Source organism: Pseudochrobactrum sp. sp1633, assembly GCF_030376605.1.
In the GTDB taxonomy this organism is placed as follows: domain Bacteria; phylum Pseudomonadota; class Alphaproteobacteria; order Rhizobiales; family Rhizobiaceae; genus Pseudochrobactrum.
Genome location: NZ_JARRAE010000009.1, coordinates 1 through 115,343, shown reverse-complemented (window position 1 = coordinate 115,343; position 115,343 = coordinate 1). Strand labels below are relative to the sequence as shown.

100 protein-coding genes, 1 tRNA gene, 1 pseudogene and 1 riboswitch (1 of these 103 running past the window's edge) are annotated in these 115,343 nt (G+C 50.9%); of the genes and pseudogenes, 43 read left to right on the top strand and 59 right to left on the bottom strand.

What is annotated here, in order from left to right; genetic code table 11:
- On the top strand, positions 1-2,232 hold the 3' end of the coding sequence (locus P8H26_RS11835) for an alpha-2-macroglobulin family protein (protein ID WP_289633228.1). 3,267 nt of this gene lie to the left of the window's left edge; the window shows 2,232 of its 5,499 coding nt (coding positions 3,268-5,499); the start codon falls outside the window, past its left edge; it ends in the stop codon at positions 2,230-2,232.
- Between the two features lie 58 nt (positions 2,233-2,290).
- Here the strand turns inward: P8H26_RS11835 and P8H26_RS11830 are convergent, their stop codons facing one another.
- The 3 genes from P8H26_RS11830 to P8H26_RS11820 all read right to left on the bottom strand — a co-directional run bounded on the left by P8H26_RS11830 (position 2,291) and on the right by P8H26_RS11820 (position 5,208).
- Positions 2,291-3,694 (bottom strand): coniferyl aldehyde dehydrogenase, encoded by a 1,404-nt coding sequence (locus P8H26_RS11830; RefSeq protein ID WP_289633227.1) that lies wholly within the window; start codon positions 3,692-3,694, stop codon positions 2,291-2,293.
- Positions 3,687-4,403 carry a lysoplasmalogenase gene (locus P8H26_RS11825; RefSeq protein WP_289633226.1) on the bottom strand — a complete coding sequence of 239 codons (717 nt, stop codon included), beginning with the start codon at positions 4,401-4,403 and terminating at the stop codon, positions 3,687-3,689. Before P8H26_RS11825 ends, P8H26_RS11830 begins: the two co-directional genes overlap by 8 nt.
- 139 nt (positions 4,404-4,542) lie before the next feature.
- On the bottom strand, positions 4,543-5,208 hold the full coding sequence (locus tag P8H26_RS11820) for a TetR/AcrR family transcriptional regulator (protein ID WP_289633224.1): 666 nt from the start codon (positions 5,206-5,208) through the stop codon (positions 4,543-4,545).
- Positions 5,209-5,486: 278 nt separating this feature from the next.
- Between P8H26_RS11820 and P8H26_RS11815 the strand changes: the two genes are divergently transcribed.
- Both P8H26_RS11815 and P8H26_RS11810 read left to right on the top strand, forming a co-directional pair.
- Entirely contained in the window at positions 5,487-6,761 is a 1,275-nt protein-coding gene (locus P8H26_RS11815) for an HlyD family secretion protein (protein WP_289633223.1), read from the top strand.
- Positions 6,762-6,773: 12 nt separating this feature from the next.
- A complete protein-coding gene (locus P8H26_RS11810) occupies positions 6,774-8,351 on the top strand; it encodes a DHA2 family efflux MFS transporter permease subunit (protein ID WP_289633222.1) in 1,578 nt (525 codons plus the stop codon).
- Positions 8,352-8,404: 53 nt separating this feature from the next.
- On the opposite strand, the gene P8H26_RS11805 is transcribed toward P8H26_RS11810, so the two are convergent.
- A complete protein-coding gene (locus P8H26_RS11805) occupies positions 8,405-9,331 on the bottom strand; it encodes a DMT family transporter (RefSeq protein WP_289633220.1) in 927 nt (308 codons plus the stop codon).
- A 105-nt stretch (positions 9,332-9,436) separates the two neighbouring features.
- A riboswitch (FMN riboswitch) is annotated at positions 9,437-9,744 on the bottom strand.
- A gap of 390 nt (positions 9,745-10,134) precedes the next feature.
- On the opposite strand from P8H26_RS11805, the gene P8H26_RS11800 reads away from it, so the two are divergent.
- The 4 genes from P8H26_RS11800 (at position 10,135) to P8H26_RS11785 (ending at position 13,920) form a co-directional block, all read left to right on the top strand.
- Positions 10,135-11,100 carry an amino acid ABC transporter permease gene (locus P8H26_RS11800; RefSeq protein ID WP_289633219.1) on the top strand — a complete coding sequence of 322 codons (966 nt, stop codon included), beginning with the start codon at positions 10,135-10,137 and terminating at the stop codon, positions 11,098-11,100.
- Between the two features lie 87 nt (positions 11,101-11,187).
- Positions 11,188-12,015, top strand: coding sequence for a transporter substrate-binding domain-containing protein (locus P8H26_RS11795; RefSeq protein WP_289633218.1), 828 nt, complete (start codon positions 11,188-11,190; stop codon positions 12,013-12,015).
- 103 nt (positions 12,016-12,118) lie between these two features.
- Entirely contained in the window at positions 12,119-13,435 is a 1,317-nt protein-coding gene (locus P8H26_RS11790; RefSeq protein ID WP_289633217.1) for an FAD-binding oxidoreductase, read from the top strand.
- Between the two features lie 32 nt (positions 13,436-13,467).
- Entirely contained in the window at positions 13,468-13,920 is a 453-nt protein-coding gene (locus P8H26_RS11785; protein ID WP_289633215.1) for an Lrp/AsnC family transcriptional regulator, read from the top strand.
- Positions 13,921-13,972: 52 nt separating this feature from the next.
- Here P8H26_RS11785 and P8H26_RS11780 read toward each other — a convergent pair whose 3' ends face one another.
- From P8H26_RS11780 to P8H26_RS11755, 6 genes are all read right to left on the bottom strand, one after another.
- Positions 13,973-15,730 (bottom strand): M14 family metallopeptidase, encoded by a 1,758-nt coding sequence (locus P8H26_RS11780; RefSeq protein WP_289633213.1) that lies wholly within the window; start codon positions 15,728-15,730, stop codon positions 13,973-13,975.
- Entirely contained in the window at positions 15,727-16,584 is an 858-nt protein-coding gene (locus P8H26_RS11775) for an ABC transporter permease (protein ID WP_289633211.1), read from the bottom strand. Before P8H26_RS11775 ends, P8H26_RS11780 begins: the two co-directional genes overlap by 4 nt.
- A gap of 3 nt (positions 16,585-16,587) precedes the next feature.
- Complete coding sequence (locus P8H26_RS11770) at positions 16,588-17,511, bottom strand: ABC transporter permease (protein ID WP_075657004.1); 924 nt, start codon at positions 17,509-17,511, stop codon at positions 16,588-16,590.
- A 70-nt stretch (positions 17,512-17,581) separates the two neighbouring features.
- Positions 17,582-19,114: an ABC transporter substrate-binding protein gene (locus P8H26_RS11765; protein ID WP_289633210.1), complete on the bottom strand. Its 1,533-nt coding sequence runs from the start codon at positions 19,112-19,114 to the stop codon at positions 17,582-17,584.
- Between the two features lie 44 nt (positions 19,115-19,158).
- A complete protein-coding gene (locus tag P8H26_RS11760) occupies positions 19,159-21,009 on the bottom strand; it encodes an ABC transporter ATP-binding protein (RefSeq protein ID WP_374708290.1) in 1,851 nt (616 codons plus the stop codon).
- 11 nt (positions 21,010-21,020) lie between these two features.
- Entirely contained in the window at positions 21,021-21,629 is a 609-nt protein-coding gene (locus tag P8H26_RS11755; protein WP_289633208.1) for a winged helix DNA-binding protein, read from the bottom strand.
- Between the two features lie 110 nt (positions 21,630-21,739).
- On the opposite strand from P8H26_RS11755, the gene P8H26_RS11750 reads away from it, so the two are divergent.
- From P8H26_RS11750 to P8H26_RS11740, 3 genes are all read left to right on the top strand, one after another.
- Positions 21,740-25,384, top strand: coding sequence for a hydantoinase B/oxoprolinase family protein (locus P8H26_RS11750; protein WP_289633207.1), 3,645 nt, complete (start codon positions 21,740-21,742; stop codon positions 25,382-25,384).
- A 302-nt stretch (positions 25,385-25,686) separates the two neighbouring features.
- Positions 25,687-26,409, top strand: a complete 723-nt coding sequence (locus tag P8H26_RS11745) for a L,D-transpeptidase (protein ID WP_289633206.1) — start codon at positions 25,687-25,689, stop codon at positions 26,407-26,409.
- 266 nt (positions 26,410-26,675) lie between these two features.
- Complete coding sequence (locus P8H26_RS11740) at positions 26,676-27,197, top strand: DUF2249 domain-containing protein (protein WP_289633205.1); 522 nt, start codon at positions 26,676-26,678, stop codon at positions 27,195-27,197.
- A 22-nt stretch (positions 27,198-27,219) separates the two neighbouring features.
- Here P8H26_RS11740 and P8H26_RS11735 read toward each other — a convergent pair whose 3' ends face one another.
- The 11 genes from P8H26_RS11735 to P8H26_RS11685 form a co-directional block, all read right to left on the bottom strand.
- Entirely contained in the window at positions 27,220-28,461 is a 1,242-nt protein-coding gene (locus P8H26_RS11735) for an NnrS family protein (protein WP_289633204.1), read from the bottom strand.
- A gap of 35 nt (positions 28,462-28,496) precedes the next feature.
- Complete coding sequence (locus tag P8H26_RS11730) at positions 28,497-28,940, bottom strand: pseudoazurin (RefSeq protein WP_289633203.1); 444 nt, start codon at positions 28,938-28,940, stop codon at positions 28,497-28,499.
- 167 nt (positions 28,941-29,107) lie between these two features.
- A complete protein-coding gene (locus P8H26_RS11725; RefSeq protein WP_289633202.1) occupies positions 29,108-29,806 on the bottom strand; it encodes a Crp/Fnr family transcriptional regulator in 699 nt (232 codons plus the stop codon).
- Positions 29,807-29,929: 123 nt separating this feature from the next.
- Entirely contained in the window at positions 29,930-30,940 is a 1,011-nt protein-coding gene (locus P8H26_RS11720; RefSeq protein WP_289633201.1) for an FAD:protein FMN transferase, read from the bottom strand.
- Between the two features lie 28 nt (positions 30,941-30,968).
- The gene (locus P8H26_RS11715; RefSeq protein WP_289633200.1) at positions 30,969-31,511 is read right to left on the bottom strand and encodes a nitrous oxide reductase accessory protein NosL; all 543 of its coding nucleotides are present in this window, start codon (positions 31,509-31,511) and stop codon (positions 30,969-30,971) included.
- Positions 31,508-32,338: an ABC transporter permease subunit gene (locus P8H26_RS11710; RefSeq protein WP_289633199.1), complete on the bottom strand. Its 831-nt coding sequence runs from the start codon at positions 32,336-32,338 to the stop codon at positions 31,508-31,510. The genes P8H26_RS11715 and P8H26_RS11710 overlap by 4 nt, the downstream gene beginning before the upstream one ends.
- Positions 32,335-33,255, bottom strand: coding sequence for an ABC transporter ATP-binding protein (locus P8H26_RS11705; RefSeq protein WP_289633198.1), 921 nt, complete (start codon positions 33,253-33,255; stop codon positions 32,335-32,337). Before P8H26_RS11705 ends, P8H26_RS11710 begins: the two co-directional genes overlap by 4 nt.
- A complete protein-coding gene (locus P8H26_RS11700; protein WP_289633197.1) occupies positions 33,252-34,670 on the bottom strand; it encodes a nitrous oxide reductase family maturation protein NosD in 1,419 nt (472 codons plus the stop codon). Before P8H26_RS11700 ends, P8H26_RS11705 begins: the two co-directional genes overlap by 4 nt.
- Positions 34,671-34,676: 6 nt before the next feature.
- Complete coding sequence (nosZ, locus tag P8H26_RS11695; RefSeq protein WP_289633195.1) at positions 34,677-36,596, bottom strand: TAT-dependent nitrous-oxide reductase; 1,920 nt, start codon at positions 36,594-36,596, stop codon at positions 34,677-34,679.
- 23 nt (positions 36,597-36,619) lie between these two features.
- Entirely contained in the window at positions 36,620-38,908 is a 2,289-nt protein-coding gene (locus P8H26_RS11690; protein ID WP_289633265.1) for a regulatory protein NosR, read from the bottom strand.
- Between the two features lie 345 nt (positions 38,909-39,253).
- The gene (locus P8H26_RS11685; protein ID WP_289633194.1) at positions 39,254-39,571 is read right to left on the bottom strand and encodes a hypothetical protein; all 318 of its coding nucleotides are present in this window, start codon (positions 39,569-39,571) and stop codon (positions 39,254-39,256) included.
- 293 nt (positions 39,572-39,864) lie between these two features.
- Between P8H26_RS11685 and P8H26_RS11680 the strand changes: the two genes are divergently transcribed.
- Both P8H26_RS11680 and P8H26_RS11675 read left to right on the top strand, forming a co-directional pair.
- Positions 39,865-40,263, top strand: coding sequence for a DUF6683 family protein (locus P8H26_RS11680; RefSeq protein ID WP_289633193.1), 399 nt, complete (start codon positions 39,865-39,867; stop codon positions 40,261-40,263).
- Positions 40,264-40,773: 510 nt separating this feature from the next.
- Complete coding sequence (locus P8H26_RS11675; RefSeq protein WP_289633192.1) at positions 40,774-42,018, top strand: site-specific integrase; 1,245 nt, start codon at positions 40,774-40,776, stop codon at positions 42,016-42,018.
- 132 nt (positions 42,019-42,150) lie between these two features.
- Here P8H26_RS11675 and P8H26_RS11670 read toward each other — a convergent pair whose 3' ends face one another.
- The gene (locus P8H26_RS11670; protein ID WP_289633191.1) at positions 42,151-42,588 is read right to left on the bottom strand and encodes an Arc family DNA-binding protein; all 438 of its coding nucleotides are present in this window, start codon (positions 42,586-42,588) and stop codon (positions 42,151-42,153) included.
- 128 nt (positions 42,589-42,716) lie between these two features.
- Between P8H26_RS11670 and P8H26_RS11665 the strand changes: the two genes are divergently transcribed.
- The 5 genes from P8H26_RS11665 to P8H26_RS11645 all read left to right on the top strand — a co-directional run bounded on the left by P8H26_RS11665 (position 42,717) and on the right by P8H26_RS11645 (position 46,916).
- Complete coding sequence (locus tag P8H26_RS11665) at positions 42,717-42,947, top strand: hypothetical protein (protein ID WP_289633190.1); 231 nt, start codon at positions 42,717-42,719, stop codon at positions 42,945-42,947.
- The gene (locus tag P8H26_RS11660; RefSeq protein WP_289633189.1) at positions 42,944-43,330 is read left to right on the top strand and encodes a hypothetical protein; all 387 of its coding nucleotides are present in this window, start codon (positions 42,944-42,946) and stop codon (positions 43,328-43,330) included. The genes P8H26_RS11665 and P8H26_RS11660 overlap by 4 nt, the downstream gene beginning before the upstream one ends.
- 112 nt (positions 43,331-43,442) lie before the next feature.
- Positions 43,443-43,982, top strand: coding sequence for a hypothetical protein (locus P8H26_RS11655; RefSeq protein ID WP_289633188.1), 540 nt, complete (start codon positions 43,443-43,445; stop codon positions 43,980-43,982).
- Between the two features lie 80 nt (positions 43,983-44,062).
- On the top strand, positions 44,063-44,353 hold the full coding sequence (locus P8H26_RS11650) for a DUF6074 family protein (RefSeq protein WP_289633187.1): 291 nt from the start codon (positions 44,063-44,065) through the stop codon (positions 44,351-44,353).
- A gap of 619 nt (positions 44,354-44,972) precedes the next feature.
- Entirely contained in the window at positions 44,973-46,916 is a 1,944-nt protein-coding gene (locus tag P8H26_RS11645) for a cation-translocating P-type ATPase (RefSeq protein WP_289633186.1), read from the top strand.
- 91 nt (positions 46,917-47,007) lie between these two features.
- Here P8H26_RS11645 and P8H26_RS11640 read toward each other — a convergent pair whose 3' ends face one another.
- Genes P8H26_RS11640 through P8H26_RS11630 form a run of 3 tightly spaced genes read right to left on the bottom strand, consistent with a single transcriptional unit; the run spans position 47,008 to position 48,693 of the window.
- Positions 47,008-47,421: a DUF2177 family protein gene (locus P8H26_RS11640; protein ID WP_289633184.1), complete on the bottom strand. Its 414-nt coding sequence runs from the start codon at positions 47,419-47,421 to the stop codon at positions 47,008-47,010.
- Positions 47,422-47,461: 40 nt separating this feature from the next.
- Positions 47,462-48,118 carry a ChrR family anti-sigma-E factor gene (locus tag P8H26_RS11635; RefSeq protein WP_289633183.1) on the bottom strand — a complete coding sequence of 219 codons (657 nt, stop codon included), beginning with the start codon at positions 48,116-48,118 and terminating at the stop codon, positions 47,462-47,464.
- Positions 48,115-48,693 carry a sigma-70 family RNA polymerase sigma factor gene (locus P8H26_RS11630; protein ID WP_289633182.1) on the bottom strand — a complete coding sequence of 193 codons (579 nt, stop codon included), beginning with the start codon at positions 48,691-48,693 and terminating at the stop codon, positions 48,115-48,117. Before P8H26_RS11630 ends, P8H26_RS11635 begins: the two co-directional genes overlap by 4 nt.
- Positions 48,694-48,914: 221 nt before the next feature.
- Between P8H26_RS11630 and P8H26_RS11625 the strand changes: the two genes are divergently transcribed.
- From P8H26_RS11625 to P8H26_RS11615, 3 genes are read left to right on the top strand one after another with little or no spacing between them, the layout of a single operon-like run.
- Positions 48,915-50,264, top strand: coding sequence for an NAD(P)/FAD-dependent oxidoreductase (locus P8H26_RS11625; RefSeq protein WP_289633181.1), 1,350 nt, complete (start codon positions 48,915-48,917; stop codon positions 50,262-50,264).
- A 2-nt stretch (positions 50,265-50,266) separates the two neighbouring features.
- The gene (locus P8H26_RS11620) at positions 50,267-51,109 is read left to right on the top strand and encodes a DUF1365 domain-containing protein (RefSeq protein WP_289633180.1); all 843 of its coding nucleotides are present in this window, start codon (positions 50,267-50,269) and stop codon (positions 51,107-51,109) included.
- 7 nt (positions 51,110-51,116) lie between these two features.
- Positions 51,117-52,346 carry a cyclopropane-fatty-acyl-phospholipid synthase family protein gene (locus tag P8H26_RS11615; protein WP_289633179.1) on the top strand — a complete coding sequence of 410 codons (1,230 nt, stop codon included), beginning with the start codon at positions 51,117-51,119 and terminating at the stop codon, positions 52,344-52,346.
- Here P8H26_RS11615 and P8H26_RS11610 read toward each other — a convergent pair.
- The gene (locus P8H26_RS11610) at positions 52,343-53,101 is read right to left on the bottom strand and encodes an SDR family oxidoreductase (RefSeq protein ID WP_289633177.1); all 759 of its coding nucleotides are present in this window, start codon (positions 53,099-53,101) and stop codon (positions 52,343-52,345) included. The two genes, P8H26_RS11615 and P8H26_RS11610, sit on opposite strands and share 4 nt — an antisense overlap.
- A 101-nt stretch (positions 53,102-53,202) precedes the next feature.
- Between P8H26_RS11610 and P8H26_RS11605 the strand changes: the two genes are divergently transcribed.
- Together P8H26_RS11605 and hemH (P8H26_RS11600) are read left to right on the top strand one after the other, a co-directional pair.
- Positions 53,203-54,621, top strand: a complete 1,419-nt coding sequence (locus P8H26_RS11605; protein ID WP_289633176.1) for a deoxyribodipyrimidine photo-lyase — start codon at positions 53,203-53,205, stop codon at positions 54,619-54,621.
- Positions 54,622-54,799: 178 nt separating this feature from the next.
- On the top strand, positions 54,800-55,846 hold the full coding sequence (hemH, locus tag P8H26_RS11600; protein ID WP_289633175.1) for a ferrochelatase: 1,047 nt from the start codon (positions 54,800-54,802) through the stop codon (positions 55,844-55,846).
- Between the two features lie 1,000 nt (positions 55,847-56,846).
- Here hemH (P8H26_RS11600) and P8H26_RS11595 read toward each other — a convergent pair.
- The 4 genes and pseudogenes from P8H26_RS11595 to P8H26_RS18160 all read right to left on the bottom strand — a co-directional run.
- Positions 56,847-57,452, bottom strand: a complete 606-nt coding sequence (locus P8H26_RS11595) for an SH3 domain-containing protein (RefSeq protein ID WP_289633173.1) — start codon at positions 57,450-57,452, stop codon at positions 56,847-56,849.
- Positions 57,453-57,712: 260 nt separating this feature from the next.
- Entirely contained in the window at positions 57,713-58,492 is a 780-nt protein-coding gene (locus tag P8H26_RS11590) for an HIRAN domain-containing protein (RefSeq protein ID WP_289633172.1), read from the bottom strand.
- Between the two features lie 4 nt (positions 58,493-58,496).
- Entirely contained in the window at positions 58,497-59,399 is a 903-nt protein-coding gene (locus P8H26_RS11585; RefSeq protein ID WP_289633171.1) for a HipA domain-containing protein, read from the bottom strand.
- A gap of 87 nt (positions 59,400-59,486) precedes the next feature.
- Positions 59,487-59,597 (bottom strand): annotated as a pseudogene (locus P8H26_RS18160) (transcriptional regulator); the annotation flags it as partial.
- A gap of 168 nt (positions 59,598-59,765) precedes the next feature.
- Here P8H26_RS18160 and P8H26_RS11580 point away from each other — a divergent pair.
- Complete coding sequence (locus P8H26_RS11580; protein WP_289633170.1) at positions 59,766-60,176, top strand: hypothetical protein; 411 nt, start codon at positions 59,766-59,768, stop codon at positions 60,174-60,176.
- Between the two features lie 86 nt (positions 60,177-60,262).
- Here P8H26_RS11580 and P8H26_RS11575 read toward each other — a convergent pair whose 3' ends face one another.
- From P8H26_RS11575 to cpdR, 3 genes are all read right to left on the bottom strand, one after another.
- Positions 60,263-60,481, bottom strand: a complete 219-nt coding sequence (locus tag P8H26_RS11575) for a hypothetical protein (RefSeq protein WP_289633169.1) — start codon at positions 60,479-60,481, stop codon at positions 60,263-60,265.
- A gap of 313 nt (positions 60,482-60,794) precedes the next feature.
- A tRNA-Val gene (locus P8H26_RS11570) sits at positions 60,795-60,869 on the bottom strand.
- Between the two features lie 108 nt (positions 60,870-60,977).
- Entirely contained in the window at positions 60,978-61,340 is a 363-nt protein-coding gene (gene cpdR / locus P8H26_RS11565; RefSeq protein ID WP_113945070.1) for a cell cycle two-component system response regulator CpdR, read from the bottom strand.
- Between the two features lie 76 nt (positions 61,341-61,416).
- Here cpdR and P8H26_RS11560 point away from each other — a divergent pair, with 76 nt between their 5' ends.
- From P8H26_RS11560 to hisN, 3 genes are all read left to right on the top strand, one after another.
- Entirely contained in the window at positions 61,417-61,770 is a 354-nt protein-coding gene (locus P8H26_RS11560) for a hypothetical protein (RefSeq protein ID WP_289633168.1), read from the top strand.
- A 13-nt stretch (positions 61,771-61,783) separates the two neighbouring features.
- Positions 61,784-62,692, top strand: coding sequence for an N-formylglutamate amidohydrolase (locus tag P8H26_RS11555; RefSeq protein WP_289633167.1), 909 nt, complete (start codon positions 61,784-61,786; stop codon positions 62,690-62,692).
- Between the two features lie 306 nt (positions 62,693-62,998).
- Complete coding sequence (gene hisN, locus P8H26_RS11550) at positions 62,999-63,790, top strand: histidinol-phosphatase (RefSeq protein WP_374708294.1); 792 nt, start codon at positions 62,999-63,001, stop codon at positions 63,788-63,790.
- Between the two features lie 8 nt (positions 63,791-63,798).
- On the opposite strand, the gene P8H26_RS11545 is transcribed toward hisN, so the two are convergent.
- Positions 63,799-64,788, bottom strand: a complete 990-nt coding sequence (locus P8H26_RS11545; protein ID WP_289633164.1) for an alpha/beta fold hydrolase — start codon at positions 64,786-64,788, stop codon at positions 63,799-63,801.
- Positions 64,789-65,041: 253 nt separating this feature from the next.
- On the opposite strand from P8H26_RS11545, the gene P8H26_RS11540 reads away from it, so the two are divergent.
- The gene (locus P8H26_RS11540) at positions 65,042-65,533 is read left to right on the top strand and encodes an Hsp20 family protein (protein ID WP_289633163.1); all 492 of its coding nucleotides are present in this window, start codon (positions 65,042-65,044) and stop codon (positions 65,531-65,533) included.
- 51 nt (positions 65,534-65,584) lie between these two features.
- Here P8H26_RS11540 and P8H26_RS11535 read toward each other — a convergent pair whose 3' ends face one another.
- Positions 65,585-66,637, bottom strand: coding sequence for a low specificity L-threonine aldolase (locus P8H26_RS11535; protein WP_289633162.1), 1,053 nt, complete (start codon positions 66,635-66,637; stop codon positions 65,585-65,587).
- Between the two features lie 665 nt (positions 66,638-67,302).
- On the opposite strand from P8H26_RS11535, the gene gltB reads away from it, so the two are divergent.
- Together gltB and P8H26_RS11525 are read left to right on the top strand one after the other, a co-directional pair.
- On the top strand, positions 67,303-72,048 hold the full coding sequence (gltB, locus tag P8H26_RS11530; RefSeq protein ID WP_374708293.1) for a glutamate synthase large subunit: 4,746 nt from the start codon (positions 67,303-67,305) through the stop codon (positions 72,046-72,048).
- Positions 72,049-72,079: 31 nt separating this feature from the next.
- Positions 72,080-73,549, top strand: a complete 1,470-nt coding sequence (locus tag P8H26_RS11525; RefSeq protein WP_289633159.1) for a glutamate synthase subunit beta — start codon at positions 72,080-72,082, stop codon at positions 73,547-73,549.
- A 140-nt stretch (positions 73,550-73,689) separates the two neighbouring features.
- On the opposite strand, the gene P8H26_RS11520 is transcribed toward P8H26_RS11525, so the two are convergent.
- Together P8H26_RS11520 and P8H26_RS11515 are read right to left on the bottom strand one after the other, a co-directional pair.
- Complete coding sequence (locus tag P8H26_RS11520; RefSeq protein WP_289633158.1) at positions 73,690-74,829, bottom strand: DUF459 domain-containing protein; 1,140 nt, start codon at positions 74,827-74,829, stop codon at positions 73,690-73,692.
- A gap of 253 nt (positions 74,830-75,082) precedes the next feature.
- Positions 75,083-76,318, bottom strand: coding sequence for a lytic murein transglycosylase (locus P8H26_RS11515; protein ID WP_289633157.1), 1,236 nt, complete (start codon positions 76,316-76,318; stop codon positions 75,083-75,085).
- A 536-nt stretch (positions 76,319-76,854) separates the two neighbouring features.
- On the opposite strand from P8H26_RS11515, the gene galU reads away from it, so the two are divergent.
- Positions 76,855-77,748 carry a UTP--glucose-1-phosphate uridylyltransferase GalU gene (galU, locus tag P8H26_RS11510; protein ID WP_289633156.1) on the top strand — a complete coding sequence of 298 codons (894 nt, stop codon included), beginning with the start codon at positions 76,855-76,857 and terminating at the stop codon, positions 77,746-77,748.
- Between the two features lie 54 nt (positions 77,749-77,802).
- Here the strand turns inward: galU and P8H26_RS11505 are convergent, their stop codons facing one another.
- Positions 77,803-79,338: an outer membrane beta-barrel protein gene (locus P8H26_RS11505; RefSeq protein WP_289633155.1), complete on the bottom strand. Its 1,536-nt coding sequence runs from the start codon at positions 79,336-79,338 to the stop codon at positions 77,803-77,805.
- A gap of 384 nt (positions 79,339-79,722) precedes the next feature.
- Between P8H26_RS11505 and P8H26_RS11500 the strand changes: the two genes are divergently transcribed.
- Positions 79,723-80,697, top strand: a complete 975-nt coding sequence (locus P8H26_RS11500; protein ID WP_289633154.1) for an SIS domain-containing protein — start codon at positions 79,723-79,725, stop codon at positions 80,695-80,697.
- 48 nt (positions 80,698-80,745) lie between these two features.
- Here the strand turns inward: P8H26_RS11500 and P8H26_RS11495 are convergent, their stop codons facing one another.
- The 8 genes from P8H26_RS11495 to P8H26_RS11460 all read right to left on the bottom strand — a co-directional run bounded on the left by P8H26_RS11495 (position 80,746) and on the right by P8H26_RS11460 (position 89,765).
- The gene (locus tag P8H26_RS11495) at positions 80,746-81,204 is read right to left on the bottom strand and encodes an NfeD family protein (RefSeq protein ID WP_374708292.1); all 459 of its coding nucleotides are present in this window, start codon (positions 81,202-81,204) and stop codon (positions 80,746-80,748) included.
- Positions 81,201-82,289 (bottom strand): SPFH domain-containing protein, encoded by a 1,089-nt coding sequence (locus P8H26_RS11490; protein WP_289633152.1) that lies wholly within the window; start codon positions 82,287-82,289, stop codon positions 81,201-81,203. The genes P8H26_RS11495 and P8H26_RS11490 overlap by 4 nt, the downstream gene beginning before the upstream one ends.
- A 50-nt stretch (positions 82,290-82,339) precedes the next feature.
- On the bottom strand, positions 82,340-83,371 hold the full coding sequence (gene hemH / locus P8H26_RS11485) for a ferrochelatase (protein WP_374708291.1): 1,032 nt from the start codon (positions 83,369-83,371) through the stop codon (positions 82,340-82,342).
- 184 nt (positions 83,372-83,555) lie between these two features.
- Positions 83,556-85,328, bottom strand: a complete 1,773-nt coding sequence (locus P8H26_RS11480) for a 5'-nucleotidase C-terminal domain-containing protein (protein WP_289633150.1) — start codon at positions 85,326-85,328, stop codon at positions 83,556-83,558.
- Positions 85,329-85,472: 144 nt separating this feature from the next.
- Positions 85,473-85,853 carry an outer membrane lipoprotein Omp10 gene (gene omp10, locus P8H26_RS11475; RefSeq protein WP_289633148.1) on the bottom strand — a complete coding sequence of 127 codons (381 nt, stop codon included), beginning with the start codon at positions 85,851-85,853 and terminating at the stop codon, positions 85,473-85,475.
- Between the two features lie 212 nt (positions 85,854-86,065).
- Positions 86,066-86,707 carry an aminotransferase class IV family protein gene (locus P8H26_RS11470; protein ID WP_289633147.1) on the bottom strand — a complete coding sequence of 214 codons (642 nt, stop codon included), beginning with the start codon at positions 86,705-86,707 and terminating at the stop codon, positions 86,066-86,068.
- Between the two features lie 3 nt (positions 86,708-86,710).
- A complete protein-coding gene (locus P8H26_RS11465) occupies positions 86,711-87,901 on the bottom strand; it encodes an aminodeoxychorismate synthase component I (protein ID WP_289633146.1) in 1,191 nt (396 codons plus the stop codon).
- Between the two features lie 7 nt (positions 87,902-87,908).
- Positions 87,909-89,765 carry a M3 family oligoendopeptidase gene (locus P8H26_RS11460; RefSeq protein ID WP_374708289.1) on the bottom strand — a complete coding sequence of 619 codons (1,857 nt, stop codon included), beginning with the start codon at positions 89,763-89,765 and terminating at the stop codon, positions 87,909-87,911.
- A 669-nt stretch (positions 89,766-90,434) separates the two neighbouring features.
- On the opposite strand from P8H26_RS11460, the gene P8H26_RS11455 reads away from it, so the two are divergent.
- The gene (locus tag P8H26_RS11455) at positions 90,435-92,285 is read left to right on the top strand and encodes a DUF882 domain-containing protein (RefSeq protein WP_374708288.1); all 1,851 of its coding nucleotides are present in this window, start codon (positions 90,435-90,437) and stop codon (positions 92,283-92,285) included.
- Between the two features lie 66 nt (positions 92,286-92,351).
- Here the strand turns inward: P8H26_RS11455 and P8H26_RS11450 are convergent, their stop codons facing one another.
- Together P8H26_RS11450 and P8H26_RS11445 are read right to left on the bottom strand one after the other, a co-directional pair.
- The gene (locus P8H26_RS11450; RefSeq protein ID WP_289633145.1) at positions 92,352-92,990 is read right to left on the bottom strand and encodes a 2-dehydro-3-deoxy-phosphogluconate aldolase; all 639 of its coding nucleotides are present in this window, start codon (positions 92,988-92,990) and stop codon (positions 92,352-92,354) included.
- A gap of 64 nt (positions 92,991-93,054) precedes the next feature.
- Positions 93,055-93,678, bottom strand: a complete 624-nt coding sequence (locus tag P8H26_RS11445; RefSeq protein ID WP_289633144.1) for an N-acetylmuramidase family protein — start codon at positions 93,676-93,678, stop codon at positions 93,055-93,057.
- Positions 93,679-93,921: 243 nt separating this feature from the next.
- Between P8H26_RS11445 and P8H26_RS11440 the strand changes: the two genes are divergently transcribed.
- The 6 genes from P8H26_RS11440 (at position 93,922) to P8H26_RS11415 (ending at position 98,493) form a co-directional block, all read left to right on the top strand.
- Positions 93,922-94,845 (top strand): rhodanese-related sulfurtransferase, encoded by a 924-nt coding sequence (locus tag P8H26_RS11440; RefSeq protein WP_289633143.1) that lies wholly within the window; start codon positions 93,922-93,924, stop codon positions 94,843-94,845.
- Positions 94,846-94,970: 125 nt separating this feature from the next.
- Complete coding sequence (modA, locus tag P8H26_RS11435; protein WP_289633142.1) at positions 94,971-95,714, top strand: molybdate ABC transporter substrate-binding protein; 744 nt, start codon at positions 94,971-94,973, stop codon at positions 95,712-95,714.
- Positions 95,715-95,730: 16 nt separating this feature from the next.
- Positions 95,731-96,414 (top strand): molybdate ABC transporter permease subunit, encoded by a 684-nt coding sequence (gene modB / locus P8H26_RS11430; RefSeq protein WP_289633141.1) that lies wholly within the window; start codon positions 95,731-95,733, stop codon positions 96,412-96,414.
- Entirely contained in the window at positions 96,411-97,532 is a 1,122-nt protein-coding gene (modC, locus tag P8H26_RS11425; RefSeq protein WP_289633140.1) for a molybdenum ABC transporter ATP-binding protein, read from the top strand. The genes modB and modC overlap by 4 nt, the downstream gene beginning before the upstream one ends.
- A gap of 38 nt (positions 97,533-97,570) precedes the next feature.
- Positions 97,571-98,266, top strand: a complete 696-nt coding sequence (locus P8H26_RS11420; RefSeq protein WP_289633139.1) for a GNAT family N-acetyltransferase — start codon at positions 97,571-97,573, stop codon at positions 98,264-98,266.
- Positions 98,263-98,493 (top strand): hypothetical protein, encoded by a 231-nt coding sequence (locus P8H26_RS11415; RefSeq protein WP_289633138.1) that lies wholly within the window; start codon positions 98,263-98,265, stop codon positions 98,491-98,493. The genes P8H26_RS11420 and P8H26_RS11415 overlap by 4 nt, the downstream gene beginning before the upstream one ends.
- Here the strand turns inward: P8H26_RS11415 and P8H26_RS11410 are convergent.
- From P8H26_RS11410 to P8H26_RS11400, 3 genes are all read right to left on the bottom strand, one after another.
- Positions 98,490-99,614, bottom strand: a complete 1,125-nt coding sequence (locus P8H26_RS11410) for a nickel/cobalt transporter (RefSeq protein ID WP_374708287.1) — start codon at positions 99,612-99,614, stop codon at positions 98,490-98,492. The genes P8H26_RS11415 and P8H26_RS11410 overlap by 4 nt on opposite strands.
- Positions 99,615-99,688: 74 nt before the next feature.
- Complete coding sequence (locus P8H26_RS11405) at positions 99,689-100,366, bottom strand: DUF1007 family protein (RefSeq protein ID WP_374708286.1); 678 nt, start codon at positions 100,364-100,366, stop codon at positions 99,689-99,691.
- Positions 100,367-100,446: 80 nt separating this feature from the next.
- Complete coding sequence (locus tag P8H26_RS11400; RefSeq protein WP_289633137.1) at positions 100,447-101,376, bottom strand: LysR family transcriptional regulator; 930 nt, start codon at positions 101,374-101,376, stop codon at positions 100,447-100,449.
- 774 nt (positions 101,377-102,150) lie between these two features.
- On the opposite strand from P8H26_RS11400, the gene P8H26_RS11395 reads away from it, so the two are divergent.
- From P8H26_RS11395 to gndA, 3 genes are all read left to right on the top strand, one after another.
- Positions 102,151-103,281: a type III PLP-dependent enzyme gene (locus P8H26_RS11395; protein ID WP_289633136.1), complete on the top strand. Its 1,131-nt coding sequence runs from the start codon at positions 102,151-102,153 to the stop codon at positions 103,279-103,281.
- Between the two features lie 193 nt (positions 103,282-103,474).
- Positions 103,475-104,092, top strand: a complete 618-nt coding sequence (locus P8H26_RS11390; RefSeq protein WP_289633134.1) for a GNAT family N-acetyltransferase — start codon at positions 103,475-103,477, stop codon at positions 104,090-104,092.
- A gap of 144 nt (positions 104,093-104,236) precedes the next feature.
- Complete coding sequence (gndA, locus tag P8H26_RS11385; protein ID WP_289633133.1) at positions 104,237-105,655, top strand: NADP-dependent phosphogluconate dehydrogenase; 1,419 nt, start codon at positions 104,237-104,239, stop codon at positions 105,653-105,655.
- A 58-nt stretch (positions 105,656-105,713) separates the two neighbouring features.
- Here gndA and P8H26_RS11380 read toward each other — a convergent pair whose 3' ends face one another.
- The 4 genes from P8H26_RS11380 to P8H26_RS11365 all read right to left on the bottom strand — a co-directional run bounded on the left by P8H26_RS11380 (position 105,714) and on the right by P8H26_RS11365 (position 109,792).
- Positions 105,714-106,775, bottom strand: a complete 1,062-nt coding sequence (locus P8H26_RS11380) for an ABC transporter ATP-binding protein (protein ID WP_289633132.1) — start codon at positions 106,773-106,775, stop codon at positions 105,714-105,716.
- Between the two features lie 3 nt (positions 106,776-106,778).
- A complete protein-coding gene (locus P8H26_RS11375; protein ID WP_289633131.1) occupies positions 106,779-107,582 on the bottom strand; it encodes an iron ABC transporter permease in 804 nt (267 codons plus the stop codon).
- A complete protein-coding gene (locus tag P8H26_RS11370; RefSeq protein ID WP_289633261.1) occupies positions 107,579-108,448 on the bottom strand; it encodes an ABC transporter permease subunit in 870 nt (289 codons plus the stop codon). The genes P8H26_RS11375 and P8H26_RS11370 overlap by 4 nt, the downstream gene beginning before the upstream one ends.
- Positions 108,449-108,688: 240 nt before the next feature.
- The gene (locus P8H26_RS11365; protein ID WP_289633130.1) at positions 108,689-109,792 is read right to left on the bottom strand and encodes an ABC transporter substrate-binding protein; all 1,104 of its coding nucleotides are present in this window, start codon (positions 109,790-109,792) and stop codon (positions 108,689-108,691) included.
- A 701-nt stretch (positions 109,793-110,493) separates the two neighbouring features.
- Here P8H26_RS11365 and P8H26_RS11360 point away from each other — a divergent pair.
- Positions 110,494-111,315 carry a LuxR family transcriptional regulator gene (locus P8H26_RS11360; RefSeq protein WP_289633129.1) on the top strand — a complete coding sequence of 274 codons (822 nt, stop codon included), beginning with the start codon at positions 110,494-110,496 and terminating at the stop codon, positions 111,313-111,315.
- Positions 111,316-111,371: 56 nt separating this feature from the next.
- On the opposite strand, the gene P8H26_RS11355 is transcribed toward P8H26_RS11360, so the two are convergent.
- The 3 genes from P8H26_RS11355 to P8H26_RS11345 are packed head-to-tail and all read right to left on the bottom strand — an operon-like array spanning position 111,372 to position 113,545.
- On the bottom strand, positions 111,372-111,815 hold the full coding sequence (locus tag P8H26_RS11355; RefSeq protein ID WP_289633127.1) for a Fur family transcriptional regulator: 444 nt from the start codon (positions 111,813-111,815) through the stop codon (positions 111,372-111,374).
- Between the two features lies 1 nt (position 111,816).
- Complete coding sequence (locus tag P8H26_RS11350) at positions 111,817-112,641, bottom strand: metal ABC transporter permease (RefSeq protein ID WP_289633126.1); 825 nt, start codon at positions 112,639-112,641, stop codon at positions 111,817-111,819.
- Positions 112,634-113,545, bottom strand: a complete 912-nt coding sequence (locus P8H26_RS11345) for a metal ABC transporter ATP-binding protein (protein ID WP_289633125.1) — start codon at positions 113,543-113,545, stop codon at positions 112,634-112,636. The genes P8H26_RS11350 and P8H26_RS11345 overlap by 8 nt, the downstream gene beginning before the upstream one ends.
- 182 nt (positions 113,546-113,727) lie before the next feature.
- Here P8H26_RS11345 and znuA point away from each other — a divergent pair, with 182 nt between their 5' ends.
- A complete protein-coding gene (gene znuA / locus P8H26_RS11340) occupies positions 113,728-114,678 on the top strand; it encodes a zinc ABC transporter substrate-binding protein ZnuA (RefSeq protein ID WP_289633124.1) in 951 nt (316 codons plus the stop codon).
- Positions 114,679-114,684: 6 nt separating this feature from the next.
- Here the strand turns inward: znuA and P8H26_RS11335 are convergent, their stop codons facing one another.
- Complete coding sequence (locus tag P8H26_RS11335; protein WP_289633123.1) at positions 114,685-115,098, bottom strand: Rrf2 family transcriptional regulator; 414 nt, start codon at positions 115,096-115,098, stop codon at positions 114,685-114,687.
- Between the last annotated feature and the right edge of the window lie 245 nt (positions 115,099-115,343).

Genomic DNA, 115,343 nt, shown 5'->3' with positions numbered 1-115,343 from the left:
GATCAGGCTTTTGTCATGATCTCGGCTGTGGATGTCGGCATTCTCAATCTGACCAATCACAAACCGGCAGATCCTGCGGGCTGGTATTTCGGCCAGCGTCAGCTCGGTCTTGAAATCCGTGATCTTTACGGCCGTCTGATTGATGGTTCGCTTGGATCAATGGGACGTTTGCGCACTGGTGGTGACGGTGCACAGATGGCTGCTGAAGGTTCCCCTCCGACTGAAAAACTGGTCGCCTTCTTTGCTGGTCCTGTTGAGGTCGGTGCAGACGGCAAGGCCAATGTCAGCTTTGATATTCCGCAGTTCAACGGAACGGCGCGGATCAGCGCTGTGGCATGGACGAAAACCGCTGTCGGCAATGCGCAATCTGACGTGATTATCCGCGATCCGGTGGTGATTACCTCTGCTCTGCCAAAATTCATGGCACCGGAAGATCAGGCGCAGCTGCGTCTGGATATCGCCAACACAGACGGCCCTGCCGGAAATTACACTGTAAGCGTTGTCAGTACCGGTCTGGTTGCTGTTCCGCAGGAACAGGCACCTTCCGCGATTACGCTGGCACAGGGGCAGAAGACACATCTGACTTTGCCTTTGAAAGCTGAAAAAGCAGGTATTGCAGAACTGACAGTTCAGCTGACCCATGAAAGCGGATTGAGCATCTCGCAGGATCTGATCCTGCCGGTGCGGGCGTCTTCTCTGCCGGAAACCACACGTAAGGAAGTAACGCTTGCTGCCGTCAACGGTTCTCTCATCATCAACAAAGAGTTGTTGGCTGATCAGCGTATGGACGGTGCTTCGGTGAGCATTAATGTGTCCAATGCTTCAGGTTTTGATATTCCGGGCATGCTGACTGCGCTGGATCGTTACCCTTATGGCTGTACCGAACAGACAGCCAGCCGCGCTTTGCCGCTGCTCTATATGAGCGAACTGGCCAAGCAGGCCGGTATGCCGATGAAAGACACCGAGGAGGAACTGCGCGAGCGCATTCAGGAGTCAGTTTACAAGGTGCTGAATAATCAGTCGTCTTCAGGCAGCTTTGGTCTCTGGTCGCCGGATAGCGGTGACCTGTGGCTCGATGCCTATGTGACGGATTTCCTGACCCGTGCCCGTGAGCAGAATTATGCGGTTCCGCAGCAGGCTATGGTGCTGGCACTGGATAATCTGCAGAATGCTCTGGCCTATGATGTTTCAATCAAGGACAATGGCAATGCTATTGCCTATGCCTTCTATGTCCTGTCACGCAACCGCCGTGCTTCCATTGCGGATCTGCGTTATTACGTAGATACCCGACTTGAAGAATTCGCAACGCCGTTGTCCCGTGCCCAGCTCGGTGCAAGTCTTGCGCTTTACGGTGACGGTGCCCGTTCTGAACAGGCTTTTGCCTCGGCCTACCGCCTTGCAAATAAGGGCAATATCTCGTGGGCGCGGTCGGACTATGGTTCGAACCTGCGTGACGGAGCGGCTATTCTAGCACTGGCTGCGGAAAGCCGTCCGGTACCGTCAATCGTACCGGAGCTGACCAAGCTGGTGGGTGGCCTGAGCAACTCTACCCGCTATACCAGCACGCAGGAGCAGGCATGGCTGCTTCTGGCTGCCAAGGGGCTGAAAGACGAAGATGCCAATCTGACACTTTCGCTGAATGGTGAAGCGCGTCAGGGAGCAATGTCTGAGCGTCTGACAGGGGAAGAGCTTGAAGTATCTCCGGTCACTATTGGTAATACCGGTGATAAGCCGGTAACGGCAGTGATCACAACGATTGCCACGCCTGTGGAAGCGCCTCCTGCCGGTGGTGATGGCTTTACCATTGCACGCAGCTATTACACGCTGGATGGTGAAGAGATCAGTGTCTCCGCGGCTCAGCAGAATGAGCGTTATGTGGTTGTTCTGAAAGTGGCTGAAGCCAATAACTGGGCTTCACGCGTGCTGGTGACGGATTTGCTGCCTGCCGGATTTGAAATTGACAATCCGCGCGTTGTGAACAGTGCGGATTTGAGCAATTTCGGCTGGCTGGGAGCGACTTCGGTTGCCCATAGCGAGTTCCGCAGTGATCGTTTTGTGGCTGCCTTTGACAGCAGTGGCGGCAATGCCCGTGAATATACTGTTGCTTATATCGTGCGGGCAGTTACGCCCGGAACCTATGCACATCCGGCACCCTATGTGGAAGATATGTATCGTCCGCAATATTTTGCCCGCGGCGCAAAGGGCATGATGGAAGTGCAGCCAGCCCAATAAGCCGGTTAAAATATAAAAGCCCCGCCGGAGCATTTCAGGCGGGGCTTTTTTGTGCGGATTATCTGGTTAGCAGACGGATGATAAAATTGGCAAATCTGCCATAGGGCGGGTGCAGATAATCGGTCGCTGCCGGATTGTATTTGTGCAGAACAGGCATGGCTTTTGAAAAGGTTTTGAACCCTTCCTCACCGTGATAATGCCCCATGCCGCTCATGCCCACGCCGCCGAATGGCAAATCGGCGCAAGCAAACTGGTAAAGCGTATCATTGATGCAGACACTGCCGGCAACGATATGTGAAAGCGCACGCTCGATGTTCTCATGGTTTTTGCTGAAGCAATACAGCGCCAGCGGACGGTCACGTGTGGTGATGAAGCGGATCGCCCCATCATAAGATGGATAGGTTTTTACCGGTAGCAGGGGGCCGAAAATCTCTTCCTGCATGACGGCGCTGTCATCGGATGGCTCAATCACCAGCATGGGCGGCAGAATGTGATATTCTTTTGCCTTCTGCTCATCATCCAGTGACAAGAGCGGGATAATTTTATGGCCGCGTATACTCGCGTCATCAATCAGGCCTGTGAGGCGTTTATATTGGGTTTCGTTGATGATGGCAGTGTAGTCCGGTTGACTGTCGAGGCGGGAATAGCGCTGTTTGGTTTGTTGCTTTACCTCTGCAATAAAATCCTCAAGTAGAGCCTCCGGCAGCAGCACATAATCTGGCGCAATACAGGTTTGTCCGGCATTGAAGAACTTGCCTGTGAGAATACGGGCAACGGTTTTGGGAAGATCGGCATCGGGCGCAATCAGCGCGGGTGATTTTCCGCCAAGCTCCAATGTGACGGGTGTCAGATTTCGGGCTGCTGCGGCCATAACCTTTTTACCCACAGCACCGGAGCCGGTGAAAAACAAATGATCAAAAGGCAGGGCAGAAAAAGCTGCGGCAATGTCTGCACCACCTTGGGCAATGTTCACACGGTTTTCAGGAAAAATCTCGCGCAACAGGTGACAGAGATAAGCATTGGTATGCGGCGTATGCTCGGATGGTTTGATGTAAACATGATTGCCCGCAGCCAGTGCGGAAACCAGTGGTGTGAGCGACAGGTTTACCGGATAATTCCACGGTGACATGATGCCTACAACGCCCAGCGGTACATGGCGGACTTCTGCTTTTGCAGGCCAGAACTGCCATCCGGCTTTACGTCTTTGTGGTTTCATCCATTTTTTGAGATGACGCAGAGAAGTGTCAATTTCTTTCAGCACAATCACGGCTTCAGCCATCATGCTCTCATGGGTGGAACGGTGGCCGAAATCGCGTGAAATCGCTTCTGTCATCTGCGGCAGACTGGCTTTGAAGGCTGTGCGCAACCGCAACAAATCCTCGCGGCGTTGCCGCTCATCAGGGCGGTTTTGCAGCCATGCATCACGCAAAATCGCAAAATTTGTGCTCAGTTGCTCAGTCATTTGTAACCCTTAAAACAGAACGGGCAAAACACCATTGCGCTGTATAATAGGTGCCGAGCACCCAGAGCGGGTTCAGCGGTATATCAAAACGAAAACGCCCGTAAGCCAGAATACTATCACTGATAACAAAGAAGATACCGCCAAAAGCCGCAATTTTGGCCGCCTGTTTTGTATTTCGGTCAGCGATTGTCATGTTGATAGCGCGGTTGAGTGCCAGTGCGGCCATCAGCGCCAATGCAATAGCATAAATGGCGACCGGAATATGCATACCATCTGGCAGGCTGTTCCACAGTCCGGAAATAATCAGCAGCGCAATGGCAGCAAAACCGATAAAGACAGCGGGCTTGAACGCAGCATGATCGGACAGCAGTGCATAAATATAAGCACAATGGGTGAGCAGAAAGCAGATGAGGCCTGCCAGAAAATAATCCCCCGGTAACATCAGAAAGAAGTCGCCGCCGATAGCAAAGGCCAGCCCGAGCGCAATTGCATTGCGATAATGGCGGGATGCAGGGTGCTTAATCTGCAAAGTCAGAAACAGCAGGAAAGCCGTAGCCGTCGGCTTGGTGAGATAATGCAGCCAACGCCATTCAGGACTGAGTGAAGCGCCAAGCAATGCACCCGTAATGGCTGCCGCAGCAAGTAGCATATAGACCAGCATTGCGGCAGAGTGATTATTGGTTGTTTGTGATGTGTTCCCGACGGCCATGCATTTTCTCCCCCTTTACACAGCCTGTTCAATTGACCTGAACGTAAACTGTTGTTTGAGGCAGAGTAGCGCAAATCTGTATTGCTGCAATCACAATTGCAGTCGCCGCATAGTGATGTTGAGGGAAGCGGGAGCGGAGTTATCCGGCTTCAGGAGCATCCGGTTGCGTACCATAGGCCGCGAAGAACATATTCACTGCGGATTCAACATTATAGCGGATTTGCTCTGCTGTCGGAGCTTCTTCCATATAAGCGAACAGTCGTTGGCGATAGATGCCAGCAAGGAACAGTTCTGCCAGTTGATAGGCTGCATGCTGCACATCCGGTACGCGGATGATCCCTTGCTCGGCAAGCTTTTCAATATAGGCTTTGAGTACCATCAGCCCGCGCCGTGGTCCGCGTTCATAAAAACGCACACCCATTTCCGGTTTCCGTTCTGTGACACCGAGAATAGTGCGCTGGGCGCTGATAACCATATCTGATGTGACAAGCGTAACGAGCGCCACGCCATAGGCAATCAGGCTCTCTTTACTGGACAGGGCGTCGCCGTTAATTGCCTCGATCTGCGAAAATAAAACGCTGCGATGTTGCTCGCAGAGCGTTTCAAACAATTCGTCCTTGCTCTCGAAATAAACATAGATCGTGCTTTTGGACACACCGGCTTCACGGGTGATGTCATTCATACTCGCAGCATCAAACCCCATGCGCAGAAATACATTTTGCGCACCGTCCAGAATTTTCTGACGCTTTGCCGGATCCTGTCCGGCGCCGTGGCGACCATTCTGTGACTCTTTGTTGCCTGTCATGCCTGTATGTTTCCGATATATGGATGAGCAAAAAAATCAGTATTTCGAACTGATCAGTGCGATTTCAATTGATATGACGTCTGGCTTGCTTTATGTCAACATCGAACCGATCGGTTTGAAGTGTGACAAATGTGGTTTCCGGATGCAAGCCGTCCGCTAATTTAGATGTCACACGAATAATCTGCTGCGGTTTTATTGTGACTGTCATTGCCTGTTTTTGATATTGATTTGTTCCTCCCTCTTGGCAATGCGGCCTGTTCTTTAAGAAAGTCGCCCCCATGTCCGCATTTAAATCTGTAGCTAAATTAAATCCGACTGAACCGTTTGCGGCGGATGCCGGTCGTCCTGAACATCTCGAAGCGGAGCATGTTGTTGCACCGGCAGAGTTTAAGCGGGTACCGCAGAATGATGACGGCGCAAATACCGAGCCGCCGCGCGATGAGCAGGCACAGTCTGTGAATGAGCAGGTATCACCGGCAAATGATCAGCCAGTGAAGCCTTCGCGTAAACGTAAAATTCTGACCGGTGTGCTGATTGCAGCATTGGCTGGCGGCACATGGTATGGCTATGACTGGTGGACAACAGGGCGCTTTATGGTTTCCACCGATGATGCCTATATTCACGGGGACATCATGGCGATGTCACCGAAGGTTACCGGTTATATTGATGATGTGCTGGTGAGTGCCAACAGTCATGTCAAAGCCGGTGATGCCATTTTCCAGCTTGATCAGGGCGATTATCAGATTGCGCTCGATGAAAAGAACGCAGCGCTTGCCACCCAGCAGCAAACACTGGCGCGAATTGATGCGCAGGCTGTGGCCGCAGAGGCCGCGTTAACGCAGGCGCGCGCGTCTCAGCAGTCTTCTGCTGCCGGACTGACTAATGCTCAGTCAACAATGGAGCGGGTTACCAAGCTGCATGATACGCGTTTCGTTTCCCAGTCTGACCTCGACCGTGCAACAACTGCACTGGCGCAGGCACAGGCGGCGGATGCGAATGCTCAGGCGCAGATTGCGGCGGCTCAGGCCAATATCGGCGTTTTGAAAGCGCAATATAACGAGGCATCAAGTCAGGTTCGCAGTCTGGAGCTGGCGCGGGATAAAGCGCAACGCGATTTGTCCTTCACAACATTGCGCGCACCATTTGACGGTGTTGTCGGCAATCTGACCGGTAAAAAGGGTGATCTGGTCAGTGCAGGGCAGCGCATAGCAGCACTGGTGCCAGTGAATGCGCTGTATATTGATGCCAATTTTAAAGAAACACAGCTGAAGAATTTGCAGGGTGGCGAGACCGTGCATTTCACGGTGGATGCGCTGGGTGGTGAAACGTTTGAAGGCAAGCTGGCATCCTTGTCGCCTGCTTCTGGCTCTGTCTTCTCCCTGCTGCCACCGGAAAATGCCACAGGCAATTTCACCAAGGTTGTTCAGCGCGTGCCGGTACGTATTGTTATTCCGGCAGAGGCACTGGCAACCGGTAAATTGCGTGCAGGTCTGAGTGTTGTTGTGGATGTGGACACACGTACTGCACCGCAAAAGACTGCAACCGCAGAGTAGGCCTGTTCAGCTATGGCCGTTTCAACCACTATGCAGGCAGTGCCTGCCGCCGAAGAAAAGATTGATCCGAGAAAAGCCTTTGCGTTTCTGGCAATGGTCTTCGGCATGTTTATGGCCATTCTGGATATCCAGATTGTGTCTGCGTCTCTGGCTGAAATTCAGGCAGGCTTAGGGGCAAGTTCCGATGAAATTTCGTGGGTGCAAACCTCCTATCTGATCGCGGAAGTGATTATGATACCGCTGTCTGGTTTTCTCGGGCGGCTGGTATCCACGCGTGTTCTGTTCACGGTTTCGGCGGCGGGCTTTACTGCGGCCAGTGTGCTCTGTGCAACCGCGACGAATATCGAGCAGATGATCGTCTATCGTGCGATTCAGGGCTTCATCGGCGGTGGTATGATCCCGAGTGTGTTTGCTGCGGCTTTTACAATTTTCCCACCGTCCAAACGCTCCATCGTTTCCCCGATTGTCGGGCTGGTGGCAACTTTGGCGCCGACCGTGGGACCGACAATCGGTGGTTATCTTTCCCATGCATTTTCATGGCACTGGCTGTTTCTGGTCAATGTGGGACCCGGTATTATTGTGGCGATTGCCGCATGGAATCTGATCGATTTCGATAAGGGTGATAAATCCCTGCTGGCTAAATTCGACTGGTGGGGACTGGCCGGTATGGCGGCGTTTCTTGGCTCTCTGGAATATGTGCTGGAAGAGGGGCCGCGCAATGACTGGTTTCAGGACAGCCATATTGTGATCATGACATTTGTGCTGGTTGCCGGTGCGGTTACATTTTTCTACAGGGCGTTTACAGCCGAAGAGCCGATTGTTGATCTCTCGGCCTTCAGGAATATGAATTTTGCGCTTGGTTCCAGTTTCTCGTTCATCATGGGGGTGGGGCTTTACGGGCTGACCTATCTCTATCCGCTCTATCTCGGCAGTATTCGCGGCTATGATGCGCTGATGATCGGTGAGGCTTTGTTTGTCAGTGGTCTGGCGATGTTTATGACAGCGCCGCTGGCAGGGTTTCTCTCAACGCGGATGGATCCGCGTCTGATGATGATGATCGGTTTTATCGGCTTTGCCGCCGGTACCTATCTGATGACGGGATTGACGGCGGACTGGGATTTCTACGAGCTGTTGTTGCCGCAAATTCTGCGTGGCTGTTCAATGATGCTCTGTATGGTGCCGATCAACAATCTGGCGCTTGGCACATTGCCGCCATCCCATATTAAAAATGCATCGGGGCTGTTTAATCTGATGCGTAATCTTGGCGGTGCGATTGGTCTGGCAATGATCAATACAATGCTGATGCGTCGTGGTGATTTGCATTATGCGCAATTGTCGGAGCATCTGAACTGGGGCAACCACGAAGCTCAGGAAATGCTGGCCAATCTGACCGCTAAATTTAATGCGGCCGGTATGGACGGTGCCAATATTGCGCTGGTTAAACTCTCCGGCATGGTGCGCCAGCAGGCAACGCTGATGTCGTTCATTGATGTGTTTATGATTTTGACCGTGTTGTTTGTCTCGCTGGCCTTTTTTGCGACCATGATGAAAAAGCCCGGTGATGTGCCGAAAGAAGCGGCAGGACATTAAGGGCGTGTCAGTTCAAATAAAAACGGCGGGTAGAAACCCGCCGTTTTGCTATCTCATTGTGCTGCTTGTATTTGTGGTGAGGAGCGCCCGCTGTCCTGACGCATCAGATAGAGCGATGCGCCGACAATCAGCAGAGCACCCGGCCAGAAATTAATGCTTGGCGCAGCGGCAAAAACGATCCAGCCGAGAATGACATTCAGCGGCAGTTTCAGATCATCAAAAGGCTGCAAATAAACAGCATCCGCAGCTGAGTAGGCTGCGATCTGGAAATACTGTGCCATTGCAGTGAGAATGCCGATGGTCAGCAGAATTGACCAGATTTCCATAGACGGCGCTGCAATCTCCGGAAATCCGACACCTGATGCAACCCAGAGTGCGCCGTTAATCGGTGTTAGCAGGATCAGCATATAAACGGAAATGCTGGCCGTTGTTTCAAAACGGGTCAGATATTTGGTCATCACCGAATAGCCTGCCCAGAGCGCTGCGGCCAGAATTGGCAGCAGAGAATAGACAGTATAGGTATCTGACCACGGGGCGATGATAATCAACGCGCCGACAAAGCCTGCCAAAGTGGTGAGCAGGCGTGTTTGTGTTACCTCTTCACGCAGGAATAATCGTGCGCAGAGAATAACAAAAAACGGCGAGGTCATGGATAGCGCAATCACCTGCCAGATTGGCACATGGGTGAGGGCAAAAATCCAGACCTGCACACCGGCGGCAGCCAGAGCTACGCGAATAACATGCAACCCGAGATGATTGGTGCGCAGTGCTTTTGTGCCTTCGCGGATCAGCAGCGGCAATGTGAGCACAAGGGCAACCACATATTGCCAAAAAGCAATGATGACTGAAGGAATGCCGGTGCGTGTGCCTGCCCATTGGGTGGCAACATTGACGCCTGCATAGGCGGCCGCAGCAGCCAGCATGAGAGCGGCACCGCGGACGGTTGGTTTTAAAGTCTGAACAGAGGCAATTGGGCTCAACGTTTTCTTCCTGTCTCGTAAGCCTGTTACCTCAGGGGAATAGTACGGGAAGAAAAACGCATAATACGGACGGCAGGTAGCCGTCACACAACAATGCCATTTCAGCCCCGTTCTCTTGCATCCGGACTATGACCGTCGGCTTCGGAATCACACCGAATCTGCTGACCCTAACTGGAGTATTCAGGCTCTAGCGGCTTGCAAATGTCGTTTTTCTACACTTCCGGTGCTCATGTACTAAAAGTACACTCCGCTCCGGTTCTCGGAAAACACCATTTTCAGCACGCTATAACCAGAATACGGGCAGGCGCACTCTATGTTTGGTGCCTGCTTTGCATTCCAATTAAGCGCTCGCGGGCTTCAGACTTACGCCTGTTACCGCCGGTGGGGAATTACACCCCGCCCTGAGAACTGGATTAAAATTACTATGCAGACAAACTGAGGAGCGAGCCGCAGCTTGTCTGCATGAGGTGAATTTATGTCGCGGCTTCACATAAATCAAGTCGCATAACCGGCAACGCTGTGTCCTGAAAACGCACAAAATGATTGCTGAATGCACGACATTAAACAGGGAATTAAATAATGTGAAATCGACTGCTCTGAAGGTGTGTTTAAGCCTGTTATAACCTGCGAAATAACTTTTTCAGAAGTCAATGATGCGCTTATGCAGTTAAATCAGCAGCTTTGAATCGCATAGTGATATCTATTTCAGTGAAATTGCCTGCTTTTTGTGTCATTTCCGGCAAATGTTCGGGTGGAAGCCTGCGCTTTTTTGACGGAGACATAGGGGCAGGGAGCAGAGCAGTATGTATTACGATAAAGTTCAGAAAAATAAAATCACGCAGCAGCCGTGGTTTTTAGGGGCATTCGCCCTCATTACCTTCATTTTCATGATCTGGAATAACTGGAATCAATCAGGTGCCGGTGATGCGGCCGCCACAGGGTTGGCCGGATTATTACAGTCGACCGGCGGTATTATCGCGGTCTCGGCCGTCACTTCGCTGGTACTGACACTGATCATCAATGTTGTCGGCAAATTGCCGATGCAGACACAAACCGTTGTTGTCTGGCTGGCGCTTTTGTCTGCTGCATTGTATTTTTTCTACAGCTTTGATCTCTCCTATAGCTTCATCCTGTCGAAACTGCCGTTTTTGATCACACAGGGTGTTTTCACAACTGTTTATATTTCGGCGATCTCCATTGCGATTGCCTTTGTGCTGGCGATTATCGGTGCCATTGCCAAACTCTCCCAGAACGGTTTTGCGGTCGCAATCGCCTCGTTTTATACCTCTTTCTTTCGTGGTGTACCGCTGCTGATCCAGATTTATCTGATTTATCTGGGTATTCCGCAGCTTGGTTATGTGATTGATGCTGTGCCGGCTGGTGTGCTTGCTCTGTCGCTCTGCTATGGCGCTTATATGACTGAGATTTTCCGTGGCGGCATCATGTCTATTCCGCGCGGCCAATGGGAAGCTGCCCGTGCGCTTGGCCTGCGCCCGTTCACCACAATGCGCAAAGTTATCATGCCGCAGGCGATGAAGCTGATTATTCCGCCGACAGGAAACCAGTTTATCGCCATGCTGAAAGATTCATCGCTCGTATCGGTTATTGGCGTGTGGGAACTGATGTTTTTGGCGCGTACTCAGGGGCGTGAGGAGTTTCGCCATCTGGAAATGCTGATTACGGCTGCGATGTTATACTGGATTTTGTCGATCATTCTTGAGCGCTGCCAGGCTGTGTTGGAAAAACGCATGAAGCGTCAGGAACGCTAAGAAATATCAAGCCTATGTAATACGGGAGGTCAGCCGTTCTGACCAAACTGTCGCATTATTTTAAGCATGCTCAGGGGAGGAACCCACATGAAAAATACAATTTTATCCGCTGCAGTTGCCGCATTGGCGCTGAGTGTTAGCCTGCCTGCTTTTGCAGGTGAAACGCTCGACCGTGTTACAGAAAAGAAAGAGCTGGTTGTTGCAACCGCTGCAAACTGGCCGCCGCAGTCTTTCATGAAAGACGACAAGCTTGTTGGCTTTGATATTGACGTTGCGACTGAAGTTGCCAAACGTCTCGGCGCAACGGCTCGTTTTGTAACGCCTGAATGGGGTATCATCACTGCCGGTAACTGGAATGGCCGCTGGGATATTTCTGTCGGCTCCATGACCCCGACAACAGGTCGCGCCCGCATTCTCGATTTCCCGACCGTTTATTACTACACACCTTATGTTTTCACTGTGCATAAAGATTCAAAGGCTCAAAACCGCGCCGATCTGAACGGTAAGACCATTGGTGTTGAAGGTGGTACGACCACGGAAGATTACATCAACGGCAATCTGAAGATTGATGCCGTGGGTGTGCCTGAGTTTAAATATGATGTGAAGCCTGGCGACATTAAAACCTATGGCGACAGCGTTGGCCCGCTTGACGATCTGCGTCTTGGTGACGGTACACGTCTTGATGCCACTGTTTCCGCCATGCCGACGGTAGAAAATGCGGTGAAGCGTGGTTATCCGATCCGCGCTCTTGCCGGTGAACCTGCCTTCTACGAGCCACTGGCGGTTGCAGTTGATAAAGGCGATCCGGAATTTACAGCTAAGGTTAAAGACATTTTCGAACAGTTGAAAACTGACGGCACAATGTCTGAACTGTCTGTGAAATGGTATGGTGTGGATTATACCAAATTGAAATAATCAGTCTGTTACTGCATGCCGGTTTCTGACCTTCCCCCGTAGTCAGAAACCGGTACTGTCTTTTGCAAACTGAAACACATTTTCTGTAAGAAGCAGTATAATTATGAGTTCATATCCGGCTACCTATTACAGCGCCACACGCGTTGCTTCATCTTCTGCTTATGAAAGCTTGCAGCAAAATCTGCAGGCCGATGTCTGTATTGTCGGCGGCGGGCTTGCCGGTCTGACAACTGCATGGGAATTGCTGAAGCGCAATAAATCCGTGATTGTGATTGAAGAAAACAAGGTGAGCTGGGGTGCGTCGGGGCGCAATGGCGGTTTCTGCCTGAATGGCTGGGCAGAAGGCTTAGGCGCGATTGAAAAGCGCAGCGGTTTTGAAGACGCTAAAAAGCTTTTTGCCATGTCGGTTGAAGGCGTGGAAATTGTCCGCGAAAATATTGAGCAAAACAATCTCCCGGATTGTCATATTGTCAAAGGCAAGCTGAGTGTAGTGCGTTATGAGGCTGCGGAGCAAATGCAACGCTACCGCGATCGCATGGCACAGCATTTCAATTATGAATATGAATATCTGGACACCGCTGCCGTCCGCCAGAAACTGAATACACCGATCTATAAACAGGCTCTGCGTGATAGCACAGGCTTTCATTTTCATCCGCTTAATTATGCATTGGGGCTGGCTGATCTGATCCGCGCCAAAGGCGGAAAGATTTTCGAAAACAGCGCGATGCAGTTCTACAACCGTAATACACAGGCAGGAGTAACCGGTCGTTATACGGTCAAAACGGCTCAAGGCTCTGTGCAATGTGATGATGTGGTGTTCTGTTGCGGTGGCTATGGCGGTGCTGAATTCGGAAAGCTCCGTAGCTCATTCCTGCCGATTGCCACTTATGTTGTACTGACCGAGAAATTGGGCAGCCGTTTGCAGGATTTCATCCGCACTACGGATGCCGTTGGCGATGACCGTCGTTCATCGGATTACTACCGTGTGGTTGAGGGTGACCGCATTCTCTGGGGCGGACGTATCACCACCAAGAATGAACAGGATGAGACACGTCTCGCGGCAATTCTGCGCAAAGATATGTGCGATGTTTTCGCCGGTCTGCAGGATGTGAAAATCGAGAAGGCCTGGTCGGGATTGATGGGTTATTCCCGCCATAAAATGCCGCATGTTGCCAAAATTGAAGACGGCTTGTGGGCTTGCAGCTCCTTTGGCGGGCATGGCATGAACACAACTGCGATTGGCGGCCGTGTGGTGGCAGAAGCGGTGAGTGGCGAGAGCGACCGTATCCGTCTGTTTGAGCCTTACGGCCTGACATGGAACGGTGGCGTATTGGGCCCGATAGCTGCTGAAACGGTCTACTCCTATCTGCGCCTGATGGATTACTTTCAGGAAGGGCGGTATAAGGGCGCTCATCGCTGAAATGCGGACTAAAATACGGGTTGAGATTTGGAATGACGCTCATGCAAATGACCGATAAGGATAAGCAGTTACTGGCATTAATGCAGAAGAATGCCCGTGAATCTGTGGCGTCTCTAGCGCGTCAGCTCGGCGTTTCCAGAACTGCCTTGCAGGAGCGCATTCAGCGGCTTGAAACCAACGGGATTATTGATGGTTACTCGGTGCGCCTTGGTGCCAATGTGAACCGTTCGCCGATCCAGTGCTTTACCTTCGCGGCACTGAACAACAAGAACTTTCCGGATGTTATCAAACAGCTGAAAACCCTGACAGCTGTGCAGGCGGTCCATTCGATTTCCGGTGATTGGGATCTGATCATTCATATCTGCACGGACACGCTGGAAAAGCTCAATGCCGAGATCAATAAGATCAATGAAATGATGGGTATTGTCCGCACGACCTCGAATATTGTGATGGAAACAAAATTCAATCGCGGTACGAATTTATAAATTCAGCTTGTTATAGGTATTAAAAAAGGCGGGGAGACCCGCCTTTTCTGTTTTATACTGTGAGCCATTTGGCTGATAGTTTTTGCAGTGCTTCGTAAGCCGAGAGCACTGTCTCCATCTGCGCCGTATGGCCGCGAATGAAATCTTCACCGTAAATGGTTTCGTCCGGATATTCGGTGATCAGCGTCAGCGGTACCGTATGACGGTCATCAATACCGATCAGACAAGGGAAACCGTTGATGATGCGGAAGCCGGTTTCGCCTGCGTGTTTTTCAAACAAGGCGATCTGCGCATTGTTGTAATCCACCAGACCATCAATGGCCGAGAGATGGCGGGTAACGTGGTCAACCAGCTCTTCTGATTGCTGCGCCCATTCGGAGTGATGACGGACGATGAGGAAGAAGCCTTTCGGCAATGTCCACATGCCAAAGCCGCGCGGAATATAGCCGGAGAGCGGGCGCGTCCATTCATGGGACGGATAGCCGTGCAGATTCACGTGAAGCTTGGCGCCGGTCAGCGCTTCAGCCTGTGTGCGGATGGCTTTTTCGCCAAGTCCCCCCTTGGGCTTCTCGCCACACCGATATTCCAGATCATCGCCCATAGCGGTGTAACGCGCCGCATGGTGCATATGCTTCGGATTATCAGCACAGAGGCGGCGATGCAGCTCATAGCCGTCAGGATTTTCCTGCGGGGAAATGGTGAAATGCGCACCCTTACGGGATTTCAGCTCATGCGCTGCACGCAATGCACCAACCACGCCGGTGGTTTCATTGGCATGCTGACCGCCGCTGATAATCATCGGCTCATCTGTGCCTTTGATATAGCGGCCAAGAACGCTGCGACCGGAGCGGGATTGGGCGCTGAATGCCTCGCCACCGATGTGCTCCAGTTCCTGTGCGATCTGTGCTGCAAACAGTGGAGCCTGTGCGGTGGCAAGTGTCTGGCTTTCGCCGGTACTGTCTTGTGTAGATAGAGCGCGGGCAGAGATGCGGATCGACGGTGCAGCATCTGCGTAAGTGATTTCCGGCACAATCTGCCCCGGCTGCAAACCGCGGTCACCGAGAGGGCGGCCGGATTTCTTTTGAAACACTTCCAGCAGTGCAAAGTAGAAATCTTCGTGCAGGGCTTCGGTCAGGCTGATGGATTCTTCCGCATAGGCTAGCTTCTGATCTTTGATTGGTAGCGAGACAGCAATATTCAGCTCTTCAAAATATGGCTCTGTATCGCCCCATGCGTGATTGGCTATAGCTGCGATGCCCGCATGAAACAGCTGTTCAAGATCGGTCTCAAAGTGCTCGGATGTGGTTTCACCCTGATGTGTGACTTTCAACCAACCGGTAGGCGACAACAGTGTTTCACCAATGGCATCCTGATGGGTGCGGTTGGGCGCGAAAACCTCGTGCTGCGTGACGGTGCCGTTGTTGTCTGTCAGCGTTACCTGATAGGTGAAATCCTGTTTGCCGGATGGCTTGAACTCGATTTCCGCATCACCGGTCAATTTGGTCAGCGGATAGGTTTCCAGCAGAAAACGGTTAGCTGCGCAGGCCTCATGGGCAGGATAGGCGATGCTGATCTGTTTGAGAGTGTTGCAATCAACATCTTCAAGAAAGAACTGCACCAGTGGCTTATAGGCACTATGCAGTTTGGCTTTAACGCCAAGTGCCTGCAATTTTGCTTCCGCTGCCTTGCGGTTTGGCTGATCATCGAACAGCCAAGCTTCTACCGTTGCGTCTTTCATCGATGGATCGGAAAAACGGGCAACCAGCTTGTCGATGCTGCGCTCAAAGCTTTTTTCAAAGATCATGCTCATCGGGAGGTTCTCCCAGTCGGATCAAGGCTGTCACGCAGCCAGTCACCCAGAAGATTGAGACCAAGCACTGTCAGCAAGATTGCCAGACCCGGGAAGACGCTGACCCACCATGCGGTTTGCAGGTAAGTACGGCCATCGGCCAGCATCCCGCCCCAGCTTGGAATGGTCGGATCAACACCAAGCCCCAAGAACGTCAGGCTGGATTCCAGCAAAATATTATTGGCAACATTCAGTGTCATCAGCACGATTACCGGTCCAAGCAGGTTCGGCAGCAGATGCTGGAAAATAATGCGCCAGTCTTTGACACCGATGGCACGGGCGGAGAGGATGAATTCACGCTCACGCAGCGCCAGTACCGAACCGCGTACCAGACGGGCATATTGTACCCATTGAGAAACGATCAGCAGGATGATGGTATTCATCAGGCCGCCGCCGACAATGGCGATAAAGGTAATGGCCAGCAGAATGAAAGGCAGCGCCAGCTGCACATCGGCAAAGCGCATCACCACCATGTCCCAGAAGCCGCGATAGTAACCGGCAACCAGTCCCATAATGACACCGATAACCACGGCACCGGCAACGGAAACAAAGCCGACCAGCAGCGAGATTTTACCGCCGGTGATAACGCGTGCCAGCACATCACGACCGAGCGGATCGGTGCCGAAAATATGGGACATATTGGTGAATGGTGGCGTGAGACGCGCCATCAGATCAATCTTTTCCCCGCCATCAGGAAACAGCAGGCCGGAGAACAGGACAGCCAAACAGATAATGGCTGTCAGGCCAACACCGAGAATGAATTCAAGGCTGAACAGGCGGGAGAACAGCAGGGAAGAGGATGTTTTCGCGGCCATTTTCTACTCCGTCCGGATGCGTGGATCGACAAGGCCATAGGCAATATCGACCAGAAGATTGACACCGATAATCATAAGCGACAGCACGGTGATACTTGCCTGCAGAACCGGATAATCACGACCGGAAACCGCATCGAAAGCCAGTGTGCCCATGCCTGGCCAGTTGAACACGCGTTCAACAACCACGATGCCGCCGAGCAAGCCGCCGAATTGCAGGCCGAAATAGGTAATCAGCGGAATGGCGCAATTGCGCAGTGCATGTTTGTACAGCACTTTGTTTTCGCTTAAGCCTTTGGCCCGTGCCACCATAATATATTGGGACTGCAGGGTCTCTAGCATCGAAGTGCGCACCAGACGCACATTGGTGGCCGTGAGGATAATCCCCATTGTCACAGCAGGCATGATGAAACTTGCAAAGCCATCCATACCGCTTGGCGGTAGCCATTGCAGGCCGACAGCAAACAGCAATACCAGCATGGTTGCGAGCCAGAAGTTCGGGAAGGACAGACCGACAAGCGACAGGATGCGGATCAGCTGATCTGCCCATTTGCCGCGCGATACCGCAGCTTTAATGCCGAGCGGGATCGAAATAATGATCGATACGGCCATGGATGCAAAAGCCAGCAGTAAGGTTGCAGGCAGAGCATCTTTAATCAGCAGGGAGACCGGAGTGCCGCCAAGAAAGCTGCGTCCGAAATCCAGCGTGAACAGGCCTTTGATGAAATTCATATATTGCACGATGAAAGGCTGGTTTAAGCCCAAACCTTCGCGGATGCGCTCCAGATCGGCCTCGGTCACGCTGCCCGCACCTTGAGTGAGCATCAGCGCCGGATCACCGGTCATACGGATTGCGAAAGCGACGGTCAAAGTCACGACAATGACGACAAAGATCGCCTGTAAAATTCGTTTGATCAGAAACCCGGCCAAAATTCTTATCCTTTATAAGATCAAGGAAATCCCGCGCCGGTGAAAGAACCAGCGCGGTTTAGTCTGTTCATTAGTCAACGCTGACTTCGGTGAGGCGCAGACGGCTGTCTGGAGCCGGTACGAAATCTTTCACGCGCTTGTTGATGCCGTAGATCGCTTTGAGATTGTAAAGCGGCATTTCCAATGCGCGGTCGGCTGCGTATTTCGCAATTTTCTTGAGGATTTCTTCACGCTTGGCACGATCGGTAATGGCGCGCTGGGATTCCAGCAGCTCATTCATTTTCGCATCATTGTCATACGGGTTCCACTTTTCACCGGCGTGATACATGGAATAAGCGGTGTTATCGTAATCGAATGTCCAGCCGCCCCATGATTGCTGGAACATCGCGCCGGTTTTGCCCTGTGGAATGATGTCATTCAGCAATACGTTGGTTTCATATGGCTTGATCGTTGCATTGATACCGATGATCTGCAGATAGCTGGAAACCGCCTGCACAACTTCGTTGAAAGTTGCGTCATTACCGCGAATGTCGATCTGTACGGCTGCACCCGGTTTAACACCGGCTTCTGCCAGAAGCTTCTTCGCGCCTTCCGGGTCGTATGGCAGCGGCTTCATATCCGCGTCATAACCGAAAGACAGAGCACCCTGAAGGCTGGCAATTGGCTCAGCCTGACCACCGAGAATGGATTTGATGATGGTATCGCGGTCAACGCCAAGGATCAGCGCCTTACGCACGCGTTCATCAGCAGTGATGCCGGTACGGGTATTATAGCGCAGCGAATAAACAGTCGGACCGGCAGTGGTAACAATCGCCAGCTTAGGATCAGCTTCAATGGTCGAGATCATGCCGATCGGAATTGTCGGCGGGATTACCAGATCAACGCGGCCTGCCTGCAATTCTGCAACGGCGGTCGATGGTTCGGTGATGAAGCGGTATTCAAGTTCAGACAGCTTTGGTGCGCCGCCCCAATGGTCAGCAAAAGCTTCCATCTGAATGCCGACTTTTGGCTTGTAGCTGATGACTTTGAAAGGGCCGGTGCCAACAGGATTGGCGTTGAAGAAATCATCGCCTTTTTCCTGAATATATTTTGGCGGCACGATCATCGCGCCGTAACCGGCGAGCTTGGTCATGAGAACCGGATCGGTCGCTTTCAGGTGGAAATCGACAGTTTTGTCGTCGATGACTTCGATTTTTTCAATCGCAATATAGTTGGAGCGCTGCGGGCCTTTGGCACCTTCATCACCGAGCAGACGCTCAAAGGTGAATTTGACGGCTTCAGCATTGAAAGGCTCGCCATTGTGGAATTTTACATTCTCACGCAGGTTGAAGCGGATGCGCTTGCCTTCGTCCAGCTCTTCCCATGAGGTGGCGAGTGCCGGTACGATTTTCAGGTCAGGGCCGCGATAGACCAGACCGTCATAAATATTGGTGGCAACGGATGCCCAGTTGACCAGAAATGTGTCAATCGGATCCCAGCTGCCCGGATCCTGCGGCGAGGATACGGTCATTTTACCGGCAGCGAATGCCGGTGCTGATGACAGTGCAACAGCAGACAATGCTGTGCCAACAGTCAGCGCTGTGAATAATGCTTTAAGTTTCATAATCTCGACTCCCCTTTTGTAAACAATGAAACAGATGTTAGATCTTATGCGCTGCGGGCTATGAAATGCCCTTTGGCGATTTCTTCATGCTGCCAGATCTGCGGCTTGTCCTCGATCCGGCGTGTGGTGCTAGGAATTTCGCCTTCCAGCATTGCGCGGTTGGTACGCGCCAGCGGATCGGCGACAGGAACAGCAGAGAGCAGGCGGCGTGTATAATCATGGGACGGTGTTTCAAACACCTGACGGCGCGAGCCGAGTTCCATGATCTGGCCGAGATAAAGCACAGCCACGCGGTGGCTCATCTTTTCAACCACAGCCATGTCGTGGCTGATGAAGAGATAAGCGAGGCCGTGTTCTTTCTGCAAATCCATAAACAGATTGATGATCTGCGCCTGAATGGACACATCAAGTGCGGACAATGCCTCATCGGCGATAATCAGCTTCGGATTGGAAGCAAGGGCACGGGCAATACACACACGCTGACGCTGACCGCCGGAAAACTCATGCGGATAACGACCGGCAACGGCGGAACTCAAGCCCACGCGTTCCAGCAATTCATCAACACGCTTGGTAATTGCGGCTTCGTCAAGAATAAGACCGTGGGTGCGGATAGGTTCGGCAATCGAGAAGCGAACCGTTTTACGCGGATCGAGCGAGGCAAACGGGTCCTGAAAAATATACTGCACTTCCTGACGCATACGGAAGCGCTCTGCTGCACTCATTTCCGAGAAGGCTTTGCCGTTAAAGCGCATATCGCCGGAGAGCGGGTTCTGCAATTGCTGAATTGTGCGGCCGATGGTGGATTTTCCTGAGCCGGATTCACCAACCAGTGCCAGAGTTTCGCCCGGATGAATATCGAAGCTGACCTGCGATACCGCATTGCACACATGGGTCGTGCGGCCGAACAGGTTCTTCTTGATATTAAAACGCACAGAAAGATCGCGCACCGACAACAGCGGTGGCTGATCCAGACGGGCAGTGTCCTGAATGCGGGTTTCACCGACCAGAACCGGTTTGTTATCTTCCAGAATTGTGACCGGCATGCGCTTCGGGAAATCTTCACCAGCCATGCTGCCGAGTTTCGGCACGGCTGACAAAAGGGTCTGTGTATAAGGATGCTGCGGATTGGCGAAAATATCGCTGACCGCGCCTTCTTCTACCTTTTTACCCTTCCACATGACCACTACATCATCGGCCATTTCCGCGACAACGCCCATATCATGGGTGATGAAGATCACGGCCATTTCCAGTTCTTTCTGGAGATCGCGGATAATATGCAGAATCTGCGCCTGAATAGTCACATCGAGGGCTGTGGTCGGCTCATCGGCAATCAGCAGTTTCGGACGACAGGCCAGTGCCATTGCAATCATCACACGCTGGCGCATGCCGCCGGAAAGCTGATGCGGGAAACGGCTGAGCATGCCCTGTGCATCCGGCAGACGCACCATTTCAAGCAGGCGCTGGCCTTCTTTCAATGCTGCCTTTTTGCCTAGTTTTTCATGCAGCATCAGCACTTCGGCAATCTGGTCGCCAATGGTGAAAACCGGATTGAGCGAGGTCATCGGCTCCTGAAAGATCATGGCAATTTCTTTGCCGCGAATGCTGCGCATAGTCTTCTGTTCAGCTTCGAGCAGGTTCATTTTGCCCTGCGAGCCGGTGAACAGGATTTTGCCTTCAGGGAATTTCGCACCCAGCATATCTGCCAGACGCATCACCGACAGAGAGGTGATGGATTTACCGGAGCCGGACTCGCCGACAATCGCCGTTGTGCGGCCGGAACGAACGGAAAAGCTCAGTCCGTCCACCACGCGGGCGGTGCCGAACTCTACCGAGAGATCTGTGACTTCCAGAAGTGGCTGGGTTTCAGCTGATTGGTGAAGCTGCGCGTCGTTCACTCCGGTCATCCTTATAGTGTAATGGCAGAACGGGCTGCCTGATTAAATGCACCCGACATAAAGCGCAGCAGAGCTGCAACTTCCGACAGGGTTTCTTCCGAGGGGCGGGCATTGGCCGTGGAATCCACGAGCAGACGCTCGCGGATTTGCGCATAGCGCGCACAGGCCTCAGCGCCTTTATCGGTAATGCGGACTGTTTTTTCTTTTGCGGCTTTACCAGTTGTCAGAAGACCGGCATTTTCCAGCTTGCGCAGAGCGTAAGTCGCAATATGCGTGTCTTCAATATCCAGTACCAGACAAATATCAGCCAGCTTCTTCTCGCGGCCGCGATGGCGGATGGAATGCAGGATCAGAATTTCAATCGGGGAGAGACCCGGCAGCCCTGCGGCTGCCATGCAGCGTACCATCCAGCGGGAGAATGCATGGGACGCAAGAATCAAACCATATTCCACCTCTGACAGAGCGGTAGAACCGCCTTCGGCCAGATGGGCGGAAGAGACAATAGGGCCGATGGAAGGGACAGGGCGCAAATGCTTGGGCAGGCTGACTTCAGCCAGTACGGTTTCATCCGCGCTGTCTGTTACGTCACCTGTTGAAGGCGGCGATTTTTTCCTGCTCATATTGCCAGTCTCCCAATCCTGTGTATTTTATGTCACCATCTTATCGACATTTTGTCAATAAAATGAAACTATGTTTTCCAATAAACATTCAGCGTAACGGCATAAATTTTATGAGGGAGCCGATAATGAGCGCAGCGGCACAAGAGATTTCAGGGGCTTGGGACTTCTGGATTGATCGCGGTGGCACATTCACAGATGTTATCGGCCGTGACAGCCAAGGCAATCTTCATGCCCGCAAAGTGCTGTCAGAGAATCCTTCTGCCTATAAAGATGCTGCCGTTCAGGGTATCCGTCTGCATCTGGGGTTGAAAGCCGGTGAGCCGGTGCCAACCGGTGCAATCGGTGAAGTGCGCATGGGCACAACCGTTGCCACCAATGCGCTGCTTGAGCGCAAGGGCGAAAAGCTGGCGCTGGTCACCACCAAAGGTTTCCGCGATGCACTGCGTATCGGCTATCAGGAACGCAAGAATATTTTCGCAACTGAAATCATCAAGCCGGAAGCGCTTTATGACCGCGTTGTTGAGATTGATGAGCGCGTTTTGGCCGATGGCAGCACTGAATTGCCGCTTGATCTGGCTCAGGCAGAAGCCGCGCTGCGTGCCCTGAAAGCTGAGGGCTATAATGCCGTCGCTATCGTGTTTATGCATGCTTATAAATTCCCAGCACATGAAGCCGCCGTTGCCAAAATTGCCCGTGAGATTGGCATTGAGCAGGTCTCCGTCAGCCATGAAGTGTCGCCGCTGATTAAGCTGGTTGGCCGAGGTGATACGACGGTTGTTGATGCTTATTTGTCGCCGGTTTTGCGCCGTTATGTGGCGCAGGTTTCCCGCGAGCTGGACGTAGAGCGCACCGGTGCCCGCGTGATGTTCATGATGTCCTCCGGCGGCCTGACTGCTGCGGATATGTTTCAGGGGAAAGACGCGATTCTCTCCGGCCCTGCCGGTGGTGTGGTCGGACTTGCCCGTACCGGTGAAACAGCTGGTTTTGGTCAGGTTATCGGTTTTGACATGGGCGGCACATCGACAGATGTGGCGCATTTCGACGGCGAATATGAACGCGCTTTTGAAACTGAAGTGGCCGGTGTGCGTGTGCGTGCACCGATGATGCTGATTCATACGGTTGCTGCTGGCGGTGGTTCCATTCTGCATTTTGATGCCGGTCGTTTCCGCGTCGGCCCAGATTCTGCCGGTGCCAATCCGGGGCCTGCCTGCTACCGCAATGGTGGTCCGCTGGCCGTGACCGATGCCAATGTGATGCTCGGTAAATTGATTCCGGACTATTTCCCGTCGATTTTTGGTCCTGATCAGGACAAGCCGCTGGATGTTGAGCGTGTTCGCGCACTATTCACGCAGATGGCTGAAGAAATCGGCGATGACCGCACACCGGAAAGCGTGGCAGACGGGTTTATCCGTATTGCTGTTGCCAATATGGTGGAAGCGATCAAGAAAATTTCTGTCCAGCGTGGCTATGATGTGACCCGTTATGCACTGAGCTGCTTTGGTGGTGCTGGTGGTCAGCATGCTTGTCTGGTTGCCGATGCTCTGGGTATGAAGAACATTCTGTTGCACCCGATGTCCGGTCTGTTGTCTGCCTATGGTATGGGGCTGGCGGATATCCGTGCCACCCGCCAGAAGGCATTGGGCGTTAATCTGGATGCAGATGCGCCTGCAGAATTGCAGCGCCTTGGTGCGGAGCTGGCAACTGAGTGTGTAGCGGAACTGATCGCACAGGGCGTGGACGAGAAAGTCATCACTAAACATTTGCGCGCGCATATTCGCTATGCAGGCACCGATACTGTGCTCTCCATTGAGGCGACTTATCCGGCGGTTGATGCAGCTGCGCGTCTGCGTGAAGAGTTTGAAGCTGCCCATAAGCGCCGTTTCGGTTTCATCGCCGAGAATAAAGCACTGGTGATTGATGCCGTTGAGCTGGAAACTGTCGGCGGTGGTGCCGGTGAGGGCGAAGTGGCAGGCAGCATCGGTGAAGCATCCGAAGCGCAGGCTGATCGACAGGCACGTTTCTACTCACAAGGAGCATTCCATGATGCATCCGTTGTGGTGCGTGAGGTTATGCAGCGTGGCCAGACTGTTACCGGCCCTGCGATTATTATTGAGAAAAACCAGACCATTATTATTGAAGATGGCTGGCAGGCACGCCTCACCGAGCATGATCATGTCGTGCTGACCCGCATCAAAGCGCTGCCGAAACGCGTTGCAATCGGCACAGAAGCTGATCCGGTTATGCTGGAGATTTTCAACAATCTGTTCATGTCGATTGCGGAACAGATGGGCGTGACCCTGCAGAACACTGCCTATTCGGTGAATATTAAAGAACGCCTTGATTTCTCTTGCGCGGTCTTTGATGCTGCGGGCAATCTGGTTGCCAATGCACCGCATATGCCGGTGCATTTGGGGTCAATGGATGCGTCTGTTGCCACCGCAATCCGTGAAAATCCGGTGATTAAACCGGGTGACGTGTTCCTGATCAATGCGCCTTATAATGGCGGTACGCATCTGCCGGATCTGACCGTGTGTACGCCGGTCTTTGATGATACGCAGACCGAGATTCGTTTCTGGGTTGCCAGCCGTGGTCACCATGCCGACATCGGCGGTATTGCACCGGGTTCGATGTCACCTCTGGCGGTCAATATTGAGCAGGAAGGCGTCTATATCGACAATTTCAAGCTGGTCGATCAGGGGCAGTTCCGTGAAGAAGCGCTGGCTGATTTGCTCAATGGTGCCAAATATCCGGTGCGCAATCTCACCCAGAACGTTAATGATCTGAAAGCACAGATTGCCGCTAATGAAAAAGGCGTGGCTGAATTGCGCAAGATGATTGTGCATTTCGGTGAGGATGTTGTGAAAGCCTATATGGGGCATGTGCAGGATAATGCTGCCGAAAGCGTGCGCCGTGTGCTGGATCAATTGCCGGATGGTCAGTTCACTTATGAACTGGATCAGGGCAGCAAGATTGAAGTCAAAGTAACGATTGACCGCGTAAAGCGTGAAGCCACGGTTGATTTCACCGGCACCTCAGAACAGCGTCCTGATAATTTTAATGCTCCGCAGCCGGTAACCCGTGCCGCAGTGCTTTATGTCTTCCGCGTGCTGGTGGACGGCGATATTCCGATGAATGCGGGCTGTCTGCGTCCGATTAAAATCGTTGTGCCGGAAGGTTCGATGCTGTCCCCGCATTATCCTGCTGCTGTTGTGGCGGGCAATGTGGAAGTCAGTCAGGCTGTGACCAACTGCTTGTTTGGTGCAACCAAGGCTATGGCTGCGGCACAGGGCACGATGAACAATCTGACATTCGGCAATAATGAATATCAGTATTACGAAACCATTTGTTCCGGTGCACCGGCAGGGCCTGGTTTCAACGGTGCGGATGCGGTTCATACCCATATGACCAATTCACGCCTTACAGATCCGGAAATTCTGGAAACCCGTTTCCCTGTGATGCTGGAAGATTTCCATATTCGTGCAAATTCCGGTGGTCGCGGTAAGTGGACTGCGGGCAATGGTACACATCGTACCATCCGTGCTCTGGAAGAACTGGAATTTGCGATTCTCTCCGGTCATCGCCGCGTGCAGCCATTCGGCCTTGAAGGCGGTGAAGATGGTCAGCTGGGGCGCAATGAAGTACGTCGTCAGGATGGTTCTGTGGAAGTGCTGAAAGGCTGCGATCAGGTTGTGCTGAAAGCCGGTGAGGCTTTCACCATTATCACACCGACCGGTGGTGGTTACGGTAAGAACTGATCTTTGACATAAGTGTGAAATGAACAAAGCCCTTTGCCTGAAACGCAAAGGGCTTTGTTATAAATGCCACAGGTCAGTCAGAAAACTTATTATTTCACACGTTAATTCTGTTTTTACCATGTTGTTGTCATAGATGTGGGTTCTCAGGTTCCAGACTTGCTGAATGAAAAACGCAACCTCCCGCGTTCAGTAAATCAGAGAAGATAAATGAATGAAGTGATAGATCCCGTGACTGCTCTTAAGCCTGACTTAAGGACAGACATGATAGTTCGGGGTCAATTCCAATGAAGATTGAGCTATAAATGTCTGATTTTGCATTCTCCCGTCGTCATTTCTTGCTTGGAGCCAGCGCTCTAGCTTTGACGGGCTGTGTTTCCACCGGCGAAACCAAACGACCTTCGGCTGATCTTGCAGCCAATAAAATAAAGCCTGTGACTCCGCCGATGTATTATGCGGTGTGGGATGAGGGATATCAGATCCCTGAAGTTGATGTGTCGAAAATTCCTGAAAAATTCTGGCGTGCAGAAGTTGATTACATGACCGACGAGAAGCCGGGCACTGTTATCGTCGATACACCGAATAAATACCTCTACCATATCAAGCCTGGTGGTCGTGCGACCCGTTATGGCATCGGCGTCGGCAAAGATGGTTATGCCTGGTCCGGCCGCGCAAAAATTGCCTATAAGCGTAAATGGCCACGCTGGACACCGCCGGATGAAATGGTGGCGCGTAACCCTGCGCTCCAGCCTTACAGCATTGCCAATGGCGGCATGGGGCCTGGATTGCAAAATCCACTCGGTGCACGCGCGCATTACATTCATAAAGACGGCAGAGACACCATTTATCGCATTCACGGCTCGCCGGAATATTGGACAATCGGTAAATCCGTTTCCTCCGGTTGTATCCGCATGGTCAATCAGGATGTGATGCATCTTTACGATAACGTGCGTGACGGCAGTGATATTGTGGTTATTCCGGACTTGAACAAAACCGGACAGGCGCATTCGGTTATGGCCGGCGCATAAAATTCAGGAGTGGTTGATGCTCAGTCTGTGCATCAACCACTTCATCTCTCATGTTTCTGCTTATATTTTTATAAAGATATTTCTTATTTATCAGAGCGTACCGCTCTTTAACTTACCTATCTTGCCCATTAAGCGCGGTCATTTAACTGCGATATGAGACAGCAGTTTGCGACAGAACAAAATATCAACCTGAAATCATGATTATAATTCAGTATCAGCAGAATTTTTGTCATGCTAACTGAGGTTTTTAATCGTGGGGATAATCCATGCAACCGTTTGAGCTGGACGTGCGTCCGATATTGCGCGAAGGCGGTGAACCGTTTCCGCAGATTATGCAGGCCGTTGCCGGATTGCAGACAGGGCAGGCGCTGAAACTTCTGGCGACATTCCGGCCGGTACCGTTGTTTCAGGCCATGCAGAAAAAGGGCTTCTCCTATGAGGCCCGCGAGATCGGTGGCGGTGACTGGGAGGTCATTTTCTCTCCTGTCATCCCTGAGGAGGCAGCACAAAAGATACAGTCTGTCAGCCTGTCCGCTGAGACTGTTGCGCCGGAAATCTGGCCGGACCCGATGCATTATCTGGATTATTCTTTGCCCGATCAGTCGATCATGACGGAAGAAATCCTGCACTTGCTGGATAGGGTTGAGGAAGGCGCCGTGATTTTTGCGTTGTTTTCCGCCGAGCCACGTTTTCTGCTGCCGGAACTCGAAAAAGGTGGGCATCAATGGGTCGGAAATTTTGATGCGACCGGTGAGACATACCGCATGATGATCCGTTCAGGTGCCTGACAGCACCTGAACAGCACCGGTTTTATTCCCCTGATCTTAACCGGCGATCCTGCACCAGCATCGGGGCATATTCGATGACAAACAGTGCAAAAGCCGCGATCCATAACAGCGCCGATACGGCCAGAATTGTATGGAAGTAATTCAGAATAATTTCCGCAAATGGCCTGATGAGCGCTGAAGCAACCAGACAAATATAAGACAGGCTGGTTGTCAGGGATGCGTTGAGCGCATTGCCTGTATGGCCGCGTGTGGCGCGTCCCATCACGGCAAGCATCATTCCGCCGATGGCACCGACAGTGATAATATGCAGGGTGGAATAGGTGTTGAGAAGACCGGCGGCAGACAAAGCAATAGCGATAAATCCGGCCGGTATGAATGCATAGGCAATATGCAGGATGAGCAGCAGTTTCTCAGAATATGTTTGCCAACCGCGCCAGCGTATCAGTCGCGCACTATGCATAACGGCTGCAAGACAGGCGAGAAGCAGCGTGGCTACTGTATCCGGTGCGATAATCCAGCTTAAAAGCGTGACGGCACCTGCGATAAGGCAGGCTATACCATAACGGTTAAACGGCACTGGAAAACGGGGATTATTGTTGCGGTTGAGCCAGTTGCGGGTGAAACTCGGTACAATGCGGCCGCCGATAATCATGATCAGCATCATATAAGCGCTGACAGCGATGCGGCTGGCAAGTGCAATATCCCCGCCGGTAATAACCGTATAATGGAAGGTCAGATTGGCGATTGTGAGTGCGCCAAGTCCGATCAGAACTTTAAGGTCTTTCCACTTGTGACCGGCAATGATTTCACGGGCACAGATTGCCAGCAACAGAGGAAGAAACAGGCTTTCCAGAGCAATGGCCGCATAGAAATTGATCAGATCCGGATAGAGGAAGGCTAAGCGCCCTGCGAGCCAGACACCGGAAAGCACGATCAGCGGTGTTCCCGAAACCGGCAGGCTGCCGGTCCAGTTCGGTACCGCCGTTAACAAAAAACCGGCCAATACGGCAGAGCCGAAACCGAACAGCATTTCATGGGCATGCCAGTTGAGCGCATCATAAGAGCCGCCGAGAGGCATGCCGAGCGTCAGTGACAAAATCCATAACAACATGGCAAAAACTGCCCATATGCCCGCACCCAGAAAGAATGGTCTGAAACCATAACTGAAAATCACGGGGCCTGTCATTTTCAGACCACGGGGTACGGGCTTCCTTGTTTTGGCAGTTGTGCCTTTCAGGCTATGTGCATTATCAGGGACGCTCATTGATGCCTCCTTATTCCGCTACAGGAAGGCGGTTATTACTGCGCGCCAGCAAGTGCTTTTTCGATACGCGCCTGCACGGGTTTAGGTTTTTTTGCCGCAAGAATAGCGTCGAGATTAGCAGGATTGTCGCCCACAACGATAAGGGCTGCCATGCCCATCGAGTAATGCGGGGTGCATTTGACCAGATAGGCACCATTCTGCTGAACGGTCAGCGTGTAATTTTCATTGATTTTGCTTTTGAACTTCTCAACGCCCTCAGGGATCATATCCTTGACGGACTCGACATTGTGGCCTTTGTCGGTAGGGATGAAGATGATGTTGTCGCCGGGATTGGCCTTGATATAGGCCGGTTCAAAAACCATCGCACCTTCTGCGCCTTTATTGAGCATATGCACTTCAATATCGGCGGCGAATACGGGCAGGGTGAAGAGGGCGAAAGCGCCTGCTGTCAGAGCCAGTTTTGTTGCGGTAAGTTTCATGTCAGTCTCCGAAAAAAGGTAACCGCTGCTGCGGCTGACGGATACTTAAGACAGATAGAAGTATGGCTCTTTGTCGGGGCGCAAATACGCGGATAAACGCTGGTTCAGAATAAAAATATTATGCTGTTTTGAGTGCGCGCTATGATCCGGTCTGAACGGTAACCGCTTTAGTCATCTTCATGTTCAGCCAGTCGGGTGAGGCCGGACAAATTGCAGACCAGAAGCAATTGTCGTCCGCCTTTGACCAGACCTTTGGTTTCCCAGTTGCTGAGCGTTCGGGAAACCGTGTGCAACGTGGTTCCGGTCATTTCGGCAATGTCTTGGCGCGAAATCGGAAAATCAATGCGGATATTATCACCGTCAGGGACGCCGGCTTCCTGCGCCAGCCGGATAACCGTATGGGCGATGCGGCGCTCTACTTCCTGCGTGGACATTTCACGGATACGGATATGTGCCTGATCCAGCCTCTGGCCGATCATCTGCATAGCATTGATTGCCAGTGTAGGATTGCGCTCCAGAAAGCTGTTCATCATGTTCATCGGCCATGCGAGCACAATACTGTCGGCGACCGCAACCGGTGTGCCCGGATATTCTGTGCGCCCGATCGCCAAGGCAAAGCCGAACAGATCGCCGGGGTGCACAACGCGGACAATTAGCTGCTGACCACCGGCGGTCACCTGCATGACTTTCAGCCTGCCTTGCAACAGCAGGTAGAATAATGTTGCTTTTTGACCTTGTTCGAAGACTTTTGCGCCTTTGGACACAGGGCGCTGAACCGCATTGGCGAGCAGCTTGTCTAATGCGGTATCCTCCATTCCTGCAAAGATTGGCAATGCGCCGACAAGAGTGCGGTCAATCATAGTCATCCCTTTGCAGTCATGATACGCGGCTAAAACCGCCGCAGGGATCGACCCTGCGTGTTCATCAATGTGGGGATGAGTAGTAAAGCTTTGTGAAGCGTGGCGCAATTCAATATATTGCTATCATTTTCAGAGTTTTAGCATGTGAAAGCCTTCATTTTCAGTTTTTACATAGACAGAAGTTGCGGGCATATTTTGCAAAATTGCGCGGATTTCTGTTGGTTCCATCAGACTGAAAGCTGTTGCCCATGCATCGGCAGACGTTGCATCAGGGGCGACAACTGTCAGGCGCTGATATAGGTTGGAAGACAGATCACCGTCTGGTTTCGCCTTCGGATTGAGCAGATGGTTGAAGTGCCCCGCCGGATCAAACCTGAAACCGGCACCGCCTGAGGTGGCCAGCGCATTACCGGAGAGTTCCAGTGTCTGATCCGGTTGCTGGTCTGTTTCAAGATCAGCAATACCGATCTGCCAGAGCGTGCCATCGGGCTGATTATCCAAGGTGCGATATTCACCCAGATTGATCAGTGTATTGGTTACGCCGTGCTCAGAGAGCAGTTGTGTGATCCGGTCAGTGATATAGCCTTGCGCCACGCCGTTGAGCGTTATTGCCATTTCAGGACGTGTAAAGACAATCCGGTCTTTGTTAAAGCGAACCGCATCAAAGCCGGTTAAGGCCAGTGCTTTTTGCAGCTCTTGTTCTGACGGGCCAGCAGGTGAGGGATGATCGGACGAGAAGTGTCGGGCAAGACAAGTCCAGAGCGGTTGGATGGTCGGATCAAACACGCCACCGCTTTGCTGCCAGAAGCCGTGGCATCTCTCCAGAAGGTCAACCATTTCCGGCGAAGGCGAAACCAACGCGCCGGAACGGTTGAGCACGGCAAGCTCGGAGTCCGGCCGGTACAGGCTGAAGATATCTTCCAGACGGGCAATCTCTCCCTGAACCTGACGCAGCAGTGCTTGTGCGGCCTTTTTGTCGGAATGGTGCAATATGATTTTTGCAGGTGCACCCAGCGCATAGCCCTGCCAGATCAGAGCATCCGTTTGTGATGCAGCTGAGGCATGAAACGGTAGCAGGCTTAAACCGGCGGCAGCACAGCTGATGCCGATAAAGCGTCTGCGATTGAGATGGTTTGCCATAGCAGCCTCCCTGCGGGTTCTGTAAGGATTAATGATGGGGGCTCATCGCCGGTTCAGCTTCAGCGGGGGTGTCGGACGTACCAAGCACATAATCCTGCGGAATCTCGGCAAAGGTCACGATGGTGCCGCCTTTGTCTTTGCTGAAGTTTTCTGCCGCTTCACGCGTTGAGAACGGCACTGTTTCCTTGGCGCCCATGCCACCGGTGGCATTGCTGTTGATCACGTAAAAGGCCTGTTTGGCATCAACCCAGTTTTGCGCACCCGGTTGTTCCCAGTTGGGGGCTTTTGCCATGTCGGACACATATATTGCCGCTATGTTTTTCGGCTCTTCCGGCAGCATGGTGAAGGCCAGCGTGTCACGCGCGGAGGAGAACCAGATTGCTTCGCTTGCAGGATGAAGAATGACCTGTCCCTTAGGGCCTGCATGTTCCAGCACATTCATGCCGCAATAGCGCCCCATCGCGGCTTCTGTCAGAGCAAACGGAGCAGGTGCCTCAGCCTGTTTTTCAGGCGAGCAGGCGCTTACGGCGAGAGACATGGCCAGAGGGATAAAAAGGGAGATTAATCTCATAGTTCTTTCCTCGAAAAGACCAGCATCGACAGGCCGAGCGGGATAATAGCCCATAGCCCCAATGCCAGTGTGAGAATGCCGGTGCCAAGTGTTGCATTACCTGCAAGACCGCCCATGCCGGTGAGGGCACCGGCACCGCCGCTGCCGAAATTGAGCAGGCGATAGGCATCAGTCGGGTTGATCAACAGCAGAATATTGAGCAGGGCAGCGCCGATTACCTGTCCCTGATCGAGCACCAGCAGCCCCAGCAGAGCCATGTCGTAGATCAGTACGAAGAGCAGCCAGATGCCGATGGCAATGCCCGCAGCGGTGCTACGCTCACGCACGATAGTGCTGGCGAAAAAGCCGATGGCGATGAATACCGCACCAAGCAAGACAGATGAGCCGATTAGTGACAGCAGCGCCAGCCAGCTTGCAGCATCGATGCCGCCGCCGGTCAGAGCCAGCAATACAGCGGTGCTGCCATAGCCAAACAGGGTGGCGAAAGCGAGAATGGTCAGTTGCCCCAAGAACTTGCCAAGAATGACTTGCCGGCGGCCGATGGGGTAACTCAGCAGCAACAGCATGGTGCCGCGCTCCATTTCCCCGACAATGGCATCATGAGAGATCAGTAGGGCAATCAGCGGTATCAGAAAGATAGTGAGGCTGGAGAGGCTGACAATCACCACATCCAGCCGGTTGGAGCCGATGGTGCTGCCGGTTGGTGCATTACCGAGAAAGCTCATACTCAGCGCCAGTGCCGCGAGCAGCAATGTGGTTGCCAGCACCCAGCGGTTGCGCAAGCCTTCCTGAATTTCCTTAAAGGCTATAATGGTTAGATTTTTCATTCTGCCGCCTCCCTGTCCGTCAGGAAATGGGCGTAAAGCTCATCCAGTGTCGGAGCGATAACATCAATGTCAGCAATGTTGTGATTTTGCGCGATGACTGACTGTAAAAAGCCAATCTTCTCTTCCGTCGGCACATCTGTTTCAAAGGTTGCAAAGCCTGTTTTTTGCCATGCTATCCGTAAGTTTTGCTGAGGGCAGAGCGGTGCTTTGTCCCCTTGGGTCAGGCTGACACGCATGCGCACAGGCAAGCGAGCAATATGGCGCAGATCGTCCAGTGAACCGTCTGCGATGACCTTGCCGCGATTGGCAATGATGACCCGTCCGACACGGTTTTCCAGTTCGGTGAGCGCATGGGAGGACATGAGAATTGTGGTGCCTTCCGCGCGCATAACCTCCAGAAGATCGTAGAAATTCTTGCGCAATGCGGGATCGAGGCCGGTCGTCGGCTCATCAAGCAGGAGAACCGCTGGTTTGCCGAGCAAGGCCTGTGCCAGACCGAGCCTTTGACGCATGCCTTTGGAATAGGTGCTGATCCGCCGGTCTGCGGCATGGGAAAGGCCGACATGATCGAGCAGTGCAGCAGTTTCTTTCAAAGGAACCGATTTGAGCCTTGCATAAAAGGCTAAGGTCTCACGGCCGGTCAGCGCCATGTTGAAGGAGACATGCTCCGGCAGATAGCCAAGTTTGCGCCGTGCCGCGAATTGTCCGGCTGCAGGGTCTTCACCAAGTACCAGCACTTTTCCATGTGTCGGGCGGATCAGCCCCAGCATCAGCTTAATCATTGTGGTTTTGCCTGCACCATTATGGCCGACAAGCGCGATATTTTCACCGGCATTCAACACATAAGAGGCATCGCTGATCGCATTGAATTTGCCATAGGCTTTGGTGACACCGGCAAGCTTTACTGTTTCAGTCATTTGTTCTTTTCGCCTCCGGATTTCAGCTGCACTAAGGGTGGTTTCATCAGCGGAAAGCTGTCGATGACACCGCCCGGCATCAATGCGGGAAACTGGGTTTGTGCCCAGCGGATCGTCTGGATCGCCGGACTGTTAATGAGGATTTTGGCCTGCGGCGCTGTCCATAAAACTTTGTCGATCAGGTCATTCGGCCGGTAGGGACTGTCGGCAATGCCGTCGCCATTGAGGTCAAAGGCGGGATTGTCACTCCAGTAATTGCCGCGGCCTTTGGCAGACCAGTCGAGATTGCGGGTACCGACATATTTGACCTGATTGCGATTGTTGATGAAGGCATTGCCGCTCATCACATTGCCTTCTGAACCGGCGGTGAAATGAATGCCGATGCTGCAATTTTCAAAACTGTTGCCGGTGAATTTATTCTTATTGGCATTGTAGATGAAAACGCATTTCTCAGGCCCCAGCCGCATACTGCCCGTATCTGCGGGAGCGGCAGCATCGGGTGCGGGCAGGCCGTGTTCGGCGGTTTGAATGCCTGCATCCAGCCAGCGGTCGGCCGGTTGCATTCTGCCGATAACCTGATTGCCGGTAACAACGGAGCTGTTCGCGTAGTTCAGCAGTAGGCCGTGGTCGCGGTCGCCATCGGAAAGATTGCCGGTGATTTTAAGCCGGCTGGTATACATAATGGCAAAGCCGACAGAATTATTGCGCGAGATATTATCGCTGACTTCACTGTCGTTGGTGTACATATAATGGACAGCAAAACGCACATTTTCCATGAGATTGCCGCGGAAAATATTCTTACGGCTGGCATTGGTGTAGATGCCGTCGCGTCCAAAACGAATGGTGTTATTGAGAACTTTTGCACCCGGAGCATTCCAGATAGAAATGCCGCTGCCGGTCTGCGACATGCGCACGCCGCGCTTGCCGATGATCTCATTGCCTTCTGCCACGGATTCTTTGGCGCCGTGCAGATAGATGCCATAGAGATTATCAACCAGTCGGTTATTCTCCGCCCGTGCGCCGGTGGCCGTTTTGGCAATGAAAATACCGGCATTCAGGTCAAACAGATTGTCGCCTGAACCGGTAACTTCCAGCCCACGGATAACGGCCTCGGGCGCATTGACGGTAATTGTGTTACCTTTACCCATTCCGTCAATGATCGCTCCCGCTTCACCTTCAAGCAGGATTTTATTGTCAAGAATGATCGCTCCGGCATGTTTTCCTTTGAGCAGACGGATGGTGTCGCCGGACGCGGCCTGATCAATGACGGCTTGCAGGTTCTGCCCTGCAGGCACGGTTATTTCTCCGGCCTGAGCCGGAGAAATAATGCTGACAGAAAGCAAACTGCAGATGCACAAAGCCGTGGCGGATAATAGCACAGGCCTGTGTTTGTCTGTCTGATGCCGGTGTTTCATGACCACTTACGCGCCTTTCGGCTCGACAAGCATACGGCCTTTCATTTCCATATGCATGGCATGGCAGAACCATGAGCAATAATACCACCATACGCCCGGCTTGTTGGCGATGAAGGTGACCGAGGCGGTAGCCTGCGGTGCCACTTCCATGTTGATGCCGTAATTGATGATCGAGAAACCGTGCGTCAGGTCTTCGATTTCATCAATATTGGTGACGTAGACAGTGACTTCATCACCCTGTTTGACGGTGAATTCCTCAAGGCTGAAAGCAGGGGCAGCCGAAGTCATATAGACGCGCACTTTATTGCCGTCGCGAATGACTTCTGAGGCTTCCATCAGATCGACACCATCGGCCTTTGCCTGAGCAACAGCATCGGCAAAGAACGGATCCTCACGGCTCCAGAAATTGACCGGATTGATCTTGGAGCGATGCACGATTGTTGCGTCATGGGGTTCGGCAAAACTCGGTCCGTCATGAACAACCACCATTTTATCTCCGGAAATATCAATAAGCTGATCATTTTCCGGCTTAAGAGGGCCCACATTGAGATAGCGGTCTTTGGAGAATTTATTGAGGGATATCAGCCATTTGCCATCAGCCTCTTTGGTTTGCCCCATCGATGTGTGGTTGTGGCCCGGCTGATACTGCACATCCAGTTTCTGGCGGATCGGATCCACTTTTTCGCCTTTATAGGCGCGTTTGGCGTCTTCGATGTTCCACTTGCAGACCTGACTGTCGATGAACAATGTTGTATAGGCGTTGCCTTTGCCGTCATAGGCGGTGTGCAAAGGTCCGAGACCGAGTTCCGGTTCAGCCACAACAGCATCACGCGGATTGATCTTGTCATCAAACAGATCATCAAATTTGCGCACGTCGAAGACGGTGACAGTCGGCGACAATTTACCATTGGCAACAATGTGAATGCCGTCCGGCGCAGTATTCATACCATGCGGGCTGTTTGGTACCGGAATGTAGCGGGTGAATTTGGAGCCTTTGCGACCGTCAATCACCGGAACGCCGCCCATTTCTTTAAATTCACCTTTGGCAACAGCTTCTTCAATCCGCTTAAGGTTGAAGATAACAATCCAGTCCTGCTCGCTTTCCATCATTTCGGCAAGCGTTGTGCCTTCTTCCGAATTATAGCAGGTCGCGAAAGCATATTTGCCCTGATAGTCGCAGTCGACATTGTCCAGATTGCCGTCAATCATCACCTGCCATGCGACTTTCATGCTCTCACCGTCAACAGCGGTAAAAATCGCATGATAGTTTTTGGTGTCGGTCAGGTTGGTGCCGTCATTCGGGATCGGCACACGGTCTTCACCGTTACAGAACACATAGCCGGTTTTCGGATATTTCTGCACGCGCAGGCCGTGAACCGTGTGCTGGTTCGGCAGCTGAATGATCTTGTCGCATTTCATCACATCAAGGCGGATACGGCAGACGCGGGTATTGGCCTTGTCATTGGCATAGAGATAGCGGCCGTCATAAGTACCGTCAGTAAAGGAAAGATGCGGGTGGTGAAGGTCACCATTGTCGAAAACGCCGCCGCGGTCTTTCATGAATTCGCGATCTTCAGGCAGCATGCCGTCACGGAGAATTTTCAGACTTTCATTGGTCTGTCCCCAGCCTGTGGCACTGTCGCGGTTGAACACCGGAATACGCATCAGCTCACGCATGGATGGCAGGCCGACAATGCGCACTTCACCGCTCTGACCGCTGGAAAAGAATGTGTAATATTCATCCAGTTCGCCCGGTTTAACTTCGGCGCTTGAACCGGATGCAGCAGATGCTGCCATTGCCTGTTTTGGCGCTCCGGCCATAACGAGCGCGCCGCCCATGCCGCTGGCACCGGCAGCCGCCACAAAAGCGGAGGTGCCGAGTAATTGCCGTCTGCTCATGCGGGTTTTATTTTCTTGCTCAGACATTGCTTTGTCTCCAGTTGAAAGTTTCAGGATGCCGCATCCGGTGCAGGCGCACCGGTGACAGGCTTTCCGTTATGGGTGATGACGGTTTTTGACTGGCTGCTGCCACGCTCTGCCGGTGGTGTGTAAGGCGCGTTGCGGGCGGCGAATTTCTCACGTTTGACGCGCACCTGAATCATATGCGGGCAGCGCTGGTCGTCGTGGTAAAGCTCCTGACAATGCATGCAGTAGATGCATTCATTGACATTGATCTGGCCTTCCGGATGGATGGATTGCACCGGACATTCGACTGCACAACGCTGACATGGCGAGCCGCAATCCGGCCAGCGTTTCAGCCATTCGAACATGCGGATGCGGCCAGGGATCGCAAGCGCTGCGCCAAGCGGGCACAGATACCGGCAGTAGAAACGCTCGATGAATAATCCGGCAGTCAGAAGAGTCAGCGCATAGATGACGAATGGCCATTCCCGTGCAAATTTCAGAATGATCGCGGTTTTGAACGGCTCAACCTCGGCAAAGATTTCAGCCAGAGCGACAGAATAAAGGGACAGACCGAACAAGCCGAGGAAGATGATGTATTTGATCGGCCACAGGCGTTCATGCAGACCCCACGGCAGTGTGATTTGCGGAACCTTGAACCATCTTGCGATTGTATTGGTCAGTTCCTGCAAGGCACCGAAAGGGCAGAGCCAGCCGCAGAACGGGCCGCGACCCCAGAATAACAGGCCGGCGGCAACGGAACCCCACAACAGGAATGTGAGCGGGGAAGTGAGGAAAAACTCCCAGTTAAAGCCGGTAATAAGCGAGTTGGTGAAGGTCAGAACATTGACGACCGACAATTGCGTATTGGTATAGAAACCCAGCCATACGAGGATGAACAGCAGGTAGCCACGTCTGACCCATGCGAAAAAGCGCGGGCGTTTGACGAGGTGGTTCTGGAAGAAGAAGATTGTAACCAGCACGAGAATAGCGAGAGCAGTGATCACAATATTGATCGTGTTCATCTGCCACATTTTAATCCAGAGCGGATTGTCCTCGCCGAAAAAGTCCGGAATTGTACCTTCTCCGACCGGAGTGCTTTTGTGTGGTCCGTCATTGCCGGCGGCAGCTTCTTTTGCAGGCTGCGCTTTGGTTGCAGCTTCAGGAGCGGCAGAGGGTTTGCTGACCGTCACATATTGATCGGGAAGGTTGTAACCTATTTCATAGAAGATGCTGGCCTTGTCACGGGCACCAAAACCACGCTGAACCAGCAATTGCAGATCCCACGGCTTTGTGACGTCAAATGTGAAGCCATCCGGCACTGTGAACAGCGCGATTTCCCGCAGCTTCGGCGCACCATCCGCAGCGATCTCACCGATGCGTGTATGATTTTTGTCGCGAAAGCGGATGCCCTGACCGTCCTGCAACAGTTCGATACGGTCAAAAATCCCGCCGCGCACATAGCCCGATCCTTTGAAGGAATAGGCACCGTCACCGGCAACCAGCACGGCCTGCTGTCCGGGTTTCAGGTGTTTCTGCATCTGCTCGTAACCGGCCTGACCCAGCAGGCTGAGGCCGATAGACGGCACGGAAACCGGCGCGACATAGAGCTCGATAAACTGATCATTCGGGTCAGATGTTTCAGGTTTGTTTGCAGCTTCCTGATGCTTTGCATCTGCGAAGGCTTGCGTTACCTCACCAACGCTGAGTTTCAGACTGCGCACAGAGCCGTCACCGGTCAGTTCCTGCCAGTCGCGGATTTCTTTTTTGGACAGATCAACACTACGTATTTCCTGCGGCACGATAGCTTGCGCAGAAGAAGGCTGGTTGCCGATACGGCCGCTACGGATCAGCCCGACAGCAGAGCGCACCACGCTGTCACCCATCACCAAAACTGTAACGGTTGCACCGCTGACAATCTCCACCTGTGGCGGCTTGACAGTTCCTGCGGCAACATCGCTGAAATTACTATTGATGAGCGAGTTGAGCGCAGCGACGACTTTAGCTTCGGGGATACCGATCAGAACAATCGGCTCCTTGTGATCCACCAGCTTAATGCCACGGATAATGCCGTTAACATCAATACCGACGATGATATGGATAGGTTTACCGGAATAACCGACCGAACTGGTGAAGTCCGAGTTCAGATAAACATAGCCCAGCAGATCCTGATCTTTAAAAACCGGCGCAATCGGCGGCTCACCTTGCGGGGTGCCGATGCGGGTCGCCTCCTGAAAGACGTCCTGCACTTTTAGCGCAGGCAGATATTTATCCAGTTGTGCTGCATGGGCAGGTGCATGGATGATGAACAAACCACAGATCAAAATACAGAGCATCCGGATCAGCCTGCTGAACGGGTGTGCCTGACGGTTATGAATGCGGTTCATGTTAAATATCCACTGCAAGCCTGCTTCCGCAACAGAAGTACTGTTGGCGGTTCATGACTGTGGACTTTAACGAAGTGGCCGGACGCGTCTTTGCGTCAGAACAAACTGATTATGAATTGATATTATATATGTTTTTGCTGATGCAAATATTGAAGCACTTGATGCTAACGAGTGTGCAGACGGCTCTCGCGTACAGATAAAATTATTTAACGAACAGAACCGGCGCACAAAGCCGGATCAAAAGCGGAGCGAGTTGGTTTTGATACGGGAGGAAGCGCCTACGCAAACCAGTCCTCAATGCCTTGACCGGATGCAGGTGGTGTTCAACCCGCTCATGAACTGAAGGTCAGAATAGTTTGCGGGGAGTGGCTGAGGGCTGCCTATTGCCGCCTGCGAAAAAACCGGCATGATTGCATGAGGATACCAAACACTGCCATCTTTATTTTCTGCCTTGCCCAATCTGTCAGTGTCCGCGATGAGCGCTGCCCATTGTCGTACCAAGCGCTCTGCCTGACCATATGTCAGCATGGCTAATGTATAGCGCTGTAATGCTTTGCGGCCTCCAAGACTGGTTTGTAAATGATTGGCAGTATCCGGCAGATCAGTCTCCACCGATAGTGCCAGCGCATCGAGTTTTGCTGCATTAATTTCAGCTGTAGCGTCGATGAAAGTATCCAGCCCTTTATTTGCTGCAAAGTCGTGGTGCCTTGCAATAATGCAACTGCAAGAGTGATCTTAATTACCAGTGCTTTGCGTAGGGTCATGATAGTGGTTCAACTCACAGGATAAGTGAGACTGCCTTATTGAATATGACGTTAAACATCAGCGTATTTGGACGGGAAAATTACACTCATTAATTTAAATACACTCATTAATTTAAATACAGTCAATAATAGATGCTGCATATGTTTAATGCAGTTGAAGGCTCATTCTTGGCACATCATAGCTTACGTAGCACAAACGTCGGGAAGCAAGCCTCGCAGCAAGTGCACGAGTTGTTACAGCGTAAGGATCCTGCCGCCAATTGGGCTGATATTGTAAAGGCCGGCGGGCTGCGTTCCGGTGATGTGGCTGATGCTTTGGCGGCCTATTGGACTCTGAACTGGATGAAGGCCAATGGCCGTGAGAACAGCCGTGCAGAAGTTCTGGTCATTTGGAAGCAAGTGCAGCAGGCTCTGGGGAGTGATGTCAGGTTTGTACGTCTCAGCAATAGCGAGCGGCAGCAACCTGCGGAAAATTCATGTTGCATTTCTTGCTTCAGCAAGCGGCTTATGTTGATGTCATTAAACGCGGAGATAAGATGATTATCCGCCGTTTGAGTGATGCTGCGGTCACACGGTTTCAAAATGAAATGAGCCTTAATCTCCGTCAAATTAGAGTAACAAAAGCGGGATTTCATTAAGCGCTATCATTTTGAATGATATGCAAATCAGAGATCAGTGTGGGCATTATTGGGAGAAGAGGTGTTTTGTGAAGTGGCTTGACGGGCGCTTTCGCACTAAAGTCAGAATTTATAAAAAATTATAATCCACCGAACAACATTATTCGTTGATGTTTTCAGTTGCTTATTCTTCAGATAAGAGAGGGGATTCGGATGGTGGGCGTAACAGGGATTGAACCTGTGACCCCTACAATGTCAATGTACCTGCTTATGACTTTCTAAAGTTTCCATATATTTATTTCAGTTTTCTTTTTTATTCAAAAACAATGACTTAATGTGGTGCTGCGTTGTTTTTCATTTTCGCAAGGCTTCCAATGTATTCCAGTTTGTGGTGAGCATTTGGTGAGTAATCCATGAGTGTTGGGGTCGTGCTATGCCTAAGCTTACAAAAACAGCTGTCGATAAATCTGAACCAAAAGAAAAGCAATATACTGTCTGGTGTTCTGATCTCAAAGGCTTTGGTGTAGCGATTAATCCGGCAGGCTCTAAGTCTTATATCGTTGATTACAGAACTGCTGATGGTGCGCGGCGCAGAATGACAATCGGTCGTCACGGCGCCATTACAGCAGATGAAGCTCGCAAGATTGCTATCACAACGCTGGGCGATACGATCCGAGGTGATGATCCTATTCTTGAGCGTAAAACCCGCAGAAAATCCCTGGCCGTTGCAGAGCTATGTAATGATTATATCACTGCGGCCAGCAAAGGGTTGATTATCGGTCGCGGTGGTCGGCCAAAGAAGCTGAGCACAGTCGCTACAGATAAAAGTGCGGTTGATGCGCATATCATTCCATTACTTGGCAAGAAACTTGTTATCGACCTGACCCGTGCAGATATCGTAAAATTCATTCGTGATGTAACGGCAGGCAAGACGGCGAAGGACATCGCGCCATCGGGTAAATTAAGAGGCCGTATTCGCATTTCTGGCGGTGCTGGTATTGCTACACGTACAGCGGCCACTCTGGGAGCAATTCTCTCCTACGCGGTGTCTGAGGGCGCTATAGAGAGCAATCCGACCTATGGCGTAAAGAAGCCCGTTATCGGTAGGAGAGAGCGGCGCTTGCGACCAGAAGAATATGCAGCATTCGGACGGGCATTGCGTGATGCTGAGGCTAAGGCGTGGCAAGGTGCGGCTGCATTGCGGCTGGCTGCATTAACCGGCTGCCGGATCGGTGAAATAGAAAACCTGAAATGGTCAGAGGTTGATCTGACAAATAGTCTCCTGACGCTCGAAGATAGCAAGACCGGTAAATCTGTTCGCCCACTCGGTGTACCCGCTGCGAAGCTTCTTAAAAGCCTGTCTAGGACTTCCAACTATAAGTTTGTCTTTCCATCAGATCGGCTCGAAGATCGCGCCTATGCTGGTATTAAACGCTATTACCGCGGTATCTTTAAATCTGCTGGTTTCTATGATGTAACCCCACATGTGCTTCGCCACTCGTTTGCCAGTGTCGGAGCTGATTTGGGCTTCTCAGATAGCACCATTGGGGCAATGCTTGGTCACTCTGGCAGTGGCATCACAAGCCGATATACTCACCGGCTGGATAGTGTGCTTATTGCGGCAGCGGATAAAATTGCTGAGGAAATTGAACGACAAATGGGTACGCCCACAAATTGAGGACGTGTAAACTGGACAAATTTGTATGGTTTGCATCATCGTCCGGAATTCGTAAGTTGATCTGCGCGGGTGTAATACCCTTGAAGGTGCCAACCTTGGGGCGGCCCCCCGACCGGCTTAAATCAGAGCCGGTTATTTTTTGTCCAGATCAAACGGGTCATCATCCGGATAAAGGCTATCGTCAAATGGGTTTTGATGTTCTGAGCTCCAATTCTCAGCTTCCCATTCCTTCCATTGCATGAAGCGCTCATTTACCGCTTTTTTAAAGTCTACAGGTGCCGTCACGCCTTTGCCACCAAGATCATTTAGTGTGTTATGTATTTCCGCTGTTAGATCGCCTACGGCCTTATTGGTATCATCCCCTTTCAGGAGGGCGACCATTTCAACTAGCTCGTTAATTTTAGCTTCAAGGGATTTAGGTTCTGGGAAATACTGATCAAGGCACCATACGATTGCCTCATTCATGGACATGCCAGCGCGATCAGCTTTGACCTTTATTCGATCTCTCATGCCTTCTGGGAGGCGAACAACAAATTTCTCCTGATCTTTAGCGGCTTGTTTTTTAATCATAAACTGTTTTGCTCCACATTACGGATGGCATCAATGCCACTATGTGCTTGACTAAAGCATTCTATTGCTGGATATTCCAGTGATGGCATTTGTGCCATCATGCTTACCTCAATAGGATTTAATAAATTATGAATGATCGTCCACGCCTTCGCCGCAAAGAAGTTCCTGCATACTTGATGAGCAAATTCGGCATCCCTATTGCGTTTAAAACGCTCAACAAGATGGCCACCGTCGGTGGAGGTCCCGCCATGCAATATTCCGGCCGGACACCTTTGTATCATGTCGATGATTTAGACGTGTGGGCAGAGGCTCGGCTGTCAAAGCCTGTCAGTTCGACAGCGGAACGAAGCTTGGCATGAGCCGAAAAACAAAAGGCTCGGCAGAGGCGGCAACCTCAAAACCGAGCCAGAGTTCAAACCAAACCGTAGCAGGAATGAAGAACATGGGAACTAATAACACCAATACCGGCCAGTCTGCAACAGGCGGCCGGCAATCGCAAACAGCGCTATTTGATCTCGAGGAGCCGATCAACGATTCAAAGAATATGGCTTCAATCCTCGGCAGGTTGCTCCATGATATTTTTGACAAAGATCACTCGGCCGTCACTGGTCACCGTGAATATTATTTCATCAGCGAAAGCGATGTATCGAACATGATCTTCGCCGCATCACACTTGCAGCGATTTATCGGATCCACGCTTGATACATGGAGCCTTGCTCTCGATCAGAACAGGGGGAATTGAGCATGCGTTTGGTTCTAATCCTGATGGGACGCGTTCACCTGATTATGGCTACTTGGCACGAAAAGCAGGCCGACAAGTGCCTTGCGGCAGCGCAGGCCAGAAAGAAGGCGGTATGACCAGAAAGCATAACAACAAAGGCCGCAGCACATCTGAGGGGCGTTATTTCCAAATGTATGAGTGGTTCATGAAGTCAGCCGCATGGCAGTATGCGACAGTCTATGAAAAGGCCCTCTATATTGAGATTAAGCGACGATATAACGGCAAGAATAATGGTGATATTTCAATGTCGCATCGAGAGGCGCAGGAATTATTACAATGCAGCAATCGCCCGATCAGCACAGCTTTTACTGGACTTCAAGAAAAAGGGTTAATCAAAGCTACTGTTAAAGGAGCGTTTGATTGGAAAGTTTCTCGTACTGGTAGTGGCAATGGAAGGGCAACGCGATGGGAGCTGACTGAATTGCCTCGTGATGTGCCGGTGAAAGTTTTGTCCGGAGGCTCCAAGGAATTTATGTCTTGGCAGCCGCCGACAGAAAAAACAGCGGTACGCTTAGAGCATACCAATGGTACGCCCACAGCACACCATTTCGAAAACAAGGTACGCTTAGAGCGTACCATTAACGCCGGAGCGTATGCTTATGGCACACCATAATGCTGAATTTCATGCTCTCATCGTATGCTTGGAGCGTACAGTATTAGTTACCATGTATGGTGGTCTTGGGAGGCTTCTGCATGTCTCGCTCTAAACTTCCTCTTTTGGACTGGCAGCCAGAGCCCAAGGTATTAGTATTTCCCCTCGATGCCAGAATTGGCAAGGTCCGGCGTACTGCCTATCTGCTTTTCAAAAAACAAGGTGAGGATGCAGATTTGTACTGGAAGCAAGTCATCGCCGCTAACCGCAAACACCTCATCCGAATTGGTCTGACGGCCGAGCAGCAGCATGAACAGCTTTCAGGCTTTTCGCGTGCTGTCCAGCAAGAGTTGAATAGCATTGCAGCATTATGTGGTGGAGGGGTGGCATAATATTTATCAGTTTCATTGCCTTAGAAATGACAGCTTAGATTAATTAGAGTAAAACTCACCAATCCTTATAAAATTTGTAATTACAGTATTTAGGATGAGAGTTTTCCGCGGTTTAATCAACGTTGAAACTTCACCACAGATTGATCACAATCTACGCCGTAATATCCGCCCGTTATCATGGCGCAGGCAGGAATTAATGACTGCCCCGAATGATAAAAAACATTACGCACATTCTGAAATAACTATTAAATTTGAAGTCTCTTGCCAGGCATAGAGAGGTTTTGACCTGAAAAGGTCCTATCGGCATTTTTTCCAGTAACCGGTTTCGTTTTTATTATACTTGCAATCAATGCAATAAAAAATATTCTGCATAATAAGTCCCGTTCACGGACGATGGCTGTGTTTCATACGACTTTATGGCAAACAACTAACCTTGTTGAATTTTTTACTATGCTCAGTGACGCCGCGATTGCACTGTATGGTGTGATCATAGTCGCAGCCGGGATAACTTCTATGGAGTTGGCTCCAAAACGCCTTGCGGCGACTTTAGTTATGATAGGAATATTGGCACAGCTGTTTGAACATCCTTAGTTAATTAGCGAACTGGAGCAATGTATTAATGTGTCGATTTTTAAGTAATCCATCAGTTGCTCTTTCTTCTGCAACTGTGTTGGGGCTTTCGTTGGCTTTGCTTGGGACATGGCTATTCAGTGGTGCATTGGCTTTCGCATTAACTAGTTTCGGTGTGGTACTGGTATATCTTGCTGGCGGTGTTCCCGCCGGATGGCGGGCGTTGAGTGAGTTGGTGCATGAGCGCGTACTCGACATCGATTTGTTAATGATAGTTGCAGCTATTGCTGCGGCGATTGTTGGTGCGTTTGTCGAAGGTGCTATTTTGTTGACGCTGTTTAGTTTGTCCACGACCTTGGAAGAGCGTGCAATGGGGCGAGCGCGCCGCTCCATTGAAGCATTGATGGCGTTACGGCCTGAAATCGCTTTACTTAAACTAGCAGATAGTTCGATCAAAGAAGTGCAGGCAGCAACTCTTCGTGTTGGAGATATTGTTATCGTTCGGCCTGGCGCACGAATACCCTCTGACGGAACAATTGCAAGCGGAAGTGGAGCGCTGGACGAGTCTACGATTACGGGTGAATCTATGCCTGTGCGCAAAGAAACTGGTGCTAAAGTTTTTGAGGCAACGGTCAATCTTGATGGCGTACTTGAGATTAGGATTACTAAAACTGTTGAACAAAGTACTGTGGCACGCATGATTGAGCTAGTCACACAAGCTCAGGCAGCGAAAGCTCCTTCAGAACGGTTCAGTGTTTGGTTTGGGCAACGTTATACAGTTGCCGTTCTAATGGTCTCGCTGATTGCTCTTGGCATTTTCTATTGGTTTGGGCATGACTGGGAAGCTGCATTATACTTTGCAGCAACTTTGCTTGTAGCCGCGAGCCCGTGTGCGATAGTCATTTCTGTGCCAGCAGCAATTTTGTCCGCTCTATCATCAGCTGCACGGGGAGGCGTATTGTTTAAAGGTGGGGCAGCGCTTGAGACACTTGCAGCAGTTAATATTTTTGCTTTCGACAAGACTGGAACGTTGACAACCGGGCGTGCAGAAGTAACTGGAGTTGTTCCTCTAGCTGATGATGAGATGAGTTTTTTATCCGCGCTAGCTAGTATTGAAGCCAATTCCGAGCATCATATTGCCGACGCCCTTAGGCGCGAAGTGCTCCGTCGAGAGGTAAAACTACACGATGTTTATGATGTGAAAACAATTCCAAGTGCTGGCATTGTTGGACGTGATATGGACGGCCCCATTTGGGCAGGTAATCGTCGAATGGCCCATAATATGGGTGCTCTTCTGGATGATGAGCGTTTTAAAAACTTACAGGACGGAGCAGAGACAGTTGTTTATCTTGGGCGTGGGGCGCTCATTTTAGGTGCGATCAGCATCGCCGACAAAGTACGTGAAACTTCAGCTGGAGCACTTGTCGCTTTGCGAGATAACGGGGTTAAGACCATCGCAATGATGACAGGCGATAGACCGGCAGTCGCGCTGCGTATTGGCAAGCTGCTTGGATTCAAACCGGATGAGATTCATGCCGAGATGTTGCCAGAGGATAAGGTGAGGCTGGTTGCAGAAATGGCTAATGGTGGGAAAGTTGCATTTGTTGGTGATGGTGTGAATGATGCAGCGGCACTAGCGCGCGCCGATGTCGGCATTGCCATGGGGGCGGTAGGATCTGAAGTTGCTTTACAGGCTGCTGATGTCGCTCTGCTTTCAGAGAATATGGAAAGATTAGCGGCAGCCCATCGTCTTGCCAGACGAACCGTATCAATAATTCGTCAAAATCTTATTTTTGCGATTTGTATGATGTGTGTTTTGGTTGTGGGCGCAGCTTTTTTTGAATTACCTTTGCCTTTGGCGGTACTTGGCCACGAGGGGGGCACGGTTCTTGTGGTTCTCAACGGGTTGAGACTCTTAAGCGACCCAATTAGAAGTACGTCAAGCGTCTTTGCCGATCAAAATCTTCTGAAAGATAATACTCGTACTAAATAGCTGCGTAGATTGTTTAGGACAGTGCCGGTTCACTCCACTAATTTTTTTGAAATAGATAGTAATTTTGCAGCTAAAAAACACATCTAATTTGTTATATTTTGGGGAGAATAAACGATGTGGCAAAGTATCCTGCCGAACTAGCCACAGCAGTGAGAAGCAGACCCCACGCCATATCAACTATACTTATTGATAGGGACCAATTTTTTAACGTAGCGAGATTTGTCATATCATAGGTGCCATAAGCAATAAGACCAAGAATGGCGCCATTAATAACAGCATTAAGCCAGCTGTTTGAGTTGAGAGCAGGTATTACCGCAAAATAAATAATACCGCCTACATAAACGAGATAGAAAAGACCCGCGACAGTGAAATTTGGCTGATCCATAAGGATGTTGGCCATTCGTGGGCGGTAAAACAAACTTGTCATTTTTGACAGCCAGATAAAGTCAACAACAAAGAACACTATGGCAGTCGTAGTATATGCAATTATGGCCTGTTTTAACATTGCAGATCTCATCTTTGTTATATTCAGAATTCGTTAGCCGCTAAATTCCAAGCACAGGTTGCACTAAACGAACAATCCATGAGCGGAAACGTAACGGGGCATCTGTAACCGCCAGACAAATGCAATCAGCGTCCGATGTAGCTATAGGCTGATGAATAATATCGGAATTTGCCTCTTCGATATCGCCGCGAGTAAAACTCTCGTCGCCATCGATAAAACTTCCGCTAAGAACAAGTGTCAACTCCCGTCCGCCATGACCGTGCTCAGGAACCGGCTTGCCGGCAGGTATCTTGAGCAGGCGTACGGTTGATGAATTGTCGCTGGTCGGAATGACAATATGACTGGCTCCGCGACCAAGAGCGCGCCATTTCAGCTTATCGACATCTCCTCCGAGATAAGAGCGTAATGGCTGAGGTAAAACAGGTGCCTGAGGTTGTGGTTCCGGCCGTTCTTGCTTGGTCTTTAGTGATGTCTTTGCCAATCTCGACCGAACAGTCTCCCATGCTTTATCCGCAGACGTATCAGCAGGTAGTTCCTCAAGCAATTTTCCGCCCAGACATTCATAGTTTTTAAGACGAAAACGGCATGAAGGGCACAATGATAAATGTGTGGCTACGGCAATGCTCCAGCCCTCGCTTAAGGTGCCGGCAGCATAGCTTTCAAGCAACGCATCGCTTAAATGATGATGTATATTCATGACGCTCTCCCTAAGTGTTTGAGGGAAAGACGCAATTTTTCAAATGCCAGTCGCATTCGTGATTTAACTGTACCAAGCGGAATATTCATTTTCTCGGCAATAGCACTTTGAGAGTGATTATCATAAAAAGACATTTTTATAAGCTCGAACTGTTCCTTCGGTAATTTTTCCATTGCTTGCTGTAATTCATTACTTGATTGCTGCATTATGATTAGAGCATCAGCGGGTATTGTTTCATCAGGAACAAAAGCCGGATCATCCGGGTCAAATTCGGGTCTTTTCTCTCGTCTTACAGCATCAATGCGCAAATTTCGTGCAATCGTAAAAATCCATGTTGAAAGCGCTCCTTTGAGCGGATCAAAACGGTCCGCTTTGTGCCATACAGTGATCATTGTTTCCTGCATCAGCTCTTCTGCCAGCTGTTCATCAGTCGTAAGCCGCAACATGTAAGATTTAACACGCGGCGCAAAGTATTTAAAAATCACCTCATAGGCATCAATATCGCGATCCAATGTGACAGCTCGCATTAATACTTCGAGATTCCCAATGTCCGCATTGGGGGTGTTTTTTTTCATTTTTAAACATTCCCGCCTGAATCGGAGCAGCATAGATCTGCGCTCTGCAATTCCTTTGTATTTGTTGTGCCACGATTGCGGCTGGATGGAAATGTTTGTTTTCATGCCATCTTTACGGAGAAAATCAGCAAACGGATCACGACATCAAAATAATTTAAAAAAAGAGATCCGAAACGTCGTACGGCGCGTATTGGAATATATAAAAAACAAAAGGAATAGCCGTGAGTAGTTCTCACTCATTCTCTGAAAATAAAAAACACATTGCTGTCATCGGATCAGGTATTTCCGGATTGTCTGCAGCATGGCTGTTGAGCAAAACTGCGCGGGTCACCATTTATGAAGAGAATAACCGCTTAGGCGGGCATTCCAATACGATTATGGTTCCGTGCGGACAAAACGAGATTGCCGTTGATACGGGCTTTATTGTTTATAATGAGCGGAATTATCCCAATCTTGTCGCATTATTTGAAACATGCGGGGTTGAGACACAAAAATCCAATATGTCATTTGCCGTATCACTTAATGAGGGCGGGCTGGAATACTCCGGTTCTGGCATCAACGGGTTGCTTGGTCAGCGGCGTAATATCATTCGTCCCCGTTTCTGGTTTATGGTCAGGGATGTGTTGAGGTTTTACCGCGAGGCGCCTTCTGTTCTGGATAGTGAACATTACGCGCAGACTAGCCTTGGCGAATATCTGAGATTTTATAATTACAGCGATGATTTTGTTGAAAATCATCTTCTGCCGATGGGGGCTGCAATTTGGTCTGCGAGCGCAGATGAAATGCGGGCTTATCCTGTTCAGGCATTTGTACGCTTTTTCGTCAGTCACGGATTACTCAGTCTTAAAGACCGGCCGCAATGGCGAACTGTTACGGGCGGTAGTCGCCGCTATGTTGAGCGGTTGGCGCAGGCAATATCCGGTGACATCAGGCTGAATACCAGGGTTGAGAGCATAAAGCGCATAACTGACGGTGTCATGGTGACTGACTGTAAAGGTCATACAGAGCGTTTTACTGATGTTGTTATTGCTGCACATGCGGATCAGGCGCTTGCAATGTTGGATGATCCCAGCTTTGAGGAGCAGAAACTGCTTGGTGCTTTTCGTTACACAGCCAATAGCGCCGTTTTGCACTCCGATACGTCACTTATGCCAAGGCGCAGGCGGATCTGGTCGAGCTGGAATTATACCGGCGATCACAATAGCGCAGAAAAGCAGCCTTTATGTGTGACATATTGGATGAATAAGCTTCAATCTATTGATGAGAAATATCCACTTTTTGTTACGCTTAATCCGACTAAGCCGATCGCCGATGAAAAAATTATCAAGGTGATTGATTATGAGCACCCGCTTTTTGACCTTCGGGCATTGGAAGCGCAGCGTGCGCTGCATGTCCTGCAAGGCAAGCGTAATACATGGTTCTGTGGTGCGTACTTTGGCTATGGTTTTCATGAGGATGGTTTGCAGGCAGGGCTTGCAGTGGCCGAAGGGCTGGCAGGTTTGAAACGACCTTGGAATGTACCAAACGCATCCTCCAGAATTTCACAGCCGTCTGAGAGTGAGGCATCATAATAATGCGCTCTAGTGAGAAGATACAGTCAGGTCTTTATATAGGCAAAGTGATGCATATGCGGTTGCGTCCTCAACGGCATCGCTTCACTTATCGTGTATTTTCATTGCTGCTGAATATTGATGAGCTTCCGTCATTAGACAAGGCAAAGCGTCTTTTTGGTTATAATCGCCGCGCAATTGTGAGCTTTCACGATAAAGATCACGGAGATGGCACAAAGGGCGGATTGCGCCATTGGGTTGAGGAGCAGCTAGCCCGTGCTGGTCTTCAGGGGGCAGGGATGAGTATTTATATTCTCTGTTATCCGCGCATTTATGGCTATGTCTTCAATCCGCTGACACTCTATTTTTGTTATGACGCGCAAGGAGGGCTGCGCGCTGTTCTTTATGAGGTCAGCAATACATTCGCAGAACGTCATACCTATATTATGCGTGTTCTTGAGGGGGAGCTGACCGGACAGGGCTTTCACCAGCAATGTAAGAAGGATTTTTATGTATCTCCTTTTTTGCCGATGGACTGTTTCTATAATTTTTACATTGAGCCTCCCGATGAAAAGCTGCTGGTTCGTATTCATGAAGAAGATGCTGATGGCATGGTGCTTGTTGCAAATTTTGCAGCAACACGAAGCCCCATAAATGACCGCACGCTTGGTTTGGCATTGTTGCGTCACCCGTTTATGACGCTGAAAGTCAGCGCGAGCATTTATTGGGAGGCACTGCGCCTTTGGAGAAAAGGCCTTACCATTTATCGCCATAAGGCGGCGGCCAGCAAGGTCGACAGTACTGTTGTTTCAAACCCCACTCCGATCAATCAGCCCCGTGAGTTAAATCCTGATGAGCACCACTGAAGAGACAATGAACATCAAGAGGGAAGTCAAAGCAGGGTTCAATAAACGTCCGCCGCTATGGATGCGCATTGTGCAAAAATGGGCTGGCCGGATTGCTTTCGGCACACTGACTGTTGAGTTTCCTGACGGGCACAGTTTTTATGTCAAAGGCTCAAGACCGGGCCCTGATGCAACAATGATCATTCGCTCGCCTAAATTTGTGTGGCAAGTCCTCTCCGGAGGAAAACTCGGGCTGGCGCGCGCATTTATTGATAATAACTGGGATAGCCCAGATATTGGTGCTGTTTTGGATCTGGGAATTTTCAATGAGGATTATTTAAATTCGGTTCTCGCATTGCCGGCACTTGCAAGATTGATGGCCAATTTGCGCCATCGTCTCCGTGCCAATACGCCTAAAGGCAGCAAGCGCAATATTGCTTTCCATTATGATCTGGGCAACCAGTTCTATGCTCAGTGGCTGGATGAGACCATGACATATTCTTCCGGCTTGTTCCAAACGGCCGGACAGTCCTTATCTGATGCGCAAAATGCCAAATATGACCGCATTGTCAGGCAATTGAATATTCAGAAAAATGACCGTGTTCTTGAGATCGGCTGCGGATGGGGCGGATTTGCGGAATATGCTGCGCGTAAAACCGGTTGCAGCATTGTAGGCCTGACACTTTCTCAGGAGCAGGCACATTTTGCGCAAGAGCGCATGATGAAAGCGGGCCTATCTGATCGTGTTGAAATTCGTATTGAAGATTACAGAAATTGTGAGGGGCGTTTCAACAAAATCGTATCTGTCGAGATGTTTGAAGCTGTCGGCGAGGAGAACTGGCCTGTATATTTTGCAAGACTGCAAGCCTTGTTAGAGAGTGACGGCGAGGCTTTGCTACAGGTTATTACCATCGATGATAACCGCCTTGATGAATACCGGCGCAATGCTGATTTCATTCAGACCTATATTTTCCCGGGCGGTATGCTGCCTTCATGCAACGCACTTATTGATGTCGCACGAAGACATAATTTAAAGCTGACTGACCAGCTGATGTTTGGACGTGATTATGAGAAAACGCTGCTTCAATGGGACGATCAATTCATAAAACAATGGAGCAATATTGAGCCACTTGGGTTTGATGCGCGCTTCAAGCGGATGTGGCGATATTATTTCCACTATTGCGCTGCCGGTTTCAGAGCGCAGCGCATTGATGTCGGGCAGTTTCATTTCCGTCAGCTCTGCCTCAATCAGGATTAACGTAACAATTTGCGCGTAATTGCAAATCGCAACCCTGCAGGCAGACGCGCCAGACATTTGGTAAGCCAAACCATCTTCCACGGAAATGCAATTTCAAAACGATGTGAATTCAGGCCGCGAATGATGTGATCAGCGGCCTCATTCTCTGAAATTATAAAAGGCATAGGAAAGTCATTTTTTTGTGTGAGCGGCGTATCTACAAAACCGGGATTAACAACGCTGAGAAGCACATTCTTACGTCGCAGCTCAGGATAAAGGGCCTCACACATATTAATGAGGCCGGCTTTGGTCGCGCCATATGCTGCTGCACCCGGCAGGCCGGTATATCCTGCAACGGAGGAGACGACCAATATGCGTCCCGATTGCCGCTTGAGCATGGGCTCCATAACGACGCCCATACAATAGGCAGTTCCTATCAGATTGACATTGACCGTTTCCTCAAAAAGCGCAGCATCAAAATTAATCGCATTGTCCCGCTTATATATGCCCGCATTGAGGATTGCGACACTGACGGGGCCAAGCTGTGCTTCAATCGCGGCATATACAGCCGGTATCGCAGCGTGATCCGTCACATCCATTGGAAAAGCAAAAATCTTGTCCGGTGCTTGTGCGGCGACCTCTTCAAGATGTGTTCTCGTGCGGGCGCTGATTGCTACTGTCCAGCCTTGGCTGGCAAGTCTTATTGCCAAAGCGCGCCCCATTCCGGTGCCGGCACCCGTTATCCATACAAGCTTATTAGGTATATGAGCGTCCATTACGTTCACCTTATTAGACAAACTTTATATTATGTATACGCAACAGGGATGGCAGCGGTTCATCTGTCATCTGCTCTTTCTCTCAGCTTTCAGGATTCTCTATGAAAAATCATAGTCTTATATGGTTGCGCAATGATCTTAGAATACAAGATAATCCGGCGCTTGATGCGGCATTGTTAACGGGCGGCTCTGTTACAGCACTTTATATTTATGAAGAAACGGCAACTTCACGCCGCCCTGGCGGCGCTGCAAGATGGTGGCTTGAGAGCAGCCTTGAAAAATTTGCTGCGCAGTTGGCAGAAAAAAATATAGAACTAATAATTGAAACAGGTGATCCGGCAATCATCATAGAAAATATCGTAACGACTGAGCATGTTAAAGCTGTTTTCTGGAACAGGCGATATGCGCAAGCCGAGCGTGAATGTGACGCAGATATTAAATATAATCTCAAAGGCAAAGGTATCAATGTTACCTCATTCAGGGGTAATTTGCTGATTGAACCTTGGGAAGTTATGACCGGTAACGGCGAGCCGTATCAAGTTTATACACCATTTGCCAAAGCGTTGCGTCGGCAAGGCGTTACTCAGCCACGCGCTATATCAACACAAGTGGCAACCTCCCGATATTGTGAGCAGCATCAGCCAGTTAAGACTTATAAACAACCGCACTGGGCACACACAATTGCCCGGCATTGGCAAACCGGCGAGGAGGCCGGTTACGATCGTCTGGCCGTATTTTTGCAAGATCTGATCCGGTCTTATACGGATGATCGCGATTGGCCCTCTTTGGACGCGACTTCAAAACTGTCACCTTATTTGCGCTTCGGGCAGATGAGTGTGCGTCAGATATGGCACGAAGTTCTTCAGTTCACGCAGCAGCATCCGCATATAGCAAAAGGTGCCGATAAGTTTTTGTCCGAGTTGATCTGGCGTGATTTCCAGTATCATCAACTTTATCACAGAGCAGATATTACCGCGCATGATATGCGCCCGACACTTGAACCGATCGAGTGGCGCAATGACCACGCATCGTTCACCGCATGGACAAAAGGGCAGACCGGTATACCGATTATTGATGCCGGTATGCGTCAATTGTGGGTAACGGGATGGATGCATAATCGTGTCAGAATGCTTGTGGCGTCATTTCTGACAAAAAACCTTATAATCGACTGGCGTCTTGGTGAAGAGTGGTTTTGGGATACGCTGGTTGACGCCGATGTGGCCAGCAATCCGGCCAGTTGGCAATGGGTTGCGGGGTGCGGGATGGATGCCGCTCCGTATTTTCGGGTATTTAACCCTGTCGTGCAAGGAAAGCGCTTTGATCCAGAAGGTGCTTATGTGCGGCAATGGGTGCCAGAACTGCATTTATTGCCCTCAAAATGGATACATTGTCCCGAGCAAGCGCCTGCGGATGTCTTGCGCGGAGCAAAAGTAAAGTTAGGTACGGATTATCCGTTGCCGATTGCGGATATTGCGGAAAGCCAGCGGCTCTTCAAGATGATGATGAAAAATGAGATTTAGAGCATAATGCCTTGTTCTGGTTCAGCAGAAGGTGAGGTTTTACGTAAATTTTAGTCTGTCCAATCGGGTGCGCGGCGTTCTGATTAAAATTATGCGTATTTTCCGGTGATCCGATTTGATCCGGCAAACGTAAAGGATGATTAGATAGTCACTTAACAAAAAACCGGATGGATTTTCAGTGAAACATAGTCTTGTTTATAATGGCAATCCCGTTCAACACCCTGATGTCAAACACGGGAAAACCGGGGTTTTGCTTATCAATCTCGGGACACCTGAGGGCACAGACTACAAGTCACTTCGTGTTTATCTCAAAGAGTTTCTGATGGATAAGCGGGTGATCGAATGGTCACCGTGGAAATGGTATCCAATTTTATTTGGCATTGTGCTCAATACGCGGCCGCAGAAGGTTGGCAAAGCTTATCAGTCTATCTGGAATAATGAGCTGAATGAAAGTTATCTTCGTACTTACACCAGAAATCAGGCAAGTCTGATTGCTGAAAAATTCAAAGATAATGATAATATTATCATCGATTGGGCTATGCGCTACGGCAACCCTTCCATTGCAGATCGCATAGATGCACTGCAACGTTCCGGTTGTGAGCGTATTATTATTTTCCCTCTTTATCCTCAATATGCGGCGGCTACAACAGCATCGGTTAATGATGCGGTGTATCGCAAATTATTAAATATGCGCTGGCAACCCGCCATAAGAACAGTGCCGCCTTATTATGATGATCCTGTTTATATTGACGCCTTGTATAATTCTGTAACTCAACACCTGAACAATATTACTTGGACGCCTGAGGTTATTGTAGCCTCTTTTCACGGCATTCCGCAGAACTACTTTGATAAGGGTGACCCTTATTATTGTCACTGTATGAAGACAGCTCGCTTGCTGCGTGAAAGATTGGGCATGTCGAAAGAGCAGTTGATTGTTACTTTTCAGTCGCGCTTTGGGCCAGAGGAGTGGATTAAGCCCTATACAGATAAAACAATTCAGTCGCTAGCTGAAAGTGGCGTTAAAAAAATCGCGGTCATTACGCCGGGCTTTGTTTCCGATTGCCTGGAAACACTGGAAGAAATTGCGGTGGAAAATCGTGATTATTTTATGGAGCACGGCGGTGAAGAATTCACTTTTATACCATGTCTGAATGATAGTGAGCCGGGTATGAAAGTATTAGAATCTGTTTTATTAAAAGAAATGTGTGGCCTTGATCGGTTGTAGATTTGAAACTCATTTAGATTCCTATCTGGCAAGGTATCGTCATTTTTAGCGGCTTGCTCCGATAAAACGCAGGCATTTGTAAGGGAACTATCAAACGGAATTCGGACAAAATGCTGCGCACTCACAAAAGGCCATACGTACCATATGGACAGCCAATAGTTGTGGCTTTCTTTTGCTGTGGGAGTAATCGTTTACCCGGCATTTGAGTATAGTTTTCCTTCGAAATTCTCCAGTGTAAGGAACTACGCTCTAGGCGTTATCATTGTTGAGAGCGCTGTTTATTTGTCTGATGATAGTTCTACGGCCATGATCATCGGCTACGGCTGCGATTGTTTCTGGTGCACCCAAAAGAAATTTTGTTAGGTGATTTTGTCAGTCGCTCTTTCGTCAATATGAGTTTAGTGACCAATACGCGCGCGAGGCATAGAACATGTTAAGATTTCACAAAAGGCCAAGGTTACGTCAAGGGTGCTCAAGACGGTCCTGCTCATTGAAGCGTGCAAAATAAGTTTTGTCACTCCATAAAACAGCAAGGTTATAGCAAGGGCTAGCTGGGGCGTAACCGGTTAAACCCATATCACTACGCGGGCACTCACCGATTAATCTGGCATCACTACGCGAGAGACAGTCTGAATTGCGGTGCTATTAAAAAGTGCTGGACGGCAAGGTTACGGCTAGGGTCACGAGCAAAGGCCAGAAGAAGGGGCATAGTTACACGGGGAGGTTACGGGTACGTTCCGTTCTTCAACTGCTTCAGAAAACTTCAGTATCATGAAATACGCAGTGCTCGGCCGTGTGTGTCCTGTGAGTTAAAGTATGAAGGTGGATATGACGACAAATGACGACATCCTGATGCTGTCATATGTAGACATTGTGGCTGCGTTTACCTGTTATGATTTGTTAAGGTTGCGAAGCATGGGTAAGTCTAAAGTTGGCGAGAATAGATTAAATTGAGCGCCGACATCGCAGTAAAATAGTGTGTGATAGTGAGAAATAGCGCTTAAAAATAACACTGCGGATTTCTTCCTCCGGGCTTGCTATACGCACTATTCCCCCCGCAGCGCCTACCATTGCGCATTAGATCATAGGGACAGTCACATTTTCCAACATATGGCCGACGAGTTGGCTGACCTGCACGGCTCTGTCTGACTGGTGCGGCTGCTTGAGCAGGCAGAGTTCTTGTTGTGGTTGGCACCGGTCTAATAACGGGTTTTTCGCTTGTAAGAAGGCTGCTGCTTATCCAGCCTGTACGGTTGCGATATTCAATGCTGTACCAATCACCGCGGACATTGAGAACCTTCACTAGTTGCCCTTTATCAATCACCGTGACGATATGGGATTTAGTTGAGGCTTCCGCCCTCATATTGGCACGCTGTGCCGTGTATAGACTGGCACCAATGAACGGCGATGGTTTTGCGACTGGTGGCGGGGTGTTTTTTGACCGTTGCGTTTGCTGCGGATGTATAAGACCAAAAGCCTGCTGTGTGTTTTCAGAAACGGTGTTTTGAGGTGCTGATGTAGACGGGGCGGATTTATCATCCTTGCCACCAACAAGGTAGCCAATACCGATAAAAGCAATAACCAGCCAAAGACTTGGTTTTTTCATGAGCTTCCCCCATTCGCTCAAACCAAAGTCTTATTGTTCAGAGTCGTTTAATAAAAGCTCTAGTTATAAAGTCTAATATGTTTTTCTTTTTTAGGGGGGGAAGCATTGCTGCCACTCCAACCAGCGCTCCACTGAAAACAGTGACGTATCAGTGGGAGCGCTAGACTGAAATCCTCACTATTAAGAGTGATGATTTCAGAGGTTTATAGGAATTGATTATTGCAGATAAGACTTGGTAGCTATAACTGTTAGAACGGCTATTAATATGAATTATTTTTCCCCATCTTCTCAACTAGTTGTTTGAGATTAAGGTCTACGATAGTCTTATGGTCTGGGCTTGAGCAAGGTTCAAAATTTAAAGGCCAATGCCCGACAGCTTCGCAAAGAAGCATAAACTGGGGTGGCGCGTCTTCGTTTACTTTTTTAATAGTAATCACAAGATTGTTTCTACGACCCTTTACGAGTTTATTAATGTCTCTGGCAAGATATCGAGGACAATAGCCAATTAATGAAGATGGATCTTGGCTGCGTATTGCTACGGCAGACCGGTCATATGGGTTTTGAATATCCAGCAAAGGATAAACTTGCTGACCTTCAATCAGGCTTTGTGCGCGGCACTGAGATTCAGAAGGCAGATGGCTTAATCCATGTGCAAAAAAAACAGTTCTATATCTGTCTTCGCAATCGCGTTCTGGAACTTGATAGACTTGTAAATTGTCCGTGGCTTTCCCGCCGCCCATACGCGCCATCAACTTTAATGAATCCGATTGTTCCTGAGAATCTAATCCTGCCCAAGATGCATATCGTTGATAATCTGGACGCTTAGAGTTCATGACTCTATTTGCAAAAATTGGAAAAAGTTCATTTGAAACATAAACGGCATTTTTGTCGTTAAGATTTCCAAATGTTACAAAATTAGAAGAACGTAACGAGCCTTTTGTGTATGCAAAAATATATAAATCCTGTGTGTGGAAGAGTTTCCCCACAGGATACCAAGCTCTATTTTCGGGATCTTGCCAGTTTAAAAAATAAGTACTCATTTTCTCATTTCTGCAGATTCAAAAGTTTTAATTGGTTATAATTTAATAATCTTCCAGCGAAATCGCGGGACGGTTTCGTTATAAAATCAGGAGGTACTAGCTCGAGTATTTGTAAAATTGCTTCTGATGAAATGGTTTGAAGTTTGTTAAGCCAAATAACAGCGCTACCTTTTTGCACTTGGGCAGCTCTAATAAATGCATCAAATGGAGATAAGGCGCGTTTGTCCGAAGGCTCAGCATATAGTGCGGAGCGTGCTTTTTCAGCGTAAGCTGCCACGGAAAAGCGATTATCTTTCGTCATTAGCCGTTCACTCCTAACTGCGTCCGTTAATTCGCGCCCTAAGCTCGAAGCGTGATCAAAGGTTGGGGCTAGCTGAACAGTCCTATCTTTCTTAATAATGACGCCCCAATTTTCGTTATGTCGGTCACAATTCCCTATCCATGCGTCTAGCATAAGATATCCAATGAAATTATACCAATTAGGTGAGTATTGAGGTATTGTGAATTTTTTTGTGCTTGGTTCCGTGGATAGCAAGATTGCAGCTAGGGCTCGAGTTACAGTGTGTTCTTTCTGCTGGTATTTCCTCGCTCCATCAGCCTCTTTTCTTGATGCGTTAATTAATTCATTGCCAAGAATTAGTCGCTCGTCTTTTTCAATGAATGAAGCAGATAGAGTGCAATTACGACCATTATGTTGTGCGAGTTCATAATGAGCGTGAGGCAGCTTGAGCAATCGACATAATTCACAAGCCACCTTCTCGGCCCAATCTTCACCCGTTCCATCTCGTCCAAACTTTAACAAGTGGCTATTGCCGTTGTAATGTATCCAAGATTTTTCTTTGGTGCCGAGCGCTTCAGGAATTTCATGCTTTGTTTCAACGCTAAGGATTGGGAAATAATCAGGCATTAGATTACTCAAATTAAGGTTCGACGACCTTACATATCCCACGCATGGGTTGAGTATTACTTAATAGCCCTTACTCCAGCAATAGACTTACATTGATTTCAACGCCACGCCAGCGCCGGCAGCGACTTCCCCGTGCTTGAGGAGCTGGACGCCTGCAGCCTCTAACGCTCGTTTAATGGCGGTAAGATTGTTATGCAGGTATATTTGTCAAACAGCTACTGGTAGCATTCAAATAAGCGATAGTCTTTGCTGAAAACAGCATGGTAACAGCGTATATTTATGCTCGGCCGGATGAATGCGGTGTGCCCAAATGTCTTATAAAATGATAGTGTTATTCTTATCTGGTTTGAGGTTAAGAGGTGCTTTGTGGTTAAGGGTCGTCTTGATAGTTTAATGGATCAATTGGGCGTTAAGCTGGTGCCAACACACCGGCGTAGAGCGCGCGGGCAGAGCCATGCACGGGGCACAATGAAAGCCATACGGGATGCACACGGCGAGGGGCATCTGATTTTCGTGGTGCGTACCATCAAACAAAGCGCCGGCAATATTGATGAGCTCTGGTCTGAAACCATTGGGGCCGTCTCAGATATCGTTATTCAGCGGCCAGACTTTGCAGAGCAGCGCGCTGGTGATTTTATGGCTGCATTTGACCAGATAGAGCTTGCCGCGCTCCGTGGTCGCGCCTTGGCGCTCAGGCCGTGGCCGGTACGCGGGACATTGCGCACATTGATACTTTCGGAGCTTGAAGGATTGCTTGTGCCAGCATGTGCGGCATAGCTACTCCTTAAATCGATCGGATAAATCGCCAACTAACAGCGCGCTGCTAATAAACTCGCCGTTTCAAAGGATTGAGGGGGGGCGGCTTATTCGCTCTTTTGCAGTGATGCGAGTTCTTCATGCCTTTGATCCAGCATGTGTTGATCTCGATCGCGGCGGCGTTCATATTCGCTGATTTCTTGCTTCTGCGTCGTTGAATCAGTATTTGGAAGTAGCTTAATGAGTTCCAGGTGCTTCTTGTGGCGCTCAATATCTAATTTAAGAGCTTCAACGCGGCTCTCAAGATACTCTCGACTGTGTGACATGAAACTATCCCCCCTGTTTCCCGTAAGCTGGCAGAGGTGCGGCAGGTGGTCAAGGGGTATGTCCAGATTTGGGCTGCTCTGGTTTCCGGCAATAGAGGTTATCGGAAGTCAGGAATGGCGAATTGGCCATTGAGCGGAGCGGATTTAACCCCAAATTTGGGGTCAGCGTTTCAATGATTCTTGTGAGTGATTACTCACATGATGCGGTGAGTAGCCATATTGATTTGTGAGTATTTGGTGAGTAGCCAATTTCGGCAGGTGAACGCAGGCTGCTTATTCTTATTGTAACCTGTTGATTTTTCTGGGATCCGGATGGTGGGCGTAACAGGGATTGAACCTGTGACCCCTACAATGTCAATGTAGTGCTCTCCCGCTGAGCTATACGCCCATCCGATGACGCGCATACACCATATTGGTTCGCGCGCGTCAATGCTCTTTTGATAAATAAAGAAAAATTCTTTGTTTTGCCTGTTGTTTTTCAACAGGATGGTCCGGATCAGGCAGCCAGCAGCATCTTCTCAATCTCATTCACGAGATCGCGCAGATGAAACGGCTTGGAGAGTACCTTGGCTTCACGCGGTGCATGTGAATCAGGATTGAGAGCTACGGCAGCAAAACCGGTGATGAACATAACTTTCAGATCCGGGTCGATCTCGGTCGCGCGGCGTGCGAGTTCAATTCCGTCCATCTCCGGCATAACGATATCTGTCAGCAACAGAGAGAACGGCTCTTCACGCAGGCGTTCATAGGCGCTGGCTCCATTGTCAAAATGGGTGACATGATAACCGGCTTTTTCCAGTGCTTTCACCAGAAAACGGCGCATATCATTATCATCTTCAGCAAGCAGGATTCTTTTCATTGGTCCGTCCGAATATCTGTACGCTCTTATATGCAATTAATTTTTACTGTCCGCAGCATTATATTGCGGTGACAAAATGGCAATAACAGCGATTCAATCTGATCCTATAAGACGCTGCTTTGGTAAACATCGGATGAATCATTCATATTTATCTGTCCTGTCATATCGTCTGACAGGGTGTTATAATAACGCAGCAAAAGCTACAGAGTTTCATGAGCAGGAAAACTCTTTGTGGCTCTGTGCAGAGCCGTTCAAAAAAATGTCATGTGACGTGGCATTCAATTGTCCCTTAAATGAGGGCAGGCACGTCAGTTTTCAGTGTTTTCTGGAAGAATATGACAATTCCGGCTTTGCTTTTCCTGATTATCAGCTAGGCTTGGCAATAACCGGCGGGGTGCCTTTTAAATGGCTGAACCTGCCAATGCAGTAAGTGAAAGCGGATAATGAGCCTGCAACGGGATTTTCAAAGCGTCACTCCCTTTGAAGTTTGTGCTCCGGCGCAACAGCGCATACCTTTTGTTTTTAATTCTCCTCATAGCGGCAGTTATTATCCGCCCGCCTTTTTGCTGCAATCGCGCCTCAGCCCGCATGATATCCGTCAGTCTGAAGATTGCTATGTCGATGAATTATTCGCGCTGGCTGTACCATTGGGCGCGCCTTTACTGCGGGCGCATTTCCCGCGAGCCTATCTTGATGTGAACCGCGAGCCATATGAGCTCGACCCGAAAATGTTTACAGAGCCGGTGCCGTCTCATGCCAATATCCGCTCAACGCGGGTTGCAGGCGGACTTGGCACCGTGGCGAAAATCGTTGGTGAAGGGCAGGATATTTATAAGTCCAGACTGCCGCTCAGCGAGGCGCTTGACCGCATCGAAACAATATATAAACCCTATCATGATCAGCTCGGGCAATTGCTGAGTGATACAAGGGCGCAATTTGGCTATGCGGTACTGATTGATTGTCACTCCATGCCGAGCGGGCTGGATGTGCTTGATTGTACAGGGCAAAACGGCAATTCAGCACGACCGGACTTTATCATCGGTGATCGCTTTGGTCGTTCCTGTTCAGATGCATTGTCCTGGGCTGCAATCGAGTTGCTGCAAAATATGGGATATAATGTTGCGCATAATAAGCCCTATGCCGGTGGCTATATTACCGAGCATTACGGGCGGCCGCATCGCGATTTCCATGCTTTGCAGATTGAGGTGAACCGTGCGCTGTATGTTGATGAGACCAATCTGCAGCGTTTGCCGTCGTTTGCCGGACTGTGCCGCGATCTGGCGCAGTTTATGGCTGATTTGACGGCGCTGCCGGATTATGTGTTTCTGCGGAACCAGCAGGCGGCTGAATGAAATCAGCATAAAAAAAGACCGCACAAAGAGTGCGGTCCAAAATCTAGGGAGGAAACGCCCTTGCGGGCGCAAACAGACATATTGTCCGTTAACTATTTTATTTCGCAGAGAAGAAACGGTCAATTCAGAATCCGCTAAAATCAAACTTTTTATGAAAATTCTGAATTTTCTGAACGTACATACAATTTAACTATTTGATATTTATAATCAAAATGCTTCTTTGTCAGGATGAGAAGTAAGTATTTTGATCAGAAATACCGTTGATTTTTCGTCGAAATGTCTAAAAAGCACTGTGAAATGGAGTGAATTTTTGTGGTGAATTCGTCGTTTTTAAAAGAGATCGCGCAGGCCGCATCCGAACAAACACTGCCGCGATTCCGGCAGAAAATTGCGATTGATAACAAGTATACGGTCGGTTTTGATCCGGTAACGGAAGCTGATCGTGAGGCGGAGAAAGCAATCCGCAAAGTTATCAATCAGCATTTTCCGGAACATGGTATTCTGGGTGAAGAATTTGGCGGCGAAAAACTCGACAGCAGCCATATCTGGGTGATTGATCCGATCGACGGCACCCGTGCTTTTATTTCCGGTCTGCCGGTCTGGGGTACGCTGGTCGGGCTGATGGTCGACGGCGATGCCCGTATTGGCATGATGTCTCAGCCGTTTACCAATGAGTTGTTCTACACGCTGGGCGATGGTGCATTCTGGAGCGGACCTGAATATGCAGGCAATGGCGGGCAGGTCCAGCTGAAAACGCGTCAGACCACTGATTTGTCGGAAGCGACTGTTTTCACCACATCGCCTTCATTGTTTAAAGACGCGCAGCGGGAGGGTTTCGACCGGCTGGAAGCACAGGTGCGTTTGTCCCGCTATGGTGTGGATTGCTATGCCTATGCCATGCTGGCTTCGGGCTTTGCCGATCTGGTCATTGAAAGCGGATTGCAACCCTATGACGTGATGGGGCTTATTCCGGTAATTGAGCAGGCTGGCGGTGTGATTACGCAAATTGACGGCGGTCCCGCAGAGAAGGGCGGATATATCGTTGCTGCATCATCAGCAGCGCTGCATGAGCAGGCTTTGAAAATCCTCAACGCCTGATCGCTAATTTACACTTCTGTCAGCGCCGGTTCAGTGATTTGTTCCGGCGCTGTTGAGCCCGGTATGAATGCGTCAAATGCCGCCCAGACCTGCTCGCGGTAAAAATCACTTTCCTGAAGCAGTTCATGGTAGGCGCCATCAATTGTGATTAGCGATGCACTGCGCAATTTACCTGCAAAGCGCGCGGCGGCTCTTCCATCGACCACCCGATCTGCTCCGGGAACAAGAAACAGGGTCGGGATTGAAAAACGCTCATAAAATTGCGGATTGTTAATGCTGTGAATGGCTTTCAAGGTTTGTGCCAGCCATTGAATTGTCGGGCCGGCAATACCGAGTTGCGGCTGATCGCGGGTGATTGCGGCATTGCGCAAATAACGTGCCTGGTCATGCGTGAGCGGATTGCGGGCAAAACTTTCCGGTGAAAGCTGCAGGGGAACCTTACCCGCATAGCGGCTGCCGAAGCCGGTGCATGCCAGAACTGTGGCCAGCGGGCGCAATTGCCTGTCTGAAAAAATGCTGCGTGCAAGTCCTAAAAACGGTGAAACCAGCACCATCCGGCGGATGCGTGACTGCAGCATCTCGTGGGATTGCAGAGCGATAAGCGCGCCGGTGGAATGGGCGAGAATGTAAAAAGGCGGCGGGCAATCCGGCATGACAATGGTTTTGAGGAAAATCTCAAAATCGCTGCGGTAATCAGCAAAATTGCGAACATAACCGCGCTCCGCATCTTTGAGCATACGGAAAGAGCCGCCCTGACCGCGCCAGTCCATTGTCGCAACACAAAAGCCGCGCTTATTCAGATCAGAGATTGTTTCATAATATTTTTCAAAGGCTTCATTGCGGCCATGCAGCAGAATGATCGTGCCTTGGCGTGGAGTGTCTTTTGGGCTTGCACATAAGGCATAGCGCAGTTGAAACCCATCGGCGGACTGAAAAAAGCCTGCCTGCAAATCTGCCGGAGCGGGATTATTCTCGGTCTCAAAAAACGGTTTTGTCATAGTGCCTGCTGCTCATGCGGTTGTGGCCAAAAGCTGTATCGCTTCAGAAACTAAACTCAATAGGCGATAATCATGGCGGGCAGAAGACAAATTGTAAATGCTGATATTGCCCCCTTGAATTATGTTTTTCGCAATACCAGATCATTGGTGTAGCCGCCTGATACAGGGGCTGCACAACGAAGAAAGGCTCGCCGATAGCGGGAGTTTTTCTGTCAGTCTTTTAACGCAACGTCGCTCTGAAGGAGGGCATTTTATGCGTCATTTTGATTTTTCTCCGCTTTACCGTTCAACCGTTGGTTTCGACCGTCTGTTCACGATGCTGGACAGCCTTGGTCAGCCGGAAAGTGCGCAGGCCTATCCGCCTTATAATATCGAGCGCACCGGTGAAAGCTCCTACCGTATTACGATGGCTGTGGCCGGTTTTGATCAGAACGAGATTGAAATTGAAGCTCACCGCAATCAGCTGACCATCAAAGGTACCAAGATTGCCGATGAAACGGATGCTGAAAAAGAATTCCTCTATCGCGGGATTGCATCGCGTGCTTTTGAGCGTCGCTTCCATCTGGCCGACCATGTTGAGGTCGCCGGTGCGAGCCTGAAAAATGGTTTGCTGCATATTGATCTCAAGCGCGAGATTCCGGAAGAACTGAAACCGCGTAAGATTAATGTTACTGCGGTTGCCAGTAATGTGGCGCAAAGCATTGATGCCAAAACTGTTGATACGAAAGCGATCGACAGCAAATAAGCTTTGTAAGTGAGTCATGAAAAAGGGCAGGAAATTTCCTGCCCTTTTTTGTTATAATGCTTTGATCAATCCGACGAATTTATCGATCTCAGCCTCGGTTGTGGCGAAGCTGGTGACGAGACGGACAAAGGTTTCATCCTCGGCAATATGGTCGGCACTATGCGGCTGGTTCCAGTCATAGAACACGGCACCCTGTGCCTGCAGTTTTTCACTGTCGGACTTTTTCAAAATAGCGAAAAGCTCGTTGGCCTGCGGCTGCCATGCCAGTTTCACTTTGTCTGAACCATTGACTGCCTGTGCCAGCCGGGCGGTCATAGCATTGGCATGACGGGCAAGTTTCAGCCAAAGATCATCTTTGAGATAAGCATCAAACTGCGCGGCAATGAAACGGGTTTTGGAGAAGAGCTGCGCTGCACGTTTGCGGATGAAAGGCAGATCTTTTGCCTGCTGAGGGTTCATGAAAACGAGAGCTTCCGCACACCAGCAACCATTTTTTGTGCCACCGAAAGAGACGATATCAACGCCCTGTTTCCATGTCATTTCCGCAGGTGTCACGCCAAGCGTTACCAATGCATTGGCAAAGCGGGCACCATCGAGATGCAGTGGCAGATCATGCTCGCGGCAGATAGCCGAAATAGTAGCGATTTCATCCAGCGAATAAAGCGTGCCGATTTCGGTGGCCTGCGTAATGGTAACGGCCATTGGCTGACCGGCATGGATGAAAGCCGGATTGAAGCGTTTCAGCTCCTTGCGTAGGTTCGCCGGATCCATTTTGCCTAAGGCACCATCAACCGGATGCAGACGTGCGCCACCGGTGAAATATTCCGGTGCGCCGCATTCATCTTCGATCACATGGGCTTCACGATGGCAGAGCGATACACCGCCCGGACGGTTGACGCTGGCCAGCGCCAGAGAATTGGCTGCGGTGCCTGTGCCAACAAAATAAACCGCAACTTCACGCTCGAATAATTCGTTGAAGTGCTGCTCGACTTTTTTGTCGATATCACTGGCACCATAGGAAGCAGCAAAGCCGCCTGCATGGGCGGTAATATTGGCATTAATATCGGGATGGGCGCCCGCCCAGTTATCGGAAGCGAAGAACATCAATGGCTCCGTATGCGTCAAAACAAAGAACTCAATTGCATCATGCGGGTACAGGATGCAGTGAATGTGATGCGTGTTTATAGCTGGTTTTTTCTGCCACACGAATGAAACCTGACATCAAGATAGCGTGTGGTCACATTGACGCAGTTTTTGGATTGCCCGCCTAGGAGAGGCAGCTAAATCCTTGTTTTTTCATGAGGCGAAATTCATCGCGCAATAAAATTACAAAAAATCGATTTAAAATTGAATATTTCGTGCTTGTAGGGCGGAAAATATTCTGCAATAAAATGATAGGGCAGCAATGCTGTCCTATTGAAGAGGTTCTGCCATACAACATATCCGGCGCGTTTTTCTTCAATTCATGCTATGTTTTTATCTGTTTTACGCAATGGCTCATCAATCTGCCGTTGCGATCACCGGTGAGAGCATTCCGTTCATCCGCACGCGTATGTGCTTAATTAACAGGGGAGGCCGATCAATGATTAATCTGATGTATTATGCTGTCTGCTTTCTCTGGCGTGCTGCACGGACAGGCATTTTCACAAATCCAATTCACAATTCTGCTGTCTCAGCGTTCGCATATATCCCGTCCGGAGGACGGGTTGGTGCCGCACGCCTGATCCGGCAAATGGCCCTGTACCGGGTCTAAGGAGGTTTCGATGTTGATCAAGTCGCATTCTGTTGGGGCATTTCAGGCTCATACGCATACAGAAAAAGGCGGCAAAACCACAACATCGACTAAAACCGCCAAAACACCCCGAACTATGCCCGAGAAACAAGGGCTCTATGATCCGCGTCGTGAGCATGATGCCTGCGGTGTCGGCTTTATCGCGCAGATGAAAAATGTGCCGTCGCACCAGATCGTGCTGGACGGCTTACAGATGCTTGAAAACCTGACGCATCGCGGTGCCGTCGGTGCCGATCCGCTGATGGGTGATGGTGCCGGTATTCTGGTGCAGATTCCCGATCGCTTCTTCCGTGAGGAGATGGCAAAGAGCGGTATACATCTGCCTGATGCCGGACATTACGCTGTCGGCCAGATTTTCATGCCGCAGGATGTGAAATTGCGTGCGCATCTGGAGCGGGTGATTACGGAAGTGATCGCGGCTGAAGGCCAGAACCTGATCGGTTTCCGTACAGTGCCGGTTGATAATAGCTCGCTGTCCAAAGCAGAAGACATTGCCGCAACCGAGCCGGTGCATCGTCAGGTCTTTATCGGTCGAAATCCAAATATTGCCAGCGATGACGATTTCGAGCGTCGTTTATTTGTGTTGCGCAAGGTGATCTCCAACCGGATTTTCCACGAGACTGAGGGACGGGACAACGGTTTCTATATTGTTTCCATGTCTGCGCGCACCGTTGTTTATAAGGGCATGTTCCTGAGTTATCAGGTTGGCGCTTATTATCAGGACTTGACTGACCCGCGTTTTGAGAGCGCCATTGCGCTGGTGCATCAGCGCTTTTCAACCAATACTTTTCCTTCGTGGAAACTCGCTCACCCTTATCGCATGGTTGCCCATAATGGCGAGATCAACACGCTGCGCGGCAATGTGAACTGGATGGCTGCGCGTCAGGCCTCTGTTGATAGCGAACTGTTCGGCAATGATATTTCCAAGCTCTGGCCGATCTCCTATGAGGGACAGTCGGATACCGCCTGTTTTGACAATGCACTCGAATTTTTGGTGCAGGGTGGTTACTCCCTTAGCCATGCCATGATGATGCTGATCCCTGAGGCTTGGGGCAATAACAAGCTGATGGGTGACGAGCGTAAGGCATTTTACGAATATCATGCAGCGCTGATGGAGCCGTGGGACGGCCCTGCTGCCGTTGCCTTTACTGATGGCCGCCAGATTGGCGCGACGCTGGATCGTAATGGTCTGCGTCCGGCGCGTTATCTGGTGACCGATGACGACCGGATCATTCTGGCATCGGAGGCCGGTGTGTTGCCGGTGGATGAAAGCCGTATTGTCAAAAAATGGCGGTTGCAGCCGGGGCGTATGTTGCTGATCGACCTCGAAGAAGGACGTATTGTCAGTGATGACGAGCTGAAATCGCAGATAGCGACTGCCCATCCTTACCGCCAGTGGCTGAAAAACACACAGCTGGTTCTGGAAGATCTGGCGCCGGTAGAGCCGCGCGCTTTGCGCCGCGATGTCAGCCTGATGGAACGCCAGCGCAGCTTTGGTTACACGCAGGAAGACACAAAATTGCTGATGGCACCGATGGCGACAACGGGGCAGGAAGCGGTCGGCTCTATGGGCACGGATACGCCGATTTCCGCACTCTCGGACAAGGCCAAGTTGCTTTATACCTATTTCAAGCAGAATTTTGCACAGGTCACCAATCCGCCGATTGATCCGATCCGCGAAGAACTGGTGATGAGCCTCGTGTCCTTTATCGGGCCACGGCCAAACCTGTTTGATCTGGTTGGCACATCTCGGCGCAAACGGATGGAAGTGCGCCAGCCGATCCTGACCAATGCTGATCTGGAAAAAATCCGCTCCATCGGCCATTCGGAGGACCGGTTTGACACTAAAACACTGGATATGACCTATCCGGTGAATGAAGGTGCCGCAGGTATGGATGGTACGCTGGCGCGTCTGTGTGATCGTGCGGAAGCTGCCGTGCATGGCGGTTACAACATCATCATCCTGTCCGACAGGCAGGTCGGGCCAGACCGTATTGCTCTTCCGGCATTGCTGGCGACAGCCGCTGTACATCATCATCTGATCCGTAAAGGCCTGCGTACATCTGTGGGGCTGGTGGTCGAGAGCGGTGAGCCGCGCGAAGTGCATCATTTCTGCTGTCTTGCCGGTTATGGTGCCGAGGCGATCAACCCTTATCTCGCTTTTGATACGCTGACCGATATGCATCAGCGCGGGGATTTCCCGCCAGAGGTGGACAGCAGTGAGATTGTCAGTCGCTATATCAAGTCTATCGGCAAGGGTATGCTGAAGGTGATGTCGAAAATGGGCATTTCCACCTATCAGTCTTATTGCGGTGCGCAGATTTTCGATGCCATTGGCCTGAAACAGAGTTTTGTTGACCGGTTCTTCTTTGGCACTGCTTCAATGATTGAAGGTGTGGGGCTTCATGAAGTGGCACAGGAAACTGTGCTGCGGCACAACACGGCCTTTGTAAGAGAGATCGGTGGTAGCAGCGCTTTGCCTGCGGGCGGTGAATATGCTTATCGAATTCGTGGTGAGGCACATATGTGGTCGCCGGATGCGGTGGCCAAGCTGCAGCATGCGGTGCGCAATGACAATCCGAAGAGCTTTGCGGAATATTCCGAAATGCTTAACAGCCGTTCTGCGGCGGCCAAAACCATTCGCAGCCTGTTTCACTTAAAGCGGGCAGGTGAACGCGGCAAGAAGCCGGTCGATCTGGCGGAAGTTGAGCCTGCTGCTGAGCTTGTGAAGCGCTTTTCCACTGGTGCCATGTCGTTCGGTTCGATTTCACGCGAGGCGCATACAACGCTGGCTGTTGCTATGAACCGGATTGGAGCCAAGTCCAATACCGGCGAGGGTGGTGAAGAACCTGACCGCCTCTATCCGTTGCGTGACGGCTCACCGAACCCGCAGCGCTCGGCGATTAAGCAGGTGGCTTCGGGACGTTTCGGTGTGACCACGGAATTTCTGGTCAATGCCGATATGATCCAGATTAAAGTGGCGCAGGGTGCCAAGCCCGGTGAAGGCGGGCAGCTGCCCGGCCATAAAGTGGATGCGACAATTGCCAAGACACGTCATTCCACACCGCGTGTCGGTTTGATTTCGCCGCCGCCGCATCATGATATTTATTCCATCGAAGATCTGGCACAGCTGATTTTCGATCTGAAAAATGTCAATCCGCACGCCGATATTTCGGTGAAGCTGGTGTCGGAAGTCGGCGTCGGCACGGTTGCTGCCGGTGTTGCCAAGGCACGCGCCGATCATATCACTGTTTCCGGTTATGATGGTGGTACCGGTGCCTCGCCGCTGACCTCGCTGAAACATGCCGGTTCCCCTTGGGAAACAGGCTTGGCGGAAACCCATCAGACTTTGGTTCTCAATGGTCTGCGCTCACGCATTGCATTGCAGGTTGATGGTGGTCTGCGCACAGGGCGTGATGTGATTATCGGAGCACTGCTTGGGGCAGATGAGTTCGGTTTCTCCACTGCGCCGCTGATTGCCGCCGGTTGTATCATGATGCGCAAATGCCATCTTAATACTTGTCCGGTCGGTGTAGCGACCCAAGACCCCGTGTTACGCCAGCGTTTCAAAGGCACACCGGAGCATGTGATCAACTTCTTCTTCTATCTGGCAGAAGAGGTACGCGTGCTGCTGGCCGAGCTTGGTTTCACGAAGCTTGAGCAGATTATCGGCCGTTCCGACCTCTTGGAAAAACAAGCGGCGATTAATCACTGGAAGGCACAAGGGTTGGATTTCAGCCGTATTTTCTATCGTCCGTATGCGGCAATTGCTGGCGATGAAACACAGCTGCGTCATACACAGTTGCAGCAGCATCCGATTGATGATGTGCTGGATCGTGATTTGATTGCAGCCGCAGCACCGGCACTGGAAAACCGTGAGAAAGTCACGCTCACCCGCAGCATCAAGAACACCGACCGCTCGGCGGGCGCCATGCTCTCCGGTGCGCTGGTCAGCCGTTATCGTCATAAAGGTCTGCCGGAAGAAACCATTCACGTGCGTTTCAACGGTACGGCTGGCCAGTCTTTCGCAGCGTTTCTGGCGCATGGCATCAGCTTTGAACTGCATGGCGAAGGCAATGATTATATCGGAAAAGGCCTGAGCGGCGGGCGAATTATCATTCGTCCGAGCGAGAGCAGCCAGCTCAAGGCCGATGAGGCGATCATTGCTGGCAATACTGTGCTCTACGGTGCGATTGAGGGTGAGTGCTATATACGCGGACAAGCGGGCGAGCGGTTTGCCGTGCGCAATTCCGGTGCCGTTGCGGTTGTTGAAGGTGTGGGCGACCACGGCTGCGAATATATGACCGGCGGTGTGGTGGTTGTGATCGGTGAGACAGGACGCAATTTTGCGGCCGGTATGTCCGGTGGTGTTGCTTATGTGCTGGATGAGTCCGGTGATTTTGCTGGGCGCTGCAATATGGCGATGGTTGAACTGGAGCCGGTGCCCGAAGAGGACGACATTCTGGAGCGGTTGCATCATCACGGTGGTGATCTGATGCATAAAGGCCGCGTGGATGTTTCCGGCAATATGACCCGTCACGATGAGGAACGTCTGGCGCAGCTTTTGGCCAATCATCATCATTATACGGGCTCTAAACAGGCGCGGATGATCCTTGATAATTGGGAACAATATCGTCCGAAATTCGTCAAAGTCATGCCGGTCGAATATCGCCGCGCTTTGGAAGAGATGGAACTTCTGCGCACCAATGTTGCCGCAGAATAATCCGCACTCCGGAAAAGAACAGGTTATTAAAATGGGTAAAGTTACAGGTTTTCTGGAGATCGACCGGCAGGTTGCGCAATATCAGCCGGCATCGGATCGTATCCGGCATTTTCGCGAATTCACTCTGCCGATGAGTGAGCCGGAAGTGCAGAAGCAGGCCGCACGCTGCATGGATTGCGGTGTACCGTTCTGTCATGGCGATAAAAGCGGAGACAGCGGCTGTCCGGTGAACAATCAAATTCCGGACTGGAATGATCTGGTCTATGCGGGGCAGTGGGAAGAGGCGATTGCCAATCTCCATTCGACCAATAATTTTCCGGAATTTACGGGGCGGATTTGTCCGGCGCCATGCGAGGAATCCTGCACGCTCAATCTGGAAGATGCGCCGGTGGCAATCAAAACAGTTGAGCAGGCGCTGGCTGATAAGGCTTTTGAACTTGGATTGATAAAGCCTCAAATCGCAGCAACAAAAACCGGCAAGCGCGTGGCGATTATCGGGTCGGGTCCTGCGGGGCTTGCCGCTGCACAACAGCTCGCACGAGCCGGTCATGGTGTGGATGTCTATGAACGGGAAAGCCGTGCGGGTGGTTTGCTGCGCTATGGTATTCCTGATTTTAAAATGGAAAAGCAGCTGATTGACCGCCGTATTGCCCAGATGGAAGGTGAGGGCGTAACCTTTCATTGTGGCGTGGAAATCGGCAAGGACATTGCGGTCAAGCAATTGCTCAAAGACTATGATGCCGTGCTCTATTGCGGTGGTGCGGAAACACCACGTGATCCGGCTTTACCCGGTTCAGACCTGAGCGGTGTATATGATGCGATGCCATATCTGGTGCAGCAAAACCGCCGTGTTGCAGGCGAAGATGAACAGTCGCGTGCTTGGGCATTGGATGACAGCATTTCGGCTGCAGGCAAGCGTGTTGTTGTTGTCGGCGGTGGCGATACGGCCTCTGACTGTGTGGGTACGGCGTTCCGGCAGGGCGCTGTGCAGGTAACACAGCTGGATATTCGCCCTGAGCCACCGTTGCGTGAAGATAAGCTGGGTATCTGGCCTTATTGGGCAACCAAAATCCGTATCTCCTCCAGTCAGGCAGAAGGTGCTGTGCGCGAATTTCAGGTGGCGACACTTGGCTTTGGCGGTGAGGATGGCCAGCTCACGCATGTTTTGTGTTGTGCGGTGGATGAGCGGCGCAGGCCGGTTGCCGGATCTGAGTTCATTCTTCAGGCCGATCTGGCATTCATTGCCCTTGGTTTCAGCGGTCCTGCCAAGCACGGTGTGCTGCCCGATTTAGGGGACAAGCTGAAGTTGAAGACAGATGCCCGCGGCGGTGTCAGCGTTATGGCTAATGAGACGGATTATCGTACATCGGTCACAAAGCTATTTTCTGCGGGTGATGTGCGTCGCGGTCAGTCATTGGTTGTCTGGGCAATCCGTGAAGGAAGACAAGCTGCACGTTCAATTGACCTGCAATTGATGGGGGCCAGCCTGCTTCCATCATAAATGTCTTACTAAAAAACATCTGACCTGGCTGCAAATGGCGATTTCTGTGCTTCCGGTGCTCACGTACTTAAGTGTACGCTACGCTCCGGTTCTCGAAATCGCCATTTTCGCGTTGCTCAATTGCTTTTTGAGCAAAGAAGTTAAGGGCGCGGCCAGCGGAAGTCATCGGCACGGCCGGCCGGAGTTTGGTGCTTGTCCGTGCGGACGGCTGTGGTTTTAGTGATCGCGCTTGTTTCGCCCAGCAGCGTGTCATCCGCTGACTGATCGAGGTCACTCAGTTTCATCGGCCCGATACGAGTGATTTCTTTATGAACAGGCACAGCCATAGGTTCATTGCTCTTTGTATCCGTTGCCGCGGGTATTTCCGGCGAAGAGAGCTTCAGCAACTGGCGCAACGGCTTTTCAGCATAAAAAGCCAGTTTGCGCTTGCCGGCGCTGGTCATGTTGATACCGTCATTGCCGCGCAGGCGCACGGTCTGACCATTCACATCAACACCAGTCTGCGTGAAACTGCCTTTATCATCAACAAAGCCGTCCCATACGTCAACAAAAGCAGCGCTCAGTGAGAGGTCTGCCGGATTGTCTGTCTGATCCGGAGCTGCTTTGCTACCAGCCTGTTCTGCAGCTGTTTTATAAATACTGTTCAGGGATAGCATGGTTTGCGACAATGCAGAGGACTGGTAGGGCGGTTGCCCGATCCAGACAACCGGCACACCGGATTTTGCCGTTACCTGTAAAAACTCATCCACACGGGATTGGTACAGCTTTTTCCATTCATCCGTGTCCGGAGTTACAGTGACGCTTTTCTGTGTCAGTGGCTGGCGGTCATTGGCACCAATCATCATGACCAGTATTGCCGGTTTCTGCTCTGCCAGAATGGCTGGCAGTTCCTTGCTCCAGTTATAATAATCCTGACGGACAAAGCCGGAAGAGCCGTTAGTGCGGTTGATAACCTGTAAATCAGGTGTTTGCGCGAATGTCTCGGTCAGCCCTTCCGCAAGCCCGCCCGCAATAAAATCACCGATGACCAGTACTTTTTTTGCATCAGGATTTTTGGCAATCGCCTCCGGTTGCGGCGGGCTGATAATGACGGATTTAGGCTTGGCAACAACCGGCTTCTTTTTAACCGGCGCAGTTGTGCGGCGTGGCTGTTGCTGAACAGGAGGCTGAATATAGTCCTGATTTTGCTGCTGGCGTGAATTGCCGAACAACATATCAAATAAGGTGCGTCGCTTTTGCTGCGGCGGATATTGCTGAGCAAGCTGAACGGGCGCAGCCACAGGTTCTTGAGCCTGTGCAAAAACGGGCACGGTTAGCAAGCCAACGAGAGTGCAAGCGGAAGCAAAGCCGAACCGGCTATATTGTAAAAGACCCGCGTCACTTCGGAAATATCTTTGATAATCCATAACCGGTATCAATCCTTACGATTGTGCCTGATTGATGACCTGAAGCATTTTTGAGCCAAAAGCGGGAACTCGTTTGTGTGCGAAAATGAAACAGGCCGGATTGACCGGCCTGTTTACTGAAGTGATTTTACCGGCGGCGTAAGACGCTCAGAACTTCTTTGCTCGGATGCCCGTCTGTTTGCAAACCGTTGCGCTGCTGGAAGGCCTCAATCGCTTTGCGGGAACTGGAGCCGATCTTGCCGTCGATATTACCGTCGTAATATCCAAGGGCGCGCAGATGGCCTTGCAGCTCTTCACGCTCTTTCATGGAGATTGGCGTGAAAGGGCGGTTCCAATCCTGTACCAAGCCCTGATAACCAGCAACGCGGTCTGCAAGAAGACCCACGCCGAGAGCATATTTATCGGCATTATTATAGCGCTTGATGACGAAGAAGTTTTTGGTCATCAGGAAGGCAGGGCCGCTACGACCATCCATAACTTTGAGCGTGGCTTTTTCACCATCACTTGGGAACGGGCGGCCATTGGCACGCACAATACCCAGACGACGCCATTCAGCAATGCTCAGGCTGCCGGACGGGAATTTGCCGGAGGCAGGCAGCACAACTTCATAACCCCAGGTGCGGCCAGGCTCCCAGCCGTTCTTACGCAGAAGATTGGCAGCAGTTGCCAGAGCATCCGGCACAGAGTTCCAGATGTCGCGTTTGCCGTTACCGTCAAAATCAACCGCATAGGCCTGATAGCTGGTCGGAATAAACTGAGTATGTCCCATTGCACCAGCCCATGAGCCGCTCAGGTGGCTGCGGTCAATATCGCCGGTCTGGAGAATTTTCATTGCCGCAATCAACTGGCTGCGGGCATATTTGGCGCGGCGCTGATCAGCATAGGCCAGAGTTGCCAGCGAACGGATGGCATCGCGCATTACATCGGGGCGCTGCATCATTTCGCCGTAGCTGGTTTCCATCGACCAGATGGCCAGAAGCACGTTTTTATCAACGCCATATTGCTTTTCGATTGCGTTGAGCGCCTTGCCCCATTTGCGCGCCATTGCCTGACCAGTGCCGATGGAGTGTTCATTGACGCGATTGTCGATATATTCCCAAACCGGCGAGGTGAATTCAGGCTGATAACGTGCCTTTTGCAGAACCTCAGGGTCAATGGCATTGACACCGGAAAAAGCGCGGTCAAAAGTGGCGGGAGCAATGCCGTTCTGAATGGCTACGGGGCGGAAACTCGAAACCCATTTGCGAAACTGTGCATCGGCTGACGCATATCCGGTGGATAAAACCAGTGATAAAGCAACGGCAGAAGCTGTTGTTGCGGCAGTCTTCCACAGGTGGCTATTGAAAATGTGGGTTCGAAGCATGCTTTTCTCCCTGAACATACAAGCTGGGCATTTCGCAGTTTAACAACAATATTCTTCAAAAACGTGTCGTGGATACGAGAATGCAATCAATAATGGAAAGAGCGTGTGTTCCTTTGCAATAAGGCAATACGCTCTGCGTTCATTCTTTATGCCACGCGGAAGTTAGTATTTAGTTTACCATGCAGCCTCACAATTAAGAACCGGCAAAAAAACTGTTAAGATTGTGTGCGGATTTCGAAGGCATCGGGGAGTTTCAGAATGTGCGCAATTTCTACTCTTTTGAAATGGAGCGCCCGAAATGAACGGGAAATGAAGAAATATTGGCTCCGGTTCAAGTTGCGCTCAAATACAGTAATAATCGCACATGAAATGTGACCTTAACTTTTAGAAAATGCAGGCTTTTTTCATAGTTTGGCTGTATTGCCTTTTATAGTTCAGGTTTGAAGACTGATTAGAACGGCGACTATTCTTGCCAATGGCAAACGGGCGTCGTGAATATTTCATCGGGATAGAAACCGCACAAAACGGGAAGTGACATGAGTTCAGTTAAAAAAATCCGCAAAGCCGTTTTTCCTGTCGCAGGTCTGGGAACACGTTTCCTGCCCGCCACAAAATCAATCCCGAAAGAAATGCTGACCGTTGTTGATAAGCCGGTCATTCAATATGTGGTTGATGAAGCGCGCGAAGCGGGTATTGAGCATCTGATCTTTGTAACCGGCCGCAACAAGGCTGTTATTGAAGATTATTTTGACGCTCAGGTTGAACTTTATGCAACACTGCAAGAGCGCGGCAAGCTCAATGAGCTGAACCATATGCAGAGCTTGCAGCCGCAACCGGGCACAACCAGTTTTACCCGCCAGCAGGTGCCGCTCGGCCTTGGCCATGCGGTATGGTGCGCCCGTGAGATCGTGGGCAATGAACCTTTTGCTCTGCTGTTGCCGGATATGGTGATGCAGTCGAAAAAGGGCTGCCTCAAGGAAATGGTTGAGCTTTACGAACAGACCGGCGGCAATGTGATTGCCGTGCAGGAATGTGACCCTGAAGAAGCGCACAAATACGGTATTGTCGGCAAAGGCAATGCAATCGGCAATGGTTTTGAAATCAACCAGATGGTTGAAAAGCCGGCCAAGGGCACTGCACCGTCAAATCTCTATATTAATGGTCGCTATATTCTGCAGCCAGAAATCTTTGACCTGCTCAGCAAGCAGGAAAAGGGTGCCGGCAATGAAATTCAGTTGACCGATGCCATGCTGAAACTGGCGAACGAGCAGTCTTTCTACGGTTATAATTATCAGGGCCGTACTTTTGACTGTGGTTCCAAAGAAGGCTTCATTCAGGCCAATGTGGCCTTTGCTCTGTGGCGCCATGATATCCGCCCGCTGGTCGAAGTCAGCATTGATGAGTTGCTGAAGACTATCAAGCTTTCCTGAGTTCAAAACAAAAAGCCGGTCACTGACCGGCTTTTTTATTGTTTGCTGATTTTGTTAACGTCGTAGCTTCACGCCGAGATAAACGCTGTTGCTGCTATATTTACGGCTCGCCACATCGCTGTTGATAAATTCATGGCGCAATTTACCGTCCACACCGAAGAAGCGGTTGAACCAGTAGGTCGCACCGATTTCTGCGCCCATACCGTAATCGGTTCCGCTGCCATCGCGATTGTTACGTATGGATGCATCAAGCCGCGCATTGAGGCTGAGATCAGCACGGATCATACGTGTAACATTGATATTGGCCAGATAGAGGATAGAAGAATTGCCGCCGATATCGGGACTGCTGTCGAGGAATGTGCGCAACCCCAGTTGTACATCAGTGCCGCGCTGCGGTGACCAGTTCATCGCCGCATCAAGCGACAAGCCGCCGGTATCCCGCAAGCGGTCATCCTCACTGCGTGCGCCGATATAACCGACAGAAAATTCGCCGTTCAGCTTTTCGCCGGTGTTAATCTGCAAGCCGGTGCGCAAGCCAAGCTGCGTGGCATTGCGATCCAGACCATTATCATTCTGATAGAGACGACGGCCGACCTCAACTTCTGCAAACGGGCGGATGATGGCACTCAGCTCAAAACCACCGCGCAGGGTCATACTGACATAGGTATTGTTGCGGTCGCTTTGATCCAGCTGGTCGCCGTTGAAAAGCTTCGCTTTGCCGTAACGTGTATTATTCACCCGCGCCACAGCACTGGCAAAGATTTTGCCAATATCGCGTTCAATGCCTGCCTGTGCAGTGATGCTTTGCACCAGAGGGCGGGAGCGCGCTGCGCTGATGCCGTTCGGATCTGAAGCATCCTCACGGTTGATAGAATAACCGAGGCCAAAATTCAGGCGGGTTTCATCACTCATATCCAGTCGTAATGCAGCATCAATCTGCCCGCGCGGATTGGATACATATTGACCCGACAGGTTTTTCTCAAATAGGCCTGACGCATCCAGTGTCGCCAGATGGTTTGCCCAGTCGGAGCGGGCATTGAGCCGTAATGCAGTTTCTGACAACACACCGCTGCTGCCAGAGGCGCTATTGTCAGCATTATTGGTGGCGCGGATACCCTGATCCAGCGATGGCCGTAAAATGAAACTACCGGCACGGATGCCTTGCGGTTCAAACGGATCTGCCTCAAATGGTGCACGCGGACGGCCGTCAACCGAGCCTTCCGGCATATTCTCACGGCCCTCACGCACAGCTCTGCCCGCATCTGCCGGACCTGTACGTTGCCCGCTGAGATCTTCGCTCAACGGCACGGTTGCATTCGTCAGGGCAGGGCGTGTTGCGGGGATGACCGGATTGAGCTGATCCTGCGTGATAATACGGCCATTGGCATCATAAGTAATATCTGCCGGAGCTTGGGTTTCCGCAATGATATCCGCAATCGCATCATTCTGGCTGCCCGCAGGCACTGTTTGCGCCAATACAAGATGGGGAGCAACGGCAGAAAACAGCATGACGCCTGCCAGCAGAGCCGTTTTGTTGGCTCTGAGCAGCGGAGTCAGAAGAGAGTACCCCGTATCGGCTGTTGTTTTCATAGTCCTGCCAAAATCTGAAATGCCTGCACGGGGCAGGCTTGTTACAGGACGGTAAAGGATCATGGTTAATACAAAGTTTCTTTTGGGGTAATAGGCTGGCTTTATTCAGCTTTTCAGCTTGTGCTTTATTACTTGCAGCAAAATATGCGCTGCCTTTACCGGCATATAATATCTGGACAGCCTGTCAGATAAGATTTACCCCGTAATCAGAGCGGTTTCCGTTAAAGCTGAATCGTTGGAGCCGCTCTAACTATTGGTTTTTGCGCATTATCCTATGCAAGCCGCTTCGCACTTTTACCGGAAATGCTTTTAACTTTGCAGAATGCCGTTCCGGTTTCTATATAAGTGGCTTATAAGCCGGATGAATGAAGTGAGAGAGATCCATTGAGCAGTCACAGCCCCGCTATCCGCTCCGCCCTGAATACAATCGCAGTTGAAAAAGCCGGTATGAGCGCGCTTGAAGACGCGCTGCAAAACGGACTTGCTGAGCCGTTTAACCGCGCGGTTGAAACAATCGCTGCGATGAAGGGGCGTGTCGTTGTGACCGGTATCGGCAAAAGCGGCCATATCGGCTCCAAACTGGCAGCAACTTTTGCCTCAACCGGCACGCCTGCATTTTTTGTCCATGCGGCCGAAGCCAATCACGGCGATCTGGGCATGATCAACAGCAATGATGTTATTCTCGCGCTGTCATGGTCGGGTGAGACTGCAGAGCTGAAAGGCATTGTCAGTTATTCACGCCGTTTTAAAGTGCCGCTGATTGCGCTGACATCCGGTGAAAATTCAACGCTTGGCCGTGAATCCGATGTGCTGGTTCTGCTGCCAAAAGTGGCTGAAGCTTGCCCGCATGGTGTGGCGCCGACTACATCAACGCTGATGCAGCTTGCTGTTGGCGATGCTCTGGCGCTTGCACTTCTGGAAAAGCGCGGCTTCACGGCAACGGATTTCCGTGTGTTCCATCCGGGCGGTTCGCTGGGTGCAAGCCTCTCGCATGTTAAAGATATTATGCATCGCGGTGATGAACTGCCGCTGGTTAAAGTCGGCACACCAATGCCGGAGGCCATGCGCATCCATTCGCACAAGCGTTTTGGCTGCGTTATTATTGAAAATGAAGATGGCACATTGGCCGGCATCATCACAGACGGTGATCTGACGCGCAATGTTGACCGCCCGATGGCGATGCTGAAAGTCGATGATATTATGACCCGCACACCGCGCACTGTCAGCCCTGACCAGTTGCTTGGCTCGACACTTGCGCTGTTGAATGAAGCGCGTATCGGCGCGGTGATTGTGGCTGAGAATAACCGCCCTGTTGGTCTGGTACATTTCCACGACCTGTTGCGTGCCGGTGTGGCGTAAGTATCTCTCAAACGGATAACAAAAAGGCGGCTGATAAGCCGCCTTTTTTTATTTCACTTCTTCGACCTGCAATAGTCCGTCCTGATATTCGCGGACAACCACTACCGCGCCTGCGGGTAAATCTGAACCCGTTACGCGCCAGAGCGTGTCGTCAAACCGTGCACGGCCGTGACCGTTGACAATCGGCTCTTCCAGCGTTGTGCGCATGCCGATCAGCTGATCAGCTCTGCGGTTGAGCAATGGCTCATCGCTACTTTGTTCGCGCGGATTAAAATATCTGCGCCCGATCAGCACAAAAATCACCGACAGAACCATAAAGAGCAGCAGTTGTATCTGCCAGCTCTCTACGAAGCTGAGACCGGTAAAAGCAATCAGGCTGGTTACCAGAGCTGCAAAGCCGATCCAGATCAGAAACACGCCCGGTGTCACCAGTTCAAGAAACAGCAGAACAAGGCCGAGAACAGCCCAGTTCCAAACGCCGAGGGCTGTAAAAATCTCCTGCATTATCGTGATCCTGCAGGTGGTACGCGGTTGGCGATGATGTGGCTGGGAACAGTGACGTAATCAGACGAACCACTGCGTGTGGTGCCTTCACTGCGGGCAGCCGTTTTAGGTGGTGCTTTGCGTGGCGCTGAGGACTGTGTATTGCCTTCCCCACTTGCATCGGAGCCTGAATTATTGCCGAAAACTTCTTTGGCAATGGCGCCTATACCGCCCAATGTGCCGATCAGCGACGAGGCTTCCAGCGGCATCATGATGATCTTGTGATTTTTGGCAGAAGCCATTTCGGAGAGTGCGGCTGTATATTTCTGGGCGATAAAATAGTTCAGCGCCTGCACATCGCCCTGAGAAATCGCATCAGACACCATGGTGGTGGCTTTTGCTTCCGCTTCGGCCAGACGTTCACGGGCTTCCGCTTCACGATAGGCGGCTTCACGCTTACCTTCCGCTTCGAGAATTTGCGACTGTTTCAAACCTTCAGCGCGCAGAATCTGCGCATTACGGTCACCTTCAGCTTCCAGAACCTGCGCACGCTTGTCACGCTCGGCCTTCATCTGGCGCGCCATAGAATCAATCAGGTCTTTCGGCGGGTTGATATCCTTGATCTCAACGCGGGTGATTTTGATGCCCCACGGATGCGCAGCCTGATCCAGCACACGCAACAGGCGATCATTGATCGTGTCGCGGTTGGAGAGCAGTTCATCCAGATCCATCGAGCCCATGACCGTACGGATATTAGTCATGGTCAGGTTGAGGATTGCATATTGCAGATCAGAAACCTGATAGGCTGCCTGCGCGGCATTCAGCACCTGAAAGAAGGCCACAGCATCCACCGATGTGGTGGCATTGTCGCGGGTGATGACTTCCTGTGTCGGAACGTCGAGTACCTGTTCCATCATATTGAGACGCGCGCCGACGCGGTCAAAAAACGGCACGATCATATTCAGGCCCGGTGTCAGCGTGCGCGTGTAGCGGCCGAAGCGCTCAACGGTAAAATTGGAGCCCTGTGGCACAATTTTAATACCGGCATAGAGAGTGAAAATAACAACTGCTGCTAAAATCAGCAGGGCAAGATTTGCTCCGAATTCCATTCTGTTTCCTTTTTAAAATGCCGGAAAATGCGATGGTTTAATTGACTATATCAGACCCAGCCCTGTAATTCACGGCGCACAAGGTCTTCGATGACGCGCATGCCAAGGTCTGTATCATTCAGACACGGGATATGGCTGAAATTCTCACCACCGTTTTCGTGGAAGGCTTCTGCGGCTTCATTACCGATTTCATCAACAGTTTCAAGGCAGTCGGACACAAAGCCCGGATTGAAAACAGCGACAGATTTAATGCCCTGTTTCGGCATTTCCTCAATGGTTTTATCGGTATAAGGCTGGAGCCATTCCTCAGGGCCAAAGCGCGACTGGAACGTACTGATCAGCTTGGTTTCATCCCAGCCGAGGCGCGCACGCAGCAGACGTGTGGTTTCAAGGCACTGCTGCGGATATGGATCGCCGCGGCGCGCATAGCTCTGCGGAATACCGTGATAGGAGGCAATCACCACCTGCGGATCAAAATCGAGTTTGGCAATATGCTCCTCAATCGAGCGTGCCAGTGCATCAATATAGACCGGTGCATTCTGATAGGACGGCACGGTGCGCACCGCTGGCATGAAGCGTAGCTTGTTCAGCGCGTCATTGAGTTTCTCATTCACACTGCCGGTGGTGGATGATGAATATTGCGGATAGAGCGGGAAGGCGACAATACGTGTGCAACCCTGTTCACGCAGGCGGGTGAGCACATCCTCAATGGAAGGCTGGCCGTAGCGCATGGCCCAATCCACCACGACATTGCCGAGATCGGACAGGCGGGCGCTGAGCTGATCGCTCTGGGAGCGTGTGAAAGTGCGCAGCGGTGATTCGTCACGCTCACGGTTCCAGATGCGGTCGTAGAGCGCACCGGATTTCTTCGGGCGTGTATTGAGTACATTACCGAACAGTATCGGATACCAGATGGCTTTTGGCCATTCGATAACACGCGAATCCATCAAGAACTCACGGAGATAACGACGCATGGATTTGCGATCTGTGCCATCAGGCGTCCCCAGATTGATCAGCATCACGCCGGTTTTTTCAACAACCGGATTTGCTGCAACCGGCTGGGAGGTCGCGGACTGGCTCATCACATTATCATGCATGTCTGTGTCTCTATCCTGATGGGGCGGTGCTTTCGCTCAAGCAAAGACAATCATATCTCTGAGTGAGCGCAAGCTGCCGAACAAAATTTGCCTATCATAACAGTATTATGTCCGGCATGACCAGAACATAACCATAACATGATGAAAAAACTCAAATTTAAAGTGGTTTTTATTCAGAGGGCGATCCGGTTTTCAAAACAGCCCCAACCGGCAGTTTCCGCGGCTTGTAATTCGGGTTCTGACGAAACAGGCGTTTCCACTCTGCACCTTTGCCATAGAGCCTCTCTGCAATCGACCAGTAGCTGTCGCCTTTTCGGATCTGGTAAGTTTGCGGTGCGGTAGTCTCTTGCATTTCCGCAGGCTGGTTCACCACACCCGAGTAAGGTGAATGTTCCTGCAAATATTCGGCAACAACCTGATCGAGCGAAGGGCCGTAATCATAGGCTTTCTTTGCTTTCTGCGCGATCATGTCATAGCCGTCCCCACCACTGCGCAGATAGTCGGTCGCGGCGATGCCATAGAGCTGATTGTCGTCGAGCGGTTGCCAGTTCTTTGTCGTATCCTGCATCTCAATTTTGGTGATGCGCTGACCGGCAGGTTTGGCAATATCCATTGTGAATTTAATGCCTGCCACTTGCGGATAGCGACCGCCGCCCTGTTCAATCTGGCTGACACCATTTTCCAATGCGGCGCGAAGATCGCTTCCCTTCATCTGGAATGTTGCAACCGTATTTTGAAACGGCAGTACGACCAGCACATCGCCCATTGTGATTTCACCAGCTTTAATCGAGGCACGCAGTGCACCACCATTAATCAGCGCGGCAGTGATGCCCTGATCGCGGACACGATCCAGCACAGCATTGGTGACCAGATCGCCCATCGGGCATTGCTGCGTGCGACAACTGACGGCAGAACCGTCAATCAGCTTGGCACTTTCTGCAACACGTTGGTTTTTCAGCTCTGCAATCGGCTTGGCCATTTCCGCAATGCGGTTGACCAGTTGTGCATCGGGTTTGATGGAAGCATCCAGCCTGATTGGTGCGCCTGTGGCGGATTTGAGATTACCGCCATCGTCAAAGTTCAGTACCAGCCTGCCCAGATATTGCGTGTAGGCATAGGCGGTTACGACCGGCACAGTTTTGCCGGATGGGTTTTTGACCAGAGTAGGATAGGGGCCGGAAGAGCGAAAAGCAGTGTCGCCAAGCAATGAGTGGCTATGCCCGCCGACAATTGCATCCACACCATCAAGTTCTGCTGCGAGTTTTTGATCCACATTGTAACCCAGATGGGTAACAGCGATGACCTTGGTAGCGCCCTGTGTTTTCAGCTCTGCGATGGTGCGCTGTAATGTTTCTTTGGGATCAAGAAAGCGGATATCCTTGCCCGGACGCGCGATTTCAACGGTATCCGGTGTGGTCAGGCCGACAATGCCGATTTTCTCAGTGCCGATTGTTTTGATTACATAAGGCGCGAATTTGCCGTGGATCGGGGAGGTGGCTGCCGTTTCTATATTGGCAGCCAGTACCGGCAGATTGATCTTGTCCAGAAAGGGTGCCAGTCCTTCCTGTCCCAGATCAAATTCATGATTGCCGAGCGCCATTGCATCATAGTCGATCGCGTTCATAAACTCGGCATTATCAACGCCTTTATAGGTGGTGAAAAACAGTGAGCCCTGAAACTGATCTCCGGCATCAAGCACCAGCACATTATCTGTCTTGGCGCGCTCGGCATCAATGGCGGCTTTCAACCGTGCGATGCCGCCGAAACATTGTTGCTCCGCGCTCTCCTTTGCTGAGCAGGTCGCGTCATATTTATTGACCTCTTCAATGCGGGAATGCGTGTCATTGGTATGCAGAATGGTCAGGGTATAATCAGCATAGGCGGGCAGAGACAAACTCACAAGACTGGCACTGCAAAACAGGACTTTCAATAGTCTGGGCATGGTTCTCTCCGCTGATGCTGATTGGGGGCAGAATAGCATAGTAATATGACGGCAGCAGTTTGCACCTCCCAATTTTTGAGAGAACCGCACAGCAAAACGCCCGCAGCAAGCTACGGGCGTTTTTGAATTTCAAAGCGATGCGGTTCAGGCTTTGCGTGTCAGCGAGAACTGCGAACCGGTAGATGTGGTGCAGTTGAGCTGCGACGGTGTTACCTGTGCGCAATTAACCTTGGATGTGGTGCCGCGAACAATCGAACGCATGTCAATTTCCACCAGACGCGGTGACAGATAACGGTAATTACCTTCTGCCAGTTTTTCATTGGTGTCGGTTGTACGGGTTTCGAAAATACCGCCGTTGAAGCTGGAGGTGATGCCGTTCGCATCAACCCAACCACCATCAATACCGGCATTGGCCGGACGGGTCGGAATGTTGCTTCCGCCGCCATCATTGACTGGTCCGTAAGTCGTACAGGCAGCGAGTGTGGCAGCCAGGCAAAGGGATGCGGCCGTGCGGAATGTTTTCATAAGCGAGCTCTCCCGGGATTCTGCAAAATTTTATAATAATTTGATGTATGTAAATGCGGGTAAATACAAGAGCTTTATAGGTTGCTTAACCATGAAGAGCCTTGTATCTGTTGCTTTTTTACCTCACATCTTTGTGTGTGAAGTGGTTTTGTTGGTGTCAGGCAGCAAAAACATTATATTTTATAATAGTGTAATTTAAAGAGCTGCTGGGATCAGAGTGTAACTGCCAATTGCGCTGGGATCATGCCACGCAGAGAATTGCCGACAAAAATATGTCGCGCTTTTTGTAAATCCTGAAGCGTGAGAATGGCAGTTCTGGCTTTACCCTCTTGCAGTAGTTCCTGCCGCAAGACGCCATTCAGCAACCCGCATTCAAGCGGCGGGGTTAGCAAATCGCCGTCCCCCATATCCGCAAAGAGCGAAGTGATTGTGCCTTCGCAAAGCTCACCTTTTTCGTTGAGCAGCAGAACTTCATCCGCCTCTGCCTGAGTAAACTCTGCCCGCGCGGCTTCATAGGCTGTGCGGCGTGTTGTTTTGTGACGAAGCAACGGATCAGCACTGTTTAGTCGGGTTGCAGCAATAGCCAGAGTCCATACGGTTTGTTGTGGCAAAGGCTGATAGGGGGCGGTGATGATATCTGCTGTGCCGTCAGGCATCAGACAAAGCCGCACTCGCAATGCATGAGGGCTGTTCGCGTGAGCCTGCAATTGTGCACGGATAGCACCTTCATTAAATGCGAAACCGAGTTGCGTTGCGGATTGTTGCAGACGCTGTAAATGCTGCTCAAGGCGCAGAAAATCATTGGCAGGCTCAAAGCGTAATGTTTCGATGAGGCCAAAATTCAGGTTTTGCATGTTTCACCCTTGGGTGCCGGAGACGGTGTTATCACCGGTCGCATAGCGGGCTTTCAGCAGGCACTCGGCATATTCTGCTTCAGCCGTTGAATCATAGACCACGCCACCGCCGACATTGAGAACGGTCTCTCCGTCTGGATAAAGCGACAGGGTGCGAATGGCGACGTTGAAACGCATTTCACCCGATGGTGCGATCCAACCGATAGAGCCGCAGTAAATGTCGCGCGCCTGCTGTTCGAGCTTGTGCAAAATCGTCATGGCGCTGATTTTTGGGGCACCGGTGATTGATCCGCAGGGGAAAAGCGCAGCAAAGATTTGTCTTATTGTGAGGTCGGGCAAAAGCTTTGCCTGCACATGGCTGACCATCTGATGCACGGTCGGGTAGCGCTCGACATGAAATAATTTAGGCACAGAAAGGCTGCCGACCTCGCTAATCCGCGAAATATCATTACGCAGCAAATCCACGATCATGCGGTTTTCAGCCTGACTTTTCTCATCATGGATCAGAAAATCACGCAGGGCATCGTCTTCTTGCGGTGTCGTCCCGCGCGGGGTGGTGCCCTTCATCGGGTGGGTTTCGATCCAGCCGTCTTTATCAATCTGAAAGAACAGTTCCGGCGAACGCGACAGGATGAGCGGTGCTTTGTCCTGCGGCAGCAGATTGACATAGGCACTGTAACGCACCGGCTGGCGGTTGCTGAGATCGGAAAACAGCGCTTCGGGCTCACCGTGATAGCGTGCAGAAATCGGAAATGTCAGATTGCCCTGATAGCAATCACCTTCACGCAAATGCTGATGCAAACGATCAAAACGCTGCTGATAGTCCGTTTCCGACCAATGCGCATGGAACTCAGAAAGATGAGCATTGGTGCCGCTGTCGTGATGTTGGGCAACACTATTTTCCGGAGGCTCGTTGAATACGCCGAAGCAAATCAGCGGCACGCGGCGCTGTTCCGGTAGCAGAGGAGCCAGTTTCGGTTCCAGCAGGAAACCTGCCTCATAGCTGAAATAGCCCGCAAGCCATTTGCCCTGACTGCGTGCTTTCTCAAGTGCGGCAAAACCTGCTTCAAAATCTGAAGCCTGTTCAATAATAATCAGCTGCTCAGGTTTGTTGAACAGCATGGACTGCTGTTCAACATCATCACGAAACAGGATGAAAGGCTCAGACGATGCAGGCATTGCTCGCTTACTCATGGCGCGATTAGTCTTCCATCGCTTCCAGCTCGTCGATCATGCCTTCAATGACTGACAGACCCTGCTGCCAGAAGGCCGGGTCTGAGGCATCAAGACCGAACGGTGCCAGCAGTTCCTTATGATGACGGGTGCCACCAGCTTTCAGCATGTCGAAATATTTGTCCTGAAAACCTTCAGGGTTGTTCTGATAAACCGCATAGAGCGAGTTTACGAGGCAGTCACCGAATGCATAGGCATAGACATAGAATGGTGAGTGGATGAAATGCGGAATATAGGTCCAGAAGCTTTCATAACCCGGATTGAGGCGGATGGCTGATCCAAGGCTTGCGCGCTGAACGTCCATCCAGATTTCACCAATCTGCTCGGCGGTCAGTTCGCCGTTTTTGCGCTCGGTGTGTACCTTGCGTTCAAACTGGTAGAAGGCGATCTGGCGCACGACCGTATTGATCATGTCCTCGGTCTTCTGTGCCAGCATGGCTTTGCGCTCACGCTTGCTGCTTGTTTTGGCAAGCAACGACTGGAAGGTGAGCATTTCACCGAAAACAGAGGCAGTTTCTGCCAATGTCAGCGGTGTTGAGGCCATCAGTGCGCCCTGTTTGGCGGCGAGCACCTGATGCACACCATGACCAAGCTCATGGGCGAGGGTCATAACATCGCGCGGCTTGCCCAGATAATTGAGCAGCACATAAGGATGGGCGCTTGGCACAGTCGGATGGGCAAAAGCACCCGGTGCCTTGCCGGCGCGGGTCGGGGCATCAATCCAGTTCTTGTCAAAGAAGTCACGGGCAATATCGGCCATTTCCGGTGCAAAACCGGCATAGGCATCAAGCACAGTTGCTTTTGCCTCGTCCCAGCCGATTGTTGTCTGCGGTGTTTCCGGCAACGGTGCATTGCGATCCCAGTTATCAAGCTGTTCAAGACCAAGCCATTTGGCTTTCAGAGCATAATAACGATGGGAAATACGCGGATAAGCGGCTTCAACAGCGCTGGCCAGCGCATCAACCACTTCACGCTCGACGCGGTTGGCAAGGTGACGGCTGTCGGCAATATCTTCAAAACCGCGCCAGCGATCAGAGATTTCTTTATCCTTGGCCAGCGTATTGGTGATCAGCGTGAAGAGACGCAGATTTGCACCAAAGGTCTTGGAAAGAGCATCAGAAGCTTTTTTACGGGTAGCACCATCCGCATCCTGCAACATGGTGAGCACTGGCTCAATCGGCAGCTCTTCACCGTCAATCGTAAAGCGCAGTCCGCTCATGGTTTCATCGAACAGACGGTTCCATGCACCATAACCGGTGACAGATTTTTCATGAAACAGCGCTTCTGTCTTATCGTCGAGTTGATAAGGTTTGTCTTTACGCAGATCCACCAGCCAAGGTTTGTAATGGCCGATTGCCGGATTGGCTGCGATGGCCTTGTCGAGGAGGGCATCGTCAATACGGTTGAGTTCCAGCGAGAAGAAAATCAGATGGCTGCTGGCATCGGTCAGCTTTTGCTGCACATCGCCGTAAAGTTTGGCATTGGCAGCGCTGGATGTATCGTCAGCATAGAGCAGGCCTGCATAGGAATAGATACGACCCATCAGCTCTTCAAGCTGTTCGAATTCTTTAATGGCATCAGCGAAATTACCGCCGTCAGACTTGGAAACCTCTGCTTCCAGCTTGCCCTTCCATTTATTCTCAAAGGCAACAGAGCGCTCTGCGGAGAGCTTGAGATCACGAACCAGTTCAGGACTGTCCGGGGCAGGATAAAGATCGGTGAGGTTCCAGCACGGCAGATTGGTCAGCTCAGATGATGTGGAAGCCGGAGCCTGCGCGACATCGGCTGGCATGCGGATAAAGTTTGAGTGGTTGCGTGAATTCATAGCAGTTCAACCTCGTGCGATTCTTTTCATAGCTGATGACTATATAGGACGTTCCCGCGCAGATTTCATGCGTTTCAATAATCTCAAAAGCGCTGATTTATGTTGGCCGGAAAGTTAAGCTCTGATGATCATGAGGGGTGAAAATGAGGCGGCGAACAGGGCTGTCTGGTGTGGAATTTGTGATTTTTGGGTCACGAAGCAGGGTGAAAACTGATTTGGTTCCCTGTTTGGCGCCATTTATCCCATCACATTGCGTTACAAATCCGAAACAAAGTGAGTAAAAAAGAGAGGTTTTTTACACGCATACAGGGATTATATTGCTGAAATATTATATGAATTTTCTGATTTTCAGAATTGGGATTTCAAAATCTGTTTGACGGGCTAATTTGAGTTTTGGCCCTGAAAAGTAAATATTTTCAATCGGATGGTGCATATATGCCACAGAGCTGTTGCTTTTGTGTCGCGCAAATTTGTTGCGTGCGTGTCGGGGGTTCTACCTCTTAAAGTTGTAAAATCTGTTCATAAACTCTTTACCATGATGGAAAGTGCTTCCCGAATGCAGTTTTTTTGTCATGGTGAAAACTCATTGTCTGTTCAATAAGTGTCTATTAACCATTAAATCCGATATTCATCTGAGTAGCGTGACTGTAAACGGTAAGGCATTCGAAATTGAAAAACAGCAAAACATCTAAACTGGCAGGCTGGGCAGGCAGAGTTATTAAACTCAGCGCGCAGCTGGCTCTTGTTTTCACCGCTGTTACAGCTTTCGCGCCGTCTCAGGCTGCGGCCGAAACCCGTACACTGAAACTGCACTTTGTTCATACCGGTGAGCGTGCTGAAATCACGTTCAAGAAAAACGGCCGCTATCTGCCGGACGGTTTGAAAAAGCTGAATGTCTTTTTGCGCGACTGGCGCCGCAATGAGCCGACCAAAATGGATCCGCGCTTGTTCGATCTGGTCTGGCAGGTCTATCAGACCGCCGGTGGCCGCGATTATATTACTGTTGTTTCCGCTTATCGTTCTCCGGCCACGAATTCCATGCTGCGCTCGCGTACCCGCGGCGTGGCCAAAAGCAGCCAGCATACGCTTGGTAAAGCGATGGACTTTTTCATTCCGGGCGTTCCGCTGAAAAAAGTACGTGATACCGCTATGCGTTATCAGATCGGCGGCGTTGGCTATTACCCGACCTCCGGTTCGCCGTTTGTGCATCTGGATGTTGGCAGCGTGCGCCATTGGCCGCGCCTGAGCCGCCGCGAATTGCTGGCAGTGTTTCCGGATGGCAAAACAATTCACGTTCCGACCGATGGTAAGCCGTTGCCGGGTTATGAGCAGGCTCTTGCTGCCTATGAGGCACGTAAAGCTGGCGGCGGCGCTGTGATGATGGCCTCTGCCAAGCCGAAGAGCAAATCTCTGTTTGGCATGCTGTTTGGCGGCGGTGCCGATGAAGAAGAAGATAATGGTGAAAGCAGCGGCCGTGCCGTTGCCTCTGCGGCCCGTCCTGCACGTACGGCACCTGCTGCCGCAGTGCCTGCACGTCAGGCTCCGGTGCCAGCTGTGCCTAATCGTGCTGTTCCTGCCCCGCTGGAGCCGGAACAGGCTCCGCAGGAAGCTTTGATTGCAGCTCTGCCTGCGCGTGATGCTCCGGTGCCGTTGAATGCGCCGCGCCCAAGCGCACCGGTGGAAATGACGCCAGATGCGCAAGCCGCAATGGCCTTTGCAGTGCCTGTGCCGGTGAAGCGTCCGCAGTCTGAGGCTGAGGTTCTGCTGGCTATGGCTCCGCCTGCGCCAAATACACTGGAAGCACAGGCTTATGCCGGTGCCACAGGTGCACCTTCTGCCGCTCAACAACCGGCAAGAGACCAAATCGCAGCGCTTGTTGCCGCTGATGTTCCAGCCAATTCAGGCGCAATGCTGAGCGGCTATGTACCGGTTCCGGTGCAGCGTCCGCAGGGTGCCGGTCAGGCAATCAATACGGTTCTGGCGTCGGCTGCTATTCCTGCATCGCGTCCGGTGCAGGCTCAGGAGCAACCTGTTGCCCGTGCTGATGCCGGTCAGGATGCGATTGCTGACCTGCTGAGCAACAGCGACCACACGGCTTCCATTCCTGCCACACGTCCGCAGGTACAGGAGCAGCAGGTCGCTATGGTGATGCCGCAGGATGTGCGCGCTACCCGTTCTGACCGTGAAGTTGCAGTGCCTGTTCAGAATAATGCTGTAGCCGCTGAAGCTGTGCGTACAACCGCTAAAGCCGGTCGTTCGGACCGTCCTGCTGCTAAAGCCGCTGCCAATGCTGTTCTTCAGCCAGCGGATACCGCAACAGAAGTTGCTATATCGAATGAACCTGTAGCTAAGGTTGTACCAGCGTCTAATCCGGTCTTGCGGAATGATGCAATGCGTCAGGCACCGACCGTGGTTTACACTGCCGGTTTCCAGAAGGACATGCCGGCTGGTAACGCCAACCGCTTTACGGGGAATGCGGTGACCTTTATGTCGATTGCCAAATTCTCGAAGGTCAACTGATCGACGAAAGAATGAAAAATAGGGAGCTTTATGCTCCCTTTTTTATTGCCGAGATTTTGATGCTGCTCAGGCTTTGAGTGCGGCAGCTGCGGCTGCCAGCGCCGTGATCTCATCCCATTTGCCATCATTGACCAGTTCTTTCGGTGCAATCCATGAGCCGCCGATGCACAGCACATTTGGCAGGGTCAGATAGGACATGGCATTGCTCAGGCTGATGCCGCCTGTCGGGCAAAAGAATGTGCCTGCGAGCGGGGATGAGAGTGCTTTGAGGTAAGGTGCACCGCCTGCCTGTTCCGCAGGGAAGAATTTTACATGGGTATAGCCGCGTTCACGCAGGCTCATGACTTCGCTTGTAGTTGCGCAGCCCGGCAACAAAGGGACAGGGCTGTTATCGGCGGCTTGCAATATGGCATCAGTCACGCCGGGGCTGACAATGAATTTTGAACCGGCAGCGACGGCCTGTTCATAGTGTTGCGCATTGAGGATGGTGCCCGCACCGACAATAGCTTCCGGTACTTCATCTGCCACTGCACGAATTGCATCCAGTGCTGCGCTGGTGCGCAGAGTGATCTCGATGGCAGGCAATCCGCCACGAGCCAGTGCGCGTGCCAGCGGCACAGCATCTGCGGCTTTGTCGATCAGCAGAACCGGAATTACGGTCTGCCCTGTCATGACGGGGATTAGGCTTTCAGTTTTCTGCGACATTCTCACCCTCCAGCAACTGCACTGATTATTTTACAATCGATTTAGCTGCCAGGTGGGATTTTGTCTATGCTGTTGATACAGCAAGAGGGCGGAAGGGTGGAAACAATGGCCTGTAGAGCGCATAGGCCTGCGCGAGTTTGAGGTCATATTTGTTTTTGGCGAAGAGCGGGCCGTTATAACTATGGGCCAGTTTTCGCCAGTCATGCTTGTTCAGCACATCGCGCAGATTGCCGTAGACGATAAAGCGGGTCATCAGTTCAATTTGCTGTGTCACTGAACTGCGCACGGTCTCTGTCATCTCCTCCACAGATGGGTAGCCGAGCCAGTGCCAGTGCGCGCCCATCACTTGTCCGACACCCCATGAGGTGGATTCGTAAGCGGCAACACGGTCAATGCGGGCTGCACGTTCCAGCATCTGCCATCGCGCGGCCTGACCAGCTGGATTGGGAATTGCGCCTGCCTTGGGGGAGGAGAGTTTCAGTGCTCTCGCTGTTGCCTGTTCTGCAGGGGAAAGGCGTTTGTCGAAATAATGCCCCTCAAAACGGATCAGTGGTTCGTCGCGGCCTTTGATGCGGGTTGTGACAATGCCGCCGCTTTCCGTCTGTGCAATTGCGGCCAGTGCTGCGGGATCAAGATTGTGCATTTGACCTGCCTGTAAAAACAATTCTCTGACCGTCGCATCGAACATGCACTGTCCTTTCCTGACCGATAAGACCCGTTCAAATCTGCCATGCTGTTGCAAGACGGGGATAGATTAGTGCCGGACAACGGGTAAATTCCGGTGCTGATCTTGAAATCAGCGAAAAGCGGCGTTACAGCAAAACTAACAGATCCGTCTGTTTTCGGCTGTCTGATCTATCTCTTGGGGTAGTCAGGCAGAATTATCAGGGCAGCGCCTTTGCGAGGCGACCAGCTATTGAGGTTTATCTATATGTGTGAAGCACATTTCACTGTTGCTGCGCTTTATTGTTTTGCGCGTTTTCCGGATTTTGAAGATTTTCAGGCGCCGCTGACTGAGCTTTGCGATCAGCAGGGTATCAAAGGTACATTGCTTCTGGCTGCGGAAGGGCTGAACGGCACGGTCGCCGGTACACAGTCCGGCATTGCCGCGCTGATCGCTTTCATTGAGGCTATTCCTGCCTTGTGTGAGCAGAATATTGAACTGAAATATTCAACAGCTAGCCAGATGCCGTTTAACCGCATGAAAGTACGTCTCAAGAAAGAGATCGTGACCATGGGTGTGGACGGGATTGATCCGTTGCAGAGCGTTGGCACCTATGTGCAGCCGCAGGAATGGAATGCGCTGATTGATGATGAGAACACCATTCTCATCGATACGCGTAATGATTATGAATATGCCATCGGTACTTTCAAAGGTGCGATTGACCCGAAGACCAAGACATTCCGAGAGTTCCCGCAATGGGTTGAAGATCATCGCGGCGAAATGGAAGGCAAAAAGATTGCCATGTTCTGCACCGGTGGTATCCGCTGCGAGAAGGCAACTGCTTTTGTTAAAGGTTTGGGCTTTGATGATGTGTTTCACCTTAAAGGCGGTATTCTGAAATATCTTGAGGATATGCCTGCTGAAGACACACGCTGGGAAGGCGAATGCTTTGTATTTGATGAGCGCGTATCCGTTGGTCATGGTCTGATCGAGGGCGATGTGGAGCTTTGCCGTGCCTGCCGCAATCCGGTGACACCGCAAAGCAAATTGTCTCAGTTTTACGAAGAAGGTATCTCCTGTGACAGCTGCTATCATGAGCGCAGCGATGCTGACCGTGCCCGCTATGCCGAGCGCCAGCGTCAGGTTCTGCTCGCCAAACAGCGCGGAGCAAAGCAGCATATCGGCGACTGATTTATAATCAGATGTCATTTTGGAAAGGCTCCCATTCGGGGAGCCTTTTTTATTTGCTTGAAGCACAGGGCAGGAATCGTTATGCATGAAGGAATATAATGATTGAAAAAATATTGAGGGATATCATGATCAAATTTGTTGTTGCGCTCGGCCTGCTGGCAGGAACTGTGTTGCCGTCTTTTGCGGCAGAGAAAATTGTTGTTTTTGCTGCGGCCAGCATGAAAGATGTGATTGATACGGCGGCAGCAAAATTCAAAACTGAAAACGGTGCGGAAGTAACAGCGTCCTATGCCTCTTCCTCAGTTCTGGCGAAGCAGATTGAGGCCGGTGCGCCGGCTAGCATTTTCATTTCAGCAGATCTCGACTGGATGGATTATGTGCAGGAACGCAAACTGATTGATAATGATAGCCGCGCTGTGATTGCCGGTAATGCGCTGGTGATCGCCGGTGCCAAAGATACAAAACCGGCAGAGGCCGCAGAGATCCTCAAAGCCGGTCGTTTCTCGATGGGCGATCCATCAAATGTGCCTGCCGGTAAATATGGTAAGGCGGCGCTGGAAAAGCTCGGTATCTGGGCTGATGTTTCTGCAAATGCGGTCTTTGCCGAGAATGTGCGTGTTGCCCTGCAATATGTTTCGCGTGGTGAAGTGAAGGCCGGTATTGTCTATGCGTCAGACCGTGCGCAGGTGCCTGAGCTGACAGAGGTTTATCGTTTCCCTGCATCCAGCCATGCGCCAATTCTCTATCCTGCGGCGCTGGTCGGCAAGCCTGATGAGAATGCACAAGCGTTTCTTGCATTTCTGCGCAGCGATGCCGGACAGGCAATCATTGCCGATAAAGGCTTTGTTCCTGCGGCTGAAGCAAAATAAGACGGTGATATGAGCTATGGCATTGCCGGAAATGGAAATCATCGCTTTGTCTTTGAGGATAGCAGGCCTTGCTATCCTCGGGGCGTTGCCGGTTGCTTTCGGCTTTGCCTGGATTTTGGCGCGTTATAATTTCTGGGGCAAAAGCCTGTTGCAGGCTGTACTGACGATGCCCTTGGTGTTGCCACCCGTGGTGACCGGTTATTTTCTGCTGGTGCTGTTTGGCACACGCGGTGCTATTGGCAGCTTGCTGCTGCAATGGTTCGATTTTACTTTCGCTTTCCGCTGGACGGGTGCGGCGCTTGCTGCCGGCATTATGGCGCTGCCATTGCTGATCCGCCCGATGCGGCTGGCGATTGAAAATATCGATAAGGGTTTGGAAGAGGCTGCCCGCACATTGGGTGCCAGTCGGATCAAAGCCTTTATGACGGTGACACTGCCTTTGCTGATACCGGGTATTATCGCCGGTAGTGTACTGGGTTTTGCCAAGGCGCTGGGCGAATTTGGCGCGACGATTACTTTCGTTTCCAATATTCCTGGAGAGACACAAACTCTTTCGCTGGCGATTTATGCCCTGATGCAGACGCCGAGCGGTGATGCGGCGGCTTTGAAGCTTATTCTGGTTTCCGTTGTGTTGTCTGTGCTGGCGGTGGTGCTGTCTGAGTGGTTGCAGCGTCGCTTGAGCGGGGAGCGCCGGTCATGAAAAAAACTATACCGGCTGCGCTTGATATGAATGTTAAGGGCAGTAATGGCAGCTTTCAGGTTAAGGCTGCATTTCGTGCAGAGAGCGGCGTGACCGCCTTGTTCGGCGTATCGGGTGCCGGAAAAAGCACATTGCTGCGTATGATAGCCGGAACGCTGCGCCCTGCGGAGGGGCGCATTGCTATCGGCAATCATGTGTTGTTCGACAGTGCGAAAAACATCAATCTCAAACCGGAGCAACGGCATATCGGTTATGTCTTTCAGGATAGCCGGTTGTTTCCGCATCTCAGCGTGTTGCGCAATCTGACCTATGCACAATGGGCGGGAAAGCGTGTCTCAGAACATAGTCTGGAAGAAATCACCACATTGCTCGGGATTGAAACGCTGTTGCAACGCAAACCGCATCAACTGTCCGGCGGCGAGAAACAACGCGTGGCCATCGGTCGTGCCCTGTTGTCGGCACCCAGACTTTTGTTGCTGGATGAGCCTCTGTCATCGCTGGATCATGCACGGCGTCAGGAAATTTTGCCCTATCTGGAGCGGCTGCGGGATGAGAGCGGAGTGCCGATCGTTTTTGTCAGCCATGAGGTCGATGAAGTGGCGCGGCTGGCAGATACGCTTGTGCTGCTGGAGCAGGGACGGGTACGGGAAAGCGGATCAGTGTTTGATATTTTTAGTCAGATTGACGGTACGGGCGATACGACCAGTGTGCTTTTGCAGGGCGAAGTCACCCGCAGTGATGACGCCTATGCAATGGCTGAAATTGCTATTGGCGGGCATCATTTTCAGCTGACAGATCATGCGCTGCAATCGGGTATGAAAGTGCGTCTGCGAATCCGCTCGCGCGATGTGTCTCTGTCGCGTTTTGCGCCGGTCGATATCAGTATCCGCAATATTTTTCCGGTGACGATTACCTCAATCTCTACCGATGACGGGCCGTTCGCTGAACTTTGCCTGCATCTGGGTGATGTGCAGCTGCTTTCGCGAATTTCGCGCAAGTCTGTGCAGGATTTGAAATTGCAGGCCGGTGAGCAGGTTTTTGCGCTTATCAAAGCAGTGTCGATAGATCGCAGTGCAGCACGTCTTCAGCAAAATGAAATCAGTTTGCAATCTGCATAAAATATGGTCATTTCCTTTTGAGGAAGAGGAGAATGATTATGCAGGACTTGTCAGAGTGGACAGCGCGGCCTGTTCCTGAGCGGAAGGTTCTGGACGGGCATTATGTGCGGCTGGAGCCGCTGGATGTGAGCAGTCACGGGCAGGGGCTGTTCGAGGCCTCGAGTGTCGAGGATGCTGATAGCCGTTTCACATGGCTGTTTGACCATGCACCAGCAACGCTCGAAGACATGCGTCCCTGGCTGGAAAAATCGGCTGCGAGTAAAGACCCGCTGTTTTTTGCTGTAATTGACAAGGCATCCGGCAAAGTTGCCGGTCGACAGGCTTTGATGCGAATTGATGCTGTGAATGGGAGCATTGAAATCGGGAATATTTACTGGGGACCGTTGATTTCTCGTCAGGCGGCGGCAACAGAGGCGCAGTATTTATTCATGCGCTATGCTTTCGAAGAACTTGGCTACCGGCGTTATGAGTGGAAGTGCAATAATGACAATCTGCCTTCAAAACGTGCGGCAGAGCGGTTCGGCTTTCAGTTCGAAGGTATTTTCCGTCAACATCTGGTCGCCAAGGGCAAGAACCGCGATACGGCATGGTTCTCGGTGATTGACAGTGAATGGCCGGTGTTAAAACAGGCTTATGAAGCATGGCTTTCACCGGATAATTTTGATGCCAGCGGGCGGCAGATTAAAAAGCTGGAAGCGTTTCGGGATGATGCATTTCAGGGAGCCAATGCATGACAACACCACAACAAAATAAGAATGATACGCGCAATGCTGCCATTGCGGCCGGCGTGATCATGGTGGTGTTTGGCGCGCTGTTTTATTCCATGCCGATTATCATGCTGGCGGTCGGGCCATACAGCCATGTGCTGGCAGCGCTGATTGCAATCGTCTTTGTCATGGCCTTTTTTGTGGTGTTCTGGCTGCGGGCGAAATCACAGCGAAAACACCACAAAGAGAATTAACTTAGGGCAGCTATCAGCAGAAGCACACCGGTCAGAATGATGAATAATGCAGCGGCGATTTCGATCGCCGTTTGCAAGCGTGCTGACATCAGCGGATTTTTGACAAGGCGGAGCGCGGTGTTTTTTGCGGTGACAGCAAGTGTGGCCAGCAGAGCAACGGTGATAAATGTGCCGAATGCCATAGCGAAAGTGGAAAGAATTCCGCCCAGCAACAAGCCGTTGAGCATTGAGAATGTCAGCACGATAATCGCGCCGGAGCAGGGACGGATACCAACGGCGATAATCGCTGCCCATGCTGTTTTCCAGTTGAAATCACCATTTAATGTGGACGGATCGGCAAGGTGACTGTGGCCACAGGCCGAGCAATTGGCACCGTTGCCTGAAAAATCATGGTCGAAAGCAGCGGCTTTGGCACCGGCAGGCTGATATTTAAGCCGCATGGAGGTGTTAAGTGCCGAGGGTTTTTGCATGGCCGATGATGATAATGCACCTTGCCAGACCGGTTCAGAGCTCACCGGTTCCGGAATGATAGACGGCGCGCTTTTCGGCTGCGGCCGCAATTTGCGGCTGATAATGTATACACCACACAAAATGACCAGCACATAACTGGCTATTTCCATAGTGCGGCCTGCTTGTCCCATTGAAATGCCGATGCCGCGCAGGACGAACCATGCGAGGCTGACCAGCACAATAGCAGAAATTGCCTGTAATATGGATGAGACGAAGGAAAGCATGATGCCGCGCCGCAGGGCGGTTTCATTGGCAATCATATAGGATGAGATCACCGCTTTACCGTGGCCGGGGCCTGCGGCATGCAGAATGCCGTAGAGAAAAGACAGGCTTACCAGTACCCATGCCTGCCACGGGTCTTCACGCATGGCTTTCAGAGCGGTGGTCATCATCAGGTAAAAGCGTTTTTGCTCGGCATTAATCCACATGATCAGATGGGCAAAAGGGCCGGTCGGCTTCAGCGTAACCTCGCTGGCACCGATACCAAGCGAAGACTGTGCCCATGCCTGAGAGTGCGGCACGAGTAACAGGCCAGCGCATAGAATGGTCAATAGCAAAGCACAGGCTCTTAACGGTGAGAGAGCAAGAGTGTGGTGCTTTGCGTGGTTCATACCGGAATGCCTCTGATGATATAACGTAACAAAATGAAATTCGAGCCGGTCATGTTAAACCGGTTGTTGGCTGGTTATTTACAGGTGATTTCTATGCGGGTTGCGAAAAACTTGGACACATCATTGGTCATGGCGGCAGCTTCGTCAAAAAACGCCTGTGTCAGACTTTGCTGGTTTTGGGCCAGTGCCTCATCAGGATCAGGACGCACAACGGCGGAAGTGCAACCGGACGGCATGCCCTTTATGATGAGATCTTCGTCTTTCAGATAATCAATGGCGGTATAGAAAGTCGGGTCATAAACGCCGAAACTCAGCTTATGCCCCGGTTCCAGTTTCAGTGGTTTTTCCGGTTTGCTTTCGAACAGAACAATCAGCTGATTATCCGGCAGGTCTGCAATCAGATGCTCAGGCTTGTTCATGGCAACGTCTTTGCCGTCCTGCGTAACCGTCTGAAAATATTTATATTCGGCGATGGATGTGTCGATTGTCGTGCTGAGTTCGTTCAGTTCGGCGCTGTCGAGTTTCAACGTGCCTTTCTTGTCAAACTCCATCAATACAGTTGACGAGAACAGGTCGTCAAAGCGCCAGACATGCGCCAGTTTTTCAACAGAACCATCCGGTGTGATGGTGATTTCCAAACGTGCTTCAGCAAAAACATGCGGATGCGCTGATGCCGCAACCACACCAAGGCCTGTCATGAGACAGGTCAGGCCGAGGACATTCAGTAAAGACTTGTTTTTGCTGCTGGTCATGGAGACGGTAATCATTCTTTGGAGCGGTCAATGCTGGTTCGGAATTTGGGGAATGAGTGAGGCAAAACTACGACAAAATTTTATAAGCTCACTGTCTCATCATTTGTCAGTTCTTTACACGGATTATCTTTGAACCATTTGGCGAGATAATCCACGAGCAGACGCACTTTGGCAGGCAGATAGGTGCGATGCGGATAAACCGCATAAATACCGCCGTCATTGAGCATATAGTCCTGAAGTACCGGAATGAGCGTCCCTTTGGTCAGTTCGCCATCGGCCACAAAACGGGGTAAAACGCTGAAACCCAACCCCTTGACCGTAGCGGCCATTGTGGTGAGCGGACTGTTGACCTCAAGCGGGCCACGGACAGCAACGGTCATCATTGAGCCGTCCTGATTGCGGAACTGCCAGTTATTACGCGAGCGGCTGTTGGTATCGGTGATGCATGGCATCTCGCGCAATTGCTCCGGATGTTCCGGTTTGCCAAAGCGCGTTATCAGCTCAGGTGAGGCACAAACAACTGTATGGAAAGCTGTCAGGCGTTTGGCAATCAGGGATGAATCCTGCAGGCGCGTGATGCGGATTGCGAGGTCAAAACCTTCCTCAACCAGATCGACGAACCGGTCGTCGAGGTGGATATCGAGAGAAATCTCAGGATGATCGGCACAAAAATCAATCAGAGACATGCCAAGTGAGGCATCAGCAAAGCTGCGCGGAGCTGTCAGTTTGATTTTACCACGAACATCGCCGCTGCTCTCAGAAATGGAATCCTGAAGGTCATCCAGCTCGCGCAGAATTTCCGTGGCACGGTGGTAATAGGTATGGCCGCTCTCTGTGAGCGAGAATTGCCGTGTTGTGCGGTTAAGCAGGCGCACACCCAGATCGTCTTCCAGCTCGCGCACATATTTGGACAAAAGCGCTTTTGAACGGCCGATTTTGCGTGCCGCCGCCGAGAAGCCTTCAGCCTCTACAACGTCAATAAAAGCACGCATCCGTGTGAGTGTGTCCATATGCTTTTCCCTCCAGATCAGCGACCAAACTGCACCATATATCGCGATCCTGAATATTCAAAATGTCTCAGAAATATCAAAGTGATTCGCTGTGTTGCAATCAATAAGACACCCGTTTTTATCATCTACATAAAACACTGCGCCGTCTTTTGAATAAAGAAGTGATTTATTAACCAAAAAAAATCAAATCAGTGCAAATTTGTCATTGTGTGGACACATAAATCATCTTATATCGCGCTTGCCCAAAGTCGCACGTGCCTGTGGGTGTCCGCCGGTATTCTGAATGGAGAATAGACCGGTACGGTAACCTGGACCTAACCGCTCCAGTTGATCTGATGGCCAACCACGGATCAAGGACACCTTGAAGCAACGACGGTGCGGGCCTTTCTGGTGTCTTCCGGCTCTCCACAGGTCGGGAACTCAAAGAGGCACACCCTCATTGCCCTAAGTGCGGAACCGGGATTTCCCTATTCCAAGCCAAGGCAGACAAAGCGGAAAAACGCTAAATTCAGGGCGTTGATCCATCTGCATATGTATTTGTTCCGTGTTTCCTGCATCTCCAAAGGCCGGTTGCGCGAAGAGCTGATTCATATTTGCCGTAAGGCAGTTTGTCCCTCTGATGGCTTTTGATGCGTGTATGCGCAGGTATTTGCTCATCAGTCCTTTGAAACCATGCTCAACCTTGTGCGGTAAACGCGCGGGGGCAGGCTTTCGCATCGCAAATGATATGAAGATGCGGCTTTTTACTGCTTAAATGCAGTTCAGGAGATCAGGATGGCTACTCAGCGCATTATCGACTTTCTTGCCACCCGACGTCCGGAAGGCCCTTGCCTTGTCGTTGACCTCGACGTTGTGCGTGAAAATTATGAACATTTTGAAAAGGCTCTGCCAGCCTCGCGCATTTTCTATGCGGTAAAGGCAAATCCTGCACCACAGATCTTGTCGCTGCTCGCCTCTATGGGCTCGAACTTCGACACAGCCTCGGTTGCAGAAATTGAAATGGCACTGAATGCCGGTGCAACTGCTGACCGCATTTCTTATGGCAACACCATTAAGAAAGAGCGCGATATTGCACGCGCTTATGCCTATGGCATTCGTCTCTATGCTGTTGATTGCGTTGAAGAAGTGGAAAAGGTTGCCCGTGCGGCACCGGGTTCGCGCGTTTTCTGCCGCATTCTTGCTGATGGCGAAGGTGCAGAATGGCCGCTGTCGCGCAAATTCGGTTGCGTGCCGGAAATGGCTGTCGATGTTCTGCGCGCTGCACATAAGCTTGGTCTCGATGCCTATGGCGTATCGTTCCATGTCGGTTCGCAGCAGGTTGATCTGACTGCATGGGATCGCGCTTTGGCCGATACCAAAGGCGTGTTCGATCTGCTGACTAAAGAAGGTATCAATCTGAAGATGGTCAATATGGGCGGTGGTTTCCCGACCCGTTACCTCAAAGATATTCCGACTGCACAGGCCTATGGCGAAGCGATTTTCGATGCGCTCAGCCGTCATTTTGGCAATCGTCTGCCAGAAACCATTATCGAGCCAGGCCGCGGCATGGTTGGCAATGCCGGTGTAATCAAAACCGAAGTGGTTCTGGTTTCCCGCAAAGCTGACAATGACAATCGCTGGGTTTATCTCGATATCGGTAAATTCGGTGGTTTGGCTGAAACCATGGATGAAGCAATCCGTTATCAGATCGTAACCCCGCGTGACGGCGATGAGCTGGAGCCTTGCGTTCTGGCAGGCCCGACCTGCGACAGCGCCGATGTGATGTATGAAAAGACACCTTATCCGCTGCCGGTCTCGCTGACCATCGGTGATGAAGTGCTGATCGAAGGCACAGGCGCATACACAACAACCTATTCGGCTGTTGCGTTTAACGGTTTTGAACCGCTGCGTTCCTATGTGATCTGATACTGATATGCGTCTCCTGCGAGGCGCGTATCCTGTCACACATTGAAAATGATACCGGTGAAGAGATTTCACCGGTCTTGTCACATAAGATTTTTGCTTTGTGTTTATCCTCATATGTGTGTGAGGAAACGATACCCCTTACCTCTTTGTTTTGGCGCATTTGCCTCACGCAAATGCTTTAAGGTTCACGCTGATGTCTGCTTCTTCTGTTGCGGCCGGAACCACGGCTGAATTGTCAGCCGCGCAAGTCTCTGCTCCGGCACTGGCTTCTTTTCGTATTGTTCATGAAACGCCTGCGGACAGCAGTGCGCGTGAGGCTTTGCTCGACCGTGTGATGGGTGAGGGGCGCAAGCGTAAATCATCAGAAAAGCTGCGTCGCAAACGCGTGCCTGCCTATGGTCTGGCACTGGTTGCGCGCGATGATCATGGGGCGATGATCGGCAGTGTCCGGCTCTGGCATATTTCTGCCGGTAAAAAAGCGGGCGGAGAAGCTGTGCCTGCTTTGCTGCTGGGGCCTTTGGCGGTTGAGGATGCTTATGCGGGGCGCGGCGTCGGCTCGGCTTTGATGCGTCAGGCTATTCGCAATGCGCAGGCGCTCGGACATAAGGCGATTTTGCTGGTTGGTGATCCGGAATATTATGACCGCTTTGGATTTATCGATCGTAACATGTCGGGCTTAGCGATGCCGGGACCGGTGGAGCGTCATCGTTTTCTGGCGCTGGAGCTGGAAGAAAATTATCTGGACGGTGCATCCGGTGTGCTGACTGCGACCGGCAAACTGACATCCGAGCAAAGTGCAATCGCTGTTTGAAATATGATATCCTGAAAATCGGTGTGGTTTTCAGGATTATCGTTGCCATAATCACAGTTTCAGTTGAAACCTGTTTTAAGTATCATACCTATATCATAATGATCCGGTGTTCTGCCGGTGGTCTTCATATATAGGGAAATCAGCATGCAACTGGCGGATATCGGACTGATCGGGCTTGGCGTAATGGGTTCCAATCTGGCGCTCAACATTGCCGAAAAGGGATATCGCGTCGCTGTCTATGACCGTGAAGCACCGGTTCTTGAGAAATTCTATGCATCGAGTGGTGTGTTGCAGGATCGTATTATTCCCTGTGAGACAATGGAAAAGCTGAGCGCGAATATTGCGAAGCCGCGTCCGATTATTATGCTGATCAAAGCAGGCGCGCCGGTTGATACGGAAATGGCCAAGCTGAAAGCCTTTCTCGGAAAAGGCGATATCATCATTGATTCCGGCAATTCCGATTATCGCGATACGGTGCGTCGTCTGAATTCACTCGGCGAAAATGATCCGACTTTTGTCGGCATGGGTATTTCCGGGGGAGCAGAAGGTGCGCGTAACGGGCCGTCGATGATGGTTGGCGGCACAACAGATGCCTATGCGCGGATTGAACCGATCCTGAATGCCGTGGCAGCCCGATATAAAGGTGAACCATGCAGTGCTTTGATGGGGCCTGATGGCGCGGGGCATTTTGTGAAAACCATTCATAACGGCATTGAATATGCCGATATGCAGATGATTTCAGAAATTTACGGTATTTTGCGCGATGCCTGCGGATTGAGCGCTGCAGAAATTGCAGAGATTTTTGCACGCTGGAATAAAGGCGCGCTCAATTCGTATCTCATCGAGATTACTGCGGAAGTGTTGAAGGCGATTGATCCTGCAACCGGAAAACCGGTGCCGGATATTATTCTCGATGCTGCGGGGCAAAAAGGCACCGGACGCTGGGCGGCCATTGAGTCACAGTTTCTCGGTGTTCCGGCAACAGGCATTGAGGCGGCAGTCGCTGCGCGCTCCATTTCCTCCTTGATTGAGCTGCGGCAGAAAATGGCGCAAACCTATGGTGATCCGGTACAGGCCGGAGCTATTAAAGCGGATCAATCCTTTATTGATGCTTTGGAGCAGGCCTTGCTGGCAGCAAAAATTGCAGCCTATGCGCAGGGTTTTGCGGTAATGGCCGCAGCATCCGCTGAGCATCAGTGGAACCTGCCGCTGGCGACCATTGCGCGTATCTGGCGTGCGGGTTGCATTATCCGTTCGCAATTTCTCGATGAAATCGGTGAGGCTTTTGCTGCCAATAAAGTTGAGAACCTGCTTCTTGCACCGGCCTTTGCTACCCAAATGGGGACTGCGGCGAAAGATTTGCGTAAAATTGTAGCCGCCGCGATTGCCGCCGGTGTGCCGGTACCGGCACTGAGTTCGGCAATCAGCTATTTTGATGGTTTCCGCCAGAAGCGTGGCTCAGCCAATCTGATTCAGGCGCAGCGTGATTTCTTCGGTGCGCATGGCTTTAAGCGAATCGATAAAGACGGTGATTTCCACGGCCCTTGGGGCGACGGACTGTAATTGCTGTTTGCACAGGATAAGAAAGGCCGGACTTTCATCAAGTCCGGCCTTTTGTTTTTCATTTTCCCAGAATCAACAAATCTTGTGCCGCAAAATGGACAGTGATTTTTTCGCCATGCTGTGGCGGGCGCATTGCCGGATTGTTGAAACTGTCAAAAGACAGCTGGTTCTCGCCAAGCGCAACACGGGTACGGATAACCGAACCTAAGAAATGTACATCCTGCACAATCACTTCGACACTGCTGTTGCGGGCAGGGGATGCCTCAAGACTGATCGTTTCCGGCCGCAAGGCTAAGGTGATTGCATCTGATTTCTGATAGGCGGCCAGTGTTTGCGGAACTGTAATGGTATTACCGCCAAGATCGACTGTGTTGCTATGCGGGTCATTCACACGGGCTTCCAGCATGTTCAAGGTACCAACGAATGATGCCACGAAGCGCGTTGCCGGACGGTTGTAAATATCAAATGGCGTGCCGATCTGGTCGGCCATGCCTTCATGCATCACAACAATGCGGTCAGAGATCGACAGAGCTTCTTCCTGATCATGGGTCACAAAGACCGTGGTGATGCCGAGTTTACGCTGAATGGCGCGAATCTCTTCACGCAGCGAAACACGAATTTTCGCATCCAATGCGGAAAGTGGTTCATCAAGCAGCAGAACCTGCGGCTTTGTAGCCAAAGCACGGGCGAGTGCAACGCGCTGCTGCTGGCCACCGGACATCTGATAGGGAAAACGATCTGCCAGATGTTCAAGGCGGATCAGTTCCAGCATTTCTTTAACCGTTGCATCGATCTCGGCTTTTGGCTTGCCGGAAACCCGCAGACCAAAGGCAACATTCTGCGCCACAGTCATATTCGGAAACAGTGCATAGGCCTGAAATACCATGCCGATATTGCGCTTGTTCGGCTTGAGATCGACCACATCCTGACCGTTGATTTCGATAATACCCTGATCGGGAGATTCAAAACCGGCAATCATACGCAGAACGGTGGTTTTTCCGCAGCCCGATGGCCCAAGAAACGATATGAACTCACCTTTTTCAACCGCCAGACTGAAATCATGGACAACAGTATTGGCGCCGAAGCTTTTTTTGAGATTGTTAATATTGAGAAAAGCCATGACTTAATTGCCTGCTGTCTTAAATTTGGAGAAGCGGGTGACAAGCTGCAGCATAATCATGCTCAACCATGTGATGCCGAAGGCAATGATTGCCAATGCTGACGGCTCATAGGCGCGGTTTGCACCGACAAGCTGCAGATAAGGGCCGAAAGCCGGACGATTGAGCAGAGAAGCCAGTGTAAATTCACCGATGACGATAGCGAAAGTAATGAATGCACCGCTCATAACGCCGGAAAGCACATTCGGGAAAATCACCTTGAACAGAATGGTTGGCCAGCTTGCGCCCAGACTTTCCGCTGCTTCTGTCAGCGTACGAACATCAATTGTGCGCATGGCCGTATCAATCGAGCGGTACATATAAGGCAATGCCAGCGTTACATAACCGAACATCAGCAGAATATCTGTTGCCCGTGTCGAGCCGGTAAATGGCAGCCATGAGGACGAGTTATAAATCCGCAAATAGCCGAACACGATAACAATCGCCGGAATAACCAGTGGCATCAGCGTGATAAATTCAATCACCGGACGCAAATACGGCATGCGCAGACGTACCCAGTAGGCCGTTGGCACTACCAGCAACACGCCGAAAATAATCGTCATGATTGCCAAGAGAATGGAATAACCGAAGGTTGCCTGAAAATTCGGGTCGGTCAGCACTACGCGATAGGCATCGAATGAATATTCACCGCGACGCATGCGAAGGGAAAATTCAAATGTACCGATCAGAGGTACTACGAAATAGATGGCACCGATCAGAAAGGCGATCCATGCGCCAAGGGTTTTTGGAATGAAATATTTCAGTTTCATTTCTGCCACCGTTCTGCGCGCATACGCAGCCAGATATAGAGCAGATTGGAAATGCCGGTGATCAGGATCATACCCAGAGCCAGTGCATAGCCGAGATTCTGATTATGCAGAACATCGCCGCGAATCTGCGCATAAAGCAGGATTGGTACGATATTGAGCGAAGAGCCGGTCAGCGCATAGGCCGTTGCAATGGCGCCAAAGGCATTGGCAAACAGCAACAGGCTGGTGCCGAGCAGGCTTGGCCAGAGAATCGGAAAGGCCACCATGCGCCAATATTGGAATGTTGTGGCACCGAGAATTGATGAAGCCTCACGCCATTCTTTTTTCAGACCATCCAAAGCAGGCGTGAGGATCAGCACCATCAGTGGAATCTGGAAAAACAGATAGGTCAGCGTCAGGCCGAAAAAGCTCAGCAGGTTAAAGCCGGTGGCATAGAGGTTAAATCCGAACCATTCGCGTAGTAAAATGGTGACAAAACCGGTGCGGCCGAGTGTGGCGAGAAACGCAAAAGCCAGCGGAACACCGGCAAAGTTGGACGCGACGCCGGAGAATGTGAGCACAGTCGGGCGCAGAAAACGGGGCAGTTTGCCCAGCACAATCGCCCATGCCATGAACGAACCGATGATTGCGCCGCCTAATGCGGAGGCAAAACTGATTTTGATCGAGACCCAATAGGCACTCATGATGCCGGGTTCAAACAAATCTATAATATTTTGCAGGGTGAAATTACCCTGATCATCCTGAAACGCACCAACCACCAGATACATGGTCGGCCAAAGCAGAAACAGAATTGCGAATGCGAAAAAAGGGGCAACACCCAGCCACTCTAATGGCAGGCGACGCTTGGCGCGGCGCGCGGGGGGCATGTCAGATGTTACGCCATTACTGGACAAGCTCATATTATTTTTGCTTTTTATCGTCTGCGACTATGAAATATTCCGCAGATTGAGGTGCTGAAATCTGCAAGCATTCAGCCAAGAGTGCAACTGATCTACCCGCTGAGTTGTTGTCTATGATGATATGTGCCGCATTAAAACGCAAATTGCGAAAACTGTTACGGGAGGTTTTATAAGCTCCCGTAACAGCAGCAGTATCAGAGGTTCAGTTTACTGAACATTCGCGCCGACGACGCTATCCCAGTTCTTTGTAATCACAGCCTGAGACTTGTCGAGTTCTTCCAATGTCGGGAAAACAGCTTTCTGGTAAGCTTCTGCCGGTGGCAGCTTGTCGAGCAGATCCTGAGGGATCTTGCCTTCTTTTGCCATAGCGTTGAAGCGGATCGGATGGCAATAGCCCTTCAGATAGCCGATCTGGCCTTCATCGGAATAAAGGTGTTCCATCCAGAGCTTGGCTGCGTTCGGATGCGGTGCATAGGCGCTGATGCCCTGCACGTAAACGCCTGCAACAACACCGGTTTTCGGAATGATAACTTCCACTTCCGGATTGCCTTTCAGCGTATCACGATCAGCAAGCGCGTTGTAATCCCAGCGGATAACAATCGGGGTTGAACCCTGTGCCAGAGATGCAGCCTTACCGATAACCGGTACGAAGTTGCCAGCTTTGTTCACATCACGGAAGAATTCGAGACCCTTCGTTGCTGCTTCTTCACCGGCTTTGCCGCCAAGAGCGAGACCAGCTGCATACACGCTCAGGATTGCCTGTGTGGATGCACGCGGATCACCGGAATGGGCAACAGCATTTGCAAATTCAGGCTTGAGCAGATCAGCCCAGTCCTGCGGAGCATCTTTGATGATGTCTTTGTTTACTTCAAAGGCCAGAACGCCGTAATAGTCGCCGTACCAGAAGCCTTCTGCATCTTTTGCATCATCCGGGATCGAATCCCATGTTGATACTTTATAAGGCTGAAGCAGACCGGCCGCTTTGGCAGTGGTGCCGAAAGTAAAGCCAACATCGATCACGTCAGGTGCCTGCGGGCCCTTATTGTCTTTGTTTGCTTTAATCGCTTCGATTTCATCGCCGGAGCCTGCATCAGGGTTCAGTTCATTGACCTGAATGCCGTATTTGTCTTTGAAGCTCTTGATGATTTCGCCATAGCCGCACCAGTCATGTGGCAGAGCGATTGTGGTCAGCTGACCTTCAGCTTTCGCAGCCGCAATCAGTTCTTCTGACGGCGCAGCCACAGAGAATGTGGTGCCGGCAAAAGCGATTGCTGTTGTGAGGGACAACAGCCGAGTTGTTCTGTTAAGCATTGATATACTCCCCTTAAATCTACGGGAGGCCTGTTTTAGGCCAGCCTCGTGTTTTTTCGATAGGCGTGTCCTGTGAAACTTGCATGACAGCTATCGTTTTTCTTCAATCCCGCGGCAAGTGAACCATGTTTTTATATCGCAAGCAATTGAATGTTGCAGTTTCGGCCATGACAAATGAATAAAAGTTAATGAAACACGTAATGGTTTGAATATATTAAATATTCTCTGAATTTTTCTTGGCGGATGAGCGCTGTAAATTACTTTCATTTGCTCAGGATGTGATTTTTCGTATGTCGTTAACAGTATATATATTGCGGGCAAAGAGTTGGTAGTTGTGCATTGCGATAAAAACATTTTAATAAAACGTCGATGCAAATATGTGCGTTTTTGTAAGTAAGCGAATGAAAATTCTTTTTAATATATTGTTTTAATTTGGTGTTTCATTGAGGCCCGCATCGGGTCTAGAGCCAGGAAAGGAGTGATGGCCGGTTTTATTTTATGAAGATGATTGTCGTTAATGTCTGGTTTGCGGCATCGTACTAAAATTATATTTTCTGCTGCATTTAAGACGTAGTATTCGTTCACAAGGCTTTCGCGCGTTTTTTGCTTTCGAATCATTTTCATATTTGCGCGTTTTTATTGTTTCATTTTTTTGTGGTTTCATTTCGCCGATTTTAAGGTGCTCAAAACGGAATTTCTCTATGGAATTTGAATTTATCCATTTCCCTGATTTTCAGAACAGTTTCTTTGGTAAAGAATATCGCTCGTCTATACTTGAGACATATCTTGCTGTGCGGCAGCGGCTTTCATGCCGACATATTACGCATATCACGCCCAAGCATCCTGATGATCATACAAGTGACGATACCGTCCGCGCTGTTGTCTCCACATATCCTGCCGATTGGGTGGTGAATTATGCGGTGAAAAGCTATTTCGACATTGATCCGTTATTCCATCAGAAATGGTCTGATGTTCAGAAGCCGCGCAGCGTCAGTATTGCCGAGATATATAATCAAAAGCAAAACACGCCTTTGTTGCAGAGTTTTGTGGATGATATGCGCGCCCACAACTTCGGTACATTATATATAATGGTGACTCAACGCCTGAACGGACGAGGCGATGCGCATACAATTTTTGCGTTTGATGATCTGAAAAATCAAAACGGAAAGAACGGAATGTCTGCCGCAGAGCTGATCCGTTTGCTGGAGAAGGATTTTTTGCTTGCTGCTGCTCAGGTGCACGAAGCTGTTCTGACGGCAGTTTGTGATTACTCAACTCAAAAGACAGAAGTGCAGTCGCTGGTTTCTCTGACACCGCGCGAAGTTGACTGCCTGAAATGGGCGGCGCGTGGCAAGACGGATGGTGAAATTGCGGAGATTCTCAGCATTGCCCGCTGGACCGTGGTGACCTATCTGCAAAATGCCAAGATCAAGCTTGGCTGTGCTAACCGTACATCCGCGGTTGCGGTGGCGATGTCGCTTGGCATTATACCTCTGCCGGATACATCACATCTTCAGGGGTGAGATCTGAAATTTCCCGCACCGGTGCAGTGGCGGTGCGGGATCTGGCCTATAGGCGCTTAGTTATGGGCACAGCTGGCACAAAGGCCGCGAATTTCCAGCGTGGTTTTGCTTGGATGGAAGTGATTTTTCTGCGTCCAGTGCTGCACGCAATCTTCAATTTCCGGTTCCGAGAATTCTGAAGCCAGACCGCATTGATCGCAAATCGCAAAAGCAGCAATGCCATGAAGATGGCCGTGTTCCTGATGATGCGGATGTGCGCAGGCGATAAAGGCATTCAGGCTTTCAAGACGATGGATCAGGCCGTATTCCAGCAATTTATCCAGTGCGCGATAAACCTGCAAAGGTGCGCGGAAACCATCCTCACGAAGCTGATCCAGAATAGTATAGGCGCTGAGCGGAAATTCAGCCTTTGCAAGCGTTTCCAGAACGAGATTTTGATTGCGTGTGAGTTTAGGAGCGCGCGCAGCTGCAGCTGTTACTGAATGCGTGTGACTGGTCATCTCAAGTCTCCTTATCGCGCGCAACTGGCAAAGATGCTTTGAGTTTCTGCCAAGGTAGTAAGCTTATAACAAAAAAGATCACAGATGCCACGACTATGGATGGCCCTGATGGCGTGTCATAATTGAGTGACCCGAACAGGCCGGCAATAACTGCGCAAGCGCCGATGAATGCTGCATAAATGGCCATTTGTTCCGGCGAAATAGCAAAACGCCGTGCTGTGGCTGCGGGTATAATCAGCAAAGCGGTAATCAGCAAAATGCCCACAATCTTCATGGCAATGGCAATCAGCAATGCCAACAAAATCATAAAGAGTGTGCGGTAAAGTTCAGGCTTCATGCCTTCAGCTTGTGCAATGTCTTCGCTGATAGTCGCTGCCAGCAACGGCCGCCAGAGTTTAACCAGTGCGGCTAATATGAGTGCGCCACCGGCATAGATAGCAATGAGGTCGGATACAGAAACCGCGAGTATGTCGCCGAAGAGCAGTGACATAAGGTCAAAGCGAATCCATGTCATGAAGGCTACCAGCACAAGGCCGAAAGCCAGCGTGGCATGGGAGAGAATGCCCAGCAGGGAATCGGCCGAAAGCGTATGCCGCCGCTGCAAAACAACCAGCAGCATGGCTATGGTGAATGCTATAATAAAGACTGAGACCATGATATTCAGGTCAAACAGCATAGCCAGACCGACACCAAGCAAGGCGGAATGCGCCATTGTATCGCCGAAATAGGCCATACGCCGCCATACGATAAAGCAACCAATCGGGCCGGTGATTAAGGCAATGCCAATTCCGGCAAGCATGGCGCGGAAGAAAAAATCATCAAACATGTTTGTGCCCGCCGGTTTTGGAATGGTTATGCTCTTCAGCGGGCTCATGATGATGGCCGTCATCATGGTGACAATGATCGGTTATCGTTCCGTCTGCATGTTGCACACGTCCGTCAGCCAGATGGGTATGGTCGTGATGATGTGTATAAACGGCAATTGACGGCGGAATATCTGCTCCGCGCGGAGTGCGCAGTCCGAAAAGCTTGGCATATTCAGGGCTTGCAGCCACATCAACCGGTGTACCGCTACAACAGATATGACCATTGAGGCAGACAACCCGATCAGTTGCGGCCATAACAATATGCAGATCATGCGAGATCATCAGCACGCCGCAGCCGGTCTGGTCACGGAATCGGGCAATTTTCTCGTAAAGTTCGGCTTCACCGGCAAAGTCGACACCTTGCAATGGCTCATCCAGTACCAGTAAATCCGGTTTGCAGGCAAAAGCACGGGCAAGAAGCGCGCGTTGAAACTCGCCGCCCGAAAGGTGAACGACCTGAGCATTCATGAGCTGAGGTATCCCCGCAAGCTCCAGAGCGGAGGTAATTGCATCTTTACTTAAGGGGCGGGTCATACGCATCATACGTTCAACCGTTAGCGGCAGGCTCGGATCGATCGTGATTTTTTGCGGGACATAGCCGATTGCCAGCTCTTTTTCTTGCTTAACGCTGCCCTCATCCGGCTTGTGAATGCCCAGTGCCATTTTAGCTGTCGTGCTTTTCCCTGAACCATTCGGACCGATCAGGGTGACAATTTCACCGCGGTGCAAATTAAGACTGATATTGCGAACAAGCCAGCGTCCGTTGCGCTCAACACCTGCATTGTCCAGACGCAGAAGAATTTCCGGCTCTAGTTTATGAGGTAGCGTTTGTCCGTTTGGCGCTGTTGATAATGAGTGATGCATTGTTCGCTTTCGCAATTCAGAGCGGTTCAACTGAATGAAGATATAGGAACCGCTTTATCTCTTGTCAGCGGTTATCTCATACGTTATAGCATTACGCAATAATGTAACTTTATAACATATTGTATCTGCGTGCTGCCATTGCAAATGGTGGCAGCTTTTAATGGCAATTTCTGTGAGGTTTTATGTCTGTTATCCGAGTTTTGCTGGCATCCGCTTTATTGTCTGTTTCATCCCAAGCTGTATTGGCTGCGGAAAAAGGCGATGTGGTGGTTTCAATCAAGCCAATCCATTCGCTGGTTTCCGCAGTCATGCAGGGGGCAGGGGAGCCGGAGCTCATCGTCAAGGGGTCAGCGTCAGAACATGGATATAGTCTGAAGCCTTCCGATGCCGGTGCGCTGGAAAAAGCAAAGGTGATTTTCTGGGTCGGGCCGGAAATGGAAACCTATTTGACGAAGCCTTTGGAAAGTCTCGGTGCAAAGGCTGAGGTTGTCCGGCTGGATCAGGTAAAGGGACTGGAAATCCTCTCCGCTCGTGAAGGCGGAAATTTTGAAGCGCATGATCACGGCGGGCATGGACATAGTCACGACCATGACGCGGAAGGTGAGGCGCATGATCATCATCATGATGATATGCATATCTGGCTTGATCCGCAAAACGCTAAACTGATGCTGGTGCCGATTGCGGAGGCGTTAAGCAAGGCTGATCCTGATCACGCAAAGCAGTATCGGGAAAATGCGGCAGCCTATGCGGATAAGATTGATGCATTACAAAAAGACGTGGCGGCGGAGTTGGAGCCGGTGCGCACCAAGCCTTATATTGTGTTCCATGATGCCTATCAGTATTTCGAGCGCCGGTTCGAACTTTCTGCGGCCGGCTCAATTACAGTCAATCCGGAAAAGGCGCCGGGAGCGGCACGTATTCGTGAAATTCAGTCCAAGGTGAAATCCTTAGGTGCGACCTGCGTTTTCTCCGAGCCGCAATTTGAGTCTGCGCTGGTTAAGACTGTGCTTGAGGGTACAGAGGCAAAAACAGGCGTCCTTGATCCGCTTGGTGCAGATATAAAAGACGGACCAGAGCTTTACCCGCAACTGATCCCTAATCTGGCGACATCTTTGAAATCGTGTTTGCAATAATCTGCATCAAAAATCGCTGAAGCCATCTGCCAGTGTACGCTTATCAAGTACGCTGGCGATGGCTTCGCGCACTTCCAGCATCATACGACGAATTTTACAATCTTCCTCAATACAGTCTTCGCAGGCTTTATATCCTGTTTTGCTTGCGCAGGGGAGGGGGGCCAGCGGGCCATCAAGGCTGCGGATGATATTGCCGATTGAAATTTGATCGGCCGGCTTAGCCAGACAGAAGCCGCCGCCTTTTCCTTTGCGGCTCAGTACAAATCCCGCGACGCGCAAATCGGTCAGGATATTATCGAGAAATTTACGCGGAATATTACGGGCTTTGGCTATCTCGCCCACGGAAATAAGATTGTCTTGCGGGGCTTCGGCCAGATGCACCATAGCTTTGAGGCCGTATTTCCCTTTTTTAGTCAGCATGTAAGCGGTGTTCCCTGCATTATATATATTGTTATTGTGCTCTATGTGTAGCGTAGACCGTCGCCGGTATCAAATGCGGAACAGCAGGGCAGGGGTGCTTGTCGTTTTATAATATGCATACGAATCTGAATGTGCGGGCACTGAAAACTGGCTAACAATTGTTTAATTTTTGTATTTTTCCCTGTGGAAAGAAACTTTACGATTTATGTGATTTTTTTGAAAAGTCGTGTTGACAGTTTGGATTG

Bases quoted from the DNA above. Each gene is read 5' to 3' on its own strand.
- gndA (WP_289633133.1), top strand. From the start codon at position 104,237: ATGCAACTGGCGGATATCGGACTGATCGGGCTTGGCGTAATGGGTTCC.
- P8H26_RS11505 (WP_289633155.1), bottom strand. From the start codon at position 79,338: ATGAAAACAACAGCCGATACGGGGTACTCTCTTCTGACTCCGCTGCTC.
- P8H26_RS11680 (WP_289633193.1), top strand. From the start codon at position 39,865: ATGTTTAATGCAGTTGAAGGCTCATTCTTGGCACATCATAGCTTACGT.
- P8H26_RS11445 (WP_289633144.1), bottom strand. From the start codon at position 93,678: ATGTTCGATGCGACGGTCAGAGAATTGTTTTTACAGGCAGGTCAAATG.
- P8H26_RS11790 (WP_289633217.1), top strand. From the start codon at position 12,119: ATGAGTTCATATCCGGCTACCTATTACAGCGCCACACGCGTTGCTTCA.
- P8H26_RS11415 (WP_289633138.1), top strand. From the start codon at position 98,263: ATGACAACACCACAACAAAATAAGAATGATACGCGCAATGCTGCCATT.
- P8H26_RS11410 (WP_374708287.1), bottom strand. From the start codon at position 99,614: ATGAACCACGCAAAGCACCACACTCTTGCTCTCTCACCGTTAAGAGCC.
- P8H26_RS11750 (WP_289633207.1), top strand. From the start codon at position 21,740: ATGAGGGAGCCGATAATGAGCGCAGCGGCACAAGAGATTTCAGGGGCT.
- P8H26_RS11675 (WP_289633192.1), top strand. From the start codon at position 40,774: ATGCCTAAGCTTACAAAAACAGCTGTCGATAAATCTGAACCAAAAGAA.
- P8H26_RS11700 (WP_289633197.1), bottom strand. From the start codon at position 34,670: ATGAAACACCGGCATCAGACAGACAAACACAGGCCTGTGCTATTATCC.
- P8H26_RS11515 (WP_289633157.1), bottom strand. From the start codon at position 76,318: ATGCTTCGAACCCACATTTTCAATAGCCACCTGTGGAAGACTGCCGCA.
- P8H26_RS11560 (WP_289633168.1), top strand. From the start codon at position 61,417: ATGGCAATAACAGCGATTCAATCTGATCCTATAAGACGCTGCTTTGGT.
- P8H26_RS11740 (WP_289633205.1), top strand. From the start codon at position 26,676: ATGCAACCGTTTGAGCTGGACGTGCGTCCGATATTGCGCGAAGGCGGT.
- P8H26_RS11590 (WP_289633172.1), bottom strand. From the start codon at position 58,492: ATGAGTACTTATTTTTTAAACTGGCAAGATCCCGAAAATAGAGCTTGG.
- omp10 (WP_289633148.1), bottom strand. From the start codon at position 85,853: ATGAAAACATTCCGCACGGCCGCATCCCTTTGCCTGGCTGCCACACTC.
- P8H26_RS11780 (WP_289633213.1), bottom strand. From the start codon at position 15,730: ATGAGCATGATCTTTGAAAAAAGCTTTGAGCGCAGCATCGACAAGCTG.
- P8H26_RS11365 (WP_289633130.1), bottom strand. From the start codon at position 109,792: ATGCTTAACAGAACAACTCGGCTGTTGTCCCTCACAACAGCAATCGCT.
- P8H26_RS11795 (WP_289633218.1), top strand. From the start codon at position 11,188: ATGAAAAATACAATTTTATCCGCTGCAGTTGCCGCATTGGCGCTGAGT.
- P8H26_RS11400 (WP_289633137.1), bottom strand. From the start codon at position 101,376: ATGGACACACTCACACGGATGCGTGCTTTTATTGACGTTGTAGAGGCT.
- P8H26_RS11705 (WP_289633198.1), bottom strand. From the start codon at position 33,255: ATGACTGAAACAGTAAAGCTTGCCGGTGTCACCAAAGCCTATGGCAAA.
- modA (WP_289633142.1), top strand. From the start codon at position 94,971: ATGATCAAATTTGTTGTTGCGCTCGGCCTGCTGGCAGGAACTGTGTTG.
- P8H26_RS11350 (WP_289633126.1), bottom strand. From the start codon at position 112,641: ATGTTTGATGATTTTTTCTTCCGCGCCATGCTTGCCGGAATTGGCATT.
- P8H26_RS11630 (WP_289633182.1), bottom strand. From the start codon at position 48,693: ATGAAAAAAAACACCCCCAATGCGGACATTGGGAATCTCGAAGTATTA.
- galU (WP_289633156.1), top strand. From the start codon at position 76,855: ATGAGTTCAGTTAAAAAAATCCGCAAAGCCGTTTTTCCTGTCGCAGGT.
- P8H26_RS11825 (WP_289633226.1), bottom strand. From the start codon at position 4,403: ATGGCCGTCGGGAACACATCACAAACAACCAATAATCACTCTGCCGCA.
- P8H26_RS11345 (WP_289633125.1), bottom strand. From the start codon at position 113,545: ATGCATCACTCATTATCAACAGCGCCAAACGGACAAACGCTACCTCAT.
- P8H26_RS11490 (WP_289633152.1), bottom strand. From the start codon at position 82,289: ATGGAATTCGGAGCAAATCTTGCCCTGCTGATTTTAGCAGCAGTTGTT.
- P8H26_RS11480 (WP_289633150.1), bottom strand. From the start codon at position 85,328: ATGCCCAGACTATTGAAAGTCCTGTTTTGCAGTGCCAGTCTTGTGAGT.
- P8H26_RS11810 (WP_289633222.1), top strand. From the start codon at position 6,774: ATGGCCGTTTCAACCACTATGCAGGCAGTGCCTGCCGCCGAAGAAAAG.
- P8H26_RS11465 (WP_289633146.1), bottom strand. From the start codon at position 87,901: ATGAGTAAGCGAGCAATGCCTGCATCGTCTGAGCCTTTCATCCTGTTT.
- znuA (WP_289633124.1), top strand. From the start codon at position 113,728: ATGTCTGTTATCCGAGTTTTGCTGGCATCCGCTTTATTGTCTGTTTCA.
- P8H26_RS11390 (WP_289633134.1), top strand. From the start codon at position 103,475: ATGTCTGCTTCTTCTGTTGCGGCCGGAACCACGGCTGAATTGTCAGCC.
- P8H26_RS11775 (WP_289633211.1), bottom strand. From the start codon at position 16,584: ATGGCCGCGAAAACATCCTCTTCCCTGCTGTTCTCCCGCCTGTTCAGC.
- P8H26_RS11615 (WP_289633179.1), top strand. From the start codon at position 51,117: ATGAACATCAAGAGGGAAGTCAAAGCAGGGTTCAATAAACGTCCGCCG.
- hemH (WP_374708291.1), bottom strand. From the start codon at position 83,371: ATGAGCCAGTCCGCGACCTCCCAGCCGGTTGCAGCAAATCCGGTTGTT.
- P8H26_RS11640 (WP_289633184.1), bottom strand. From the start codon at position 47,421: ATGTTAAAACAGGCCATAATTGCATATACTACGACTGCCATAGTGTTC.
- P8H26_RS11525 (WP_289633159.1), top strand. From the start codon at position 72,080: ATGGGTAAAGTTACAGGTTTTCTGGAGATCGACCGGCAGGTTGCGCAA.
- P8H26_RS11720 (WP_289633201.1), bottom strand. From the start codon at position 30,940: ATGGCAAACCATCTCAATCGCAGACGCTTTATCGGCATCAGCTGTGCT.
- P8H26_RS11595 (WP_289633173.1), bottom strand. From the start codon at position 57,452: ATGAAAAAACCAAGTCTTTGGCTGGTTATTGCTTTTATCGGTATTGGC.
- P8H26_RS11405 (WP_374708286.1), bottom strand. From the start codon at position 100,366: ATGACCAGCAGCAAAAACAAGTCTTTACTGAATGTCCTCGGCCTGACC.
- P8H26_RS11815 (WP_289633223.1), top strand. From the start codon at position 5,487: ATGTCCGCATTTAAATCTGTAGCTAAATTAAATCCGACTGAACCGTTT.
- P8H26_RS11690 (WP_289633265.1), bottom strand. From the start codon at position 38,908: ATGCTCTGTATTTTGATCTGTGGTTTGTTCATCATCCATGCACCTGCC.
- P8H26_RS11335 (WP_289633123.1), bottom strand. From the start codon at position 115,098: ATGCTGACTAAAAAAGGGAAATACGGCCTCAAAGCTATGGTGCATCTG.
- P8H26_RS11670 (WP_289633191.1), bottom strand. From the start codon at position 42,588: ATGATTAAAAAACAAGCCGCTAAAGATCAGGAGAAATTTGTTGTTCGC.
- P8H26_RS11545 (WP_289633164.1), bottom strand. From the start codon at position 64,788: ATGACAAAACCGTTTTTTGAGACCGAGAATAATCCCGCTCCGGCAGAT.
- P8H26_RS11420 (WP_289633139.1), top strand. From the start codon at position 97,571: ATGCAGGACTTGTCAGAGTGGACAGCGCGGCCTGTTCCTGAGCGGAAG.
- P8H26_RS11575 (WP_289633169.1), bottom strand. From the start codon at position 60,481: ATGTCACACAGTCGAGAGTATCTTGAGAGCCGCGTTGAAGCTCTTAAA.
- P8H26_RS11735 (WP_289633204.1), bottom strand. From the start codon at position 28,461: ATGAGCGTCCCTGATAATGCACATAGCCTGAAAGGCACAACTGCCAAA.
- P8H26_RS11355 (WP_289633127.1), bottom strand. From the start codon at position 111,815: ATGACCAGTCACACGCATTCAGTAACAGCTGCAGCTGCGCGCGCTCCT.
- nosZ (WP_289633195.1), bottom strand. From the start codon at position 36,596: ATGTCTGAGCAAGAAAATAAAACCCGCATGAGCAGACGGCAATTACTC.
- P8H26_RS11725 (WP_289633202.1), bottom strand. From the start codon at position 29,806: ATGACTATGATTGACCGCACTCTTGTCGGCGCATTGCCAATCTTTGCA.
- P8H26_RS11730 (WP_289633203.1), bottom strand. From the start codon at position 28,940: ATGAAACTTACCGCAACAAAACTGGCTCTGACAGCAGGCGCTTTCGCC.
- P8H26_RS11360 (WP_289633129.1), top strand. From the start codon at position 110,494: ATGGAATTTGAATTTATCCATTTCCCTGATTTTCAGAACAGTTTCTTT.
- P8H26_RS11800 (WP_289633219.1), top strand. From the start codon at position 10,135: ATGTATTACGATAAAGTTCAGAAAAATAAAATCACGCAGCAGCCGTGG.
- P8H26_RS11535 (WP_289633162.1), bottom strand. From the start codon at position 66,637: ATGTTCTTCGCTTCCGATAACTGGGCGGGCGCCCATCCCGATATTAAT.
- P8H26_RS11645 (WP_289633186.1), top strand. From the start codon at position 44,973: ATGTGTCGATTTTTAAGTAATCCATCAGTTGCTCTTTCTTCTGCAACT.
- P8H26_RS11665 (WP_289633190.1), top strand. From the start codon at position 42,717: ATGAATGATCGTCCACGCCTTCGCCGCAAAGAAGTTCCTGCATACTTG.
- P8H26_RS11830 (WP_289633227.1), bottom strand. From the start codon at position 3,694: ATGACTGAGCAACTGAGCACAAATTTTGCGATTTTGCGTGATGCATGG.
- P8H26_RS11820 (WP_289633224.1), bottom strand. From the start codon at position 5,208: ATGACAGGCAACAAAGAGTCACAGAATGGTCGCCACGGCGCCGGACAG.
- P8H26_RS11655 (WP_289633188.1), top strand. From the start codon at position 43,443: ATGACCAGAAAGCATAACAACAAAGGCCGCAGCACATCTGAGGGGCGT.
- P8H26_RS11380 (WP_289633132.1), bottom strand. From the start codon at position 106,775: ATGGCTTTTCTCAATATTAACAATCTCAAAAAAAGCTTCGGCGCCAAT.
- P8H26_RS11375 (WP_289633131.1), bottom strand. From the start codon at position 107,582: ATGAAACTGAAATATTTCATTCCAAAAACCCTTGGCGCATGGATCGCC.
- cpdR (WP_113945070.1), bottom strand. From the start codon at position 61,340: ATGAAAAGAATCCTGCTTGCTGAAGATGATAATGATATGCGCCGTTTT.
- P8H26_RS11540 (WP_289633163.1), top strand. From the start codon at position 65,042: ATGCGTCATTTTGATTTTTCTCCGCTTTACCGTTCAACCGTTGGTTTC.
- P8H26_RS11585 (WP_289633171.1), bottom strand. From the start codon at position 59,399: ATGCCTGATTATTTCCCAATCCTTAGCGTTGAAACAAAGCATGAAATT.
- P8H26_RS11755 (WP_289633208.1), bottom strand. From the start codon at position 21,629: ATGAGCAGGAAAAAATCGCCGCCTTCAACAGGTGACGTAACAGACAGC.
- P8H26_RS11605 (WP_289633176.1), top strand. From the start codon at position 53,203: ATGAAAAATCATAGTCTTATATGGTTGCGCAATGATCTTAGAATACAA.
- P8H26_RS11450 (WP_289633145.1), bottom strand. From the start codon at position 92,990: ATGTCGCAGAAAACTGAAAGCCTAATCCCCGTCATGACAGGGCAGACC.
- modC (WP_289633140.1), top strand. From the start codon at position 96,411: ATGAAAAAAACTATACCGGCTGCGCTTGATATGAATGTTAAGGGCAGT.
- P8H26_RS11765 (WP_289633210.1), bottom strand. From the start codon at position 19,114: ATGAAACTTAAAGCATTATTCACAGCGCTGACTGTTGGCACAGCATTG.
- P8H26_RS11555 (WP_289633167.1), top strand. From the start codon at position 61,784: ATGAGCCTGCAACGGGATTTTCAAAGCGTCACTCCCTTTGAAGTTTGT.
- P8H26_RS11635 (WP_289633183.1), bottom strand. From the start codon at position 48,118: ATGAATATACATCATCATTTAAGCGATGCGTTGCTTGAAAGCTATGCT.
- P8H26_RS11620 (WP_289633180.1), top strand. From the start codon at position 50,267: ATGCGCTCTAGTGAGAAGATACAGTCAGGTCTTTATATAGGCAAAGTG.
- P8H26_RS11470 (WP_289633147.1), bottom strand. From the start codon at position 86,707: ATGCAAAACCTGAATTTTGGCCTCATCGAAACATTACGCTTTGAGCCT.
- P8H26_RS11460 (WP_374708289.1), bottom strand. From the start codon at position 89,765: ATGAATTCACGCAACCACTCAAACTTTATCCGCATGCCAGCCGATGTC.
- modB (WP_289633141.1), top strand. From the start codon at position 95,731: ATGGCATTGCCGGAAATGGAAATCATCGCTTTGTCTTTGAGGATAGCA.
- P8H26_RS11660 (WP_289633189.1), top strand. From the start codon at position 42,944: ATGAGCCGAAAAACAAAAGGCTCGGCAGAGGCGGCAACCTCAAAACCG.
- P8H26_RS11650 (WP_289633187.1), top strand. From the start codon at position 44,063: ATGTCTCGCTCTAAACTTCCTCTTTTGGACTGGCAGCCAGAGCCCAAG.
- P8H26_RS11610 (WP_289633177.1), bottom strand. From the start codon at position 53,101: ATGGACGCTCATATACCTAATAAGCTTGTATGGATAACGGGTGCCGGC.
- P8H26_RS11440 (WP_289633143.1), top strand. From the start codon at position 93,922: ATGTGTGAAGCACATTTCACTGTTGCTGCGCTTTATTGTTTTGCGCGT.
- P8H26_RS11785 (WP_289633215.1), top strand. From the start codon at position 13,468: ATGACGCTCATGCAAATGACCGATAAGGATAAGCAGTTACTGGCATTA.
- P8H26_RS11710 (WP_289633199.1), bottom strand. From the start codon at position 32,338: ATGAAAAATCTAACCATTATAGCCTTTAAGGAAATTCAGGAAGGCTTG.
- P8H26_RS11370 (WP_289633261.1), bottom strand. From the start codon at position 108,448: ATGCCCCCCGCGCGCCGCGCCAAGCGTCGCCTGCCATTAGAGTGGCTG.
- P8H26_RS11745 (WP_289633206.1), top strand. From the start codon at position 25,687: ATGTCTGATTTTGCATTCTCCCGTCGTCATTTCTTGCTTGGAGCCAGC.
- P8H26_RS11395 (WP_289633136.1), top strand. From the start codon at position 102,151: ATGGCTACTCAGCGCATTATCGACTTTCTTGCCACCCGACGTCCGGAA.
- P8H26_RS11715 (WP_289633200.1), bottom strand. From the start codon at position 31,511: ATGAGATTAATCTCCCTTTTTATCCCTCTGGCCATGTCTCTCGCCGTA.